The organism is Oleiharenicola lentus (genome assembly GCF_004118375.1).
Taxonomy (GTDB): domain Bacteria; phylum Verrucomicrobiota; class Verrucomicrobiia; order Opitutales; family Opitutaceae; genus Lacunisphaera; species Lacunisphaera lenta.
The window spans coordinates 3,089,565-3,204,907 of record NZ_SDHX01000001.1 but is presented as its reverse complement, the minus strand read 5'-3'; the positions used below and the strand labels follow the sequence as shown (position 1 = coordinate 3,204,907).

The window sequence follows — 115,343 nt, the reverse complement described above, 5'->3', positions numbered from 1 at the left end:
GGTTTCACGAGGGCGACGAGCGTCCCGCCGGCGCGCAGGAAAGGCCACACGGCGGGCAGCACGCTCTTCAGGGAGATAAACGAGAGATCCATCACGACCAAATCGTAGTCGGCGCGCGGCAGGTCGCCGGCGGCGAGATGGCGGGCGTTGACCTTTTCAAGGTTGGTTACGCGCGGATCGCGGCGCAGTCTTTCGTGCAACTGGCCGTGACCAACGTCCACGCAGGTGGCGCTGACCGCGCCGGCCTGGAGCGCGCAGTCGGTGAAGCCGCCGGTCGAGGCGCCGACGTCGAGCACATGCGCACCGGTGAGATCGAGCGGGAACTGTTCGAGGTAGGCCGTGAGCTTGTCGCCGCCGCGGCTCACGAAGCGCGGCGGCTGGTCGATGGTCAGCTCGATCTCCGGCGGATATTCCTTGCCGGGCTTGTCGAGCCGATCAGTGCCGTGGCGCACGCGGCCCGACATGATGAGCGCCTTGGCCTGCGCCCGCGTAGGCGAGAGGCCGCGCGCCACCAGGAGTTCATCGAGACGTTGCTTGGCCGGCATGGGATCAGCGTAGCCTTTGCCGGGCCGGTGACCAGCACGTCGTGCGGCCGCCGACTTCCTCGCGGACCAGGAGTTGGTTGGTGCGAGGGCAGCGCCCGCCGTCCTCCCAGCGATGATTGAACAGCCAGGAGGCAGGCATGAGTTCGTTCAGCCTGGCCGGCAACGGGCCGCCGACACCGGCGTTGTATTTCAGCGCACCCCGGCAGACGAAGCGGCATTCGCGATGGAGCGTGCGCACCTCGGCGGTTGTCAGCGAGCCGGCGAGGCGCTTGGGGTGGAGCGCGGCGCGCCAGAGAATCTCGTCGGCCATCCAGTTGCCGATGCCGGGAAACCGCTCCTGCATCAGCAGCACCGCCTTGATCGGCGCGCGGGCGCGGCGCCGCAGGAAATCCGCCACGGCCTCCATGGTGAACGCGGGCGACAGGATGGCCGGGGCAATCTTCGTCCACCACGCGGGCGCCGCTTTGCCGTGATGGAACCGCACGCCGCCGAACATGCGTGGGTCGTTGAACACCAGCTGCCGTTCCTTCTGCACGAGGATGAAGTGATCGTGTTTCGTGGCCACGTAGTCGGGCGGCTCCACGCGCGTCTCACCGCTCATGCCGAGATGGATGCCCAGCCAGTTTTCGCCCGAGAAGCGGAAGAGCATCTGCTTGGCTGCGGACGCGGAACCGAGCAGCTTGGCCCCGGCCAAACGCCGCCTCAGTTCGCCCGTGTCGCAGTCGCGGAAGACTTTCTTGCCCTCGTGCAGACGCACGGCGAGCACCTTGGCGCCGTGGCCGGCGCTCCAGCGTTTGCGGAAAAACTCAACCTCGGCGAGTTCGGGCATGGGTGGGTGGGGATCAATTAACGCCTACTTGTCATTCTGAGCGAAGCGAAGAATCCAGGGTGATGACCGCAGTGATCATGCTGCTGGATCCTTCACGGCGTTCAGGATGACCGGTGGCGTCGGTTTTACCGGATCTCCCACTGATACGGATGACGCGAAAGCATCGTCGAACCCGTGGCGGTGACCTGCACGACGTCTTCCCAGCGGCATCCGCCGAGGCCGGGGTAGTAGAGGCCGGGTTCGACCGTCAGCACGGAGCCCTTCTTCAGCGGCGTGGCGATCAAGGGCGAGATGCGGCCGGGGTCGTGCACTTCCAGGCCGAGCCCGTGGCCGGTGCCGTGGAAGAAACCCACCGAGCCGCCCTTGCCGTGGCGGGTCTCATAACCGGCTTCCTCGAAACAAGCGGTGACTGCGCGGTGGACCTCGCGTCCGTCCACGCCGGCGCGGATCGCGTTGAGCGCGCGTTTCTGGGCGTCGCGCACGGTGGCGACCAGGCGGCGCTGCACTTCCCGCGGACGACCCTTGAGATAGGTGCGGGTCATGTCGCCGTAGTAGCCGGTTTTCAGCACGCGAGGGAACACGTCGATGATGATGAGTTCGTGCGGACGCAGCGGGCCCGAGCCGCGCTCGTGCGGGTCGCAGGCCTGGTCGCCGCCGGCGACGATGGTGTCGCGCGGGTCGCCGCCCTGCTCGCGGATGGCGGTCTCGAGGGCGAAGCGCAGGTTTTCCGAGGTCAGCACCGAGCCGCGATGGACCAGGGTGCGGCCCTTGATCCGGGCGGCACGCAGGATTTTTTCCGCGGCGGTGAAACCGACGGAGCACAACCGGTTGCCCTCGCGCACGGCGGCGGCTTCGGCGGCCGTCTTGATTTCGCGTTCCGGGAAAAGCATGCCGCCCGCCAGATCAAGCTTCAGGCCGAGCTTCGTGAGCTTCAAATAGAGGTGGCTCGGGAAGTCATCCGCCACGCGGAAGCGGCGCAGGCCATGCGCGCGCGTGACGGTGGCGATCATCTCCGCGAGGCCGGCTTTGGGGCCGAATTTCTCGCGGGCCTTGGTGCGCCAGTCGTCCAGCGGGAGCACCCGCCCGAAGACGCTCGTTTTCTTGACACGGCCGAATTCCAACGGGCTTTGCACCGTGACCTTGGTGCCGTCGGGCAGGCCGAAGGCGAGGAACGGATCGTGGACCTCGACGCGGCCAAAGTAGAGCTGGTCGGCGCTGTGATGGGTGCTGGCGTAGATGAGGGGGGGAGGGAGTTTCACGGGGAGTGATATTTTTTGCCGACATTGACCCTGAAGCTGTGCAAAAACGCAAAAATGTTTTCCCGCCGCCGTTTCCTGCCCTTGCTGATTGTTGCAGCCCTCGCGTTGCTTACCGCTTGCGGGAAGGACGCCGCGGCCCGCGCCGCGCCGAAGTCCATCGAGGACCGTTTCGCCATCAAGGTCGGCGCCCGCACCGTGCAGGTGCAGGTCGCGCTTCTCCCGGCGGAGACCCAGAAGGGCCTGATGTTCCGCGAACAGATGGGCGTGGACGAGGGCATGGTCTTCGTCTTCGACCGGCCGCAGCAGATGAGTTTCTGGATGCGCAACACGCCCCTTCCCCTCGATATCGGCTACTTCGACACCGAGGGCGTGCTGAAGGAAATCTACCCGCTCTATCCGCGGGATGAACGTTCCGTGGTCTCGCGTGGGCGCAACCTGCAGTTCGCCCTCGAGATGAACCAGGGCTGGTTTAGCACCGCCGGCGTGAAGCCCGGCGACAGAATCGACCTCAAGGCCCTGGCCGAGGCCGTCCGCGCCCGCGGGCTAAAGCCCGAGTTGTTCGGTCTCCGCTGAGATCGCCCGGTCAGCCAACGGGACGACCTTGGGCGTCGGTCGTGTATGCGGGGGTGGCGCCGTCATGGGAGGCGACGAATTCGCCCAGACGGCAGGCGCGGGCGAGGGCGGCGGCGGGCGATTCGCGGTGCAACAGCAGGCCCGCGAGCAATCCGGCGGTGAAGGCGTCGCCGGCGCCGACGGTGTCGCGCACGGTGACGGGTTGCGCGTTGGCCCAGTGCCAGGTGCCTTCGGCGAGCAGGCCGGCGCCGTGCTCGCCGGACGTCACACAGACGAGGGCGCAGCCGTATTTTTCGGCGAGGGTGCGGGCGTGGCCTTCTTCGCGGCCGAAACCAGGCTGGTCCTCGGCGAGGCGGGCGGCCTCGCCGGCGTTGACCTTGAGCAGGGTGGCCTTGCGGGCGAGGTCGGTGATCAGCGCGGGCGCGTCGTGGGGGGCGCGGAGATTCACGTCGAGCACCCGCAGCGCGCCGGCCGGTAATATGGCGAGCAGCCGGTCGAGGCTGGCCCGGTTGACGGGCGAGCGCTGGGCGAGCGAGCCGAAGACCAACGCCTGCGCTCCAAAAACGGCCCGCATAGTGTCTTCGCCCGGGATGATCTGGTCCCACGCGACTTCGGGCGCGATCTCGTAGTTGGCGCTACCGGTGGCGTCGAGCACGGCGCGCACATGGCCGGTGGGCAGGCCGCGGTGGCGCGTGACGCCTTCGGTTTCGAGACCCCAGCCTTTCAGCCGGTGCAACAGGTCGTCACCGAGAAGATCCTGCCCGACACCGCTCACGAGGTGGGCGCGCAGGCCGAGGCGGTGGAGATGGTAACAGACGTTGAACGGGGCCCCACCGGGAAACGCGCCGCGCGGCAGGAAATCCCAGAGGATTTCCCCGAAGCAAACGACGGTGGGACGCGGGTCACTCATGATCGGTGCGGCCGGGCTCGAGGCCGACCTCCTGGCAGGCGCGGATGAACGACGCGGCGCTCCACGCCTGGAAGGCCTTGCCCATGGGGCGTCCGGTCTGGCCGTGGGCCCACTCGTTGAACTCCCACTCGTGGTCGGCGCCGAGGCGGTTCAGCTCGGCGAGGCGCACGAGCTCGCGGCAGGCGACCTCGTGGAAGCCGAGGCGGTGGATGAAGCGCACCCACATGCCGCCGATGAAGGGCCAGATGCCGCCGTTGTGGTAATGGTGCGGCAGGTTGAGCAGGTTCACCGTGTAGTAGGCCTTCCAGTCGGGATCGCCGGCCTGCACGACGGGGTAAAGGTTGGCCACGGGCCAGGGCTGGTTTACGCCCACGCCCCACATGAAGCGGAAGGCGGTGCGCGCGCGGTCCACATCGAGGAGATTCATGAGGAACGCGAGGATGTTGGCGTAGGTGTCACAACGCCAGCTATAGGAAAACGGCGTGATCTCGGCCAACAGATACTGCGAATCGCCGAGGCCGGCCTGCCGCTGGGCGAAACGGTTCTGCGCTACGGACTGTGCCGGGTCGGCGGGCTGGGTGCTCGGCCAGAAGAGGTCGAGGATGCGGCCGCGGATGCGTTGGGAGGCGCGCAGGTAGTCGGCGGCGCGGTCGAACTGGCCCATCAGCTCGAGAATGCGGCCGTAGCAGACGTTGGCGCGGAACCAGAGCACCTCGTCGTAGAGCACGTTGTAGCTGCGGCCGAAGAGGTCGGTCCAGTCGCCGGCCTCGGGGATCTCGAGCAGGCCGTCGTTGTTGGAATCCTGCGCGCCGAGCCAGTTCATGATCGTCTGCAGGCGCGGGGCGTGGCGGTAGAGCAGCGAGAGGTTGCCGGTGCGATAGGCGTAGTTGTAGATCGCAATCATCAGCCACAGGCCGCTGTCGATCGAGGCGATGTTGCCCACGCCGGAATAGTCGGGCTCGCCCGTGTCGATGCGGACGTTGGCCGGGACCTGGCCGTTGGGCGTGGTGGCATTGAGGAGGGTCTCGAGCGTGGCGAGGGAACAGGCGCGGATGTCCTCGTCGTCGAGATGCAGGCTGTTCCAGACGGTGATCGAGCCGTCGCGGGCCCAGACGCTGCGGTAGTTCACGTCGGTGCCGGTGACCTTGTTGTGCTCAAGGGAGCAGGCGGAAAAGCCGAGGGGCGTGATGTTGCGCCGTAGGGCCGCGACGGCCTGCTCGTAGGCGGTGGCGAGGAAGGTTCGCTCCTTCTCGGTGAGCGAGCCGAGCTTGGTGTCGGAGAAGAGCATCCGGAAACCGGGCTCCATCTGTTCGCGCTTCACGCGGGATTTTTCCTTCGTCGGGATCATGCAGACCACGCCGAAGTGGCACAGACCGTCGAGCACGCCGTCGGCGATGATGTGCCGCGAGCTGTAGGTGGGCACGTCCACCGTGGCCTCGTAGAGCTCGGGCAGGGTGTTCTCGAGCACGATGCCGCGCACGCCGGGCAGGCGGAACATGGAGGCGTCGTTGCCGCTGTCGCCGGCCACGAGCACAGTGTCGAGCGGCACGCCGAGGCGCTCGCAGAGCCAGCGGAGCGCGCCGCCCTTGGTGGCGTTGCGCGGCAGGATGTCGAGGTCGCGCGAGCTGGAATAGACGACCTTCACCTTGAGGCCCGCGTCGGCGAGGCGCTGCTTGAGGTCGCGGAGCGTGCCTGGCGTGGCGTGGTCGAGGAACCAGCTCGACTTGAACTCGTGCTGGTAGCCGGGCGGCTGCGGACGGGTGCCGGGGAAGTGTTCGGCCACGCGACGCACCGCCTCCAGGTCCCAGCCCTCCGTGAGGTGGTGGCGAAACTCGTCGAGGCGGCGCGCCGCCTTAACGTCGTGGATCTCGGCGCCGACGCCGCCGATGTAGTAGTCGGCCGCGGGCAGGATGCCGTCGTCCACGAACCGCTTCAGGTCGTCCACCAGCCGGCCGCTGTTATAGACCAGCAGCGGGCGCGCCTCCGGCGACAGCGACTCCCACGCGGTCTTGAAGCGGGCGGTGGACTCGGGGTTGCCGAGCAGCGTGCCGTCGAGATCGGAGGAGAAGAGGCGGACCGGCGGGGGCGGGGCGGAGTCGGACATGGCGATGAACTATTGGCGGCGCACGGACATGACGGGGCAGGGGGCGTGGCGCATGATTTCCTCGGCAGTGCTGCCGACGAGGACGCGCTTCAGGCCGCTGCGGCCCTTGGTCGTGAGCACGATGAGGTCAATGGTCTGCTGGCCCGCGAGGGCGAGGATTTGCTCGGCGGGCTTGCCGGTGAGCACGGCGTTTTCGGCGCGCACGCGCGGCGGGAGCAGCGAGAGGCTCATCTCGCCGAGGCGCTTCAGGGCCACCGTCCGCTGCCGCGTGACCTCGTCCTTCGGCGTCTTGCCCGGGTCGGGCAGGACATGGACGAGGTGGATGCGCGCGGAGAACTTCTGGGCGAGGGGCACGGCGTAGCGGAGCGCCTGGCGCGACTTGCCGGAGAAGTCGAGCGGCACGAGGATGCGGAGCAGGCGCGGGTAGGAGGCGCGCACCCCGCCGAGGACGGAAGTGGTTTTCGCGGCACTCATGCGGCGGTCCCTCCGGCGTTGTGCCGCAGCTGATCACCCAGGCCCGTGGTGCAGGTGCCGAGGCGGCGTTTGAAGACCTTTTGGAAGAAGGTGTTGTTGGGAATCATGACTGATTCGGTATCCGACACCTGGAGGGTGGTAAAGACGAGGCTGAGGTCCTTCACGCGGCCCTTCACGTTGTCGGTGGGCAGCTCGAGTTCGTCGCCCACGGAGAAGGGCTTGAAAATCACGAGCACGAAGATGCAGAGGAAGTTGCTCAGCACGCTCCACACGGCGACGAAGCCGATGGCGACGAGACCGAGCACCGAGCCGATCAGGGCCAGGATCGTTCCGATCTGGAAGCCCCAGAGGCTGAGGATCAGCGCGAGCGCAACGACCAGGATGGCGTAGCGCAACATCAGCCGCACGGGCGCGTAGGCGAGGCGCGGCAGTCCGGCCCAGTGGGCGAACTGCAGGATCCGCCCGCGCAGGCCGAAGAAGAGCGCTAAGGCGACGACGAGGATGACACCTGTCTCGATGAGGCGGATGAGGGTGGCTTGGTCGAGGGAGAATTCGAGCATGTCGATGAATGAAGAGGGTTGAATGAAGCAGGAAGGGAGGAGCCAGCTGGGCAGCTGTTCAGTCGCCGTCGTTCCAGGGTTCGTCCCATTCGTTGTCAGTGAAGGCGAGGGCGGTGGCCCGTTCCTCGATGAGGCTGGTGAGCTGCTGGGCGATGCCGGTCCAGGTGAAGAGGCTGCGGGCCTTGTGGGCGCCCATGCGGGACAGCCGGTTGGACAGACGCGGGTGGCGCAGGACCTTCACGATCGAGATGCCGAGGTCCTCCTTGTCGAAGGTGTCGGCGTAGAGCGCGTGGCGCCCGAAGGTCACGGCGCGGAACAGGCCGCCGTGGATGGTGACGACCGTCGGCGTGCCGCAGGCCATGGCCTCGATGGCGGTCATGCCGAAGGGCTCGTAGCGGCTGCTCAGCACAAAGACATCGGCGGCGCGGTAGTGGTCGGCCATCTCGGCCTCGGCGACGAAGCCGGAGAACTTCACCCGCGCCTCCAGGCCCAGCCGGACGGTCTGCTCCTTGAGTTCGCGCAGGATGGTCTGCTCGTTGGGATTCATTTCATTGCCGCCGACCGCCAGGTGGAGGACCGCGTCGGGAATGCGCGTTGCGACCACGGAGAAGGCGTCGATCAGGAGGTCGTAGCCCTTGTTGCGCGCGAGCCGGCCGATCGCGAGCACCACCTTGCCCTCGAAGCCGAGGCGCGAGCGGATGGCGTTCCGCGTGGCGGCGCTGACCGGGTAGAAGCGGTTGTCGTCGTAGCCCGGCGGGATCATGTTCACCTGCTCGGCGGGCGCGCCGTAGTCCTTCACGATCATGTCGAGTTGGTCGGGCGTGGTGGCGATGACCTCGTCGCAGCTCCGGTAGAGAAGGGTCTCCTCGTTGATGCGTTGCGTGAAGTTGTATTTCTTCTCCAGCGAGGCGGCGTCGCCTGGCGCATCACGCTCCATGAGCTGCTTTTTCCACAGGCCGAGCGAGTGCGGCGTGTGGACGTGCGGCACGTCGAGCGCCTCGGCGAGGCGCTGGGTGGCGTAGCCGGCGTCCCAGTAGTGGCTGTTGAAGAACTGGTATTTCAGGCCGTGCTTCTTGATGAAGCGCAGGGCGTTTTCCGCCCACTCGGGCAGGTGCGACACGAGGTACTCCTTGCCGAGGAAGTTGCGTCCGCCGCAGGGCACGCGGAGCACCCGGACGCGGTCGTTGACCATGTCCATCTCGGGCTGGTCCTCGAAGCGGCGGGTCCAGATGTCCACCTCGAAGCCGAGCTGGGCGAGTTTCTTAGCGAGTTCGAGGACATAGACGACCTGGCCGCCGGTGTCGGCCGCCCCCAGCGGGGGTTCGGCGGCGACGTAACCGTGGGTGGAAACCATGCCGATGCGCGGGAGCGCAGACTCAGGAATAACAACTGACATAGACTGTATGGGTTTTGCCCCCGCAGGCTGTGAGTCGCAGGCGAAGGCAGGTGAGCGTTGACGCGGCCGTGACCGCGGGCCCGGAGTGTCCGGGCGATGACGCCGCTCACGAATCCGATCTCGAGTGCAACGAGAAGTGACGAAACACGGGCTTCGAAATGTGAGCGACCCCAAGGCAATTACAGGCACGCGCGCGGAAAGTGCCAGAAAAAGTTTCGGGTATTCGGAAAAACTTTTTCATGCGCCGCGGCCGCAGCATCAGCGCACGCGGCCGTCCGGCGATTGTCTGCGTGTGACGACAGTCCATCGTTCGCCCAAGCTTTCCCTTGTTAAAGCGAGGCGTGGGGTTTCAGTGGCTCCACGATGAAACCCCGCATCCTCGCCCTGCTCGCCGGTCTCTGTCTCGTCGGTGCGCTGCGCGCCGAGCGCGTGTATATCCTCCACGATGCGGATGTGCCGCAGGCGGCCTACGCGGCGCGCAAACTCGGCGAGGCGCTCGTCGGACAGCGGCACGAATTGCTCCGCGAGCGCGCCGGTTACGACCGGCTCGTCAGCCTAGCCGTTCATCGTGAGCGCCTCGCGCCCGAGGCCTACCAGATCATTCCCGAGGGGAAAGTGATCACGGTTTATGGCGGCGACGGGCGCGGGCTCATCTATGGCACGCTCGCGTTGGCGGAGGCGCTGCGCCACGGCACGCCGCTCGCGGAGGTGAAGCCCGCGGCGGAGCGGCCGCATCTGGCGTTCCGCGGCATCAAATACAACCTTCCTTGGGAAACCTACCGCGCGAGCACCGCGCTCGACCAGCACATCCCCGTCGCGAAGGACCTGAAGTATTGGGAGGCGTTCCTGGACATGATGGTGGCGAACCGGTTCAACGTGGTGAGCCTTTGGAATATGCACCCGTTCACCTTCATGGTGCGGCCTAAGAATTTTCCCGAGGCGAGCCCGTGGACGGAGGCGGAGCAGGAGGAATGGCGGCAACTTTACCGCGGCATCTTCCGTCTCGCGAAGGAGCGCGGCCTCGACACCTATATCGTTCACTGGAGCATTTTCGTGAGCAAGGAGTTCTCCGAGGCGCATGGTGTGGCGAAAAAGAATTTCTACCCGCACTACTACGTGGACGGCGACTCCTCCGAGATCGTGCGCCGCTACATCCGCGAGAGCGTCACGCAGGTGCTCAATGAATATCCCGACCTCGACGGCATCGGCCTCTCGCACGGCGAGGGCATGGCCGGCATGACTCCGCTCGAGCGCCAGCAGTGGATGGACGACGTGATCGTGGCCGGCATGCTCGACGCCCACCGCAAGGTGAAGCTCATCCACCGCGTGCCGTTCTCGTCCGGGCTGTCCTCGGCCGGCGGCACCAGCGCCCACGTCGAGGCGGTGACGCGCGCCGCGATGGAGAAGCTGGAGAACCGCTTCGACGGCCCGATCTGGGCGGAGATGAAGTTCAACTGGTCGCACGCGCACTCGACCCCGAAGCTCGTGAAGGTCCACGGCGGCAAGCTCGGCGACACCTACTTCAAGCCCACGCCGTCGAACTACAAGGTCGTGTGGATGGCGCGCAACGAGGACTTCTTCGCCCTGCGCTGGGGCGTGCCGGATTTCATCCGCTCGCACATCGCGCGCAATGGCACCCAGGATTACGTCGGCGGCTATTTCGTCGGCTCCGAGTGCTACATCCCCGCGCTCGACTACTTCACCGCGCTGAAGGAGCCGGTGGACTGGAAGTGGGCCTTTGAGCGGCAGTGGCTGTTCTACCAGCTTTGGGGCCGGCTGCTCTACAACCCGGAGACGCCCGACGCCGTGTTCCAGGCGGAGTTCAACCGGCGCTACGGTGCGAAGGGCGATAACCTGCTGCGCGCCTACGCACTCGCCTCGACCACGCAGCTGCGGCTCAACTCGCTGTTCGACACGCGCTGGGACTTCACGCTCTACGGCGAGGGTTTCTTGGCGTTGCAGGGCGACTACACGAAATACATCGGCATCGACCGGCTGATTGCATCCCCCGTGCTCGATCCCGATTACGTCTCCATCAAGGACTACGTCGAGACCACAGCCGCGGGCGGGAGCTTCGGTCCGGAGCGCATGACTCCGCCGGAGCTGGCCGACCTGCTCGAACGCGACTGCCGCGAGGCGCTCGGGCTCGTGGCGGGCATCGACCCAGCCGGCAATGCCACGCTGTGCTACGAGGTCGCCGACGTGCAGGCGTGGGCCCGATTGGGCCTGCATCTCGCGGAGAAGCTGCGCGGCGGCCAGGCCCTTCATCGTTTCCGTCTCAAGGGCGCCGCCGCCGACCAGCAGGCTGCGATCACGCACCTGGAGAAGGCCGTCGCCCAATGGGACGAACTCGTGAAGCTGACGCGTCCGCTCTACCGCGACATGCCGCTCGTGCACTACAACCACAACTTCTTCCACGCGAACCCCGACAATCTCTTTCACTGGGCGCTCATTCGCGACGAGGTGGCCAAGGATGTCGAGGTTGCGCGCGGCGCAGAGCGCGCGAAGTGAATGAAGCGGGGAGACCGCGCTCGCGCCGGCTTACGAGGAATGTGATTTTGCCCAGATCGGTTTGCCGGACTCGGACGGTTTACCCTTCGGTCCGGTGTGCCGGGGGACCAGCGGGGCGCGGGCGTCCTCCTTCTGCTGGTCCGCTTGGTTGGCTTCGCGCTCCGTGGCTGCGGCCGGAACCTGGTAACTGATCGGATTTTCGGGACGGTTGAAGCCCCGGGCGTAGGTGACGAAAGCGTCGGCCCGGACTTCGGAATCCGGGGTGCGGCTTTCGCTCAGTTGCTGCTCGGCCTCGAGCCAGAGGGCGGTGTCGCAGTTGGCCGGGCAACCGCGGTCCTGCCAGAGATGGTGGGCTTGCTGGGCGATCTCGTCGTGAGTGGGTATTTTCATGGGATGGTTTGTCGATCTACGTGAACCGCCGCGCCGGGAGTGGTTCCGGATATTTTCACCGACCCCGATGTTTCTCCGGCCGGTTGCTTTTCCGTGCTGGCGGAGGCACCCTGGTTCGTGCGCGACGCCCTTTCCATTGAATGCCCGCATTGCGGGGAGACCTTTTCCCTGGCCTTTGATGTCTCCGAGGGCGGCGCAGAGTTTGTCACCGATTGCGAGGTCTGCTGCCGGCCGATGGTGGTGACCGTGCGGGTGACGGACGGCGCGGTGGATGGGGTCGAGATCGCGGAGTGCTGACTTCGTCATGGGTGAAGGCCCCATAGGCCTGCGGCGCTTCCGCTGCTACCGTGAGGCCATGAATCCCTTGCTCCTCATTCTCGTTCTGCTGCTCCTTTTCGGCGGTGGCGGCTTTTACTTCGGCGGACCTGTCTTCGGTGGCAGCGGCATCGGCCTGATTCTGCTGGTCGCGCTGATCATCTATCTGATGGGCGGTTTGCGGAGTCCAAAGAGCTGACTTCACCATCGCGGCCGGTTTTACCCGTGGATCACCCGGACCGGATGAACCCCTGCATCCGCATCATCCGGGTGATCCGCGGAGTCGTCCGGAATCCCGCCAACAGCCTCATTGCTTTCTCTCGTCCATGAAAAACCACACCGACTACGAAGCCCATCATTCCTCCTCCATCATCGCGAGGCACGAGGCCATCGCCACGCTGGCCCATGATCTGTGGCTGCGCGCGGGTCGCCCGGAGAACCAGGCGCAGGCTCACTGGCTGGAAGCCGAACAGGCCTTGGTGGATGCTCCTCCCGAGGACGGCCTGACCCAACCGCTCCTGCCGGTGGACTTTTAAGCCGAAACTACAGCAGTTTCACCCAAGGTGTAGCCGCGATTGAGCGACTGGCGAAAGCGTGGTCGCCAAGATACCACGTTGTCGCTGCGTTCCACCGCGGCTACAGTTCAATTCAGCCCATCCCCAGTGCTCACCGCCTTCCCCTGGCAAGGTTCAGGATCAAACGCGGATTGCGCCGAGCGTGGATGACGGCAACGACGACGGAACGCGTTTTCTCCTGAAAGTAATAGATCGCAAAATCGCTCCGGGGGATGAGCGCCCGGTGGTAGTCGTCGAACTTCACCGGATAGCTCCACGGGTTGATGGCAATGCGGTCGGTGGTCTCGAAGTATCGATCCAAGAACCTGTCTCCACCCTCGGGGAGGCGGGCGGAAAAGTAGTCGTAAGCGTTCTGCACATCTTCGCTTACGATGGCCAGGGCGACAACGGGTTTGCCGGTCACTTGGGGCGCTTGATCGACTTTTTCAGCTCATCCATCGTGAGCGTGGCGATCTGGCCCTGTTGGTAAGCTTTGCGGCGTGATTGGATCAGGCGTTTGTGACCGGCTGGCACCGCCATTGATTCGGTTGCCGCAGAATCCCAAAGCTGCTCGGCCAGCTTCAGCCGCTGGCGTGAAGGCAGGCGCTTGAGTTGCGGGAAATCGGCGAGCGTCACGACCCGAACCTGCGATAAGTTTGCGTGGCCGTCAAACCGTCTGTTGCCACCCGCTCACTCCAGTTTTCTCCGCCGGTCCACCTTCTCGGTCTTGAACTCGTCCTTGGGCAGCACGTTGTCGGTCACGACGACGCCGACGGGGAGCTTGGTCTTCACCCAGAGCTCGGACTCCTTGAAATACTTTGCGCTGGCGCTCTCGAGGGCTTCGCCCACGGACTTCACGGGGAGCATGCGGCCTTTCTTGGAGGCATTGAAGTCGTAGGCTGCTTTGAAGATGCGATCGGTGGTGGAGTAGGGGCTCGCGTTTTCCGGAATCTGCACGACCCAGCCGGTGAGTTCCTTCTGCGGCAGCTTGCCCTCCATGTCGGACAACACGATGACGAACTGCTTCTTCGGCGCCGGCGGCTTGATGTCCTCGTCGGCCGCAGGGGCGGTGATCTCGTTCATCTCCTCGACGATCTCGCGCAGGATGGACGGGTCCAGCTTGTGCTTCTTGAGGATCTCGGCGACCTGGTTGACTTCGATTTTGGCCATGGTGGGAAAGGGAAGGAGAGGAGAACCACGAAAAGCCCGAAAGCACACGAAAAAATTGTTCACGGGCCGGGCCAGACTAACGCTTCGCTCCCGCGCGTCGTCTTTCCCCTTGCCGATTTCGCCGCCGTGGCCTCCCTTGGGCGCACCCCCTTCACGGCCCGCGCCATGCCGAACATCACCCCTGCCCAGGTTAAATCTGATTACGATGTCATTGTCGTCGGTTCCGGCGCCGCCGGCGGCCAGACGGCCTACACGCTGACGATGGAGGGCGCCAAGGTTCTCATGCTGGAGGCCGGCCGCGACTATGATCCGGTGCAGGAGACGCCGATGTTCCAGACCAACGGCCAGGCCCCGCTGCGTGCGGCGGGCACGCCGGACAAGCCCTTCGGCTTTCACGACTCGACGGTGGACGGCGGCTGGCAGGTGCCGGGCGAACCCTACACCAGCGCCTCCGACGACCCGAAGCGCCAGTTCTGGTGGTGGCGCGCGCGCATGCTCGGCGGCCGCACCAACCACTGGGGCCGCATCTCCCTCCGCAACGGTCCCTACGATTTCAAGCCCCGCAGCCGCGACGGCCTCGGCTTCGACTGGCCGATTAATTACGAGGATGTCGCGCCCTACTACGACAAGGTCGAGATGCTCATCGGCGTCTATGGCGACAACAATGGCCTGGAAAACACGCCCGACTCGCCGGCGGGTGTGCTCCAGCCTCCGCCGGCCCTCCGCGCGGGCGAACGCTACACCAAGCACCACGCGCGCAAGCTCGGCATCCCGGTCATCCCGATTCACCGCGCCGTGCTCACGCAGCGCCTCGATCCGAACGTGCTCCCCGCGAAGCTCCATCCGGGCAACGCCAAGGCCCAGCGTGTCCTCGCCCAGGCCATGAGCGAACGCGCCGCCTGCTTCTGGGCCACCAACTGCGGCCGCGGTTGCGCCATCCGCGCGACCTACCAGTCCACCACCGTCCACCTCCCGCCCGCGCTCGGCACGGGCAACCTCGACATCCTCAGCGACGCGATGGGTTACCGCGTGCTGATGAACGACGCGGGCAAGGCCACCGGCGTCAGCTACATTGACCGTCGCGACGGCCGGGAGAAGGAGGTGCGCGCGCGCGTCGTCGTCCTCGCGGCCAGCTCGGCCGAGTCGGTGCGCATGCTGCTCAATTCCAAGTCCGCGCGCTTCCCCAACGGCGTGGCGAACTCAAGCGGCCTCGTCGGCAAATACATCATGGACACCGTGGGCGCCTCGCTGGGCGGACAGATCCCGGCGCTGGAAAATCTTCCGCTGCACAACGAGGACGGCGCCGGCGGCGGCCACGCCTACGTGCCGTGGTGGCTCTATCAGGAACAACTCGCCGGCAAACTCGGCTTCGCGCGCGGCTACCACCTCGAGTTCATGTCCGGCCGGCAGATGCCCGGCGCCGGCACCTTCTCCGGCCTCGAATGGCTCGGCCGCGGCTCCTACGGCAAAAAGTTCAAGGAGGACGCCCGCCGCTATTATGGCTCCTTCCTCGGCTTCGCCGGTCGCGGCGAGATGATCCCCAACGAGGATTCTTTCTGCGACCTTGATCCTGTCGTGAAGGACAAGTGGGGCATCCCCGTCCTGCGTTTCCATTGGAAATGGTCCGAGCACGAGACCCGGCAGGCCCGCCACATGCAGGAAACGGCCAAGGCCCTGATCGAGGCCATGGGCGGACGCGTCCGCCAACAGCCGGATGCCGACGGGGCCGATGCCATTCGGCCCGGCGGATTTATCATCCACGAGGTCGGCGGCACCATCATGGGCGCCGACGCGAAAAAATCCGTCACCAACCAGTGGTGCCAGACCTGGGACGTGCCCAACCTGTTCGTCACCGACGGCGGCCCGTTCGTCAGCAACGCCGACAAGAACCCCACGCTCACGATCATGGCCCTCGCCTGGCGCGCGGGCGACTACATCGTTGACCAGCTGAAGAAAGGAAACCTGTAGAATTCGAAACCTGAAAGCTGAAACCTGAGACCTGAGGATGGGCACCGTCCCGACCCTTTGGCATCAGAACACTACCAACAAATCGCTCTTCATTTCGCCCCATGTCTTCGCCCCTTTCAGGTATCAGGTTTCAAGTTTCAGGTTTCTCCCCATGAGCTTCAGCGAATCCCGTCTCGACCGTCGTGCCGCGCTCAAGTGGATGATCGCCGCCGGCGCCACGCTGGCTGCGGCCGGCGGCCCTATGCGCGCTTCCGGTCAGGCCGCACCGCCCGCCACGAAGGGCTACGGCACCGACCCGCTCCTCAACAAGGAATACGCCCCCGGCGACGTCTGGCCGCTGACGATGACCGACGCCCAGCGCCGCACCGCCGCTGCGCTCTGCGCGCTGATCATTCCGGCTGAGGGTGGGGTGCCCAGCGCGGCTGATCTGAAGGTGCACGACTTCATTGATGAGTGGATCAGCGCACCGTATCCCGACCAGCTCCGTGACCGGGAAACCGTGCTCGAGGGCTTGGTCTGGCTCAACCGCGAATCCCGCGCCCGCTTCGGCGAGGATTTCGCTGCGCTGACCGAAGTGCAGCAGAGCGCGATCGCCGACGATATCTGCGACGCCGTCACGGCTAAGCCAGATCACCGGGAGGGCGCCCGCTTCTTCGCCAAGTTCCGCGACCTCACCGCCGCCGGTTTCTTTACCACGCCCGAGGGCATGAAGGACGTCGGTTACGTCGGCAACACGCCCCTGATCGAGTTCAAGGGCCCGCCGCCCGAGGTGCTGGCGAAGCTGGGTCTGGCCTGAGGTGGAGCCCGAGCTCCGCGCGGGCTGGTTTGCGTCTTCTTTTAGGGTCGGACCTTGGTCCGACCTCACGCGCGAGGTCGCCGCAAGCGGCGACCCTACACCAACTGCCGATCTGATCGGCGCGCCTCGGGGTGCGCCCCGGCGCTGCCAAGCCACGTCTCCACGCTAGCGGACGACCCAAACTGCGCGGAGCGCCGGTTGCACCCATGACCGGGGCGAGGGCGCCCCGGCTCCATCCCCCTCATCCCGTGTAGCGCAAATGTGTGACAACCCTTCTCAAAAAAGGAGTGTTCAAACGCGTGCATAACTGTTTTCACTGGCCGCGGTCATTTGTCAGTCACTCAACCCCACTCACACCCCATCCATGAATCCCTCCCGTTTGTTCACGGCCAGTTGCGCCGCCCTGATAGTCACTGCGATGAGTTTCGCCCTTCGCGGCGGAGCCACCGGTGACTGGATCAAAGAATTCAATCTGACCAACGAGCAAGCCGGCTGGGTCAACGGCACCGCGTTCTGGGGCTTCACGCTTGCGATGGTATTCGGCGGTCCGCTGGTGGACGCCCTCGGTTTCAAGCGCATTCTGAGCATCGCCTTCATCGGCCACCTCGGCGGCATCCTGCTGACGATCTTCGCCTGGGATTTCTGGAGCCTCTTCGGCGGCACGCTCCTTTTCGGCATCGCCAACGGCTCGGTCGAGGCGGCCTGCAATCCCCTCGTCGCGACGCTCTACCCGAAGGACCAGACCACCAAGCTCAACCATTTCCACGTGTGGTTCCCGGGCGGCATCGTGATCGGTGGCCTTCTCGCCTACCTCTTCGGCAACATGGGACTCGGCTGGAAGGCCCAGTTTGCCACCATGCTGCTCCCGCTCGCGGCCTACGCCTTCATGTTCCTCGGCCAGGAGATGCCCAAGACCGAGCGCGTGCAGCGCGGCGAGTCAACCGGCTCGATGTTCGCGGCCTGTCTCGCTCCCGGCTTCATCCTCATGGTCGGCTGCATGCTCCTCACCGCCTCCACCGAGCTCGGTTCCGGCCAATGGATTCCGAACATTCTCTCGCATGCCGGCGTCTCGGGCATCCTCGTGCTGGTGTGGATCAACGGCCTGATGGCCGTCGGCCGCATGTTTGCCGGTCCCTTCGTCCACAAGCTCTCGCCCATCGGCATGCTGGTGATGAGCGCCATCCTCTCGACTCTTGGTCTCTACGCGATGAGCCACTCGACCGGCAATATGCTCTTCGTGGCCGCCACGGTCTTCGCCTTCGGCGTGTGCTTCTTCTGGCCCACCATGGTCGGTTACGTCGCCGAAAACTACCCGAAGACCGGCGCTCTCGGCATGGCCATCATCGGCGGCGCGGGCATGTTTTCTGTGAGCTTCGTGCTCCCGATCATCGGCAAGTGGTATGACGCCGGCATCGCCGAGCGCACCCCGGCTGGTGCGGCCCCCACGGGTGACGCGCTCGCTGCGATCCAGGCCGCCGCCGGCCTCGACGCCCTCGGCAAGGTCGCCATCCTGCCCGTCGCGCTGACCGTGATCTTCGTGCTCATCGCCGTGCTGAAGAAGAAGCCGGCTGCCAACGCGGCCCATTGAGCCGCGTTGGCAGTGCCAAGTGCCAGGTAACAAGTAACAAGAAATGAGCCGCACCTCATCTTGATACTTGTTACTTGATCCTTGTTACTTTCGTTGACCATTCGTTCTGCCCCGACCGGGGCGTTGTCCGATTTCTGATATCGTCAATCGTAACTCTTAAATCGTAATCCCATGCCTCGCTCTGTCACCCTGTTCACCGGCCAATGGGCCGACCTGCCCCTCGTCAAGCTGGCCCCGTTGGCCAAGCGCCTCGGCTACGACGGCCTCGAACTCGCCTGCTGGGGCGATCACTTCGACGTGGATGCCGCCGCCACGTCCGACAAATACCTGAAGGAGAAGTGGGAGGTCCTGCTCGACAACAACCTTACCTGCTTTGCCATCTCGAGCCACCTCGTCGGCCAGGCCATTTGCGACCTGATTGACGAGCGGCACAAGGCCATCCTCCCGCCCGATGTGTGGGGCGATGGCGAGCCCGAGGGCGTGCGCAAGCGCGCCGCCAAGAAGATGGCGCTGACCGCCAAGGCCGCGCGCCGCTTCTTCGACGCCAAGCCCGGCGCCAAAAAGGGCGCCCCGGTCGTCGTCAACGGCTTCACCGGCTCCTCCATCTGGCACTCGATCTACGCCTTCCCGCCGACTTCGCAGGCCTACTGGGACGCCGGCTTCGCCGACTTCGGCAAGCGCTTCGGCCCGATCCTCGCCGAATTCGACAAGCAGAACGCCAACTTCGCCCTCGAGGTGCACCCGACCGAAATCGCCTTCGACATCGCCAGCGCCCAGCGCGCGATCGAGGCCGTGAAGGGCCACAAGCGTTTCGGCTTCAACTACGACCCCTCGCACCTCGGCTACCAGGGCGTGGACTACGTGAAGTTCATCCGCACTTTCGGCTCCCGCATCTTCCACGCCCACATGAAGGACGTGTGGTGGGGCCACGGCGACGGCACCGTCGGCGTCTTCGGCGGGCACACGACCTTCGGCAATCCCGGTCGCTTCTGGGATTTCCGCTCGGTCGGTCGCGGCGACATCAATTTCGAGGAGATCATCGTCGCCCTCAACGACATCAACTACGCGGGCCCGCTCTCCGTGGAGTGGGAGGACATCCGCATGGACCGCGAGCACGGCGCCGCCGAGTCCTGCGCCTTCCTCCGCAAGCTCGACTTCGCCCGCAGCCAGATCGCCTTCGACGCGGCCTTCGACAAAGAAAATCAGTGAGGCTTTTGGCCCACGGAATACACGGAACACACCGAAATTTCTGAAAACATGTTCTGTGTATTCTGTGTGTTCCGTGGGCAACACTCTGATTCTGTCCGTTTTTCCCTTGTTTAAACAATTTCTCCCATGAGCTCTCACCGCAAACTTCGTTACGGCATGATCGGCGGCGGGCGCGGCGCCTTTATTGGCGGCGTGCACCGTATTGCCGCCATCATGGACGGCCAGGCTGTCCTCACCGCGGGCGCGTTCTCCAGCGACGCCGCCCGCTCCAAGGCCTCGGGCGAGGACCTCTTCCTCGACCCCAGCCGCGTCTATGGCAGCTACCAGGAAATGGCCGCGGCCGAGGCGAAGATGCCCGCGGACCAACGCCTCGACTTCATCGTCATCGTCACGCCCAACCACCAGCACTTCCCGCCCGCGAAGCTCTTCCTCGAAGCCGGCTTCAACGTCGTGTGCGACAAGCCCGTGACCTTCAACCTCGCCGAGGCCAAGAAGCTCGCGGCCGTGGTGAAGAAGTCGAAGAAGGTCTTCGTCCTCACCCACAACTACACCGGCAATGCCATGGTGAAGCAGGCCCGCGAGCTCGTGCAGGCCGGCGCCCTCGGCGAGATCCGCAAGGTCGTGGCCGAGTATCCGCAGGGCTGGCTCAGCACGCTCCTCGAGAAGACCGGTCAGAAACAGGCCGGCTGGCGCACCGACCCGAAGCGCTCCGGCGCCGCCGGTTGCATCGGCGACATCGGCACGCACGCCGAGAATCTCGCGCGCTACATCACCGGCCTTCACATCGACACGCTCTGCGCCGACCTCACGACCTTCGTCAAGGGCCGCGCCCTCGACGACGACGGCAACATCCTCGTCCGCTTCAAGGGCGGCGCCAAGGGCATCATCCACGCCTCGCAGATCAGCGTCGGCGAGGAGAACGCGCTCAACATCCGCGTCTATGGCACCAAGGCCGGCCTCGAGTGGCACCAGGAGCACCCGAACCAGCTGCTCGTGAAATATCCCGACAAGCCCACGGAGATCTGGGGCCGCGGCAACGGCTATGTTGGCAAGGCCGCCGGCGCTGTCACGCGCACGCCCTCCGGCCACCCCGAGGGTTACCTCGAGGCCTTCGGCAACATCTACAAGGAAGCCTTCCGCGCCATCCGTGCCGAGGTCTCCGGCGAGCCTATCCCAGCCGACGTGGATTTCCCCACGATCACCGACGGCGTCGAAGGCATGGCCTTCATCGAGACGGTGGTGAAGAGCTCGAAGGCCGGCGCGAAGTGGGTGAAGTTCCCGAAGGTCTGAGGGCCCACGGAATACACGGAACACACAGAATTGAACCAAGGGCGCCTATGGGCGCCCTTTTTCTTTGATGTAAGCGGGACTCTCAGTCCGCGTTTCCGGAGGGCCCGCGTCCCTGCGGGCCGTGTCTTGAACTGAAGGGCCGGTCTCCAGCCGTCGCCGAGCCTATAGCTGGCAGGCCGCACCGGCCGCGACCGATGTGGCGCGCGTTGCCCTCAACGCGCGAGAGTTGTTCACATCGCTGCAATCGCCCTGACGAGCAGGGCGCTACCGCCAACCCGGTTAATCAAGTCCCTTGTCCTTGGTCCCTTGTCCATTCGTCCTGCTAGCGCCGTCCATCTGCAACAACTTGAGGCTTAGTAGTAAAGCTACTCGCTATGGACGTTTACTAGTGGGGTGCGCCGCGCAAAATGCGCGATGCTGATTCCACGCATCAGCTTCACGCACCCCGGCAAAGCAGCGATGCCTCAACCCGTCAGGTCGTTTCCCCATGAAAAAGCTAGCCTGTCTCGTCGTCTTAGTGACCGCGTTCCTGTCGCTTCCCGCGCAGGACGCCAAGCCGGCCGAAACCAAGAAGCCCAAGGAAAACGTGATCTCGTCCTACCGTGTCTTTGCCAAGACCGGGCAGGATGAAGCCCTCAAGGCCGCCCTCAGCGCGCACGCCAAAAAATACCACAGCGGCGCCCACCGCTGGCGCGTTTACAGCGTGCTCTCCGGCCCGGATGCCGGCGCTTACCACATCGTCGAGGGCCCGTTCTCCTGGACGGCGCTCGATGATCGCGGCGACCTCTCGGCCGACCACAACAAACACTACGAGACGACCATCGCGCCCCTCGTGGAGAAAACCACGTCGGATGTTTATCTCCAATATGAGGAGGAGCTCAGCACTGTGCAGCTCACGGCCTTCTCCACCAAGGCCTCGGTCACCGCCGTCTTCCCCAAGCCCGGCCGCGGCCCCGCGACGCGTGAGGTACTCAAGACCCTGAAAAAGGTCTGGGAGAAGCGTGGCTTCAACTACGCCGTCTATTCATCGCAGATGTCGGGCGAGCCGAGCTACCGGCTCGTCCGCCGCTTCAAGGCCGGTTGGAAGGATCTCGACGCCGAGGGCGTGACCCAGGCGCAGGCGATGGCTGAACTCGGCCTCTCCAACACGGAAGTGCAGGAGGACATCGCGAAGGTCACCGAGCGGACCTACTCCGAGATGATCGAGCTGAAGCCCGAGCTCGGCTCGAACTGAGGCGCGTTACTGCAAAAACTGATTCCAGATCCGGGGCGCCTGCGGGCGCCCCTTTTTGATTGGTGGAGGGCCGGGCTCCGCACCGGCCGCGTTCCGGAAGGTGGCGGGCGGTATTGTCCCAACGCGTAGAGGATGTCCGCATCGCTGTAAGCGTCCTGGGGAGCAGGTCGCTCCACCGCCAACCCGGTTGATCAGGGCCCTGGTCCCTCGTCCTTGGGCTTTTGTCCTTCGTCTCCCTTTTCTCCGAAACCTTTGAATAAATTCCCGGTCGAACCCGTCAGACCGTCATCTCCACCATGAAAAAGCTCCTGATCGCCTCCCTTCTGTTCACCGGCGCCCTGGCCGCCCAAGCGGCCGACACCGCTGCGGCTCCCGCGACCCTCCCCGAGGTTGATCACTGGGTTTACCTCAGCGAACTGCCCGATCCGGCCGAGCTCACCCAGAATGCCGCGGCCAACGGCCTGTCGGTCCAGCGCCTCGACCAAACCGCCGATGCGGTGGTGATAACCTACAAATACCCCGACGGCGTCGTCGGCACCATGGGTTACAAGCTGCTGTCCTCCGTCCGCACCAGCGAACGCGTGGTCGCTCGCGTCCAACCGCCCTCACGCGCGGTTTACACCTCCGGCGACACCACCACGGTCGTGGTGAAGGACGACCCCGAGATCATCTACGTCGAGCGTGAGCCCCGCACCCGCGTGGTCTATCGCGAACGCGACGACTTCTGGCTCCCGCTGACCCTCGGTCTGGGCATCGGCTACGTGACGGGCCACCACAGCCACCATCACTACTCCTATCCTCGCTACCACTACAGCGGCCACTACCGCAGCTACCGGGGCGGACACCGCGGGCGGCACTGAGGCCGGAGAAGTAACAAGGATCAAGTTTCCAAGTATCAAGAGGGCGCCTCCGGGCGCCCTTTTTCTTTGTTGGAGGCGGGACCTTCAGTCCTACGTTCCGGTTGTAAGGCGTGCGGGGTCTCAGTCACCTCGCCGCCAAGTCGAAGAAGAAAGACACGGATGGCTTGCTCCGCGGGCGTGGGGATTGTTTGGTGAATCCGGGCCACGTTTCCGGCGTTTTCCGGCGATAGAGTCATTCCATACCCATGCGTAACCCTTATCAACGCCCCTGGCCGGCCACGTTTTTCTACGTTTTGGCCGGCCTCACCTTACTTATCTATCTGTTACTCGGAGGAATTGTCATTTGGGGCGGCGGGACCTCGCCGGAAAACCTGCCCATCAAGGAAGCCGAGGGGATATTCAAGGCGCTGGGTGTCTGGTTCGTTATCGTGGGGGTGCTGATTTCCTCCGTCATCGCCGCCATCGGTTACGTCATTGAGTTGATCGCGAAGATCGAGTGGAACACGCGGCCGCCCTCGTGGGCGACTGGCGACGGGCATGTCCCGACGGCCGCCCCGCCGGGCGTGAAACTCTACTACTACATCGACAAAGGCCCGCTGGTCGGCCCCATGACCGCGCCCGACATCCTGAACCTCGTCCGCGACGGCAAGCTCTCAATCGCCACCCGCTACTTTGTCGAGGAAAACGGCCAGCGTCGCCCCCTCGCCAATCTCTCCGACATCAATTTTTAGTTCCGCTCGCTGCCCTGAACCGAAAGCACATCGTGCAAGGACCATGGGCCTGACCCTCCACTACAAGCTGCGGGCCCCGTCCGTGACCGGGGAGGAACCGGCGCGGGTGCTGGTGACGCAGATGCGCGAGGCGGCGCTCGCTTTGAAACAGGCCGGGCGGATCGAGAGGGTCGGCGCGATCAGTTCGTCGCCCGCGCAACTCGCTTGGCTGAGCGAGTGGATCATGGTGCCCGTGCCGGACGAGCCGAACACGACGCGCGGCGTCGAGGTCCCAGCGCAGGCGGGTTATGTGTTCAACGTCACGCTCGGGGAAGGCTGCGAGCCGCTGCGACTCGGCCTGTGCGACTACACGGTGGAGTGGCGCGACCACGACACTCACCGGCTGGAGCGGGTTGGGACCGCCGGCTGGCGGCTCAGCGGTTTTTGCAAGACACAGTATGCGAGCTTGGGCGGGTGGGAGCCCTTACGCCGCGCGCACACCGCCGCCGTGGATCTGCTGGCCGGACTGGCCAAGCTCGGTGTCGGGGTGGAGATCACCGACGAAGGCGGTTACTGGCCCGGCCGCGACGAAGCGGAGCTGCGCCGCACCGTGGAGCGGATGAACGGCATCGTCGCCGCCTTCGCAGGCGCGATGAAGGACGCGACCGAAGAGGTGCCCGGCGGCGCGCCCGTGCAGTCCCCGATCTTCGCGCACCCGCAGTTCGAGCACCTCGAAGCCGAAGGCATGGCGCGGGAAGGGAAATTTGTGGAGCAGGCGGTGAAGCTGGCGCGCAAAGCCAAGAAGTAGTCCGGGTCCTCAATCCCTGACTTGCTTCGCTGCGTGACTCCTTAGTGTTCAAACCCATGGAACCGGGCCGTGAAGAACACCTGATGTTCGCCAAGCATTTCGAGCGGGCGCAGGGCTGGCTGCTGCTGGAAAACCATGCGGCGGCGGAACGGGCGCTGCGGCTCATCCCGTCGGCGTTCCGGGGGCGGTCGGAGGTCCAGCAGTTCCGGGCTCAGTTGTATTTGGCGGCGGGGCGCTGGGCGCGGGCGGTGCCGCTGCTGCGGAAGCTCGTGAAGGCGGATCCATCGGAGGCGCAATATTGGGTGAGTCTCGCCTTTGCCGTGCGGCGGGCGGACTCCATCGCCGCGGCCGAAAAGATTCTCCGTGAGGCCCGTGAGCGCTTCCCGCAGGAGGCCGTCATCTGGTTCAACCTCGCTTGTTACGCCGCCCAGCAGGACCGCCTGCCCGAGGCGCACAATTGGCTCCGCGAAGCCGTCCGGCGCGAGGCGGCCTACCGCGAGCTGGCGAAGACGGACACGGATCTGGCGCCGTTCTGGAAGGCGGTCGCAGACGGTGTGATCGCGGCGCCGTGGGGGGATTGAGCGGGGGATGGGATCAAGGGAGAAAGGAGAATGGAGCAAGGAGAAGGAATAGGACGGGGAGGCACCTTTTATTTGCCGCGGCAAATCCAGGGCCGGTCGCCCGGCCTACGCCATGGCTGGGTTGTTGCGGGCGTGCCAACCGGCACCGGTCCACTGTTTCTGTGCGTCAAAAACTGATGTCGGGTAGTCCGTGGTCTTTAGTCCCTCGTCCCTTGTCCTTCATCTCCCATGCACTTCGGCCTTGGCGTCGGTCGGACGCTCCCCAAACCTCTACGCGTCCCCGGGGCCACGGGTGATGAGCAAGCACCGCTTCAAGTATTTCTTCTATGACCACCCCGCCGCCCCTTCAGCCGTTGTTGCGTGATCAGCGCAAGGTTGATGCCGACCATCTGAAACTGCTCGCCGTGTTCCACTATGTGCTCGGGGGACTGGCCGTCTTGGGGCTCGGGTTCCTGCTGCTGCACTGGTTCATGATGAACGCGTTCGTCGGCAATCCGGAGATGTGGAAGGACCCCTCGGGCAAAGGAGCGCCACCGCCGCCCCAGGCGTTCTTCGCGATCTTCAAATGGTTCTATCTCTTCATGGGCACGATGATCGTGGTCGCCGGCGTGAGCAACGTCGTCTCCGGCCTCTGCATCCAGGCGCGGCGCGGGCGGGTGTTCAGCCTGATCGTCGCCGGCATCAACTGTCTATGTTTCCCGTTCGGCACCGTGCTGGGCGTGTTCACTTTCGTGGTGCTCCTCCGCGAGTCGGTGGCGGAAGTCTATGAGGCGGCCGGCCGGCCGGCGGCCTGAGGATACCGGCCATGACCATGTCACCGTTTACACACTTGGTATTAGTCGATTTCGAAAATGTGCCAAAGGTTAACTTGGGTGCATTGGCGGGGAAGCCCGTTCACGTCACCCTGCTGATCGGCAACAAGCAGACGAAGCTGGAAACATCATTCTCTCTGCAACTGCACCATTTCGCGGCGCAAGTGACCCCGGTCGAAGTTGGAGCTTCCGGTCGCAATGCGTTGGATATCACGTTGGCCTGCTATCTCGGGCAGGCGGTCCAGCGCACGCCTGACGCCGAATTCTTTATCGTGTCCAGTGACAAGGATTACGACCCGATGATCGCCCATCTGCGGGCGACCACCGGGGTGAAGGTTTCACGACACGCTTCCTTTGACGCGCTGCCATTCTTGAAGCCGGCGAAGAAAAGCGGCTCCACGAAGCCTCCTTTCCCTATTAAAAAGGAAGTCGAGGCGGAGGAGACCGTGCTGACCAAGATGACCGTGCCGCCTGCAATGAAAAAATCGGCCGATGGCTATGCCAAGCTGCTTCAGCAGATTCGAAGCGGTAAGAACCGTCCGAGCACACGGGCGAAGCTGATGCATCACATCCACACGGTTTACGGACAAAAATCCACAATTGAGCAACAAGCCTCCGTGGTGTGTAGGTTAGAAAACGACAGTGTCATCACCATCGACGACAAAGATAGAGTGACTTACTTGGAACAAGCGTAGTGCTAGTGGGTGAGGCTTGAAACATTAGCGCGCATAAGTGTGGATTAGTGGTTAACCCAGTTCGAATCCGTGCCCATCCGTGGTTAAAAGTTATTGAGGTTTGGTGAAATGCTTAGCACATGGAAATCGGCCCGCAGGGACGCGGTTCCTCCCGGGCAAACCGGCCGGTGCGGAGACCGGCCCTCCACGGGAACCGAGCTCTTGCGCGATCCAGCTTGATGGATTGCTTCGTCGATCCGGATGCCGGACCTTCTCGCAATGTCAGAGCAGCCCATTCCCAACTATCCCCGCATCCGCTGCGTGCAGAGCTTCGCGGAGCTGGCGGCGGGGCGGTTCAGCGATGGCGTCAACGCCCTGTGTTGGCCGCGGGTGCTGGCGGGGGATTTCGCGGAGATCGTGGCTGCTTTGGGCTCCGGCGAGGGTGTCGTTGTGATCGACGAGGCACGGCTGAGCGGCTTGGCGCTCAGCGCACAGGGCCGGTCGGCCAGGGCTGCGATCCTCGAGGACCTGCGCCTGCTCCGCGAGCAGGCGCGCGATCCGGTGCTCAACTGCATCCACGGCTACCCGCGCGACGAGGACGCCGGGCCGGTGGCGACGGACGTGTTTTCTTGGCACGCGGACAGCGCGCCGGTCGAGGCCGACACCTGGCTGTGCACCTACCACGGCTCGCCGAGCGAGGGCCTGCGCAACGAGGACGCTTTGCGCCGCGTGGACGTGCCGGCCACGCGGGCGGAGCTGCTCAAGCTCTACGGCGGCGCGGACGACGCGGGGTTTCGTGACTTCCTGCACGAGCATTGCTACGACCTGCATTATGCGGCGCTGCCCGGGGCGGTGCCTTATGGCTTCGGACATTTCAACCTTTGGCGCATCACGGTGGACTGGCCCGGCAGCCCGGTCCCGCCCTGCGTGCACCGCGCGCCCGCGACGATCCCGGGCGAACCGCGGTTGATGGTGATCTGCTGACAGCGCGGCGGCGGTGTCGGATGCCGTGTCTCGGGCAGGCAAGGAGCAGGGAACGCGGATTGTGCCTGACCGCCACGCTTTCGGCCGGGGCTCAAGCGCAGCTACGGCTTGGCTGAACGGTCCAGAGGAAGCATTGACCGTGGATTAGCGTGGATCAGCCGAGAAGAGCGGTTAACCCTTCCTTCATTCGCATGCAAAAACTCGTGTTCATCATGGCGGTGCTGACGGTGCTGTTCATCCTCGCGGCGGCTTTTTTAGGGCCGAAGGGTGGGAAACGCTGAGCGGAGTGGCCGATGCGCGATAACAGCCGATCGTCGAAGCAAGGCGGAAGCCTCAGCGGCGGGTCCTTGATGGTGCTGGCCGGCTTGCTGGTTTTGCCCGGGTGGGCGATGGCGCGGGTGCTGGAGCCGCAGCACGGGCTGTGGGGTGGCGTTTGGGGCGCGACGGCTTCGTTGATCACCTTCGTGGCCTATTGGCACGACAAGCGGTCGGCGCAGGCGCAGGGCTGGCGGACGCCCGAGGGTATTTTGCACTTGTTGGAGTTGCTGGGCGGTTGGCCGGGGGCGCTAATCGCGCAGCGCTGGTTCCGGCACAAGACCGTCAAGGTGTCGTATCAGGTCGTCTTTTGGCTGATCGTGGCGTTGCACCAGCTCGTGGCGATCGATGCGCTGCGCGGCTGGGTGGGGCTGAAGGGGCTGTTGCGCTAGAGCGCGTTGAAATTGAACTGTAGCTGCGTTGAAGCGCAGCGGCAGCGCGGTCGTCTCTTGGCCACGCTTTCGCCTCCGGCTCAAGCGCAGCTACAACTCTGTTGGATCTGCGACAGAGCCGACTCACCGTAGCTGCGGCCGCACTTGGGGCGGGGGCGAAAGGAACCGGCGCTCCGCGCGGAAATTCGGCCAGGCTCCTAAACGGAGCGGCCGCCGGAGCCCTTGGTCTTTTCGACGAAGCGGTTCAGGTTGGCGGCCAATTCCTGAAAGAAGTCGCCCTGGCGTAGGTGCACCGGGCTCAGGTCACCCTGCAGCAGTTTTTCCCGGAGGTGGCGATTGAGCGCAAATTCGGCGCCGATGATGCGCGAGAGCTGGTAATGGAGGATCACCGCAACCAACACGGAGAGAATCACGACGATGGCGGTCAGGATGATGAAGAGGTTTTTATACATCCCGGCGAGGGTGGCGTTCAGATCCGCGCCTAGGGCCGGGGCCGCGGCCACCACGTCCTGCACTTGCGAGAGGAATTGCAGGCAGAAGAAAGCGGACAAGGCCGAGGAAAGGATCACCACGCCCACAATGCTCGCGGCGGCGGCGAGGTAGGCCTTGGGCCGGACTTTGACGGAGGCGACGGCGGAACGGGTCGTGTTGCTCATGAGGGAGATAAAGGAGGCGGCGATACGGTTGGAGACGGATGCAATCTTGCAGATACCTTTCGGACACAAAAGACGGAAGTGGAGGGAGAAAGAGAAAAGGAGCGGACATCGGGGCACCGTGGGGCGCCGATTCATGGCTAACGGGGGAGAGAATCTTGCTGATTGCCCGTCACAGGACCCTCTACGCTGGGACCATGGGACAGAATCTGGACGAACTTTTCGATGTGGTGGACGAGCAAGATCGCGTGGTCGGGCAGATGCCACGGCGCGAGGTACACCGGCTCAAGTTGCGTCACCGGGCCGTGCACCTGCTGGTGGTGAACCGGGCCGGGCAGGTCTTTCTGCACCAGCGTTCGCAGTTGAAGGACCAATTCCCGGGTTACTGGAACACCTCCGCCGCCGGCCACGTGGGCGCGGGTGAAGACTATGACAGCACGGCGGCGCGGGAGCTGGAGGAGGAGCTGGGCTGCCGCCCCGTGAGGTCGCCGCAACCGCTGTTCAAGGTCGAGGCGCGCGAGGAGACGGGTCAGGAATTCGTGTGGGTCTATCGAGTGGAGGCCGAGGGGCCCTTCACCTTGCATCCCACCGAGATCGAGCGCGGGGGCTGGTTCACTCCAACTGAGATTGACCAGTGGCTGGCGGAACGGCCTTCGGAGATCGCGCCGGCGCTGATGTATCTCTGGCCCCGGGTGAAGGACCGCTTGCGCGGATAGGACCCCGGTCCGCCGGGCCTGCACGCTCGGTGGCAGGGGATTCCGTCGGTTAGGAAAAAGCCCTTGCACTCGACCGGGCGGCGGGTTTCCTTCCCAGCTCACCTCCGGAGAGATGGCCGAGTGGCTGAAGGCACAGCTTTGCTAAAGCTGCATAGGGGAAACTCTATCGAGGGTTCGAATCCCTCTCTCTCCGCCATTTTGACGAAGTCCAAATGGCGTCACCGTGCAACGGTGGGCAGCGAGGAGCGATGCAAGAGAGGGATATGGGGCGCGAGAAGCGCGAGTGCTTTGCACCTGCCAAAGGCAGCCAATCCCTCTCTCTCCGCCATTTTGGCCAACGCCGGGCTTATTTCCCGCCGTAGAACTTGGGCTTCAGGACGCCGATGCAGGGGAGGTTGCGGTAGCGCTCGTTGAAATCGAGGCCGTAGCCCACGACGAACTCGTTGGGGATCTCGAAGCCCACGTAATCGGCCTCAAAGGGCACGGCGCGGCGGGCCTTCTTGTCGAGCAGCACGCAGGTCTTCACGGTGGTGGCGCCCTTGTCCTTGATCATGCCGGCGACGGCGGCGAGGGTCTTGCCGGTGTCGAGGATGTCGTCCACGAGCAGCACGTTGTGGCCGCGGACGTCGAGTTTCATGGAGTCCACGATACGCGGTTCGCCGACGGCCTTGGTGCCGTCGTGATAGCTGGAGGCGCGCAGGCAGTCGAGGCGCAGGGAGCTGCGCAGCTGGCGCAGGAGGTCGGCGGTGAAAATCAGGGCGCCGTTGACGATGGCGACGACCATCAGGTCCTTGCCGGCGTAGTCGCTGTTGATCTGTTCGCCCAGGCCCGCGATGCGGCGCTTGATGGCGGGGGCGCTGACGAGGATGTGATCGAGATGCTTGAGCTCCGGCGGTCCTTTGGGCGAGGGCATGGAGGTAGATCAAAGCACCAAGTAACAAGTGCCAAGTGCCAAGTGCCAGGGGGCGGATGCCAAATCCAAGCGCCAGCGGGATGGTTCCTTTGCCGCTGGAGGGATGATTTCTTGATGCTTCCCGCTTGCCACTTGTTCCTTCCCGCCGGGCTCGGGGCTTAATCGCTTTGACTTGGCCGGGGGCGGCGGGTTGCCTCGCCGGGCGCGCCTCACCCATGATTTCGATCCAGGTCAAGCAACTCACCAAGCAGTTCGGCAACGTGGTGGCCCTGCACGGCCTCGACCTGACCATCAATCCCGGCGAACTCTTTTTCCTGCTCGGGCCCAGCGGCTGCGGCAAGACCACGCTCCTGCGCAGCCTGGCCGGCTTCTACATCCCGGAGAAAGGGCAGATTCTCTTCGGCAACGAGGACGTCACCCGCCTTGAACCGCACAAGCGGAACACGGGCATGATGTTTCAGAGCTACGCGCTCTGGCCGCACATGACCGTGGCCGAGAACGTCGCGTTTGGTCTCCACGAGCGCAAGGTGCCGGCCGAGGAAATCAAGACCCGCGTGGCCGAGGCGCTGGCGTCGGTGAAGATGGAAAAATACGCGGAGCGTAAACCCAACCAGCTCTCCGGCGGCCAGCAGCAGCGCATCGCGCTCGCCCGCGCGCTCGTCATCCGGCCGCGCTGCCTGCTGCTCGACGAACCGCTCTCCAACCTCGACGCCAAGCTCCGGCTCGAAATGCGCACGGAGATCCGCCGCGTGTGCAAGGAGTTCCAGCTCACGACGGTCTATGTGACCCATGACCAGAAGGAGGCCCTGTCCATCGCCGATCGCATGGCGATCCTCGAGAGCGGCCACATCCTGCAGGTCGGCACACCGCGCGAGGTTTACAAGCGTCCGACGCGGAAAGTGGTGGCAAACTTCATCGGCGAAACAGATTTTCTCACCGGCAAGGTTCTTTCGGTGGACGGCGACCATGTGTTTGTCGAGACCACGGTCGGGCGCTTCCAGGGTGTGTTCGGCGATCCCACCCGCCCGGCGGCCGCGGGCGCCGAGGTCACGGTCTCGATCCGCCCGGAGTGCTGGGAACTCCACCGCGATGCCGAGCGGAAGAACGTCGTGACCGGCCGCATCGGCGACTCCATCTACCTCGGCGAGGTGGCGCAGTATGATTTTGTGACCGCCAACGGCACCAAGCTGAAGATCTTCGAGCGCAACCCGCGCTTCGTGGACGGCAGCGCGCGGGGCGAACTCTACGCCACGGTTGAGCCCGAGGACGTGGTGGTGCTGACGGACTGAGGGATCCCTTTGTTTGCATTCTGAGCACAGCGAATAATCCAGCCGCATGACCGTCGTCGCACATCGTTCTGGATCCTTCACTTCGTTCAGGATGACAGGAGGCGTGGGATGAACCGCGCCCTCATCATCCTCGCCCTGCTGACCGTCGTGGCGCTCCCGTTCGCGCTGCGTCCGGCCAAGAAGACCATCGGGCGCGCCGACGGCACGGTGGTCATCATCACGCCCCACAACGAGGCCATCCGGCAGGAATATGCGCAGGGATTCCAGGAATGGTATCGGGCGAAGACCGGCAAAACCGTGACGATTGACTGGCGGGTGATCGGTGGCACGAGCGAGATCGCGCGCTTCCTTGAGTCGGAATATATCGCGTCGTTTCAAAACCACTGGACCCGCAAGCTCGGCAAGTCGTGGAGCATGGAGGTGCAGGCCTCATTCGCAAACGCGCGGTTGGCGAAGGACGCCAACCCGGAGGCGCAGGAGGCCCGGCGCGAGTTCCTTGCGTCGGAGGTCGGCTGCGGCATCGACGTGTTCTTCGGCGGCGGCACCTTTGACTTTATCCGGCAGGCCGATGCCGGCCGCATCGTGGATTCCGGCCTGTTGCAGCGCCGCCCCGAGTGGTTCACCGACGACGTGATCCCGGCCAGCTACACCGGCGAGCCGTTCCGCGACAGGCAGGGCCGCTGGCTCGGCCCCGTGCTCAGCGGCCACGGCATGCTCTACAACCACGACGCCCTCGCGCGGCTCGGCATCACCGCGCCGCCGCGCGAGTGGGCCGACCTGACCGACCCGAAATACCTCGGTGAAGTCGCCGTGTGCGACCCGACCAAGAGCGGTTCCATCGCGAAGTCCTTTGAAAGCATCATTCAGGAGCAGATCTATCTGGAATGGACGAAGCTCGTCGCCGACACCGGCCGGCCGAGGGCCGAGCTCGAGAAACAGGCCGTGGCGCAAGGCTGGGAGCGTGGCCTGCGGCTGCTCCTGCTCGTGAGTGCCAACGCCCGCTATTTCACCGATTCGTCGCAGAAACCGCCGATCGACGTGGCGGCGGGCAACTGTGCGGTCGGCATGTGCATCGATTTCTACGGCCGTTACCAGGAGCAGAGTTCGGCGGAGCGCAGCGGACGCCAGCGCCTGGGCTTCCACATGCCCGAGGGCGGCACCACGCTCTCGCCCGATCCGATCGCCCTGATGCGCGGTGCGCCCAACCGGCAGATCGCCGAGGCCTTCATCGAATACGTGATGTCCATGGAGGGCCAGAAGCTCTGGAACTTCAAACCCGGCACCCCCGGCGGGCCGCAGCACTTCGCCCTGCGCCGGCTCCCGATCCGCAAGGACTTTTACCGCACACCAGAATTCGCGGCGCACCGTTCCGATCCCGAGGTGAATCCCTACGCCGGCGAGGCCCCGCTGGTCTATAACTCGGCGTGGACCGGCAACCTGTTCCGCGAGATGTCCTTTGTGATCCGCATCATGGGCATCGACACCCACAACGAGCTGGCCGCGGCCTGGCGGGCGATCAACGCCCCCGGGGTTCCCGCCGCGCGCCGCGCCGAGGCGCTGGCCGTGCTGACCGACCTCTCGGCCGTCGGCTACGAGCAGATGTTCGCCAGGGTGAAGCCGGCACTGACGTCCAAGAACAAGGTGGACGAGGTGCGCTTCGCCAGCGAGCTGGCCGGGCATTTCCGCGCCCAATACCAGCGCGCGGAACGCACAGCCCGGGGCACATACTGAGTTTGTTGCATAACTCCGACTGGATTGCGGCGGCGGAGGGACTAGGTTTCCCGCATGATTGTATTTCTCCGTCTGCTTTCCGTTGCGGGTGTGGTCCTGGGTGGCACGGTGCTCTCCGCCCGGGCGGATAATCCGACCGACGGCGCTCAGCCGGTGATGGTGAGAACCTCGCTCGAGGTGCGCCTGCCGGAAAAACTCCGCGCCTTGCTGCTCGAAAAACCGATGGTGCGATGCCTGGTCACCGTGGATGAGGAGAGCCGGCTGGTCGAATTTGTGGCGGTCGAGGCCACGCACCACGAGCTGCTGGAACGGGCGGCGCAGGCGATCCGCGAGACGATTTTCGAGGCGGCGACGCTCAACGGTCGCACCGTTCAATCCACGGCCGAGGTCCGCGTGACTTTCTTCGATCCCGAACAGCGGGCGTTGCAGGACGGACTCGTTGCGCGGCCGTTCGGATCCTCGTCGGCCGATGCGGTTTCCCGGCGAATTTATGCGAATGCGAAAGAGCACCACGGTTTCCGGCATTCCGACCAGGCCGAGCTCGACGCGCCGCTGGCGATGACGGCCGGCAAGCTGGTGGTGCTCGCCGACGACGAGGGACGCACGGCCAGCGGACGTTGCGTGGTGGACTACTACGTGGATCATCTGGGTCAGCCCCGCATTCCCCGGATCGTTTCCTCCGACAACGACACCGTGGCGCGCAGCGCGCTGCTTACGCTGCAACAGCTCCGATTTGCCCCGCCAACCCGCGCCGGTCAGCCCACCTGCGTGAAAGTGCGCCAGCCGTTCATTTACGAGGGCGGCCCCGCACCGGCCGGTTCCTGAGCGTTACAACGCGGCCATCGCGGCGGCGAAGGCCGCCTGGTCGGATGCCTTGAAGAACGAGGTGCCGGCGACAAAGGTGTCGGTGCCGGCGGCACGGCACTGCGCCGCGGTGCCGAGGTCGATGCCGCCGTCCACCTCGAGACGGAAATTCAGGCCGCGGCTCCGGCGCCAGCCATCGATCTCGCGCAACTTCGGCAGCATGTCGGCACGGAAGGGTTGTCCGCCAAAACCGGGCTGGACGGTCATCACGAGCACGAGATCCACGGCATCGAGCAAGGGTTCGATGGCCGAGGCGGGCGTGCCGGGATTCAGCACGATGCCGCACTGGCAACCGAGCGCGCGGATGCGGGCCAGGGTGGCGCGGTGGTCGTAGGCAGGTTCGATGTGGATGCTGATGAGGTTGGCCCCGGCCTTGGCAAAGGCGTCCGCGTAGCGGTGGGGCTCGGACAACATCAGGTGCGTGTCGAAGAAGGTCTTGAGTCCCGCCCGGCGCAGGGCGGCGAGGGTCTCGGGTCCGAAGGACAGGTTCGGCACGAAATGCCCGTCCATGATGTCGAGGTGCAGCCAAGGGGCACCCGCCTCGGCCGCAACCTGGGCGCTGGCGGCGAGGGCACCGTGATCACCGGCGAGCAGGGAGGGAGCGAGGAGGGGGGCGTTGGGCATGGACCGGATGACAGGAGTCAGAGGACAGATGACAGAGCGAGGAAGAGGCTCAATCCCGGAATCCTCTGGCGACGGTCTATGACCATCGTGGCGCGTGATCCGGAGACTATGGGCCGCCGCTCCAGCCTCACCAGGTGTCGAGCACGGCACTGACGGCTTCCGTCGCGAGCGATTCGCCGAGGACCGGCAGAAGCTGGCTTTCGGCGGGGACGAGACCGTCATCGGTCATGGCGCCGCGTTTGGACTCGATCACGCGGTCGGTAAAGAAATGGCTCCGGTCGCGGTTGTTGAGCAGCGTGGCGCGGGCCTGAAGCGTCACGTCGAAGCGCCGGGCGAGGCCGGTGTCGTCGGCCCGCGTGACCGCCACGTCGCGTTTGTAGCCGGCCACGGTGATCTCCAGCACGGCGTCGGCGGCTTCGGCCGAGTTCACGAGGCGCACGCGTCCGTCGCGGATGAAGGCCTCGCGCACGCGCGTGGTGAGCTCAGCGCGGGCTTGCGGGATGAGGGCCTCGGTTTTGACCGGAGCCACGAAAAGGGTGGCAAACTTGGGCGCGCTGCCGGTGCCGAGCTGGTAGCCCGTGCAGCCGGCGAGGCCGAGGGCGGAGGCCAGAAGGCAGAGAACAGAGAGGAGATTTACCAAGCGTGTCATTCTGAGCGCAGCGAAGAATCCAGAGGAAGCCAACATGCCGTCCGGTGTCACTGGATTCTTCACTTCGTTCACAATGATCGGGAGGCGAGCCCTCCCGGTCTTAGAAAATCCAGAACCGCTTCGTCTTCTTGGCCGGGGCGGGCTTGGGCGGGCCGGAGCCATCCGGCGGGGTGACCTTGGCCTGTTCCTCCAGCTTGGCGTCAACGACGGTCAGCTTTTCGCGGGCCTCGGTGGCGACGGCGGAATCGGGATAGGCGGTGATCGCCTCGTTGTAGAAGACCTTGGCCGCCTTGTAATTTTTGCGGTGCTTGTAGTAGTAGTCGCCGATGACCATCTTGCTGCGGGCGAGCACGGACTTCATGTCGGCGAGACCGGATTCGGCGGCGACCATGCCGTTGTGACCGGGGAAGAGAATCATGTAATCCTCGTAGTAGGTGATGGCGTCCTGGGTGGAGGCCTGGTCGTAGGCGGGGCCGTCCACGAGCGAGGCATGGGTCTCGGCGATGCGCAGGTAGGCATCGGGGGTGAGGACGTTGCGCGGGTAGGTGCTGATCATCCGGTCCAGGGCGTCGATGGCGGCCGGAGTCTCGTTCATCTTCTTGTAACCGCGGGCGGCGTTCATGAGCGCGAGGGGCGCATAATCGCTGAAGGGCGCGGTCATCACGATGGTCTCGAAATAGGCGATGGCGCGCTCCCGGCTGCGGAAACCGGGGAGCCACCAGACGGTCTTGGCGCGCTTGCCCTCGGCGAGGTCGGAGGCGATGCGGTATTGCTCGCCGATGACCTGGTTGAACTTTTCGGAATTCGGGTAGCCGGCCACCAGCACCTGGTAGGTCTGGAAAGCCTTGTGGTATTTGCGCTGCTTTTGCTGGATGAGGCCGGTGCGGAAGAGGGCTTCGGCGGCGTAAACGGAATTGGGATACTTCTTGGTGACCTGGGTGTAGGCCTTGAGCGCGCGACCGTCTTCGCCGGCTTCCTCGGCGGCGCGGGCCTTGTTCATGAGCTCGAGGGCGTTGCGGCCTTCCTCGCCCTGCAGGCTGGCGAGCACGCCGCCCTGGACTTTCCAGCCGCTCTCCGGGGTCCACACGAGGTCGGCGGACAGGCGGAGCGGGGCGAGCATCACCGCCACAAGGACGGCCAGGAGGGGAAGAGAAGTGGGGCGACGCATGAAAATAAGTTTTACCATCGAACCAGCGCGGCTCCGTAGGTCAAGCCAGCGCCGAAGGCGACGAGCAGCGTGGTGTCACCGGGCTTGATGCGACCGGCCTTCCGGGCTTCGTCGAGGGCGAGGGGAATGGTGGCCGACGAGGTGTTGCCGTAGCGGTCGAGGTTTACGAAGAACTTGTCGAGCGGCATCTTCAGGTTGCCGGCGAGCGCCTCGATGATGCGGATGTTGGCCTGATGGGGAACCACGAGGCTGATTTGGTCAGGAGTCAGCTGGTGTTGTTCCATCATTTCCCGGGCCACGGTCTCCATGACGCGGACGGCGCTCTTGAACACCTCGCGGCCGTTCATGCGGATGCAGTGGTCGCGTTTGGCCACGGACTCGGCCGAGGCCGGGGTGCGGCTGCCGCCGGCGGGAATGTAAAGGTTGTCCACAAATTCGCCGTCAGCGCCGAGGTCGGTGCCGAGGATGCCTTTGCCGGGCTCGGGCGACTTCATGAGCACGGCCGCGCCGGCGCCGTCGCCGAAGAGCACGCAGGTGGTGCGGTCGGTCCAGTCGGTGATCGTGGAAAGTTTTTCGGCGCCGATGATCAGGGCGCGCTTGTAGCGGTTGGTCTGCAGCTGGCCGTAGGCGATCTCGAGGGCGTAGAGGAAGCCCGAGCAGGCGGCGGCAATGTCAAAGCAGGTCGCGTGGGCCGGGACACCGAGCTTGTGCTGCACCAGGCACGCGGTGGAGGGCAGGGGCAGGTCGGGCGTGCAGGTGGCCACGATCAGCAGGTCGATGTCGGCGGCGCTGATCTTGGCGTCAGCGAGGGCATTGGCGGCAGCCTTGAGGGCAAGGTCGGAGCAGGCCTCGTCGGGCGCGGCAATGCGCCGTTCGCGGATGCCCGAGCGGGTGCGGATCCACTCGTCGGAGGTATCGACCCGTTTGGAAAGTTCTTCGTTGGTGAGCACCTGGGCGGGGGCGTAGGAGCCGACGCCGGCGATGATGACGGAAGCCATGGGAGAAATCAGGAAGCGGGGGCGGCCGGAGCCGCCGGGGGATCGAGGAGGGCGTTGGCGCGGGCGACGTCCTGTTCGGAGTGCTGGTAAAGGTCCTGGTGGATGATCTTGGCGGCGGCGCGGATGGCATTGGCCATGGCGTGGCGGCTGCTCGAGCCGTGGGCCTTGAGGATGTTGCCGCGCACGCCGAGGAGCGGGGCGCCGCCGTAACGGTCGGGGTTCATCCGCGATTTCAGGGCGTCGAAGGCACCTTTGGCGAGCAGCGCGCCGCCGATGCGGAGCGGGTTGGCCTGCAGCTCCTGCTTGAGCATGCCCGTGATGAATTTGGCCAGCGATTCCCAGGTCTTGAGCAGCGTGTTGCCGACAAAGCCGTCGCAGACGACGACGTCCACGGTGTCGCGGAAAACTTGGAAGCCCTCGATGGGGCCGGCGTAGTTCACCACGCCGTCGAGCCGCTTCAGGAGATCATGCGTCTCGGTGATGAGGGAGTTGCCCTTGCCTTCCTCGGTGCCGATGGTGAGCAAGCCGACGCGGGGGGCCGCGACGCCCAGGATCACCTTGGCGTAATTGGCGCCGAGGATGGCGTTGTGCACGAGGTGTTCGGGCTTGGCCTCGGGATTGGCGCCGGCGTCGATCAAAATGAAATGGCCGCCTTCACGCGGGATGACGGCGGCCAGGGCGGGGCGATCCACGCCATCCATCATGCGGAGGCGCAGGGTGCTGCCGGCCATGAGGGCCCCGGTGTTGCCGCAGCTGATGGTGACGCGGGCCTCGCCGGTTTTGACCAGATCGATGGCCTTCACCATCGAAGAGTCTTTCTTCCGCTTGAGGGCCTGCAGCGGTTTGTCCTCCATGGTGATCACCTCGGAGGCGTGCAGGATCGAAACCCGCGGGTTACCGGCGAGCCCGGCGGTGCTCAGCAAGGGCGACAGCACCGCTTGGTCGCCCACGAGCGTGATGGGATCCATCGTCTCATCGGCCAGCACGAGCTGAACCGCCGCGACGACCTCGGACGGACCCAAGTCTCCGCCCATCGCGTCCACCGCAATGCGGGCGTTACCGGGCGCGGGACTGGCGGTATCGGGGTGGATGGCGAAAAACCCAGCCGCTAACCCGATCAGACCTCGACGTTGAGAACCTGCCGGCCGCGATACATGCCGGTCTTCGGGTTCACACGATGCGGGCGGAAAGCGCCGCCGTCGGTGTCCTTGGAGAACTGGGGGGCCTTGAAGGCGTTGGCGGCACGGCGGTTGGCGCTGCGGCGCTTGGACTGTTTGCGTTTCGGATTGGCCATAAATCAGGTTTGGTAGTGCGCCGGGGGTGTAAAAACCGACGCTGTTTTCTGTATAAAGGTAAGGGTGGTAAGGTTGGCGGTGGGAGCCGTCAAGTAGTTACTCGTCAGCCGAGTCGCTGTCGCTCAGAGCAGATAGACAATCGTCAGGATCAGCGCCAAGGCCAGCCGGTAGTAGGCGAAGAAAGCCAGGCCGTAGCGGGAGATGATGTGAACCAGAAACTTGACCGCAATCAGGGCTGAAATGGACGCCACGCCTGCTCCCAACAGCACGTTGCTCCAGCCAAATACCTCGATCATGGCGGGGCCGGACTTCACGCCCTTGTAAAGGGCGGCGCCTCCCAGAGTGGGCAACCCCACCAGAAAGCTGAATTCCGCGGCCTTCGCCGGGCTCAGGCCGGCCAGATAACCGCCCACGATGGTCACCATCGAGCGGCTCGTGCCGGGCCAGAGCGCCAGGCACTGGCCGAGGCCGATCAGGAGCGCGTTGCGCGGGGGAAGGTCGGCGGCATCGCCCTTGGCGCGGCCGACCCCGATGCGGGCTTCGCGCCAGCGCTCGGCCCAGAGCATGAGGATGGCGCCCGCCACTAGGGCCACGATCACGGCCCAGACCGAGAACAGGTATTGGTCGATCAGGTCGTGCAGCAGCAGGCCGAAGACGACGACCGGCAGGAAGGCCAGAGCGACGTTGCGCAGCAGACGCAGGCCGGCGCTGCTGCGGCCGAAGAGGCCGCCGACCATGAGGAACAGTTGCTGGGCGTAAAGAAACAACACGGCGGCAATCGCGCCGACCTGAATGACGACCGCGTAGGTGTCGGCGGCGAGCTTGAGCGTGAGGGGCTCGCCGTCGGGGTTCGCTTCCGTGGGGCGTTTATGCCAGAGCGGCTGGCCGTCCTTGTCCTTGAGCTGGGCCTCGGACTCCAGTCCGAGCACGCGGTTGGCAATGATGAGGTGCCCGGTGCTCGAAATGGGGAGAAACTCCGTCACACCCTCGACCACGCCAAGCACGATGGCATCGCCCACGCTCAGCTCGGCGGCCGGAGCGGGAGCAGCCTGCGGCCCGGCTGGTTCAGCGGCGCCTAGGGTGGCGGTCAGCAGGAGGGTGGCGCAGAGGGTGCGGAGCGCGGAAATCACGCGTCCATGTCCGCGCAAAGCCCGGGTGCTGTCGAGTTTTATGCTTTGCGGGGGTCCGGGGTTTTGCATGTTGTCGCGCACCATGGCCGCTCTCCCTGCGCTCACCTTATCCCTGCAAGCTCGTCAGGATTTGGATCCCGAACAAGTGCGGGCCGCCGCGGCCGCGCTGGCCTCGCCCGAGGTGTCCGACGAACCGAAGGCCGCCTTTCTGCTCGCCCTGGCCGACAAAGGCGAGACGCCCGCGGAGATCGCCGGCTTTGCCTCGGCGTTTCGAGCCATGGCCATTAATCCGGGGGTCGAAGCCATCGCGCCGCGGGCGATCGACATCGTCGGCACCGGCGGGGACCACGCGGGCGGGTTCAATATTTCCAGCCTCGTTGTGCTGGTGCTGGCCAGTGCCGGCGTGCCTGTGATGAAGCATGGGAACCGCGGCATCACCTCCAAGTGCGGCAGCGCCGATCTGCTGGCGGGCCTCGGCGTGGAAATCACCGCGACTCCGGAAAAGTCGCGCCGCGCGCTCGAGCAATTGGGTTACGCCTTCTTCTTCGCGCCGAACTACCACCCGGCGTTCAAGCACATCGGCCCGGTGCGCAAGCAGCTGGCCGCGCAGGGACGGCGCACGGTCTTCAACATCCTCGGGCCGCTCATCAACCCCGGCCGTCCCGCGCACATCCTGCTCGGCGTGTATGCGGCGCCGCTGGTGGATAAACTGGCCGCCACCCTGGAGGAGCTTGGCCAGCCCGCGGGGCTCGTCGGACACGGCGTCATCGGGGAAGGGCAGGGCATCGACGAACTCACCACGGCCACACCCAACCGCGTGCGCGGCGTCGGCCGCCTGCGCGGGGTGCAGGGCATCTGGGGCGCGGAGACCTTCGGCCTGCCGACCTCGTCCTTCGACGACCTGCGCGGCGGCGATGTCACCGCCAATCTGGCCACGGTTGATGCCATTCTTGCCGGTCGCGGCCCGGCGGGTCTTGTGGACACGATCGTTTTCAATGGTGCGGTCGCGCTGCATGTGGCCGGACGGACGCCGGCGATCGCTGCCGGCATCCCGCAGGCGCGGGAGCTCCTGCTCGGCGGCGCCGTGCGCGCCAAGATCGCCTCCACCCGCGAATTTTACCTGAAATGAAAAGACAGTATTTCGGCACCGATGGCATTCGCGCGCCTTACGGCAGCGACATCATGAATGAAGACTTTGCCTGGCGCCTCGGCGTGGCCGTGGCGGGCTGGCTGAGGGAAAACGGCGCGGCGCAAGGGGCCGTGGCGTTGATCGGGCGGGATACGCGCGCTTCGGGTGAATCACTGACCCGCGCGTTGGCCGATGGCTTGGCTCATGGCGGATGCCGGCCGTTCACGTTGGGCGTTCTGCCGACGCCGGCCGTGGCGTGCGCGGTGTCCGCCCGCAAGGCGGCGCTCGGTGTGGTGGTTACCGCTTCGCACAATCCCGCCTCCGACAATGGCATCAAGTTTTTCGGGGCCGCCGGCATCAAGCTCACCGATGAACAGGAGGCGCGCATCGAGGCGCTCCTGCCCGCCCGACGGGGCGAAATGCGGTCCAGCCCGCTGGAGACGGTGGATGGGATCACGGACTACCTGGCCGCCTCAGCCAAGCTTCTGCCCGCCCGGCTGACTGGTTGGCGGATCGCCCTCGACACGGCCAACGGTGCCACGGTCCATACCAGCGGTCGGGTGCTGCGCGAATTGGGCGCGGAAGTCATTCCGCTCGGTGCAGAGCCTGACGGTCGGAACATCAACAACGGGGTCGGCAGCGAGCATCCCGAAAAGCTGGCCGAGCTGGTCCGGCGTCAGGGAGCACGGCTTGGCATCGCGCACGACGGCGACGGTGACCGTTGCATCCTCTGCGACGAGCAAGGCGAGGTGTTGGATGGGGACGAGATTCTCACGCTGTTGGCGCTGCATGCGCTGAAACAAGGCCGCCTGGCGCAAAAACTTCTCGTCGTGACCCAGCAGAGCAATCTCGGGGTCGAGGCCGCGGTCGAGGCGGCCGGCGGCCGCGTGGCCCGCACGCCGATCGGGGATCGCTACGTGATTGAGCGCATGCGCGCCGAGGGTGCGATCCTGGGTGGTGAATCCTCCGGCCACATCATCTGCTCGGAAGTTTCGCCGACCGGTGACGGCTTGGTGGCTGCGCTCAAGGTCATCGAGGTGATGCTCGCGACCGGCCACCCGCTCTCCGTGTTGCGCCGGGTGCTCGTCAAGTTCCCGCAACTCACACTGGCTTTGAAAGTCCGGGAGAAGAAGCCGCTGGATACTTTGCCGGGTTTGACCGGCACCATCCGCCAGGTTGAGTCGGAGTTGGGCGCACGCGGACGGGTCTTGGTGAGGTATTCGGGGACGGAGCCCAAGCTGCGGCTGCTGGTGGAAGGACCCACGCGGGAAACCGTGCAGGCTGTGATGGATCGTCTGCGATCGGCGGCACGCAGTGAGCTGGAAGTTTTGGACTAGGGCCGGATTGTCCGGTTGGCGGCAGAGGTTTGCGTTGCCGGCCAATATCGGCTTTCGCTCCGTCGGTTTGTTCCGATATAGGTCTATCCAGTCAGTTTGGTCCACCCCACCTCTCATGTTCCGGCTTAATCATCTCGCCGGCGTCCTTCTGCTTCACTTTCTACGGCTGTTGCCAGCCGTGGCGGGAATCAGCGCGGGCGCACTTTGGGCCGCGCCGACCGGCGAAAAGCCGGAGGTGACCAGCATCCGGCAGTATTGGTTGCTCCCGGTTGAACGAAAGGCGCAGCCAGTCGACTTCGAGCTGGCCTGCACGGTCACTTATATCGATGCCGACCCCAGCTGGCGGATGCTTTTTGTGCAGGACGACGAGGGCGAGGCGGCCTATGTTCCTTATGGCAATAATGCCTATCCCTTCCGGGCGGGCGAAGCGATCCTGGTCCGCGGACAGTTTCTGCCGCCCAGCCTGGATGTCTCATTCGAGCATGCTGAGGTGACGCGCCGGGACGCGCCGCCCCTGCAGCCGCTGGACTGCACCAAGGAGATTCGCAATCACGCGAAATTCATCCGCAAATACGTCGCGCTTGAGGGCTACGTGGACTGGGTCCGGCGGGTGGATGAAACCCACATGCAAATGTCGCTCTCGGTGGATGGCTTGAGCGTCGGCTGTTGGGTGCAGATGTCGCCCACGACTTCCACACCCGACCTGATCGACCGGCGCATCCGGGTGGTGGGGGTGTATAATGCCAAGATTGGCACCGATGGTCATCTGGACGGACTGGAGATCATGGTCGCTGACTTCTCCCGGATTGAGACCGTGGGTCATCTCGACGAGAACCCCGCCTTCCAGCTGCCGGCGGTCCCGATCGGCAGTTTACGCGGCCGACCGACGGACCAGCTGATGCGGGTGACGGGTTCGGTCATTGCCCGTGAGGTTGGCCGCTACGTGCGGATCCGCGACGGCAGTGGCCAGGTGGACATCATGACCGGTCAGATACGGCCGCTCGCGGTCGGCGATGTCATTGAAGCCGTGGGTTACCCCAGTACCGACGGTCCGAACTGGCGCTTGGAAGCAGGCTTTTTCCGGCTGTCCGCCCGCTCACCAAATGTGACGGCCCCGGCCAGTGATCGTCCGCTCGGGCTTGCTGCCGAAGTGCATGGTCTTCCGGCCGAAGAGGCGGCCGCGGGTCGCCCGGTCAGGTTGACCGGGGTCGTGACCTGGTCGCATCCCAATTCGCCGTTCTTCTTCATCGCCGATTCCAGCGGAGGCATCCAGATCATGCGCGGCGCCTCCGACTCCATGGTCCGTTCTCCCGGGCGCAACGTGGAGATCGAGGGCGTGACCGCCATGGGTGAATTCGCGCCGGTGGTGGTGGCGAGCCGCTTCCAGCGGGTCAGCGACGCCGTGCTCCCCTTGGCGCGCTCGGTCTCGGTGGAACACGCACTGAGCGGGGTCGAGGAAGCCCAATGGGTGGAGATGCGCGGCTATCTGCGCCGCGTGCACCAGACCGAAGGGTGGAAGCGGCTCGAACTCGCGACAGCGACCAGTGATTTCATCGCGGTGTTGCCCGCCACCGAGGATGTTTCTTCCATGATCGGCTCCGTGATCCGCGTGCATGGCGTGTGCACGGCGAAGGCCGATGAACGGCGGCGTCTCACCGGCATCTCGCTGTGGGTGCCCGGCATCGCCTACGTGCATGTGGAGGAGCCGGCCCCGGCGGATCCCTTCACGGTGCCGCAGCGTCCGCTGGCCAGTTTGGGCCAGTTCGAGACCGTGCAAAGTTTCAACCGCCGGGTGCGCGTGGGCGGGGTGGTGCTGCATCACGATGCGGGGAAATCCGTCTGGCTGGAGGACGCAGGCCAGAGCCTGTTGGTGTGGTCGGGGACGGGGGACACCCTGCGGGCGGGCGATCGTGCGGAGGCCGTCGGATTTTTAGGCAGGCAATCCGGTCGGATTGTGCTGCGCGATGCGGTGATCCGGAGAACCGGGGAGTCGGGGGCGCCCGTGCCGGCCAAGGTCGCCCATGACGCCACCGGCATGCAGGCGCGCGACGGGCAACTGGTGGTCATCGAGGGGCAGTTGCTCGACGATGTGCGCATTGCCGGCACTACGCGCCTCGTGATGCAAGCGGGGGAGCTGATCTTTGTGGCGGTGCTGGAGGAGCACGACGCGGCCGGCGCCCCCCTGGAGATTTTGTCCGTTGGCTCCCGGCTCCGTCTGACCGGAGTGCACGAGCGGGAATTCGACCAGGCCGGCCGGCCGACGGGCTTCCGGCTGCACCTGAGGCAGACGGCGGATGTGCAATTGCTGGCGGCGCCCTCGTGGTGGACCCGCGGGCGGATCCTGACTTTCACGGGCTTGATCGCCCTCGGCGCCGTGCTGTTCCTCGGTTGGAACACCGTGCTTCGCCGCCAGGTGCGCGATCAGACCGGGCAGATCCGCGCCCAGCTGGAGCGCGAGGCGCGGCTCCAGGGTGAGCTGGCGCGGGCGGGCAAACTGGAGGCGCTCGGGCTGCTCGCCGGCGGCATCGCCCATGATTTCAACAACCTGCTCACCGTGCTGATGGGCAACATCTCCCTTGTGCGCATGGAAGCGGGCCTGACCGGTGAGCCGGCCCAGTCGATGGAGCAGGCGGCCAAAGCCGCCGCCCGCGCCCGCGACCTTACGCAGCAGCTGCTGACCTTTGCCAAGGGCGGCGCGCCGCTGCGCAGCGCGGTTTCCCTGCCCGAGGTCGTGCGCGAGGTCACCGAGTTCGCCCTGCGCGGCTCCAAGGTCAGTCCGCGCTTCGACCTGCCGGCCGACCTCTGGGCCGCCGACGCGGACAAGGGGCAGATCGGACAAGTGGTGCAGAACATCGTGATCAACGCCATGCAGGCGATGCCCGGGGGCGGCACGGTGGAGATAAGCCTCTCCAACCGCGAGGTGAGCACGGAGTTCGCCGGGGTGCTGGCTCCGGGTCGCTATGTGCGGCTCGACATCGCGGACCACGGGCCGGGCATCCCCACGGGTGACCTCGCCCGCATCTTCGATCCCTATTTCACGACCAAGAAACAAGGCAGCGGTCTGGGCCTGGCGACCGTGCATTCGATCGTGAAAAAGCATGCCGGTCATGTGACCGCGGAATCCACCCTTGGACGCGGCACCACTTTCCATATCTGGCTGCCCGCTGCTGCCGCCGGCGCCGTGGTCCCCTCCGTGCCGGTGCTGTCGGCCGAAGCGGGCAAAGCCAACGGCCGCGTGCGGGTGTTGGTCATGGACGACGAAGCCTTTATCCGGGATCTCGCCGTCTCGGTTCTCCGGCGCCATGGTTGCCAGGTGACGGCGGTCGCCGACGGGGCCGCGGCCCTGCGCGACTACACGGCCGCCCGCGAGGCCGGCCAGCCCTTCGATCTCGTGATCCTCGACCTCACGATCCCGGGCGGAATGGGCGGCCGGGAAACGATGGAGCAGTTGCTCCGCCTCGATCCAAACGTGAAGGCCATCGTCTCCAGCGGCTACTCCAACGACCTCGTGCTCGCCAACTACCAGGCCCACGGATTCCGCGGAATGATTTCCAAGCCCTACGACGTTTCCGACTTTACCGACACCGTGGACCGCGTGCTGCGCGGCGAACGGGCGTGAGCGCAATCGGGCGTTTTTCCAGCAAAGCGGTTGGCCGCGCTCAGCTCCTGCCCAAGCCCAGGAAAAGCGAGGCGAAGAATTCGCCAAATATCAGGCACAGGACGATCACCGAGAGAGGAACATACTCCCACTTGAAATTCGATTTCCTGAGCCCGCCATACTTGGGGTAGGGATCCTCCGAAAGTTCCTTTCGATCCAGCTGCGCGAGCAGGAAGACCAACGCGGCGGCCAGGCCCCCAAACAGTCCGAAGGCGACAGCCGCGAGAAGCAGGCTTTGGCTGGCCAGAAAATAGAGCCCTCCTTTGACGGCTCCGAGAGTGGCGGCTGCGGCGTAAGGATTGAATTTTTTCTTCGTGGCCCCGAAGACGAGAAACAACAGGACGATATTGATAAGCATGACAGTTCAGTGTGGCGGCCCGTGAATTAAAGTGGCCGGTTTGCGGCCCGAAATTCAATCCCTGATTCATCAGCCGCCGGTTTTTGGCAGGTCGGCGAACGGATCAGGCGACTCAGGGGCGACTGCTGCCGGATCGAATTGAACGGCGGGCGTAAACCATCAGCGCCACGCCGGCGGCGGCCAGGAAGAGGGAATAGAAGGTGCCGCGGCTCAGGCCGAGGATGAGGGAGACGCCTGCGTCGGGTTCGCGGAAGAGTTCGCACACGACGCGGGCGAGGGCGTAGCCAAACAGGAATTCACCGGCGAGGCGGCCGGGTTGCTGCCGCACGACGTCGGATTTCCACAAGCGGGTCTGCACGTAGGCGAGCAGCAGGAAGCCCTCGAGCGCGGCTTCGTAGAGCTGGGAGGGGTGGCGCGGGACATTGCCGCCGCCGGTGGCGGAGAAAACCACGGCCCACGACGCGTCGGTCGCCTTGCCCCAGAGTTCGCCGTTGAGGAAGTTGGCCAGGCGGCCGAGCCCGAGGCCAAGCGGCACGGTGCTGACGATCAGGTCGCCGAGGTGGAGGAACCCCACGCGGTGCCGGCGGGCGAAGATCACCAGAGCGAGGGTCACGCCGAGAAAGCCGCCGTGGCTGGCCATGCCGCCTTCCCACACGCGGAAGAGCGCGAGCGGTTCGCGCAGCAGTGAGCCGGGCTGGTAGAACAGGAAGTAGCCGAGGCGTCCGCCGACAAGCACGCCCGCGATCAGGTAGGTCATCAGGTCCCAGATGGCGTCCGGCCCGACCGAGGAGCGCCCCGTGCGGTGGTAGCGGTGCAACAACCAGGCGGCGCCCGCGAAACCGAGCAGGTAGGCGAGGCCGTAGTAGCGGAGGCCGAAATTCTCGCCGAACTGGATCAGGAACGGATGCGGCGTGTGCACCCACTGGGCGAGCGGGAGGGCGGGGGACGGAAGACCGAGGACGGAGGACAGAGGGCTGAACACGGAGGTCGGAGGACGAAGATCGCAGAGTAGGCGGGAATCGGGTGGGTGAAACAATCTCTTTCCCGTCCACAATGCGGCTTAATGACCCGAGGCGGCGGCCAATGTTGCCTTGCGACGGGCGGGCGGCGCTGGCTTCGTCACTCCATGAGCGCTCCGCAGATCACCCCCCTTAACGCGTTTCACCGTCGTCACGGCGGTCGCATGGTGGACTTCGCCGGCTGGGACATGCCGGTCCAATACCGGAGCATCCTCGAGGAGCACAAGGCCGTGCGCCAGCGCGCGGGCCTGTTCGACGTGAGTCACATGGGCGAGGCCGACGTGAAGGGTCCCGAGGCGCTCAAGTTCCTGCAACGCCTCGTGTCCAACGACTGTAGCAAGCTTTTCCCGGGTCGCGTGCTCTACACGGTCATGTGCTACCCGAACGGCGGCGTGGTGGACGACCTGCTCGTCTATATGCGCGGGCCCGACGACTACTTTCTCTGCATCAACGCCGGCAACATCACCAAGGACATTGCGTGGATGCAGGAGCAGGCGAAGGCTTTCAACTGCACCGTGACCGACCGCTCGGCGGATTACGGCCAGCTGGCGGTCCAAGGACCGCTGGCTGTCGGCATCGTGCAGATACTTACGAACAGCGATCTCGCGGGCATCAAATATTACCACTTCGCCGACGGCGAGGTGGCCGGTGTGAAATGCATCATCTCGCGCACCGGCTACACCGGCGAGGACGGCGTGGAGCTCTATTGCGCTGCGGGCGACGTGGAGAAGCTCGCCGAGGCCGTCCTTGCCGCGGGTGTGCCGCTCGGGCTCGAACTGGCCGGGCTGGGCGCGCGCGACTCGTTGCGGCTCGAAGCCGGGTTTCCGCTCTACGGCCACGAAATCACCCAGGACATCAGCCCGCTCACGGCGGGGTTGGGTTGGGTGGTCAAATTCGACAAGGGGCCATTCGTGGGCTCCGACGTGCTGGCGGCCGAGAAAGCCAAAGGGCCGGCCAAGAAGATCGTGTTTTTCAAGACCGGCGACCGCCGCATCATTCGCGCCGAATCATCCGTGCTCGATGCCTCCGGGGCGACGGTCGGTCGCGTGGTCTCGGGCACGCTGTCGCCCATTCTTAACGAAGCCATCGGCTCGGCCCTTGTCGAGGCGGCCGCCGCCACGCAGCCGCTGGCCGTGGACGTGCGCGGGACAAAACTGAATTTGCAACTGGTCAAGCCGCCGTTCGTGCCGCTAAAGAAAAGCTAACACACCGATGAGCAACATTCCCGCCGATCTCCGTTACGCCAAGTCCCACGAATGGGTTAAACTCGCCGCCGACGGCACCGCGCTGGTCGGTATCACCGACTACGCCCAGAACAGTCTCGGTGACATCACTTTTGTTCAGCTGCCCAAGGTCGGCGCCGCGCTCAAGGCCGGTGAAACCTTCGGCGTCGTCGAGTCGGTCAAGGCCGCCTCCGACGTCTATGCGCCGGTTGCCGGCACGGTGCTCGAGGTCAACCAAGCCCTCGATGCGAATCCCGAGAAGGTCAATGCCTCGCCCTACGCCGACGGCTGGATGCTGAAGCTCCAGGTCGCCGATGCGGCCGCCGTGGCCGCCCTGCTCGACGCCGCCGGCTATGCCGCGGTGATCGGTTGAGGACGCCTTGAAAAAGGGGCCGGGGCGCCCTCGCCCCGGATTGCTTCACGCTGGGTTCTTGCCGGCCTCCGTCGCCGAACTTAAGGTGACGCTGCGCGCTGGTCACAGGTTTCCGGGATAAGTTTGGTTCTGTGACTGATTGTCACTTGCGCCAGCTGGCTTTGTGGAAAGAGTGGGTCCCGCATGAGGTTAGCCCTGCTCACCCCCCTCTTGTCCGTCGCCGCGCTCGTCTTGAGCGGTTGCGGAAAGAAAGCCGCCAGTCCCGCCGCCGCTTCCGCCGCGGCCCAAATCCAGCCCGTCGAGGTTGCTCCGGTGGTCCGCCGTGACTTGGTCGAGACGCTCTCGCTGGTCGGGTCCCTGGCACCCAACGAGACAGCCCAGATCCGCGCCGAGATCGCGGGGCAGGTCCGCGCCGTGCTCTTCGAGGAGGGCCACCCGGTTGTGAAGGACCAGGTGCTCCTTCGCATCGACGACTCGGAACTGCGGGCGCAACTCGCGCAGGCCGAGGCCCGTTTCAAGCTGACTGAGCTCAACCTCAAGCGCAGCGAGGACCTCACGCAGGCCCGCTCGATGTCGCAGGCCGAGGCGGATCGCACGCGCTCGGAGTTCGCCTCCGCCCAAGCGGAGTTGCAGCTGCTGCAGGTGCGGCTCGCCAAGATGGAGATCAAGGCGCCCTTTGCCGGCATCGCGGGCGCGCGCACGGTCTCGCCGGGCGACTACGTCACGGCCAGCACCAGCATCACGACCATCGACGACCTGAGCCGCCTGAAGGTGGAGTTCCAAGTACCGGAGCGCTTCGTTGAGCGCGTGAAGCCCGGCTCGAAGTTCACGCTCCGCGCCCAGACGCCCTCCGGTGATGTGCGGACCGAGGGCGAGGTTTATTTCAGCTCCTCGATCATTGAGCGAGCTTCTCGGTCCAGCCAGGTCAAGGGCTGGTTGGGTGCCGAGGTGCCGGGGCTGAAACCCGGCATGTTCGCCAACATCGACATCGTGTTGCAGGTGCGGCGCGGCGCCCTGACCGTGCCCGAGGGTGCGATCCTCGTGAAGCCGGGCGGCACCTTCGTGGTCGCCGTCCGCTCACGGGATGGTGCCAACGTGGCTGAGGAGGTGCCGGTTCAACTCGGCTTGCGCGAGCGCGGGCTGGTGGAAATCCAATCGCTCAAGGAAGGCAGCTTGGCCGACCAGCAGAGCGTGGTGGCCTCCGGTGTGGGCGCACTGATCCTTTACCCGGGCATGAAGCTGGAGCCGCGGCCGTTGCGGGAGGAATTTCGCGTGGGAGGCGGTTCATGATCCTGTCCGACGTTTCCATCCGCCGACCGGTGGTCGCTCTGGTTGCCTCGATATTGGTGGTCCTGATCGGCCTGCTGAGTTTCGAGCGGCTGCCCGTGCGCGAATACCCGCTGATCGATTCGCCCATCGTCACGGTGGACACGAGCTATCGCGGCGCCTCGGCCGAGGTGGTCGAGAGCAAGATCACCGAGCCGCTGGAGCGAGAGGTGGCCTCCATCGACGGCATCCGGGTCATCCGCTCGGAGTCCCAGGAGGAATATTCGCGCATCACGGTCGAGTTCAACGTCGGCCGCGACGTGGACGAGGCGGCCAACGACGTGCGCGACCGCGTGAGCCGCGCACGCAGCCGGCTGCCCGACGAGATCGAGGAACCGCAGGTGACGAAGGCCGACGCCGATTCGTCGCCGGTCATCACCCTGGTTTTCAATTCCGAGCGCTACAGCCGCCTCGAGCTGCGCGAGATGGTCGAGCGCGTGGCGATCCAGCGCCTGCAGACGATTCCCGGCGTGGGCTCCGTCAATATCCGCGGCCCGCGTTACGCCATGCGCCTGTGGGTGGACAGCGACCGCCTCGCGGCGCACCAGCTCACGGTGGGTGACGTCGAATCCGCCCTGCGCCAGCAGAACGTGGAGATTCCCGGTGGCCGCATCGAGTCGAGCGCCCGCGAGTTCCCGGTGCGCATCGAGGGCCGCATGACGATGGTGTCCGAGTTCGAGAACCTTGTGCTCGCCACCCGCGGCGGCCACCAGGTGAAGTTCGCCGACGTCGGCCGGGTGGAGCTGGGCTCCGAGGAATACCGCTCCGAGACTTATTTCAAGGGCAAGCCGTCGGTCGGCGTGCAGGTGCTGCGGCAGTCGCAGGCCAACCTGCTCGACGTGGCCAACGGCGCCAAGGCCATGATCCCGCTCATCCAGTCCGACCTGCCCGAGGGCGTCGGCGTGAACGTGGGCTTCGACAGCTCCGTGTTCGTGGACCGCTCGGTGCGCGAGGTTTACAAGACGCTCTGGGAGGCCGCGGTGCTGGTGGTGCTGATGATCTTCCTCTTCCTGCGCGACTGGCGCGCCACGATGGTGCCGCTCGTGGCCATCCCGGTTTCCATCATCGGCTCCTTCGCCGTGATGCAGGCGCTCGGGTTCACGATCAACACGCTGACCCTGCTCGCGCTGGTGCTGGCGGTCGGCCTCGTGGTGGACGACGCCATCGTGATGCTGGAAAACATCTACCGTCGCATCGAGGAGGGCGAGGGCCCCATCCATGCGGCGATCTTCGGCGCGCGGCAGGTGGCCTTCGCGGTCATCGCCACCACGCTCACACTCGCGGCCGTGTTCCTGCCGGTGGCGTTCCAGAGCGGCCAGACGGGGCGCCTGTTCTTCGAGTTCGGCATCACGCTCGCGGTCTCGGTGCTGGTGTCGGCCTTCGTGGCGCTCACGCTCACGCCGATGCTCTGCTCGCGGGTGCTCAAGGCCAAGGTCGTGGACGGCAAGGCCCAGCACGGCTGGTTCTACAACAAGACGGAGCCGTTCTTCGTGTGGCTCAACGGCCTCTTCGAACGCTCCTTGCGCGGCTCGCTGCGCTTCAAGCCCCTGGTGCTGCTGGCGGCGCTGCTGTTCACCGCCGCCGGCCTCTGGCTCTATACCCAGCTCCAGCGCGAACTGACACCGATCGAGGACCGCGGCATCTTCACCGCCAACCTCACGGCGCCCATCGGCGCCACGCCCGACTACCTGCGCACCTACTCCTACGATATGGAGCAGATGATCCTGCAGATCCCGGAGATCGACCGCACCTTCCACCGCACGGGCGACGGCGGGCGGGCCTTCGTGTTCGCCACGCTCAAGCCGTGGGAGGAGCGCGAGCGCAAGACGCAGCAGATCGTGGCCGACCTGCGCCGCAAGTTCCAGAAGGAGATCACCGGCGGGCAGGCCATCGCCAGCCCGGTGCGGCCCTTCGGCCGCGGCCCGCGCGGCGGCAGCAGCGGCGTGGCCCTCGTGCTGCTGGGCAGCGATTTCGCCGAGTTGCAACGCCTCGGCGCCGCGATGCTCGTCTCCATGCGCGAGAGCGGCCAATTCATCCAGCCGCGCGTCGATCCCTCGCCCAGCAAGCCGCAGCTCGACGTGAACATCGACCGCGCCAAGGCCGCCGATCTCAAGGTCCCGGTCAGCGCCATCGCCTCCACGCTCGAGTCGCTGCTCGGCGGCCGCCGCGTGACCGAGTTCCAGCGCGGCAACCAGCAGTATTACGTCATGGTGCAGGTGACCGACGAGAACCGCGCCACGCCCAGCGACCTCGCGCGCCTCTACGTGCGCTCGACCGACGGCGTGCTGGTGCAGCTCAGCAACGTCGTGAGCTGGTCCGAGAACACCGTCCCCGAGAGCTACCCGCATTTCAACCGCCTGCGTGCGGTCACCGTCACGGCCCAGATGGCCGAGGGCAAGACGATCGGCGACGGCGTGGTTTTTATGGAGGAGCTCGCGCGGCAGAAACTGCCCTCCGGCTACACCTTTGCGTGGGATGGCGAGACGCGCGAGTTTGTCGAAAGTGGCAACGACACGATCATCCTCTTCGCGCTGGCGCTGCTCTTCACCTTCCTGATCCTCGCGGCGCAGTTTGAGTCGTGGATCCATCCGGCCACGATTTTCACCGGCGTGTTCATCGCCATCGCCGGCGGCCTGCTGGTGCTCTACTGCACCCGCTTCTGGGGCGTGCCGATGACGGACAACCTCTTCTCGCGCTTCGGTCTCATCATGCTGATCGGCCTCGTGGCCAAGAACGGCATCCTGATCGTGGAGTTCGCGAACCAGCTCCAGGTGGAGAAGGGTGTCGCGGCCGCGGAGGCGGCCTTCGAGGCGGCGACGATCCGTTTCCGGCCGATCCTGATGACGTCCATCTCCACCGTGCTCGGCGCGGTGCCGATCGCCTTCGCGCAAGGCGCCGGCGCCGAGACCCGCAATCCGATGGGCATCGTCGTGGTCGGTGGACTCACGCTGGCCACCGGCATCACGCTCTACGTCATTCCGATTGTTTACATCCTGATGGACAAGCTGTGTGTGAAGCTCACCGGCAAATCCAGCGCTCACGGCCTGAAGAAAGCCGCGGAGATTGAGCGCGAGACCGAAGCCATTGGCACCGGAGCGGCGGCGCACTGAGGCGTACATTGCGGAGGAGTTGAAACTGGAACCGGGGCACCCTCGCCCCGGTTGAAAGTGGATGTGGCACTATCAACCCTGCAGAGTGGGAACGTGGCGCGCATGCCGGCGGGACTGACCGTCCCGCCAGCCGCTTTCATGTCAGTGCACAAAAAAGCCCGCGTCGGAAAGACGCGGGCTCGGAAGTGACGGGGGCGGCTTACTCGTCGCCCTGCTTCGACTGCTTTACCGCCTTCTGGCGGGCGGCGTTGTTGAGGATGCGTTTGCGGAGGCGCAGGTTCTTCGGCGTGACCTCCAAGAGCTCGTCGGCGGCGATGTATTCGATCGAGCGCTCGAGCGAGAGCTTGGTCGCGGGCGTGAGGCCGGCGGCGACGCCTTCGCCCTGGGAACGGAAGTTGGTGAGCTTCTTCTCGCGGACGGCGTTGATGGCGATGTCCTCGTTGCGGGGATTCTCGCCGACGATCATGCCCTCATAGACGAGCTCGCCGGGGTTGACGAAGAGCTTGCCGCGCTCCTGGCACATGACGAGGGCGTAAGAGGTGGTCTCGCCGGCTTCGGTCGCGATGAGCGTGCCGGTGATGCGGGTGAGCACCTCGCCGGCGTAGGGGCCGTACTCCTTGAAGAGATGGCTGGTGACGCCTCGGCCGCTGGTGGCGTTGACGACGTCGATCTCCATGCCGATGAGGCCACGGGTGGTGATGACGGCCTCGATCATCGTGGAGTGCGCCAGCTTCTCCATGTTGGTCAGGCGGCCCTTGCGGTTGGCCAGGTTTTGCATGACGACGCCGACGCACTCGTCGGGCACCTCGACCCACACGGTCTCGTAGGGCTCGAGGCGCTCGCCGTTCGGACCCTTGCGTTCGATGACGGTCGGGCGGGACACGAGGAGCTCGAAGCCCTCGCGGCGCATCGTCTCGACCAGCACGGCCACCTGCATGGCGCCGCGGGCCTTGACGTTGAACACGCCGGCCTTGTCGGAGTCCTCGATCTGGATGGAAACGTTGACCTTGAGCTCGCGCATCAGGCGCTCGCGCAGCTGGCGCGAGGTGACGAGCTTGCCTTCCTGGCCGACGAGCGGGCCGTCGTTGACGGAGAACTGCATCTCGAGGGTCGGCGGATCGATCTGCTGGAAGGGCAGGGGATGGGCGTCCTCGCGGATATCGAGGGTGTCGCCGATGTCCACGTCCTCGAAGCCGGAGAGGCCGATGATGTTGCCGGCATGGGCGACATCCACCTCGCGCTGGCCGAGGCCGGTGAATTCGAAAATCTTGGTGATCTTGGCGCGGATCTTTTTGCCGTTCTCGGCGTGGCGCAGGACGAAGACCGGGTCGCCGACCTTGATGGTGCCGCCGAGGATCTTGCCGACAGCAATACGGCCCACGTAGTCGCTCCAATCGATGTTGGAGACGAGCATGTGGAAAGGATTGTCGGGCTTGGCGAACGGCGGCGGGACGTGGTCGATGATCGTCTGGAAGAGAGGCGTCATGTTCTCCTTCCGGTCGCCGAGCTTATACATCATGTAGCCGTCGCGTCCGGAGCCGTAAACCACGGGGGCGTCGAACTGCTCCTCGGTGGCGTTGAGCTCCATGAGGAGCTCCAGAACCTTGTCATACATCTTCACCGGGTCGGCGTTGTCGCGGTCGATCTTGTTGATCACGATCACGACCTTGAGGCCGTGGGCGAGGGCCTTGCGGAGCACGAAGCGGGTCTGGGCCTGGGGGCCGTCATAGGCGTCGATCACGAGGAGCACGCCGTCCACCATGCGGAGGGCGCGCTCGACCTCGCCGCCGAAGTCGGCGTGGCCGGGGGTGTCGAGGATGTTGATGATCTTGTCGCCCCAGTGGACCGAGGTGTTCTTGGCCTTGATCGTGATGCCCTTCTCCTTTTCGAGGTCCATGGAGTCCATGGCGCGCTCCTGGACCTGCTGGTTGGCGCGGTAGACACCGCCCTCCTGGAGGAGCTTGTCCACGAGCGTGGTCTTGCCGTGGTCAACGTGGGCGATGATCGCGATATTGCGGATGTTCTGGTTCATTTCGGGCGGACGCGTTTGCAGTGAGAAAAGGGTCACGGTGCAAATCGGCGCGTGCCTTGGCAAGGACTAACCTTGGGCTACAGACCCATGCGCCAGAAATAGACCGCGTAGAAGGCGCACCAGCCGGCGGCATGGACACGTAACAGGGCGGCGGGGGCCAGTTTGTGCAGCCAAAGGCGGCCGATTCCCCAGGCCAAGGTGGTGCTCAGCAGGAACCGGCTCAGCCGGGCTGCCGCCGAGGCCGCCAGGAACATCGGCAGGCCCATCCCTGTGCCCGCCGCTTGGACGGCGTAGAGTTTGTAGGGAATGCCGCCGATAAAGCCGGCGAACAGGGCGGAGGCGCCGGATTGCTCCAGACCGCTGCGGGCCTCGGCCATCAGGGCCGGTTGTATGCCCGGAATCAGGTCGAAGGCGCGCAGCAGCACGTCGGCAGTTGCCGGATTCCGGCCGAGAATGAACAGCCCGCCTCCGCCCAGCAGTGCCCCCGCCAGGCTCCAGAGGCAGGCGGCGAACCCGGCCTTTGGGTCCCGCAGGACCAGCCGGCTGCTCAAAACGTCCGGTACGACAAAAAAGAACGTCGCTTCGGCCAGCCCCCAGCCGAAAGCGAGCCAGCGTGCGCCGCATCCGGGAGCCGCGCTCATCCGGCCTCCGCCAGCGCCCGGCGGGCGCGGCGCATGATCGTGACCACCAGGAGCGCCCCGACCAGCACCTGCGCCCAGAGCAGCCAGTCACCCGGGGGCACGCCGAGGCCGAGCAGCAGGGTCAGCAGGCCGAACACGAAAGCCCGGTCGCTCTTGCCCATCGGGCCGTCGTAGCGACGCGAGGCGCCGATCTGCACGGCGACGACGCCGGTCATTTCGCTGACGATGGCGAGGATGGTGATGACGACCACCAGCCACGGAGAGAAACCAGCCACGCCGGCCAGCGGCAGGTAGAGCGCGGTGTCGGCCAGCACGTCGCCGATCTCGTTCAGCACGGCGCCGAGGCGGGACTTCATGTTGTGCTCGCGCGCCAGCATACCGTCGATGGCGTTGAGGGCCATGCGCACAAACAGGAATCCCGGGAGCAGCAGCAACGGCCAGCGGGCCGCTGGCCAAAGCCAGATGCAGGCGCCGACAGCGGCGGAAAGCGCCGCCGCCGCGACGGTGACCTGATTGGCGGTGACGCCGGCGCCGGCCAGCGCGCGGGTCAGCGGGCGCAACAGGTTTTGGAACGCGGGCTTGATGTCGTAGATCGAGGCCATGGCTCAGGTGAAAATGTAGCGGACGAGGTGGAAGAACACCGGCGCGGCGAAGCAGAGCGAGTCGATGCGGTCCATCACGCCGCCGTGGCCCTCGATCATCGTGCCGTAGTCCTTCACGCCGCGGTCCCGTTTGATGGCGGACATCACGAGACCGCCGAAGAAGCCCATGAGCGTGAGCAGAAACGCGAACAGCGCCGCCTGCCACCAGGTGAACGGCGTGGCCCACCACAACCCTGCGCCGACCGCCGTGGCGGACAGGATGCCGCCCCAGAAGCCTTCCACGGTCTTGTTGGGGCTGATGGTCGGCACGATGGCGCGTTTTCCCAGCAGTTTTCCCCAGACGTATTGCAGGACGTCGCTGATCTGCACGACGATCACGAAGAAGAGCAGCAGCTTGGCGTTCTGGCCCTCGTAGCCCTTGATCTTAAGCGTCAGGAGCGCGGGCACATGGCTGACACAATAGACGCAGACCATGAGCGCCCACTGGATCTTGGCCGTGCGTTCGAGGAAGTGTTCGCTGTCGCCCGCCAGCGCGCTCCGCGTGGGCACGAAGATGAAAGCGTAAACGGGAATCAAGATCGAGAAGAGCCCATACCACTCCATCGCCACGAGGTAGTATTGGAGCGGCGTGATGATGAAGAACGCCCAGAATAGGGTGCGGTGGTCGCCCGCCCGGGTCGGGGTAAGCGTGATGAATTCGCGCAGGGCAAAGAACGATAACAGGCCGAACAGGATCACGGAGCCCAGTCCGCCCGTGGCCAGGGCCACGCCGAACACGGCGACCATGGCCCACCACGCCTTCACCCGGGCGTCGAGGTTGGCGACCACCTTGTTGGGCCCGCCCGGCCGGCGTTTCAGGAAAAAGGTGATGGTGGACGACAGGGCCAGCAGACCGATGATGCCGCCCAGAATCCAGATGAGCTGTTGGTCGAGTTGCATGAAAGTCAGGCGGCGAGCTGCTGCACCGCGGCCCGGGCGCGGGCCAGAAAGGCGGCCTTGTCCTCACCCTCGGCGAGCGCCAGGGCCGGACCGACGGACAGGCTCCCGAGCAGCGGCACGGGCAGGCTTTCGCCTTTCGGCAGGATGCGGCTCAGGTTTTGCAGATAGACCGGGATGAGCGCGATGCCCGGCTGGGCCCGGGCGAGGTGATGCAGGCCGGATTTGAATTCCTGGATCGCCCCGTCGGGGCTGCGCGTGCCCTCGGGAAACACGATCAGCGAATCGCCGGCCGCGAGCGCGGCGGTCATCGCCGCCAGCGGATTGTTGGCGACGGTCACGCGCTGGCGCTCGATGAGCACGGCGTTGAAGAAACCCTCGGCGATGCGCCGGCGCAGTTTTGTCTTCTCCCAATAGTCGCGTCCGGCCACCGGACGGGTGCGGGCCCTCACGGTCGCGGGCAGCGCCGCCCAGATGGCCACAAAATCCAGATGGCTGGAATGGTTGGCGAAGAAGATGGCCGGTCCGGCGGGCAGGGCTTCTGCCGGCAACAGGCGGACGCCGCAGACGACACGAACCAACCAGGCGACGAAATCCTTCATGGGCGCGCCATTGCTGACCGGGCGGGGCAGGGGAGTCAACGGTCTGCCTGCCTGGCGGCGATCCGAGCTCGCGGGAGAGACAGTCAGCGCGCCGGGCAGGGGTAAAGCCGCAGGTTCCGGGTATCACACGCCGGCCCGGCGCGCTGAAAAGGGGTCTCTATAAAAGCAAAGAGGCCCGGCCACCTTGCGGTGACCGGGCCAGATTTTGGGGGTGGGCGCTCGCCACGCGCTCTTTCCCAGTCGCACAACGTTGGGCGCCTCGCTTTCGCGGGCCGTGTGCTCCCCGACGCTACTCTACGCGGCAGGCGCAGGTTTCGGTCTCATAGCGGGACCGTTCCGGCCATTTCTGCTCCGGAATTTGTCGAGTGAGGCCTCTACGCCCGGTTCGGCGTCATCTGCCGATGACTCGCTCGCCGGACGGGTGTTGGCACGCCTGCAACAGTGCATTTCGCGCCAGCACCTTGCCACGGGGACGGCCCCGGCTTTTGGCCGGGCGTTGGCCCCGTGTAACGGGTCTGACCTCTTACCTCTCAGGTTGCTTTCGATTTGCAGTTGGGTGACGCGGTTTTCGCGCCGCCCCAAGGAGGAGGTTTTGCGAGCTTTGCCAGACTCGCCCGCTCCCCGTCGTGCCGCGCCCGTTTCGCGCCCAGCCTTGCGGGCCGGGCCTTTTGGTGGGGTGGACCCACCGGAGCACTGCACAACGTCCTGGTGATACAGTAGCAACCACAACCCTCTGGGTAACTGCATGGACGCGGGGCCTGAAACTGACCCCGGATCTGACCCGGCTCGGACGCGGTTTCTAAGTTCGCGCCTCGCCGCACAGTTCCATGTTCGCATTGCTGGACCGGGTGCGACCCCGGCCAGAGGAACTGGTGACATATGCCTGCATGCGGCTCGCGCCGCAGAGGGGAGCCCGGCACCAGTTGCCGTGCTCCTTTCCCCGGTTGCCCGGGATTATCCCAGTCGCGCTCCCGTCGGTTTTTTCATGCCGCCGTGCTGCGACTGTTCTATCAAGGAACGGTGAAAAGATGCATCCGCCCCGGGCGAAAGTCACGGGGTTCTTCCTCCCATCTTATTCACGCCGGCTGGGTGGATTTTGCTCCGCGGATACGGTGAATAACTTGTGCCCGCGCGTTTGCTCGCGGGTTATTCACATGTTCGACGAACGGCCGCCCTTTGCGCACTTGCGGTCCGGGGCGTAGGGGAGACAGATGAGGATGTTTTCCGCTGCATGAAACTCCCCGATTGGCACCGGCACAACTGGTCCGGCCACCTTGACTACCGCGCCGCGCGTTTTCACCAGCCCACCTCCGTGCCCCAAGTGCAGGCTCTCGTGCGCGACGCCGCGCAGGTGCGCGTCATCGGCTCGCGGCACTGTTTCAACGACATCGCCGACACGACCGGTGATATGCTCTGGCTCGGTCACCTGGATGTCCCGGTTACGATCGATGCAGTCCGCCGCCGGGCGGTCATCCACGCGGGGATGACCTACGAGGCGCTCTGCCCGCAGTTGCAGGCGGCCGGTTTTGCCCTGCCGAACCTGGCTTCGCTGAAACACATCACCGTCATCGGTGCGGTGACCACGGCCACGCACGGATCCGGTAACGCATTCGGCAATCTTGCGACGGCGGTGGTCGGCATGGAGTTCGTGAATGCTGCGGGCGAACTTGTCGAACTGACCCGCGAGCGCGACGGCGACACGTTCCGCGGCGCGGTCGTCAACCTCGGCGCGCTCGGCGTGGTCACGCGCCTGACGCTCGACTTGGAACCGGCCTATCTGGTGCAGCAGGACAACTATGAGCGGCTGCCCTTCGCCGACGTATTCGCGCATTTCGACGAGATCACCGCCGCGGGCGACAGCGTGAGCCTGTTTCCGACCTGGCAGCACGACTGGGTGGACACGATGTGGGTGAAGCGGCGCGTGCCGAACCTGACTCCCGAGCGCGTGCCCGACCGGATCTTTGGGGCGGCTCTGGCATCCGCCCAACCCTCCGGTGCGCCGCCCACGGACCGCACGCTCACGCCGTTTGCCAAGCCGGGCATCTGGCACGAGCGCCTGCCGCACTACGAACTCCACGATCCCACCGGACTGGGCAACGAGTTGCAGAGCGAGTATTTCATCCCGCGCCGCCATGCCGTTTCCGCCATCCGGGCGGTGTTGGCGCTACGGCAGGAACTGGCACCAATTTTGGGGCTGTCGGAAATCCGCACCATCCGCGCCGACGATCTCTGGCTGAGCTCCGCCTACGGGGAGGATGCGGTCGGCATACATTTCAACTGGCAGAAGAAGTGGGTCGGGATCGAGCCGTTCCTGCCCGTGCTGGAAAATGCGCTGGCACCCTTCGGCGCCCGCCCGCATCTCGGCAAGCTGTTCGCCATGTCCGCCGAGCGACTCGCCGAGGTTTACCCGCGCTGGCGTGATTTTAGCGACCTCGTTCGTCGCTTCGATCCCACCGGCAAGTTCCGCAATCGTTTCGTGGAACGCTGCGTTCTCGGGGCCTGAACAGATTGGCGAGGCTTGGCCTTGCGCAAGGCGACGGGTTGGTCTTATCAGTCGCCTCTTATGCCTGAGCCGCGCGACCTGCCCATCTATGAACTCGAGGACCGCATCGTCGCGGCGGTGCGGGCGCAGGGTCGGCTCATCGTGCAGGCGCCGACCGGATCGGGCAAATCCACGCAGGTGCCGCAGATGCTGCTCCATCACGGGCTGCTGGGCCAGGGCGAGGTCGTGGTGCTCCAGCCGCGCCGGCTCGCCGCCCGGATGCTGGCGAAGCGCGTGGCCGAGGAGGTGGGCACGCGGCTGGGCGACGTGGTCGGCTACCAGATCCGGCTGGATTCGCGGGTGTCGGAGCAGACGCGCATCCGCTTCGTGACCGAAGGCATTTTGCTCCGGCAGATGTCGTTTGATCCGACGCTGCGCGGCATCAGCGCCATCGTGTTCGACGAGTTTCACGAGCGGCATCTCTATGGCGACATTTCGTTGGCACGAGCCCTGCAGATCCAGCAGGCGCAGCGACCGGACCTGAAGATCGTGGTGATGTCGGCCACGCTTGATACGGTGCAGCTCAAGGGTTACCTCGCGCCGTGTGAGGTGCTGACCTCGCAGGGCCGGACGTTTCCGGTGCAGGTGGAATACCTGTCCAAGTCGGTGGATTTCGAGCACGACCCTGTGTGGGCGGTCGCCACGCGCGAATGCGAACGCGTTGCCGCGCGCACCACGGGCGACCTCCTTGTCTTCATGCCCGGGGCCTACGAAATCAGCCGCACGGTGCAGGATGTGCAGGGTTCGCATGCGCTGCGCGGGTTCGTGTGCTTTCCGCTGCATGGCGAGCTGCCGCCGGACCAGCAGGACCGCGCCGTGGCGCGCTACGACACCCGGAAGATCATCGTCTCGACCAATGTGGCCGAGACCTCGCTCACGATTGATGGCGTGACCGCGGTCGTGGACTGCGGCCTCGCGCGGGTCGCCCGCTACGATCCGCACCGGGGCATCAACACGCTGCTCATTGAGAAAATTTCCGTGGCGTCATCCGACCAGCGGGCCGGCCGCGCGGGGCGCACGGCGCCGGGCGTGTGCGTGCGGTTGTGGACGGAGAACGAGCATGCGCGGCGTCCGTTGCAGGAGCTGCCCGAGGTGAAGCGACTCGATCTCGCCGAGGTGGTGCTGACGCTGAAGGCCGCGGGCATCGACGACATTGCCAACTTTCCCTGGCTGGAGAAACCCGAGCCGAAGTCGTTGGAGCGCGCCGAAACTTTGCTCGAAGACTTGGGCGCGCTGCACCTAGCCGGGTTGGAGCGCAGCGACAACGTGGACCACGCTTTCGCCGGGACGGCTCAAACGCGGCTACTGAAGATTACTCCCGTCGGCCGGAAGATGCTGCGTTTCCCGATGCATCCGCGTTACGCCCGCATGTTCCTCGCGGCGCAGGACTACGGCTGCGTGCGCTCGGTGGCGCTGATGGCGGCGTTGACGCAGGGGCGGAATTTTCTCCTGCGCAACGTGGACAAGCGCACGCAGGAGGCGCGCGACGACCTCTTTGGCGAGGAACATGAGTCCGACTTCTTCCTGCTGATGCGGGCGTGGCGCTACGCGGACAAGGCGAACTACAATGCCGACGCCTGCCGCCGGCTGGGCATCCACATCCAGGGCGTGCGGCAGGTCGGACCGCTCTACGAACAGTTCCTGGAGATTGCGCAGGCGGAGAAACTGGACGTCGCCGAGAAGCGCATCGACGGCGTGGCGGTGCGGAAGTGCGTGCTGCTCGGCTTCAGCGACCACCTGGCACGCCGCCTCGACCAGGGCACCCTGCGCTGCGAACTCGTCCACAAGCGGAAGGGCGTGCTCGCCCGCGAGAGCTGCATCCAGGAGGCCCCGCTCCTCGTGGCGGCCGAAATCACTGAGATCGAGAGCCGCGGCGAGGTGAACACCCTGCTCAATCTTTGCACCGCGGTGGAGGAGGCGTGGCTCAAGGAGCTTTTCCCCGAGGATTTCAGCGATGCCGGCGGCGTGACCTACGACCCGACGATGCGCCGCGTGCTGGCGCGCAAGGAGCGGAAGTTCCGCGACCTCGTGCTCGAATCCAAACAGACGGCCGAGGAGCCGCCGGACGGCGAGGCCGCGGCGATTCTGGCCCGCGAGGTCATGGCCGGAAACATCGTGCTCACCGAATGGAACGAAGCCGTCGAGCAGTGGATCGTGCGGGTGAACTGCCTGGCCAAGTGGTGGCCGGAGCTGGAGGTCAACCCGATCACCGACGCCGACCGCGCCACGCTGATCGAGCAAATTTGCTACGGCAGCCACGGAGCCCGTGAGCTGAAGGACAAACCCGTGATGCCGGTCCTGCGCGACTGGCTGCTGGCCGAACAACTGGCCGTGCTCGACGATTACCTGCCCGAGCGGCTGGTGATGGCGAACGGCCGCAAGGCGCGCCTCACCTACCACAAGGAAGGGCCGCCAGTGTTGAGCGCGCGGATTCAGGAGCTTTACGGCGTCAGCTCGAAGTTCACCCTTGGCCATGGGCGGGTGACGGTGAAGATCGAGGTCCTCGCGCCCAACCAACGCCCGATCCAGGTAACCGACGACCTGAGCAATTTTTGGAAGGAACAGTATCCCAAGATCAAGCCCGAGCTCAGCCGCCGTTACCCCCGTCACGAGTGGCGGTGAACGGCGGAGGGTTATGACATCGCGGGGGTGAAAATTTCGCTTCCGCCCCGGCACAGGAACTGCGTATTTCACCCTTCCGATGGCGGTCACCACGCACCACGCCCTGGATCAGCACGCCAAGCTTCGGGCCGAGATTCGCAGTCTCGGCGCGACGCTGGGCCAAACCATTGCCATGCTGGAGGGGCCGAGGACCCTCGAGCTGGTTGAATCGCTCCGCACGCTTGCCAAGAGCAGCCGGGCCGGGGATGCGGCCGCCGCGCGCGAGCTGGCGCAGGCCGTGGGCCGGCTGACACCGGCAGAGGCCTTCAACCAGGCCATGGCCTTCACCCTCTACTTCGAGCTGGTGAACCTGGCGGAGGAAAATTTCCGCATCCGCCTGTTGCGGGAGCGCAACCAGCGGCATCGCAGCGCGCTGGCGGCCGGGCATGCGAGCGACCCGATGCGCGAATCCATCGAGTCCGCCATCATCGAACTCAAGCAGGCAGGCGTTTCCGGCCAAAAGATGCAGAAGCTCGTGCGTCAGCTGGGAATCGAGCTGGTGTTCACCGCGCATCCGACCGAATCCAAGCGGCGGACGATGCTCGAAAAACTTTCCACCCTCGCCGGGATCCTGCGGGCGCACACGTTGGAGGAGATCCAGCATGCGCCCGATGATGTGCGCCGCGAGATCGTGTCGCTTTGGCTGACCGACCGCAGCCGCACCGAACGGCCCGAGGTGGCCGACGAGGCCCGGACCGGCTTGTGGTATTTCGACCGCACGCTCTACCAGCTGCTGCCCCGTTTGCAGGCCGACCTCCAGGAAGCGCTGAACCGGCACTACCCGGGAGTGCGTGCGCCCAACCGGTGGCTTTCGTTCGGCTCATGGATCGGCGGTGACCGCGACGGCAATCCCGGGGTGACGGCCGAGGTCACGGCGCAGGTGCTCCGGATGAACCGGCGCATGGCGGTGAAGAAGCTGGCCGACCTGCTGTACCGGCTGGCGGGTTCGCTGACCGTTTCCGACCGGCGCGCCCGATTTTCGCCGGCCATCCGGCGGCTGGCCGAGCAATGCCGGGCCTCCTCCAGCCTCATGGCCACGGTGGGTCAGCGGTATCCACGCGAGCCCTATCGCATCATCCTGAGCAGCCTGCGCGAACGCCTGTTGGCCCAGGCCGACGCCGACCTGCTGGAGCTTTCCGAAGGCGACCCGTTGCGCGAGACCACCGCGACCGTGCGGGCGGTGCTGGCGCAGATCGAGGCCGACCTTCTGCACGACCGGGGCGCGCCGCTGGCCAACGGCGAGTTGCGCGATGCGATTGCGTGCGTGGATGTGTTTGGCCTCAGCACTGCGCGGCTCGACTTGCGCCAGCACTCCGGACCGCATGCCCGCGCGGTGGCGGAACTGCTGGAGCGCCCCGACTACGAGCAGCTGTCTGAGGAGGAGAAACAGGGTTTGCTGGCCGTCGCGCTTCGCACGGCCGAGATTTTGCCCGCGGGCCGGGTGGCCGCCCTGTCGCCGGCGACCCGCACCGTGATCGAACCGCTGCGGCTCGCGCTCCGCGCCCAGCAACAATACGGGGTGGATGCCCTGGGCATCTACATCATCAGCATGACCAACGGGGTCTCGGACCTGATGGAGGTGATGCTGCTGCAAAAGCTGGCGGGGGTGCACCTGCCCATCGCGCCGCTCTTTGAGACCCTCGACGACCTGACCAACGCGCCGTCGATCCTGAGCGCGCTGTTTTCCCACCCGGCCTACGCCGGGGAGCTGGCCCGGAACCGACGGCACCAGCATGTCATGCTGGGCTATTCCGACAGCAACAAGGACTGCGGCTACCTCACGGCCAACTGGGCGTTGTTCCAGGCCCAGGATGCGATCATGCGGGTATGCCGGCAGCACAAGATGCGGGTCACGCTGTTTCACGGCCGCGGCGGCAGCATCGCGCGGGGTGGCGGTCCCGCGGCGAAGGCCATCCTCGCCCAACCCGTCGGGCTCAAGGATGGTGGCATCCGCGTGACCGAACAGGGCGAGGTGCTTTCCACCCGTTATCACGATCCCGACCTCGCCCACCGCGTGCTGGAGCAGATGGCCTATGGCGTTCTGCTCGGCTCCAACGAGGCGCAGCGCGGCTCCCAGCGCGTGCCCATGCGCTGGCTGAAGGCGATGGAGCAGATGAGTGCCGCCGCGCTCGCGGCCTACAAGGCCTGCGTGCACGAGGACCCGGAGTTCCTCACGTTCTGGCGGCAGGCCTCCCCCATTGACGAAATTAGCGAGCTCAACTTCGGCTCCCGCCCGACCTACCGCCGCACCGGCAGCGTGAGCGTGGCCGACCTGCGCGCCATTCCGTGGGTCTTCTCCTGGATGCAGAGCCGCTTCAATTTTCCGGGCTGGTATGGCCTGGGCAGCGGCCTGCACGCGGTGCTGGCCCGCAAGGGCGGCGCGAAGCTCCTGCATGAAATGTATCAGCGCTGGCCGTTTTTCCAGACGATGATCGACAACGCCCAGCTCACGCTGTGCAAGGCCGACATGTCGATCGCGCGCGTTTATGCGGGGCTGGTGGAGGACGAAGCGCTGCGCGAGCGCGTCTGGAGCCGGTTGTCGCACGAATTCCATCTCACGGAAAAGACGATGCTCGCGGTGACGGGCCAGGCGCAGCTGCTGGAGAACGAGCCGGTGCTCGCGAAGTCCATCAAGCTGCGCAACCCCTACGTGGACCCGTTGAACTACCTGCAGGTGGAGATGATCAAGCGTCGCCGCGTGCGGCGGGTGAGCAAGCCCGACCGCGAGGGTATCCGTGCGGTGCTGGAGCTGACGGTCAACGGCATCGCCGGTGGCCTCAAGAACACCGGTTAAGCGCCCGTCGGTATAACACTTCGCTCCAGCGGCGGTCGGTGGGTTTCTGCCGCTGCAATTTTGGCGCTTGCGCGGGGCGAGATGCGGAGAACTTCGGGGCCGCGCCGCCGCTCACCCGATTTTGCGCACCAACAGGTAGGTGGGCATCGGCTGCGAGTTCTTGATCGGAATCACGCCGACCGGTTCGAAAACGTATTTGCCCTCCAGCAGGTGCTTGGTCGCCTCGGATACCTGGATGTGGCCGGGTTGGCCGTGGGATTCCATGCGGCTGGCGATGTTCACGGTGTCGCCCCAAAGGTCGTAGGCAAACTTGCGCGTGCCGATGATGCCGGCCACCACGGGACCGCTGTTCATGCCGATGCGGATGCTCCAGTCCACCTGATGGCGGCGGTTGAACTGACGCACCGCCTCGAGCATTTCCATCGCGGCGGCCGCGCAGGCCTCGGCGTGATCCGGACGGATGATCGGGACGCCGCTGACGAGCATGTAGGCGTCGCCGATGGTCTTGATCTTCTCCAGATCCATCTGCTCCGCGATGCGGTCAAAGCTGGAGAAAAATTCGTTGAGCAGCTGCACGGTGCGCTGCGGCGACTGCTTGGAGGAAATGCGGGTGAAGCCGACGATGTCGGCAAAAAGCACCGTGGACTCGATGAAGCTGTCCACAATGGTGCGCTGACCGGCCTTGAGGCGCTCGGCAATGGCCTTGGGCAGGACGTTGAGCAGCAGGCGCTCGGACTTCGCACGCTCAACCTGCAGCTGGGTAAGGAAGGCCTGTTCCTGGTCGCGCAGGCGCTTTTTTTCCAGCGAGGCGGTGATACGGGCCCGGAGGATGACGGGGTTGAAGGGCTTCGGGACGTAGTCCTCGGCTCCGGCCTCGATGCAGCGCACGGTGCTGTCCACATCGTCAAGGGCGGTGAGCATGATCACCGGCAGGTGTTTGAGCCGGGGATCTGCCTTCATGAACTCGAGCGTCTGGAAGCCGTCCAGATCGGGCATGAGGATGTCGAGGAGGATGAGGTCGAAGCTGCTTTCCTTGAGCCGGCTGAGGGCTTCGCGGCCGGTCGCGGCTTCGGTCACGTCGTAGCCCAGCTTTTTGAGCCGGCGCACCAGCATGTCACGATTGAGGTCGTCGTCATCCACCGCCAGCAGGCGGGCGCTGGGCATCGGCTGGTTGGAGATGCCGAAGTCCTGTTGGGTGGCCGGCTGCAGGAGCGTGGGGCTGAGGGCGGTGGCGGGCTCCTGCGTTTCGTCGACGGGTGAGTTGCTCTGCCCGTAGCCGGCAAGGGCCGACGGGTCGGTGTTGTTGGCCAGGGTGAGGAGATTTTCCGCGGCGCGCAGAATTTTCTCCAGATCGCGGATGGCGTCGGTCTGGCCGAGGGTCCGGGCCTGCTCGATGCACTGGCCGGTCACCGTGATGACGCCGCTGAGCGGCGCCTGGAGATTATCCTGAAGGGCGGTGAAGTTTACCTTGCCGGCCTCGATTTTCCAGGCGGCCAGGGCGTCGTTGATCAGCGCGAGCAGCTCACCGCCACCGGTGTGGATGCGCTGCAGGCTGGGCAGGATTTCCCCGCGGCCGGTTTCCTCGATGGATTCCATCAGGAGCTCGCTGTAGCCGATGATCTGGTTCAACGGCGTGCGCAGGGCATGGCGCAGCTTGGAAAGACCCTCGTGGTCGCGGGTCTTCAACGCCTTCAGCAGCGGCGTAAGGGTGAACGGATGGCCGGAGCCTTCCGCCGGACTGGGCCCGGAACCACTCATGCCTTGGGCGGGAACTTCTTCAGGAGTTCCTCGATCTTGAGCAGGAGGCGGTTGAGCTCCACGGGCTTGGTGTCGAAGTCGTCGCAGCCGGCCTCAAGCGCCTTTTGCCGGTCGCTTTCCATGGCATGGGCGGTGAGAGCGATGATGGGTATGCCCTTGGTGGCAGGGTCGGCCTTCACCTGGCGGGTCGCATCCCAGCCGTCGAGCACGGGGAGGGACATGTCCATGAGGATGAGGTCGGGCGACTCGCTTTTGGCCATGGCCACGCCAGCGCCGCCATCGACCGCGATCGCGAGGGTGTAGCCGCGTTTCTCCAGGCGGCGGGAAAGCATGTCGCGGTTCATTTCGTTGTCTTCAACCAGAAGAATCTTGGGCATGGGAGGAGCGGGTTAATAGGTGGACGTTGGGGATCAGGAGGCGATGACCGGGGTCGCCTTTTTCAAGGCGGGTCTGACGTGAGCCAGCAGGTCCTCGCGGCTGAACTTGCCCTTGGCGAGGATCGCCACGGTGCGGGGAGTGAGATAATTGCGCATGTCGGCGGTGAGGTCCATGGACGTGATGATCACGACGGGGATCTTGCTCCACACCGGATTCTTGCCGAGTACTTCCAGCAGCTCAAAGCCATTCATGCCGGCCATCTGGAGGTCGAGGATGATGACCGCCGGGGCGCCGAGCTTGAGAATGCGCAGGGCCGCGTTGCCGTTGATGGCGGCGCGGGAACTGCAACCCTCGGCGTCGAGGATGCGGGTGATGAGCGTCCGCGAGTCGGCGTCGTCCTCGACCAGCAGCACAAAGTTCGGCGGCAGCGGGGCGAGTTGGGCGGCAATCTCGGCGGTGAGCTGGCGGGCGTCCACCGGCTTGAACAGCACGGCGGCGGCACCGAGCGACATCGCCATTTCGAGTCCGCTGGCGGCGCTGAGAATGATGACCGGGGTGTCGGCCAGCGCGGGCTTGTGCTGGAGCTTGGTGAGCACGGTCCAGCCGTCCATGCCTGGCATCATCAGGTCCAGGATGATCAGGTTGGGCAGCATCTGTCCGGCAAGATCCAAGCCCTGCTGGCCGGAGGCGGCGGTGAACACCTCGTAACCGCTTTGGTCGAGAATGTCGGTGATGACGGAGCGGATGTCCTTGTCGTCATCGACGACGAGGATCTTGGGGCGCTTCTCATTGGGGAACGGCGAACGGGTGAGGCGCGGGCTGCTCTGGTTGACGACCTTGGGCTTTTTCGCCGCGACGGTGGCCGGCAGCCGGATGGTGAAGGTCGAGCCGACACCGGCGGTGCTGGTGACGGTGATGTCGCCGTTCATCATCTGCGCGAACTGCTTCGAGATCGCCAGGCCGAGACCGGTGCCGCCATACTTGCTGGCGGTGGATGCGTCAGCCTGGCTGAAGGCTTGGAAGAGGCGCGAGAGCTGTTCGGGCGTCATGCCGATGCCGGTGTCTTTGACCGCATACTCGATGCTCTCGTCGTCATCCACGCGGCGGACCTGGAGGGTGATGGTTCCCTTCTCGGTGAACTTGCTGGCGTTGCTCATCAGGTTGAGGAGCATCTGGCGCAGCTTCGTGGCGTCGGCGTGCATCGTCCCGATGTCGGGCGGGCAGTCGAGGGCGAGCGTGTTGCCCTTCTTGGCGATGAGCGGCTGGGCGGTGGCGATGACCTCGTTGACGATTTTGCTGATCTCGAAGTTCTCGAGGAACAGCTCCATCTTGCCGGCCTCGATCTTGGAGATGTCGAGCACGTCGTTGATGAGGCCGAGAAGGTGGCGGGCGGCGTTGAGGACCTTGTCGAGATCCTCGGCAGTGCGGGTGTTGCCCTCGTCCACGGCGTCCTCGCGCAGCATTTCGCTGTAGCCGATGATGGCGTTGAGCGGGGTGCGGAGCTCGTGGCTCATCTTCGCGAGGAAGCTGCTCTTGGCCTTGCTGGCCTCCTCGGCGTCCTTGACGGCCTTGGCGAGGAGCTTGGTGCGGTCCTCGACGCGGGCCTCGAGAGTGCGGTTGGCTTCCTCGAGCTGGTCCTTGGCGCCCTCGGCGAGGGCGCGCGCATGCACGATCTCATCCGTCTTGGACTGGATGGTCCCGAGCATCGAGTTGAAGGACTCGATGAGTTCGCCGATCTCGCCGCTCGCCGTGCTTTCCACGCGCTGGCTGTAATCGTGGGTGCGCTCGACGGAGGTGGAGACCTGCGCGAGTTCGGTGATCGGCTGGGTGAAGCGGCCGCCGAGGCGAAAGGCGACCGTAATGGCGAGAAAGGCGGCGGCACCGAAGATGATAACGGCCACGCGCAGCAAGTTGCCAAAGCGCGCCTGCTCGGCCTCGCTCAACTCGGCCTTGAGGTAGAGGAGGCCAAGGGAGCGGTTGCCGGAGGTGATGGTGGTCCAGGCGACCGAGCGGTGGCTGTCAAAGAGCCGGGTCACACCCTTGGGCGGGGGCGGGATAACTTCGTGCGCGCCGAAGCGGACGTAACGGGCGAGAAGTTTGCCATCGGGGGAGAACACCGCGGCGGCGGCAATCTGGGAATCCACACTCAGCACGCCAAGGGGCAGGTCGGTGGCCTCGGGATTTTGTTCAAGCAGGGGCACCAAGTTGCCCGTCAGCAGAAACTGGGTTTTCTCCAGCCGGGTTTGGATTTCGTCGTTAAACTGCCGTGCGTCGTAGAGATACAACCCCACCAGTGCGAGCGACAGCGTCACACCGCAGATCATCAAAATGAAAAGAGTCAGCTGCCAGCGGAACGAGAGGCTTTTCACGTGAGGGAGAGGCAACGTTGCTAAGGCTGTGCATTATCCCGTAAAGTCAACGAGATAGCTCAGTCGGCGGCGTGTGCTCACGGTAAGTCAGCTCGAGTTCCTCCCCGGTGGGGATGAAAAAAATCCGGCCGGTGAACCGTGAGCTGAGTCCGGTCAATAGACTGGGACGGCCGGTTGCCGGGGGCGAAAAGCGGGCTTCGACGCGGAGCTCGGTCATTTTGACGCCAAGGACCGGGGAATACGGCTCCTTGAGTTCAAGCACGTAGGCGCTGACGTGGGGGATGGTCTTGTCCACCTTGAGCACCAGTTTCAGGTGGCCGAGCATCTTGTCGGGACCGACCGAAGTCTCCCGGAACGCGCTGGAATATTCGGCGTAAGTGGCATCCTCACGCACCAAGGTGAGGCTGCCGGGCTCGATGTCGGCCCGCTCGAAATTCGCCTGCATGCCACCGGGGGCGGCGGCCCGGGCGCGGCGGTATTTTTCCAATTCGTCAGGGGTGGGCGGGCGGCCCTCGGTTTCGAGCAAGGTCCATTGCGCTGCCGGCGGAAGCGCGGGGTCGAAGCGCTCGGTGAGAGCGCGGCCGTGGCGGACGGTGGTCAGGGTGTAGGCCCAGCCGGCGGGCACGCCGGTGTTAAAGCCCTCGAGCGCGGTCCGCAGGTAGGCGGGTTGTTGCCCCGGCAGAGCGACGAAACCAAGCAGCATCGCCAACCCCGCCATCAACCGGCGCAACGGGTCAAAGCAGGGGTGGGGGCACCCGGGAAATAAACCACTCGAACTTGCCATGAAAGGTCAGCGTGCCGGTGCGATCCTTGAGATCAATCAGGATCACGGCATTCGTGCGGCCTCGGTCGGCGAGTTCGGTCAACAGGTGGGCGGCGGTGGCTTCATCGGGCCGGCCGAAGGCCAGCAGGTCGCCGGTGGCGGGCTTGCGGTATTTGACCTCGACGCCCCGCACCACGGCAAAAACCTCGCCGACGGACGCGCCGTAGCGCCGTTGCAGGCACTCGGCGCTGGCGGCCTCAGCCAGCGAGAACTGGGCGGCGGCATGCATCGTGCCCAGGTGGTTATGGAGCAGGTCGGTGAAGGGCAGTTCAAGCAGGTGCTCCGCATCCGGCGGGGCGTCGCGCAGTCCGAGGGCGCGGCTGAAGGCAAGGTCGGTGGCTTTCACCGGAGCGAGCCTTCCTCCGGGAATTTCATGAGGCAACGCCGGAATGGTCTAAGAAAATTCGCGCCGGCCCGTGGTTAGGCAAGGAGGCACACCCCTATGAACACCCAAAGCTTCGGACTGCCAGTCATCATCGCAGCGGCCTTGCACGGCGCGCTTTTTCTCATCTCGGCCGAACCGGAAGTCGTCGTTATCACGCCGCCGACCAAACTCGTGCCCATCACCTTTACTCCCATTCAGGAGGAGCCGGTCGCCACGCCGCCGGATGACACCGACGGAAAGAGTCCCGTCTCGAGCGCATCCGCCAGCTCCCTGCCCAGCCTGCCTGACGTCCCAGCGCCCCTCATCAATCCCGGCGAAGTTTTCACGGTCCCCGTCACTCCTTACAACCAGAGCATCGATCCGGTGAAGGATCTTCGCGGTGTGACCGGGTTGCCGGACGGAAACCGGATTGGCGATGGCCCCGTTGGGTTCCCCTCGATCCCCGGGGTGGACAAGCTCGACCGCATGCCGCGGGCCGTGGCGCAACCTTCGCCCAATTACCCCGAGATGTTGCGCCGCGAAGGTGTGAACGGTTCAGTGACGGTGGAGTTTGTGGTCGGCACCGACGGGCGAGTTGTCCAGGCAGAGGCCGTGAAGTGGAGTCGCCGGGAGTTCGTGGAACCGGCGGTTCGCGCGGTTTGGCGCTGGCGCTTCGAGCCCGGCACCCAGCACGGTCGCAAGGTGAGTTTCCGGATGGCCGTGCCGATGGAGTTCACCGCCGCCGAGTGAACCCGGCGACGGGGGGGGAAATCAGCCTGCGCGGGCGTGGACGAGGCGGTTGACGCGCTCGACCAGTTCGTGCGGGCTGAACGGCTTCGTGAGATAATCCAGCGCGCCCAGCTCGAGACCGAGGTTGCGCGAGTCGGGCGAAGACCAGGCGGACACGATCACAATCGGTATGGTGGCGGTCTGCGGATCGCGGCGGAGGATCTCGCACACCCCGAAGCCGTCGAGATCGGGGAGCATCAGGTCGAGCAGGATGATATCCGGCCGGTTCGCGCGCACGGCATGGATCGCTTCCCAACCGTTCGCGGCGGTGGTAACTTCATGGCCCGCCCGAACCAGATGATATTGCATCAGGTCGGTGAGCTCGGGTTCGTCATCCACGGCGAGGATTCTGGCACGATTGGGCATCGTGCTGACAGTGACTGGTCCAGGTTACGGAAACGTACGGGCCGCGTGACGATCAGGTAACGAAACACCACCCCTCACCATTGATGGTAGGCGGGGTGGCCTGGCTTGACCGCGACAAACACTCCCCGGCAGTTCGCGCGGATTTTCCCATCGCTGGATAGTTCGGCTTCTATGATGGTTCGATCCGTGAGGACTTCCTTGGCGCTGGCGCGCAGAGTGACCGGCAGATGCAGAGGAGTGGGTCGGAAGAGCTTGATCGCGTATTCTGCGGTCACGGTGCAGGGCGGGCTGGCAAAGCCACTTTTTTGCATCAGTTCCCATGCCGCAGTCCAATTGCTGTGACAATCCAGCAAGGCTCCGATGATGCCTCCGTTGAGCATACCTGGGAAGGCTTGATGGCCTTCGTTGGGCTGCCATTCGGCCACGACGCATTTATCCACGACGAAACTACGAAGGCGCAGTCCCGTGGGATTGGCCGGACCGCACCCGAAGCATTGGCTGTAGGGGGCGAATTGTTCTTGGAGGCAAGGTTTCAACATCAGCGGAGCAGGGCCATTCGAGGGTAGGATTCAAAACCCCAACTTAGTAAGATTTTTAACTGGCACAGCTTGCATCCTTTGCCACATTGTGCCCACATATAACCCACCAATGGCACGCAAGATAGCCTTCCTCAATTACAAAGGCGGTGTCGGCAAGACCTCCTTGATCGTCAACACGGCGGCCAGCCTCGCCCGACGCGGAATGCGGGTGTTGCTGATGGATTTCGATACGCAGTCGAACGCGAGTATCTGGCTGCTCAAGCTGGAGCGCTGGAACAAAATCAACGCCACCGGCACAGGTTCGGTGTATTCAATCTTCGACCCGGGCACCGCCCGCCTGAAGGACATCGTCATCAAGGATGTGGTCGAGGGCAAGGACGGGGAAAAGCTCCTTCCCGGGCTGGATCTGATTCCCACGACCTTCAACCTCGTCGATCTCGAGGGCGAGTATAAGCCCGATCCCAAGCGCCCCTCCTACGTGATCTTCCAGGAGCAGCTCGCCGAGATCGAAAACAACTACGACTTCATTCTCTTTGATTGTCCGCCGAACGTCCTGCGCGCCTCGCAGAACGGCGTGTATTGCGCGGGTGAGATCTATGTGCCTTCCAACCCCGATGCACTCAGCCTGATCGGTTTCACGCTCCTGGTTGAAAAGTTGCTCCGCTTCCAGCAGTCGTCCGCCAGTTTCCGCACCACGGCGATGGGCCCGGCCTCGCAGGTCTATGGCATCGTGTTCAACTCGATCAAGGCCAACACCGACATCGAGGTGCCGAAGATGCGCATGCAGCTTCGTCTGAACCAATTCAAGACGCAGAAGCGCGGTTGCGCGCCCGCGGCCAAGATCTGCACCACGCAGATCCGTGACGCCATGATCGTGCGCCGCGCGGTCACCCTGGGTCTGCCGGTCTTCCTCGTGGGCACCGAAGGCAACGACGAGGACAGTGTCGCCAACGATTATCTGAAGCTCGCGAACGAGATCATCGAGAACGCCCCGCCTGCCTCCTAAACCATTCCGACTCCTCCGCACCATGGCCAAGTTCAATTCCACCGAATGGGAAGAAATCCGGAAGAAATTCCGCAATTCCATCATGGCTGACACCTCGCTGGTCAGTCTGGCTCAAAATCTCGACACCAAGGAGTGGCCGCACAAGGGCGAGGACGAGAAGCCCTCTAAATACATCGATTTCTCCTACGACGAGCTGCTCATGCTGCCGGAAATCGCCGGCAGCTCCGACCGGGCCGATCACCTGATCGGCATTCTCAAGGAGACGCTCGCTTTCGACGATCCTTTTGGCGACATGGTTGCCCAGGTCGAAGTGACCTCCGCCAAGGAGAACCCCATTCTCAAGACACTTGGCCGCCTCGGCATTCCCGAAAACTTCCCGCTGGCGCTGGCCAATTTCAGCGAAGGCACGCGAGTCGTGTGCGCATCCGAGGGCATCAAGACGATCGGCGAGTTTGCCAATCTCGGACAACAGATGTCCACGAAGGTCGTGCTCGGTGGCGATTTCCGCAATGCGCTGAACGCGCTCACCCATGGTGACGAGGAAGGTATCGGCAAATTTCTCCCGTATCGCAAGGGTTCCACCGGTCTCCACCTGCCCGAGGCGGTTGGACTCATTGCGGGCAGCATTCCGCGGATCGACCAAGTTGCGCTGGCCAAGTCCTTCGGGGCTCGTCTCTCCAACAGCGACGCCGCCATCAGCAAAACTCTCTCCAAGGAAGAGCTGGCCAAGATGGAGGCCATGATGCGCCTGACGCTCAACATCGCTTTGGAGTGGTTCAAGGACGGCAAGGCGGCTTTGATCAAGCACCTCAAAGATGGTGGCACTTACGAGCGATACTTCATCGTGCTGAATGATCCGGTCCGCGAAGCGATCGCGGTGCGGCTCGTCAGTGTTGCGCTGAAGGATGTCGCACCCGCCGGGGTTGCGGCCAGTGCTCCCGTCGAGGACAAGAAGGGCGGCTTCTTCTCGAAGCTCTTCGGCAAGCGCTAGTCTGCCCGTCCCATCCACCTTTGGATAACAACACGCCAACCCCGCCCGGAGGACCGCCTCCCGGGCCGATGTTTCCGCCGCCGCTGAAATCCGCGGCGCCCGGTCCGGCTGCGCCCTCTTTTCCCCCTCCTGGCAGCATCAAGTTTCCGGCCCGTCCGAGCAGTGGATTGAAACCCTTGGTGTTGCCCCGAAGGGCCACGCCTTTGCAGCGGGCCCAGGAGGCGTCACAGGCCACCGCGGCGGCCCGCAAGTCGATCGACGCGATCATGTCGAGCTCACGCGCCCCTTGGGGCGGTAAAGGTGCCGGCCTCAGCGGCGCCCAGGTGGAGGAGCTGGAGAAAGCCCTGCGCGGCCTCGAGGCCAAGGTGGGCGAGCGCGAGATGGCGCTGGCCGAGGCCGAGAACAAACTGGCCGAGAAAGACCGGGCCCTGGCCGAGACCGAAGCACTTTTGCAGGCACGCGAGAAAGTGATCGATGCCCTCCGCAAGGAACAGGCTTCCGCCCCTTCACCCGGTGGCGTCAATCCCGCTGAAATGGAAGCCCTCGCCAAGCTCAAGGAGACGCTCGACCAGCAGGAGGCCTCCATCAAGGAGCAGCGCGTGGCGCTGCAGGAGCGCGAGGAGTTCCTCAACCAGAGCGAAGCTTCCCTTTTCGAAAAAATGCAGGCTCAGCAGGAGAAGGAGACAGAGCTCGAGCAGAAGGAAGAGGACCTCAAGCGCCTGGCCCGCCAGGTCGGCGTGCTGAAGGAAGAGCCCAAAGAGCCGATGGAAAAGGCCTGACACGGAACCCGCGTCAGTTTCCCCTTTCCAAGGCTGTCTCCCGCCCCTATGTCCACTTTTCCAATGATGCCACGCTTCCGTCCTGTTGCCCTCGTCCTCCTCGCCGCCCTGCCGGCCTTTCTGTCCGCCCAGGAGACGAGTGCCAAGGAGGAGGAGCGTATGAGCCAGCTGGCCCGCAACGATGGCATGTGGTATACCCCCAAGACCCGGGTTTCGGTCGGCCTCCGCATCCTGGATTCTGGTGGCAAGGTCAGTTTCGGCAATCTCGGCACCGTGCCTTTCCTGAATGAAATCATCCCCGCCTCGGAAGGGGCGGTGGTGCGCTCTTACAACGATGGGCAGATTGGTTTGGACGGGCTCCGCACCGATGAGGTGGATGGCAACGGCAACCAAACCTCCACGCCCGGCGGTCGCTATCAGGTTTATTCCACGGTCACGGTCAATGTCACCGACTCCAACGGCAACGTGATCGGCACGCAGGACGTTCAGCGCCTGGTCGGCGATTATCTTTCCTACACCCCGGGCATGACCCGTGAGTGGGATGTGATGGGGCAAAGCCAGTTTCTGACCAAGCCGGGCTATGTTGCCTTCAACAACTACGCGGCGGTTTCCGACGGTGGCAGCCTGGCCAAGGAACAGGGCATGAGCGGCGGCCTGGAATTGCAGATGAACCGGGAGCTCGGCTCCAGCGGGCGGTATTTCAAGTGGGGGGTGCTGGCGGGAATCTCGCTGAACGACATCAACAGCAAGACCGCCGGCTCGGTGGCTTCCACGCTGCGGACTTACACCGATTACTACACCACCAACGGGTCGGTCCTGCCCCTTAGCCAGCTGAGCAACCCGAGCAACGACACCACGCTTGATTCCGACGGCGACGGGGTGGCCAATACTTTCGAGAACACCGTGGCCCTGCCCATTGCTCCCGATCCCAGTCTCACCACCGATGTGCTGACCCCCGGCGGGGCGAATGTGACCGGGCGCTGGCAGGTCAAGGGCGCCTACTTCATGTTTAAATTCGGGCCGACCCTGCGCACCCAGATCACCGACACCATCGGTATCAGCGCCAGTGTGGGTCTGGCCGGCGCTTATGCCGGCACCCGCTACACGGCCTACGAGTCATTCCAGGTGGCGGCCATGCCTAACACCGACATCGAGACGGTTGATTCGGAAACTGGCGATTCCACGCTCAGCAGCACGGCCACCAAGTTCCTCACGGGCTATTACGCCGACCTGAACCTCGATTGGGATGTGAACGACCGTTTTGGACTCTTCGGTGGCGTGACGGCCCAGCAGCTTGATTCCTACGAACAGAAGCTGGGCGATCGCACCGCCGACATTGATCTGGGCAGCGCCGTCGGTATCCGCGGCGGCGTCACGGTTCGTTTCTGAGTCCCGCCAGCACGTCCTCGATCTTCCGCAGGCGCTCGGCAGGGAAAAGCGCGTTGATGCGCGAAACCACCTGCTGGACCAATCCATCGGGGCAGGAAGCGCCGCCGGTGATCAAGACGGTCTTGGGCGCAGAGCAGTCCGGCCAGAGGGGCAGCATCTCGGTGTGTCCGGCGGAACCGCGGCCCGCCGAAGGGAAAACGTAGTGCATGATCCGGTCCGCACCGAGGATGCTCTTCTCCGACTGGATGAAGAAGGCCCGTTTGCCGAGCGTCTGCTCGCAGAGCCTATAGAGCTGGTAGGTGTTTGAGCTGTTCTTGCCGCCGATGATGAACGCCGCGTCGAGCGGCAATCCCAGGGCGCGTTGCAGCGCGTCCTGGTTCACCTGCGTGGCGTAGCAAAGCGTGTCCTTGCGGCCGGCGCCGCCGACCCGTTCCTCGGCCACTTCCGCGCCGTAGCGGGCGGTGTAGATCTCCTTGAAATAGTCGATGATGGCGGCCGTTTCGTTCATCAGGAGCGTGGTTTGGTTCACCACGGCGATGCGCTCCAGGTGGTGTGCCGGATCGAAGCCCGGGGTGCAGAGGCCGGCAAAGTGTTCGAGGATGGCGGCGCGCTTGGCCTCGTCGGGCGCACTGATGTAGTCACCGAGCAGGCGGGCCTCGTCGAGATGGCGGATGATGAGCGACGGGGCGTGACGGCGGGAGTTGGAGAAAGTCGCCTTGGTCTCCTCGTGCTCGCTTTTGCCGTGAATGATCACGGTGTAGCCGGCGCGACCGTAGCTGCGGGCGGCCTTCCAAACCTTTTCCACGAGCATGCAGGTGGCGTCGTATTGCGCGACTTTCAGGCCTTTGCGCACGAGCCGCTTTTTGTCCTCGTCGGTGGCGCCGAAGGCCGGGATGATCACCACGTCCTCGCCGGTCAGCGTGTCCCAGAGCAGGCGCGGGGTGGCCCCCGGGGCGGCGACCAGGCCTTCGTCAGTGAAGCCCACACCCTTGTCGCTCTGCAGGTAGCGCAGGCCGCGCTGGAGCAGATCCTCGTTCACAAACGGATTGTGGATCAGCTCGCTCAGCATGAACACGCGGCGGCCGGGGTTCTCCGCCAGCGTCTCGTAAGCGCGCTCGATCGCGTTTTTCACACCGAGACAGAACCCAAAATGGCTGGGGATGACGTAGCGCACCGCACCGAAGTCGAGCATCGCGGGCTTGCCGGCGGTGCGTTCATGCGTGCGCGAGAGGCGTTTGATGGCCTCGCAGAGCTGGCTCTGGTAGAGTGCCCGCGCGGCGTCGTCCTGCTGGTAGATGCCGCGGTTGCGGTCGCGCTCGACGCGGAACTTGTAGATGTAGTCGTTCTCGCCGAGGTGCAGGTAGGGAATCTCGATCAGGTGCGGTTCGAGCCCGGCCAACACCGCCGCGAGTGAGCCGGCTTGGGCGGCCTTTTGGCGATCCAACTGTTCCAGGCAGTGAAACCTCACCTCGTTGTCGGACGGCTCCCCGGCGACCTGGGTGAAAAACACCCGGTAGGAGAGGGCTCCGGCGGTGCAGGTGAAATACTCCGCAGCCGGAGTGTGCTCCTTGAAGCAGCTCTCCAGCCGCGCTGTGGCCATCGCCTCGTCGGCTCCGACAAAGGCCAGACCCAGGCGGGTGCCGGCGGCGCGCACGGCCAGCTGGTTGCTGGCGTTGAAGGCGAGGATGACGACTTGGGCGGGCACGGACATTCCCTTCCACGGAACCACAACCCCGCCGGGGGTCAACCGCCGGGACGCCCTCACGCCCGCTTGTCCAGATTGGGCGTGGCTTCGGCGGCGCTTAAAGTGTAACTTCCCGCACGTTCCCCGGGTTCTCTTTTACCATGTCCCTCCCCCCTGATTCCGTGCCGACCTCCACCGGCATGCTGACCGGCGTTGCCGGCGACCTCCGCCACGCCACCCGCCTCCTCTGGAAGGCCAAGGGCCTCACGGCCACCACGCTGCTCACGCTCGCCCTCTGCATCGGCGCCACCACGGCGATCTTCTCGACGGTCTATTCGCTGATGCTGAAGCCGCTGCCGTTTTCCGAGCCGGAGGGCATCGTCGAGCTCTACACCTCGGCCAAGAAGGCCGGCCTCGACAAGATGCCGGCCAACGTCCCGTTCTACCTCGATTACGGCAAAAATGCTTCCTCTTACGAGATGATCGCGCTCTGGACATTCCAGCAGCAGATGGTCGGCGAGGAGCAGAACCCCGTCCGCCTCGACATGGCGCGGGCGACGGCCGAGATTTTCCCGATTCTGCGCGTGCAGCCGCTGCTCGGAGAGTTCTTCACCAAGGAGCAGAACAAGCCCGGTGCCGACAAGGTCGTGGTGCTCACGCAGACCTTCTGGCGGACCCAATACGCCGAGGACCCGGAAATCGTCGGCAAGGAGATGCGGATCGGCAACGAGACCTTCAAGATCATCGGCGTGGCGCCCCGCGTGTTCGAGGCCTGGGACGCCCGGATCAAATACGTGACCCCACTGTCGTGGCAGCCCCAGCAGGAAAATCCACAGGGCCGCTACGGCGTGGGCATTCAGCTTTTCGGCCGCCTTAAGCCGGGCGTCACGGCCGGGCAGGCCGATGCCGAGGCCAAGACGCTGGAACAGCGCTACGTCGAGGCCTCGCCCCCCGGCGTGAAGCAGTTCTCCGAGCGTTCGGGCATGACGATGAACGTGGGCGGTGTGCAGGAGCAACGCGTGCAGCCGGTGCGCACGACCCTCCTCATCCTGCAGGGCGTCGTCGCTTTCGTGCTCCTGATCGGCTGCGTTAACGTGGCCAACCTGCAGCTCGTGCGGGCCAACTCCCGTCAGTCCGAGCTGGCCATCCGTTCGGCGCTGGGCGCCGGTCGCGGTCTTATCGCGCGCCAGCTCATGCTGGAGAGCGTGCTGCTCACCGCGATGGGTGCCGTGCTCGGCATCGCTCTGGCGTGGGCGGCCCTGCGCGGCAGCAATTTCTACCTGGCCAAGATGCTGCCCCTGTCCCTGCCGGCGACGCTCGATTACCGGGTGCTCGGCTTCGCCATCGCACTCACCGTGGCCATCGGGCTGCTGATCGGTTTGATCCCGGTTTTCCACATCCTGCGCACCAATCTCGCGGAAATCATCCAGAGCAGCTCACGCAGCGCCTCCTCCGGCCGCGGGGTCCGCGCGCTGAGCAGCGTGCTCGTCGTCGTGCAGGTGGCCGTGGCCCTCATGCTGCTGACGGGCGCGGGTCTGCTCATCCACAGTTTCTCCAAGGCCCTTGCCGTAAGCCCCGGGTTCGATCCCAAGGGCGTGGTTACGGCCCGCATCATCATCCCGCAGGCCCACCGGGCCACGGCGGAATCGGCAGACAAGTTTCAGGAACGCCTTCGGCAATCCTTGCAGGAGCTGCCCGGGGTGACGTCGGTGGCGCTTTCGGGCTCCACGCCGTTCCAAGGCGGCCTGCCGATCAACGCCTTCACGCTCGAACAGGACACGCTGCCGCCCGGTTCACCGCAGCCCGGCGCGTTTCGCGTGCAGGTCACGCCCGGCTATGCCGAAACGCTCGGGCTGAAGGTGCTCGAGGGGCGCTTCTACACCGAGGCGGACCGCGATCCCAAGCAGCGCGTGTTCGTGGTGGACGAAAGTTTCGCCCGGAAGTTCTTCGCCGGCAAATCGGCCATCGGCGGACGGTTCGCCTTCGGGCCGCGCCCGGAGAAACCCGAAGACTGGCCGACCATTATTGGCGTCGTGCGCGACATTCCGCACAACGGTGTCGAGGAGAAGAGCGGCAATCCCTTCATTTACCAGGTCGTGCCGCAGGGCGCTCGCCCGGGCGGGGCGACGATGTTCGTGCGGACGAGCCGGCCGCCGGAGGAACTGATCCCGGTCCTGCGCGCCAAGATGAAGGAGCTCGATCCCACGATTTTCCTCTACGATGTCGGCTCCATGGAGAAGGTGGTCGGGGCGTCGTTCGACAACCGGCGCGCGGTCATGCTCCTGCTCGCGGCCTTCGCCGGTCTGGCGCTTTTCCTCTCAGCCCTCGGCATCTACGGTGTGCTGGCCTACGATGTGTCGCAGCGCACCCGCGAGATCGGTGTGCGCGGTGCGATCGGCGCCTCGCAAAGCCAGATCGTCGGCCTGATCCTGACCCAGGGCCTGTGGAAGGCGGGCCTCGGCGTGGTGATCGGCCTAGTCGGCTCGTTCCTGCTGAGCCGCTACATGACCAGCATGCTCTTCGGCGTGCAACCGACCGATCCGATGGTTTACGGGGTCGTCGCGCTGGTGTTGATCCTCGTGGCGTTGCTCGCGAGCTATCTGCCCGCGCGTCGTGCCGCGAAGATTGATCCGCTTGTCGCACTGCGCGACGAGTGATTGTTTTGGGTCGGTCTCCGCACCGACCGCGGCTGGCACGGAGGTCAGCCCTCCACATGTAGGGGCGTGGCTTGTCCACGCCCGAGGGCGCGCACAAGGCACGCTCATACTCGTAAGCCTTACAGCTTCAGCGCGTCGGCCAGCTTGCTGGCGTCGCCGCCCCCGCCTTGGGCGTAGTCGGGTTTGCCGCCGCCCTTGCCGCCGAGCTTGCCGGCGAGGGCGCCGATGAGCTTGCCGGCCGCCTGGCCGGACTTGATGGCTTCGGGTGAACAGTAGGCGACGAGCGCGACCTTGCCGTCAAAGAGGGCGCCGAGTTGCACGACCGCGCCGGCGCCGACCTTGTGCAGCACCTGGCTGCCGAGCGAGCGCAGGGCGTCTTGGTTTTCGGCGGTGACGACGGCAGAAATCCATTTGAGGCCGTCCTTCTCGACGGGCTTGGCGGCGAGTTCCTCGGCGAGGCCGGCGGATTCCTTAGCCTGATAGGCTTTGAGCTTCTGCTCGAGCTCCTTCTGGTGGACGAGGAGCGAGTCGAGCTTGGTGGTGACGTCCTGCACGCCGGCGTTGAGGCGGGCGCTGACGGCCTTGAGGGCGGCCTCCTCGCCGGCGACGAACTCGTAGGCAGGCTGGCCGGCGACGGCCTCGATGCGGCGGGTGCCGGCGGCGACGGCCATTTCGGCGACGACCTTGATCAGGCCGATCTCGCCGGTGGTGGCGACGTGCGTGCCGCCGCAGAGCTCGCGGCTGTAGCCGCCGATGTCTACGACGCGGACAAACTTGCCGTATTTGTCGCCAAAGAAAGCGAGGGTGCCCTCGGGCTTCTTGTCGAATTCGGTCTCGTAGGATTCGACCCTGGCGTTGTCGATGACCTTCTCGTTTACGAGGCGCTCGACCTCCTTCATCTGTTCGGCAGTCATCGCCTCAAAGTGCGAGAAGTCGAAGCGCATGCGGTCGGCAGTCTTGGACGTGCCGGCCTGGCGGACGTGGGTGCCAAGGACCTTGCGCAGGGCCCAGTGGATCAAGTGCGCGGCGCTGTGATGGCGGTTGATGGCGCGGCGGCGGGCGACGTCAACCTGAAGGGTTGCAGTGGAGGCCGGAGCCGGGAGGCTGGAGGCCGGAGCCAACTTGTGCAGGTGGCGGCCGTATTTGTCCTTCACGGTGTCCACAATGGAGAACGTCTCACCGTTGATGACCGCGGTCCCGGTGTCGCCGGTCTGGCCGCCCATTTCGCCGTAGAAAGGGGTTTGGTCGACGATGAGGAAGGTGTCCTTCTCGGTCTTCACCACCTCAAGGAGTTTGCCGGTGGCGGTCGTCTCGGTGTAGCCGAGGAACTTGGTCGGTTCGACGTTGGTGTTCTCGCCCTCGGTGGCGGCGACGACGATCTCCTTCTTCTGCGCGGCGCGGGCGCGCTCGCGCTGCTGCTCCATCAGCTCCTCGAACTTCGCCGTGTCTACCGTGAGACCGCGCTCGGTGGCGAGCAGCTGGGTCATGTCGAGCGGGAAGCCGTAGGTGTCGTAGAGTTCGAAGGCGGCAGAGCTATCAATTTTTCCAGAGGCCGCGGCTTTGTTGAAGATCTGGAGGCCGCGTTCGAGCGTGCGGCCGAAAGACTCTTCCTCGCTCGCGATCACGCGCCGCACGATGTCCTGCTGCTGTTTCAGCTCGGGGAAGACGTGGCCGAGGGATTCGACGACGGGGGCGACGAGTTGGGAGAAGTCGCCGACCTTGAAGCCGAGCTTCTTGCCGTAGAGGATACCGCGGCGGAGGATGCGGCGGATGACGTAGTTGCGGCCCTCGTTGGCGGGGAGGATGCCGTCGGCGATGGCGCAGCTGACGCAGCGCGCGTGGTCGGCGAGGACGCGGAAGGCGATGTCGATGTTCTCCTGCTCGGTGAGGCCCTCGCGCTTGGTCGGCACGGTGCCGGTGTAGGTCTTGCCGGAGAGGGCGGCGACCTTGGCGAAGAGCGGGGCGAAGACGTCGGCGTTGTAGTTGGAGGGCTCGGCGGAGAAATCCTTGAAGCCCTTCGTCGTGGCCATGATGCCGGCGACGCGTTCGAAGCCCATGCCGGTGTCCACGTGCTTGGCGGCGAGCGGGGCGAAGGTGCCGTCGGCGTTCGCGTTGAACTGGATGAAGACGTGGTTCCAGATCTCGATGCAGCGCGGGCTGGAGCTGTTCACTCCCTTGCGGCCTTCGACCTCGTCGTCGGAGGGGAGGAGGTTGAAGTGGATCTCGGAGCACGGGCCGCAAGGGCCGGTGTCGCCCATCATCCAGAAATTGTCCTTCTTGTTGCCGTGGACGATGTGGATGGCGGGGTCGAGGCCTTCCTTTTTGAAGATGCCGGCCCAGATGTCGTAGGCCTCCTGGTCGAAGTCGGCGGGGTCGCCCTTGGCCTTGTTGGGTGCATAGACGGTGGCGAAGAGGCGCTTCGGCGGGATGCCCCAGACCTTGGTGAGCAGTTCCCAGCCCCACTGCAGCGACTCCTTCTTGAAGTAGTCGCCGAAGGACCAGTTGCCCAGCATCTCGAACATTGTGTGGTGGTAGGTATCGAAACCGACGTCCTCGAGGTCGTTGTGTTTGCCGCCGGCGCGGATGCACTTCTGGGTGTCGGCGGCGCGGGTGTCCTTGGCCGGGCGGACGCCGGCCCACTTCGAGACGTCGGGCGCGCGGTCGCCGAGGAAGATGGGCACGAACTGGTTCATGCCGGCGTTGGTGAAGAGCAGCCCGGGGGAGTCCGGCAGCAAGGACGACGACGGCGTAATCGTGTGGCCCTGTTGGGCGAAGAAATCGAGGAACGACTGGCGGATTTGGGCGGAGGTCATGGCGGGAGACAGAGGGCAGAGGACAGAGGATGGCGGGAAGGGGGGCAAGGCGGGATTTGGCGGACACAGGTTCGGAGATTGCCACGATCTGCTTTACAAAGTTGATTACGACGTCGTGAAGGATGCTAACCCCAACGGTAAGGTTTGCCGATGGTTTGGGCGCTGGGTGCGGTGCCAGAGCAGCTGGCCTGCTAGATGGGCGCTGAGGTTGCAGATCCTCGTGGGGTTCAGCTTGGTCGGGTCGGTCGGGGCCGCCGCCGCCGATCCCTTCGTCCCTCGGTATGCCGACCCGATGCACGAATCTTGGCGGTGGCGCTCTTATCCGGAACTGAGCGGGTTGGCGGCCAATTGCATGGTGCAGGCGCCCGACGGAGTGGTGTGGTTCGGCACCAACGAAACGATCTGGAGCTATGACGGCCTTGATTGGAAAAACCACAACGCCTTGGTGTTTCACGGCGGCCCGGTGAACGCCATGGCCGTTGAGCCCGCGGGCTCGGTGTTGGCGGTGGGGTATTGGGGCATGCAGCGATATCAGGCGGGCCAGTGGAACTGGGCCTGGCAGCGCACAGGGCGGATGTTCGGTGATTTCCGCAAAGTGATTGTTGATGCCCAGGGAACCGTTTGGGTTGCGAGCCTGTGGGGCTTGCTGGAAATCCGTGATGGTCGGGCGCGGCTTCACACCTCTTCGGCCCAGGCTGCCCGGGTGCCGGTGGATCGAACAGTGTCGGACGTGGAGAAAGTGACCATTCCCGAAAAGGTGACGGCCCACATTTCGGCCAGCCGGCGCGCCGGTGAACTTGCGTTGTCTGATTTGACCTCCGACGGCCAGGGCGGGTTATGGATGGTGGCGGATGAGGGGGAAGTGCTGCATTACTCACCGGCTGCCGGCGACGAAGCCTGGCGGGTTTACACCGCTAAGGACGGTCTCAAGCCCGGGCGCCGTCCGTCGGTGCTTCGGCTGCGCGATGGTGCAATCTGGGTCGTGTATGGGCTGGATTCGGGGCATTTGAATGTTTTCGACGGATCGCGCTGGACCGCGCGGCCGCTCTCGGCCGAGGGGGCGCCGGGAGATTGCAACAATCTCCTGCAGACCAGGGACGGGACTGTGTGGGTGTCCGCTCGCTACCAAGTCGCGGCCTGGCGGGACGGCCGCTGGCACAGTTACGAGAAACCCGCCGTCCCGATCCCGACGGCGTGGAGTTTCCTCTGCGAGGGAATCGACGGGGCGCTGTGGATCGGCGGACCCAGCACCGAGATCCAGCGGGTGGATTACGACACGGGTCGCTGGGTCACGCTGCTGGACCTGATGTTCCAGTGGCAGGGCCCGGATGGCGCCGAATGGTTTCTGCACCGTGACGGGCGGGTGGTGCGACATCTAGCCGGCCGTTGGGAATGTTACGATGCGGGTGACGGACTGCCGGATGCGCCGGTGGCACTGCTTGGCACCCGGCAGGACGAAGTTTGGGTTGCGGGCAGTCACGGCGGCGAGGCGGCGATGGCGCGCTACCGCGGGGACGGCCGCTGGGAACGCATGGTGCAGACCGAGTTCGCCTGGGGCGTCGATTGGCGCGGCGTCCTGGAAGCCTCCGACGGCTCACTGTGGTTCGCGGCCACCGTGGATTCGCGGGCGCCGGAGCGGCACAAGGCCGGTTTGCTGCAATACCGCGGGGGACGGTGGATCCACCATCATCAGCCCGGCCGCGCCCCCACCGGGGCCAACGACGACGATCCCGCCACCCTGCTGCCTGCAACGCAACGGCCCGAACCGGTTGGCAAGTTTTCCTCGTTGGCTGAGTCGGCCGACGGCCGGATTTGGACCGGACGCAATTTGCTGGCGGTCTACGACGGACGTCGCTGGGAGCGAACTCACGCGCCGAAGGGAATGAATTTCGGGCAGGTGGACGCAATGTTCACCACTCGCGACCGCGAATTCTGGGTGGGCTCGCGCCAGTTCGGGGCGTTCCGCTACGACGGTCGCGAATGGCGCAGTTATCTGCAAAAGGGCGGCCTGGTTGCCAATGGCATCCGCGGGTTCACCCAAACCGAGGACCGAACCGTCTGGGCGGCGACCGATCACGATATCAGCCGGTTTGACGGTCATGCCTGGACGCCGGGCGGCTTTCCCGCCGAATTTGTATTGCCGCACGATGGCGGCAGTCTCCGGGCCGGGCGGAATGGAAGGATTTGGATCAACCACTTTCCGGCGGAGTGGATGTGGCGGGCGTGGTCGAGGGCGCCTGCTCCCGGGCGAAAACCGGCCGGCGAGGATTTTCGCACCATCGCTCACAAATTCACCGGACCGCCGCCCGAAACGACATTCACCCTCGCTCCGGAGCGGGTGCCACCGCCGGGAAATCTCTCGGTCGCGTGGGCGGGGCGTTCACCCTGGCGCAGTCCGGAAGAGGCGCGTTTGCAGTTTTCGCACCGGCTGGATGGCGGGGCTTGGTCTGTTTTCAGCACCGAGACGGGGCGCGCGCTTTTTGCGCTGACTCCCGGTCAGCACCGCTTGGAGGTCAGGGCCCGCGACCGTGATTTCAATGTCGATCCGACCCCGGCGGTGCTGGAGTTCACCGTGCTCCCGCCGGTTTGGCGGCAGCCGTGGTTTCTGGCAATGATCGCGCTGGCGGGAGGGCTCGTGGCCGTGCTCACGGGGCGGTTGATCGGGCAACAGCTCAGACTGCGCCGGGTGAATCGCGAACTGGCGAAAGAAATCGCCGAACACCGGCAGGCCGAGGAAACGTTGCGCACGAAGGAGGAGTATTTCCAGAACCTCATTGAGCACAGCTCGGATCTGATCTCCGTGCTGACCGTTGACGGACAGATTCGATACCAAAGCCCGGCGGCCAGTCGCGTGTTGCTTCGCCCCGCCGGCACGCCGGTGTCGGCTGACATCTACGAGCTGATTCACCCCGAGGACCAGGCGGCGGTGCGTGCGACGATTGCCCGGGCCGCGGCCACCGACGAACCCACTGCGGTCGAGTTCCGGGTTCGGACCTTCGACGACCAGTGGCGCGTGCTGCAGTCGTTGGGCCGCCGGCTTCCCGCGGCCGAAGGTGAGCCGCTGGTGGTAGTGAATTCACGTGATATCACCGAGGTGCAGCAGCTGGAGGCCCAGTTCCGCCAGTCTCAGAAAATGGAGGCTCTCGGGCAACTGGCCGGCGGGGTCGCGCATGATTTCAACAACTTGCTGACCGTCATCACCGGCAATGCCGGACTGTTGCAGTCGGGCTTGGCCGGGCACGGTGAGAATGCACCGCTGTTGCGCGACATTCGGGCGGCCGCCGAACGCGCGGCAGCGCTGACGCGCCAGCTGTTGGTTTTCAGCCGGCAGGAAAAGGCACAGAAGCGGGACGTTGAGCTTGGTCCGCTCGTGGCCAATCTGGGGAAGCTCCTGCGGCGACTCATCACTGAGGAAGTTTCCATCGAGATCACCGCTTCGGCGGAACCAGTATGGCTGCGGGCCGACCCGGGCATGATCGAGCAGGTCGTGCTCAATCTGGCCATCAATGCGCGGGACGCGATGAGCCGGGGGGGCCGCCTGCAGATCCACAGCCGCCCGGCCAGGGACGCCGAATTGCCGGCCGGGGTATGCCCTCCTGGCGCGGTGTTGGAGGTCACGGACACCGGTACGGGCATTGCCCCGGAAGTATTGCCGAAGATTTTCGAGCCTTTCTTCACGACGAAGGAGGTGGGCAAGGGCACCGGGCTCGGCCTGGCCACGGTGTTCGGCATCGTGCAACAACATCAGGGACGCATCGAGGTCAGCAGTCAGCTTGGGCAAGGCACGACGTTCAGGGTTTATTTGCCCCGGGTGGCGGCGGCCGTGACCCGGCAAGCGGCCAAGACCGAGACTGTGGGGCGAGGACGTGGTGAAACGATCCTGCTGGTGGAGGACGAACCAGCGGTGCGTGACGTTGTTTTCCGGGCGCTGAGCGGCCAGGGTTACCGTGTGCTCGTGGCCCCGGATGGCCTGTCCGCGATGGAGTTGTGGGCCGCACGCCGTAACGAAATACACCTGCTGCTGACGGACCTGGTCATGCCGGGCGGAGTATCCGGTCTACAGATTGCCCGGCGCATGGTGGCGGAGAATCCTGCCTTGAAGGTGATCTGCTCCAGCGGCTACGGCCTTGAAAAAACCGAGACCGATCATCTGGACCAAGGTTTCGTCTTTCTGCCCAAGCCATACGAAATGGATGAGCTGCACCGCGCGGTACGGGTCGCCTTGGACAAGCGAGTTCCTTCCTGAGTCGAACCAGACCGATTTGACGATTGCCCCGGTCGGGCCGGCGGGTAGGGTGACGGCGCCGAACCCCAGCGCCCACCCCGGCGAGCCACGTCCACCGATAGCGTTTGCTGACCTATGCAGGCAGTCATCGTGCAGGTGATCATCATGCTCCATGCCGCCTTTGGCTGCATGTTCCTGCTGATGAATTGGCAGCATCCGGCCAAGTTCTCGCGGCTGATCGCACAGAGCTGGCTGCTGGAGGCATTTCGGGCGGGGATTGTTTATGCCGAGCTGGACCGCACCGGCGGGTTTAGTCACTGGCACAGTCTGTCGGACTGCCTGAATCTCGTGGCCACCTGGTGGCTGCTGGCGGGCTGTGCCGACCTGGTGGGGGCGCGCCTGCCGGCGAAACTGGGCAAGTTCTACATCGGCATCGGCAGCGGGGTGATCCTGGCTCTGCGGTATCTCGCGCCCCCCGCCCTGGAGTCGGCCGGTGTGGCCGCGGACCAAGCAATACGCTGGAGCCTTTTGGTCGAATTGGTGCTGATTTTCACGACGGTGACCATCGCCCGGGTCACCATCCTGGTGTGGTTCATCGGCCTGTGGCGCCGGACGCGACGGCCGGGCACGCTGCCGGCCATCGTTTTCGGGGTGCCTTACATTGCCTTCGGCCTGGCCGTGCCGTGGCAGTTTTATTTCGGCTATTACCCCGAGTGGATCTACCTGGGCTGGACGCTGCGCGTGCTGGGGTTCTCCCTTGGCCTCGTGTTGCTGCTGTCGGACCGCCAGCTGGTGGCGTTGCGCGCGAGCGAGGCGCGGGTCAGGCGGTTCATTGAGTCGAACATCCAGGGCGTGTTGATCTGCAATTTTCGCGGCCAGATCTCCGACGCCAATGACGCGTTCCTCCGCATCATTGGTTACACGCGGGCCGATCTGCTAGCCGGGCGGATCAACTGGCAGAACCTGACGCCGCCCGAGTGGGCCGAACTGGACCGTCGCGTCATCGACGAATTGCGCACTCGCGGGCTCTGCATGCCGTGGGAAAAGGAGTATTTTCACAAGGATGGCACCCGCGTGCCGGTCCTGGTGGGTGTGGCGATGCTCGATGACCAGCGCAGTGAGGAGAGCGAAGCGCTGGCGTTCGTGCTCGATCTCTCGGACCGGAAAAAGGCCGAGAACCGGATCAGGCATCTGGCCAATTTCCCCGAACTCAACCCCAACCCTGTGCTGGAGTTCGCCGCGGATGGCAGCCTGCTTTACCAAAATCCGGCCGCCGAGGAGATGTTGCGCCGGCTGGGCCAGGACCGGATCGAGAAAATGTTGCCGGCCGAGGCCGGGCAGGTGGTGACCCAATGCCTCTCAACCGGGCAGCCTCGCCTCCGCCTGGTGACCAAGCACGGGAAGCACACGCTCTCCTGGTCTTTCTACCCCATCCGGCAGCAGCAGACCGTGCATTGCTACATCGGTGACGTCACCGAGCGAACGCTCCTCGAAGCCCAGTTGCGGCAATCCCAGAAGATGGAGGCGGTCGGGCAGCTGGCCGGCGGCGTGGCCCACGACTTCAACAATCTGCTCACGGCGATCATCGGACATCTCGGCCTCCTGCAGAACGGCCCGGCGCTGCCGCCGGAGGCGCAGGATTCCTTGGCGGAGATCGCCAAGGCCGCGGGTCGCGCCACGAATCTCACGAACCAGCTGCTCGCCTTCAGCCGGCTGCAGGTCAGCAGCATCCAGCCGCTGGATCTCAACGAGGTTGTGACCAACCTGGGAAAGATGCTGCGGCGCCTCCTCGGCGAGGACATCGCGATGCACCTCGATCTCGCGCCGGGCCAGCTCGTTTTCAACGGCGACGCCGGCATGATGGAGCAGGTGGTGCTCAACCTGGTGGTCAATGCCCGCGACGCGATGCCCGCCGGCGGCTCCCTGCGCATCGCCACCAACAGCGAGAGACGCCCCGGCCGCGAGGCAAACGTATCCGCCGAGGTTGCCTCCTGGCTCTGCCTGAGCGTGAGCGATACCGGGACGGGCATCCCGCCGGAGATTTTGCCCAAGATTTTCGAGCCGTTCTTCACGACCAAGGAGGTGGGCAAGGGCACCGGACTGGGCCTGGCCACGGTTTTTGGCATCGTGCAACAGCATCACGGCTGGATCGACGTGGAGAGCGAGCCGGGGTTGGGCACGACCTTCCGCATCTTCCTGCCGCAGCAGCATGTGACCCTCAACGAACCTTCCGGGCAAGTGCGTCTGCCGGCTGCCTCAGGCCGTGGTGAGGTGATCCTGCTGGTGGAAGATGAACCGGCGGTTCGCGAAGTCGGGGTGAAGGTGCTCGGGCGGCAAGGTTACAAGGTGCTGGCCGCCGACAACGGCCGGACGGCCCTGGACCTCTGGTCGGTCCATCGCGATGAGATTGCGCTCCTGCTCACCGACGTGGTCATGCCCGGCGGAGTCAGCGGTCTCGAATTGGCGCGGCGCCTTCAAGCCGAGAAGCCTGCGCTCCGCGTGATCTACACCAGCGGTTACAACCGGGAGGTGGCGGGCGATGAGGAGGCGATGCGTCAAGGCATGAACTACCTGGCAAAGCCCTACGAGATTGAGCGTCTGTTTCTGCTGGTGCGCGAGGTGCTCGACGGCCCGGTGACTCCCGCGACAATCCGGCCGGCCGGGAGCTGACGGACCGCTTTGGCGTTGCGCGGACTGAGTCGACTGCACGAATCTACGCGCGTGAAGATCCATGTGCTGCCCTCCGGGCCGATCGAGACCAACGGTTATCTCCTCCTGGAACCCAAGCGGGGCGAAGCCGTGCTCGTGGATGCGCCCGGCCAAATCATGGCGAAGGTGACTCCACTCCTGCAGCAGGCCGGCTGCCGGCTGACCGAACTCTGGCTCACGCACGGGCACTGGGACCACATGCAGGCGGCGGCCGAAGTGAAGCGCAGCACCGGCGCGATCGTGCGCGCGCACCGGGCCGACCAGGCGCTGATCGAGACGCCCGAGATCATGGAAGGATTCATGGGGCAACGCCTCGGCCTGGAAGGCGTCAAGGTGGATGCCTGGCTTGAACCGGGTGAAATGCTCAAGGCGTTCGGCCGGGAGTTTGAGGTGCGTCACGTGCCGGGACATTGTCCGGGCAACGTGCTGTTTTATCAGGCCGCGGCCAAGATTGCACTGGTGGGCGATGCTCTCTTCAGCAGTGGCGTGGGGCGCTGGGACTTGCCGGGCGGCAGTTTTGAGGAGCTGGAGCGCTCCATCCGCGCGCAAATCTACACGCTGCCCGACGACACGGTCGTGCTTCCCGGTCACGGTGAGCGCACCACCGTGGGGGTGGAGAAGGAAACCAACCCTTACGTGGCGGCCGTTGTTTCATGAGCGAACCCCGGCACGAGGCATTCATGCGTCAGGCACTGGCGGCGGCCCGCCGGGGCTGGGGCGATACGCACCCGAATCCGCTGGTGGGCGCCGTAATCGTAGAAGAAGGCGCGGTGGTGGCCGAGGGTTTTCACGCCAAGGCCGGCGAGCCCCACGCGGAGATCAAGGCGTTGCGCGCGCTGGGACGCAAACCCCGGGCCGGGGCCACGCTCTACGTGACCTTGGAGCCCTGTTGCACGCACGGGCGCACCCCGCCTTGCACCGATGCCATTGTGGACGCCGGCATCAGCCGGGTGGTGGTGGGCGCGACCGATCCGAATCCTGCCCACGCGGGCAAGGGCTTTGAATTGCTGCGTGCCGGCGGGGTGGAGGTGGTCGAGGGCGTGCTCGCGGCCGACTGCACCGACCTGAACCTCATTTTCAATCACTGGATCACGACCGGACGGTCACTGCTGGCGGCCAAGTCGGGAGTGACGCTCGATGGCAAAGTGGCCACCCGGACCGGGGACTCGAAATGGATCACCGGCGAGGCGGCCAGGGCCAACGGCCACCTGTGGCGCCGTTATTTTCCTGCCATCGCGGTCGGCGCCGGCACGGTGCGGGCCGACAACCCTCGGCTCACGGCGCGGGTGGACGGAGTCGAGTGGTGTCCGTGGCGCTTTGTGTTCGACGGCCTGCTGCGCACGGTCACGGACAAGTCGATGCCCGGGGTCTATACCGATGAGTTCCGCGACCGCACCATCGTGGTGACGACCCCGCACGGCGGCCTCGGCTATGTGCGGAAACTCAATGCCATGGGCGTGAAGGCCTGGGTGCTCAACTCCACGACACCCAAGGTGAACTTCGAGGATTTTCGCGCCCGTTGTGCCCAGGAGGGCATCACCGGGGTGTTCTTCGAGGGCGGAGCCCAGCTGTTGAGCGAGCTGCTGCAATCGCGCGAACTCGACTACCTTTTCACCTACCATGCGCCGGTGTTGTTCGCCGACGACAAGGGCAAGGCGATCCTGCGCGGCCTGCGTACCGAGACGCTGGCGCAGGCCATCCGCCTGCAGCAGGTGCGGCACGAGGTGCACGGGGATGACACGCTGATGCGCGGCTTTGTGAAGTATCCCGACCGGATGTTCGTGGATGAGGCGACCTTCAATCGGAAGGACTATGGCGCCTGAGCCTGAAAAGACCCGCGCGGAGCCACCCCGGCTCCAGGTCATTCACCTGGCCTCGGGCAATCGGCACAAGGCGGAGGAATTTCAGAGGCTTGCAGACGAATCCCGCCTCCCGCTGCGGATCGTGCCGGCCAACCCGATGCCCGAAGTGGTCGAGGATGCGGGGACTTTCGTCGGCAACGCCCGGAAGAAGGCGCAGGCCCTGCTTGCGCAGTTGCCGGCCGGGAGTTGGGTGCTGGCCGACGACAGCGGCGTATGCGTGGACGCGCTCGACGGCGCGCCCGGCGTGGAGTCGGCGTATTTCGCCGGCCCGCAGCACGACGCGGCCGCCAATCTGCGCAAGCTCACCGAGGTGATGCGCGATGTGCCGGAGAGTCGCCGCGCGGCACGGTTCGTGTGTGTGCTCGTGCTTCTCGGGGGGGGCGCGGAGGAGGTGTTTGAGGGCCGGTGCGAAGGCGTGCTCGCGCGCGAGCCACAGGGGGGGCGCGGCTTCGGGTATGATCCGCTGTTCATCCCGGCGGGCCATGCTTGCACTTATGCGCAGTTGTCCGATGCCGAAAAAAACAAAATCAGCCACCGCGGACGCGCATGGCTGATTCTGGTGGAGTGGTGGAGGAGCCGGATTAGTGGGGCAGCGCCTCGATCGCGGCCTTGAGGGTGGCATACTCCGCGGCGGTGATTTCCTTGAAGCCCAGGCGGCGGGCTCCGAGCAGCACCGGCTCGAGCGGGAGATCGTGCGCCGCACTGGCGAGATTGTGGTGCAAACCCCAGGTGCGCGCAGGCGCGGAGTAAACGCGTTGGCTCCATGGTTCCATGGCCACGCGGCTTTCGAACATCGCCACCATTGAACCGCGGATGTAGAGGCCGGACGAGCCCCAGACTTCAAGCAGGCGGGGGAAGTTGTGCAGTCCGCCGCTGACCTGGCCATTTTGACCGGAGGAGGCCGGCCCATCGGTGAGTCCGCTGGGGTTATGCTTGGTTGGCACTATGCCGACCAATAGGGCGGAAGAAATTTCGGTCGTCGTGGCATCAAACTTGGTGGTGCGGGCGGAGCCGCTGGTGCCCGCGGTCCGGCCCGACCAGGGGAGAGCTGCTGGCACGAAGGAAGTGTTTGAGCCGTCAGAGCCGTTTGAGCTGCTGGGCTGGGTGGTGGCCCAGGCGGCGGCGGTCGAGCCCGTGGCGTGGGCGCTCAGCGAGTCGGACCAGCCGCCGCTCTGGGAGTAGGGGGTGGTGCCACTCGAGTAAACCGGTTGGGACAGTAGGGTGATTGCATCGGCCATCACGGCGCAGAGCTTCTCATTGGCGGAATCGGGGTAGCGGGCACTGTAGCCACCGTTGCCTGTGGCAGTCGTGGTCGAGTTGATCGTTCCGTCCGCATTGAAATGTCCGATGATATACGCGGCATCGTTGGTGCAGAAGGTGAAGCCGGTTTTGTTGGGGTAGGTGGTGCCATCGAGGGAGATGATGGGTCCGCGGCCGTTCCAAAGTCTCACACCGGAGTCAATGCGGTCCGGAACCCCGGAAGTTTTGGCGCGTTTCTCGGCATCCACCGAGTGGATGTAAACGGTGACGCCGTCATACCAGGGCTTTTTCGAGGAATTGCTGACCAAGTCCGCTCCGCCGACGGCGTAGACAGACGGATCGGTGGCAATCTGGGTGATGACCGCCGCGCTCGTGGGGGCGGAGGGCGCGAGATACATCCGGTAGGGATCCTGGGCGGTCAGGGTCGTGCTCGTGGGAAAGGTCGTGAATGAGCCGCCCAGCCCCAGGCTTTTCGCGGCGGCGGTGCCGGAGGGGTTGAAGATGGAATTGGTCCAATTGCCCGAGTTGGGAGCGGACACAACGTAGATGGTGGACGCCGTGTCGCTGGCGGCATAATTTCCCGACGTGCCCGAGAGGGTGCGTTCAACGCACATACGGAACCGGGTCAGGTCGAAGTCGATCTTGGCGATAGGGCGCGGCGTGTAGGCGTTGCTGGAACGGAATGAGCCTGAGGCGCCAAGTGCCGCCAGGCCCGAGTTGTTGGTGGCGCGCCGCATGTCAAAAAAGTAGCCGTCCGTGAACGACGACATGGTGGGAGAACCGGTCGTGTATCCGGCGCCATCGGGCAGGGTGGTGGCATCCGTGGCCACCCAGGCTGAACCGTTATAGCGGCGCACGTGAGTGTAGGAAGGTTGCAGCATCCGCAGGAACTGATTGTGGCCGATGACCGTGGAAGTGGTGTAGCGGTTGGGGAGATTGTTTACATACATCCAGTCGTCGGTATCGTCAGTGGGGGTGCCGTTGTTATTGTAACCGTAGCAAGGCTGGCCGGGCAGGATGACTTCCTGGATGGTGTGGCTCAGGTCGGAACCCACGGTGTTGAGGAAGGCGCGATAGGTCCGCGGCAGCATGGTGATGTTGCTGCCATCGGGCAGCTTGCCGGTGCGCGTTGTGTCGTCCGGGTTTGCCACGATATAGAGACCGGCCTGACGGGAGATCTTGATCTCCTTGATGGCCCCGCTGTCGGTGGTGTCCACCCAGCTGGTGCCGTTCCAATCCTGGTGATTGGGCGGGGATATGATCTGGCGGCCGTTGTCCCGCTCATCCTCTGTCGCGGTTGCGGGATTGTCGGTCTTCGAATAACCGGTGACCGCGGGGAGGACAAGTTCAGTCACCCCATGCACGCTGGTGCGGAGATTGATGGCATAGGTATTGGTCGCGAATACCTTGAAATTGTTCTGGGTGGTCGTGGTCTCGCTGGAATTGCCATATTTGTGATCCCGCCAGACGTTCGAACTCGACTTGATGGCAGTCGCCGTGCCGGTGGTGGTATGTTTGAAGGTCACCGGGGCATCGCCGCCGGCGCCGCTCATGATCGCGCCGTTGGACTGGATGGAGTCACCCTGCTTGTTGGCATCGGCATAAAAGCCCTTCGAGGTGGATACGCGGTCAAGAAACGCAATGGTGGCGGTGAATCCCGGGGCCGAACGGGCATTGATCTCGCCGTTGCTGTGCACCGGGCCAGCCAGGGTCATGTTGGCACCGGGCCAGATCTCCAAATCCATGTTGTAGAAAACGCCGAACTGGAAAAGGGGCACAAAGTCCACGGCCAGGTCCTGGCGGGCATAGGATGTGATGTTACCCAGGGCGGAATGCCAGCCGGTGGCCTTGGAGATAATCGGGACGGTCGCGGTGTTGACCTGCAGGCCGGCGTTCGGGTCGTTGGGGGAGACCGCCGGATCAATGAACTGGAGGCCGGTCGCACTGGTCAGGCCGGCAAAAATCTCCATCGTGCTGTCTCCGGCAGAATATTTTTTGCTCGCGGCCTGCAGGACAGATTCCGGAGGCAGTGTCACCTGGTTGCTGCCGCCGATGAATGCCATGGTCGTGGCACTGCGCAGGCGATAGAGTTTCGTCGTGATCTGCTCGGCACCATAGAGACAAATGTTTTCGGCCGCGTTTTTGGTGCGCAGGATGAGGCGGTTTCGTTCGTTGCCGCGCCGCTCACTGACGGTGTAATTCAGCATGCTGGCGGTCAGAATGGCCATTACCGCCGTGAAAATGACTACGGTCAGCAACGCGGAACCGCGTTCACGAGAGAAGGAGGAGATACGGTGGTTGTTCATGGCTTAGCGTCGGGGCGAGACGGTGTAGTTGAAACTGGAGCTGGAGAGCATGTTGTTCCGGGTGGTGCCGTTCACGACTTCCATGTTGATCGCGATGAAGCCGTTTGTGGCGGTGGAATCGGGCGATTCAGACGAGAATGACGGGTAGCGGTCGCCCACGACAAAGGGTGAAGAGGCCACCGTTACCGCCCGTCCGATGGTTTGATCGGCGAGCACCTTGTAACCCGTCGGGCTGGCGTTTCCGGCCAGGTTTATGGCATTAAGTTCCGCGGCGAGGCCGGTGAGCGGGTGGCCGTTCGAGGTGGAGGAGGAACCCTCACCCCAATCCTTGGTTTCATAGTAGCGCATTTCCTGCGGGACGTTTCGCTTCTCCTGGCTGCCCGTCATCCGGTAATAGATTCGGATCTGCCGGATATCACTGGTCCGGTATTGGGACGTCGCGGTCACCAGCACCAAACAGTCGCCATGGGCGATCCACTTGTCGTAGTCGTTGTCAGCCGCATCCTCGAGTTGCATGGATGAAGGGCCGCCCGCTTCGCCGGCCACCAGACTGACATTGGTGTCGATATCGGTGTAATACGGGAAGAGGTAGAAGAACGAGGCGTCCAGCGTCTCCTTGGAAATCTGGGCCATGAGGGACCGCAGCGTGGCGTTGGTTTCCAGGCGCTGGCTGTCCTTATACATCGTGCGCAGGCCGAAGAGGAACGTGCTCAGGCACATTGTCATGACGATGGAGATCACGGTCATGCTGATCAGAACCTCCACCAAGGTGAAACCGCGCTGGTGGAGACGTCGGGAATTGGTCGGGGATGTTTTCATTGATCGAAGCGGGTGCGAATGATGACCTCACGGTCGCGAATGACGCGTTCGACGCGGCCATCGAGGTAGCTGTAAGTGTAGACCAGAGTGATTTTCTTCACCTCGCTGGCGTCGCCGTCGGGAATCTCGTCGATCCACACCCAGATGTTCATGTTGATTTGCTGCGAGGCCGTGCCGGTGACGGTCGAGAGGGGAATGCTGCCGGTGTAGTTGTCGATGGCGCCGATGTCGGCTGCCTTGACCGAGGCATCGGGCGTGGTCGTGGGTCCCTTCGGGGTGTTGCCCGCCGTGGTGTGGACCACCTTCAACCAGACTACCTTTGATTGGTTAAGCCGGACCCGGAAGTAGGGCGGGGTTGTCGCCGACGGCGCAAAAGGATCCGTCTCGTAGCTCGGCAAGAGCGTCGTGTAGTCGAGCTGCTTGATTTGCTCGATGATCCCATAGGTCATCGAAGTTGCGGCGGCATGCAGCACGCTCGACTCGGTCACCCGGCGGCTTTGGATAAAGGTGCCGATAAAGCCCAACATCACGCCCGCCATCAGGGTCAGTGCGACCATGACTTCGACGAGGGTGACGCCGCTGGATTTTTTACGCGGCTGGATTGGAGCTACCACGGTGGTGCCCTCAACGCATGCAGAAGGAATCGTTGTTCCTCTCCGCGCGTGAATATTGCTGGACGGGTGGGGATGCATCGGCGGCCATAGTAGCCTAAGCCGGTGAAACCCGATATGGCCCTATGGCCGCAGAAAAAGACTCTGTTATGGCCAGAGGCTTAAGCCTCTATTGGTCATTAATGCTGCCCCGCTTTCCCCGCTTCAACATAGAGTGCGGCTGCCTGGGTGCGGCGGGTGATGTTTAGCTTGGTGAAGATGGTCGCGAGGTAGTTCTTCACCGTTTTCTCGGTCAGCCCCAGCTGTTCGCCGATTTCCTTGTTGGTCATACCACCGGCCAATAAGGCGACCACCCGACGCTCTTGCGGTGAAAGCGCATCCAGCTTGTCGTTAGCGCTTTGCGTGCCGCCGTGGCGGACCAAGTTGACCACTTGACTGGCCATGGAGGGATCCAGCACGGAATCGCCCCGCGCCACTGCTCTCAAGGCGGAGGCCAGGGTCGGGCCATCGTTCTCCTTCAGAAGGTAGCCTTTGGCCCCGGCGGCTATGGCTTCATGCACATTCCGTTCGCTGTTGCTGGAAGTCAGGATGAGCACGGGAGTGCCCGGGCGCGATTTGAGGTAGTCGCGACACGCCAGCAGTCCGGATTTGTCCGGCAAGTGCAGGTCCAGCATCACGACATCCGGTTTCAAGCGGTTCAGCAGTTCCAACCCTGCCGCCGCGGTGCCGGCCTCGCCGACGATCTGGATGTCGGCGTAGTCCTCCAGGGCGCTGCGCAGGCCGAGTCGGACGATGGGGCTGTCGTCAACCAGGATGATACGGATGATGCTGGCCGAGGAAGCGCTCATGAGTGGGCGGGCAGCGGCAAGGTGAGGATGATGCGGGTGCCCTGACCGGGCGTGGACTCGACTTGCAAGCCGCCGCCGAGGCCGAGGGCCCGGGCTTGCATGTTGTCCAGACCGTGGCCCCGGCTGGCCTCGGGGCTGAAGCCCCGGCCGTCATCCTGCACGGATAGCGCGATCGATTCGTCGTTGCGGCCAGCGCGGAGGATGATCCGGCGGGCGCCGCCATGCCGCAGGCTGTTGCTCACGGCTTCTCGCAGGATGTTCATGATTTCGGCCACTTGCGGCGAAGGTATCAGCTCCAGGGTCTCGGCGTCGAGCCGGCGCTCGATGCGAACCTCGTCTCCGGTGGGCAGTGATCCCAGCATGCCGGCGAGCGCCGCGTTGAAGGACTGGCCGTTGACGCTGCCCGGCTCGAGATCTTGCAGGTAGGAGCGCACCTCCTGGTTGACGCGCCGCAACTCGGCCAGGCATTGCTGCATGCGCTCCTGCATTTCCGGGGCGAGGTCGGATTTCTTCTGCACGCTCTCCAGGGTGAGGCACACGGCGTAGAGGGTCTGGCAGATGTTGTCGTGCAACTCGCGGCCCAGGCGCACGCGTTCGGCGACGGAGCGGTCGAGCAGGCTGCGGTTGACCTGCAGATCCTCCTCGGCGCGGGCGCGCGCGGCGTGCTCCACCGCGAGGGCGGTGCCTCGCTCGTGGGTCAGCCGGGCCAGCTCCTGCAAGCTCGTCGCCTCGGCCCGTGCCTGTCCCCAGGGAGCGCGGGTGGTGGACTCCATGGACGATCGGCGGCTTTCAATCAGGATGGCCAGCAACGGCACCAGACCGAGCAAGAGAGCCAGCAGAACCACGGTGGCCATGATACGCTGATGCAGCACCTGGGTGCGGGTCAGTGCAGGTGTCGCGAAACTCACCCGCGCCTCCCAGCCCGGCATGTTTCCGACCGGCATGGTGAAGCTCAGTCCGCCTGCCGGTCCAGGGGTGGCGGGAGCTTGCCCGGTTTGGTAGAGTTCGACCGTGCCGCCGACCATGGCACCGAGTTCCTTCTGAAAATAGGCATCCCAGCGCTCCGGCGGCAAACCGCTCAGCGCGATAATCCGCCCCAAGCGCGCGCGTTGCTCGTCCACGGCCAGGCGTTGCAGATGGCGGGTCTCTTTGGTCAGCCACCACTGGAGGCTCAGGGCCGCGGCCAGGAAAAGCAGCAACAGCAGCAGGGCCAGGCCGATGGAGCGGGTGAGGGGATGCATGCGGGACTGGCCGAAGGTTAGGCCGGGGATGAGGGGTTCGTCAAAACCTTCGACAAACGCCCCGGCCCGGCTACATCTTTTGACCCTTTTATGCCGCGTTTCTACATCACGACCGCCATCGACTATGTGAACGGTTCGCCGCACCTCGGCCATGCCTACGAGAAGGTGCTGACGGACGTCATTGCCCGGTTCCGGCGGATGATGGGCGATGAGGTGCACTTCCTGACCGGCGTGGACGAGCACGGCCAGAAGGTCCAGGCCAGCGCCCGCAAACGCGGCATCCCGCCCCAGCAGTTCTGCGACGAGGTCAGCCAGGAGTTCCGCGGGCTGCTGCCGCGCCTGACGATCACCAACGACGACTTCATCCGCACCACCGAGGAGCGGCACAAGAAGGTCGTGCGCGACATCCTCCAGCAGCTCTTTCAGAAGGGAGAGATCTACAAGTCCGAATACAAGGGCTTCTACTCGACGCGCCAGGAACAGTTCCTCCAGGACAAGGACCGCAACCCCGACGGCTCGTGGCCCGAGATCTTCGGCGAGGTCACCGAGATCGTGGAGTCCAACTACTTCTTCAAACTGAAGCAGTATCAGGATTGGCTCGTCCAGTTCCTGACCGACAATCCCGATTTCATCTTCCCGGCCTACCGGCAAAAGCAGGTGCTTGAATTCCTGAAGGAGCCGCTCAACGACCTCTGCATCTCGCGCCCGAAGGAGCGCCTCGAATGGGGCATCCCGATGCCGTTCGACGATGGTTACGTCACCTACGTGTGGTTCGACGCGCTGCTCAACTATTACTCCGCCGTCGTGGACCGCCCCGAGGTCTGGCGCGAGGCGCACCACGTCATCGGCAAGGACATCCTCGTGCCGCCGCACGCCGTTTACTGGCCGATCATGCTGAAGGCCGCGGGCATCCCGTTGCCGAAGGGCATCATCGCTCACGGGTGGTGGCTGCAGCGAGGCGCCAAGATGTCCAAGAGCACGGGCAACGCGCTCAACCCGCTCGATCTCGTCAGTGAGTTTGGTGCCGACGCCTTCCGTTACTTCCTCATTCGCGAGATGAACGTCGGCCAGGACAGCGACTTTACGCGCGAGCAGTTCCTCGTGCGTTACAACAGCGAACTGGCCAACAACCTCGGCAATCTCGTCAACCGCACGCTCAACATGACGACCCGCTTCGCCGGTGGTGTCATTCCCGCGGCCGAGGCCGGCGACGAACTCGATGCGAACCTGCGCGCCCTTTGGGACAAGACCCGCGATGAGTTCATCCCGCTCTGCGAAGGCCATCAGTTCCACACTGCGCTGGAGCGCGCGATGGTCTTCCTAACCGAGACCAACGCTTACATCGAGAAACGCGCCCCCTGGAAGCTCGGCAAGTCCGCCGAGGCGAGGGACCAGGCGTTGCTCCGCACCTCGCTCGCCACGATGGCCGAGGCGCTGCGGCTGGCGGTGGCACTCATCCAGCACGTGATTCCGACCTCCACCCAGAAGATTAACGCCGTGCTCGGTTACGAGCCCGGCGCGGTCTGGCGCGACGAACTCGTCTGGGGCGGCAAACTCGCCGGCCGCAAGGTCGCCGAGTCGCTGGTGCTCTTCCCGCGGCCCACACCGCCGGCCGCCCCGGCCCCCGTGCCGAAGAAATGATGGATCCATCACTGCTTTCAGGATGACGCGTCTGACGGATCAGTGCCGAACCTGTCATTCTGAGCGGAGCGAGAAATCCAGAGCCATCAGCCGCATGAAAACCCCACCCGTCAACCCGACCGGGAGCGCGACCCCGGAGGCATTGGGAGCCTTCTTCGCGCAGTGTGCCGCCGAGGCGCGCACGGCGGGGCGTCCGCAGTTGGTGAGCATCAGCGTAGTGGTGGACAACCTCGATCCGCTGGCGGTGCTGGAGTCCATCTTCGAACCGGGCGAACCCCACTTCTACGCCGAACGTCCTGCGCAGGGCTTTGGCGTGGCGGGCGCCGAAGTGGCGGTGGAGTTTACTGCGCAGGGTGCCCGGCGCTTTGCCGACGCGAAGGCTTTCATCGCCGCCACGCTGGCCAACACGATCGCCGTTGGTCCGCTGGCCGAGCCGTTTGCCGGGCCGCATTTCTTCTTTGCCGCCGGCTTCGCCGATGAGGCGGCACCCGGGGCGGCCTTTCCCTCGCTTCGGCTTTTCGTGCCGCGCTGGCAGGTGGCCCGCATGGGCGACAGCACCGTGGCCGTGGCGAACGTGCTGGTGGCGGCGGATGCTCCGCTGGAAATGCTCACGGCCCGCATCTGGCGCGCGCATGCGAAATTCGGCGCCTTCGACTACAGCCGGGCGAAGCAGAAGGACCGTCCGTCCGCCCCGCGCATGGCGGAGGAAATCGGCGGAAGCGGCTCGTATCAACGGGCCGTGGCGCAGGCGCTCACGGAGATCGCCCGCGGCGATTACCAGAAGGTCGTGCTTGCCCGCGCCCTTCGCTACACGACCACCGAGGAGTTTCATCCCATGGGCGTGCTGAACCACCTGCGGCAGCGTTATCCCGACTGCTATTCGTTCTCCATCGCCAATGGCAAAGGACAGAGCTTCATCGGCGCGTCGCCCGAGCGCCTGGTGCGCGTGGCCGGCGGGCGCATGCACACGGCCGCGCTGGCCGGTTCGGCTCCACGCGGCCAGTCGGCCAGCGAAGACGCGGCCTTTGCCCAGGGACTCCTGCACAGCGAGAAGGACCTGCGCGAACACCGGCTGGTGCTCGACTCGATTGCCGGACGTCTGGCGGACCTGGGTCTGCAACTCGAACACGCGACACAACCGCGGCTGCTCGGACTGGCCAACGTGCATCACCTGCACACGCCCGTCAGCGCCAGCCTGCCGGCGGAAGCGCATATTCTCGACCTCGTGGCCCGACTGCATCCGACACCGGCGGTGGGCGGTGCGCCGCAGGAGCCCGCGCTCGCGGCCATGCGGCGCCTCGAAACTTTCCCGCGCGGGCTTTACGCCGGCCCGCAGGGGTGGGTTGATCACCGGGGCGGAGGCGAGTTCTTTGTCGGCTTGCGTAGCGCCCTGATCGATGGCCGCACCGCCACGGCCTACGCGGGCGCCGGCATCGTGGCCGGTTCGGAACCGGAGAAGGAATTTGCCGAGACCGAGCTGAAGTTCAAAGCTCTGCTCGAAGCCCTCACCCAGTCATGAAGCCGGCTCCCGCAAGCACGCTCGATTTCCGCAACACCAACACCCTCTGGTGCAGTGTGCTCGTGGAGACGCTCGTGCGCTGCGGTTTGCGCCAGGCGGTAATCTCGCCCGGCTCTCGCTCGGCGCCGCTCACCTTCGCGCTGGCCCGGCATGCCGGTATCGAGACCATCCCGGTGCTGGACGAACGGTCCGCCTCGTTTTTTGCGCTGGGTCTGGCCAAGCAGCACCGGCGCCCGGTTGCGCTGGTCTGCACGAGCGGCACTGCGGCGGCAAATTTCCTGCCCGCGGTGGTCGAGGCCCACGAGAGTGGCGTGCCGCTGCTGGTGCTCACGGCGGACCGGCCGCCGGAGCTTCGCGACTGCCACTCGGGACAGACCATCGACCAGGTGAAAATTTACGGCGGCTACGTGAACTTCCAGCATGAGCTGGCCGTGCCGCAGGCAACGTTACAGATGCTGCGCTACCTGCGTCAGACCGTGGCGTATGCGTTCGCGCGCACGTCGCTTCCGGCCGCCGGAGCGGTCCATCTGAATTGTCCGTTTCGCGACCCGCTGGTGCCCTTGCCTGACCAGGCGGCTCTCCCGACGGCATCTGAGATGAGAGGATTCTTCGACGGGCTTCGTCCGCCGGCCGGACCCGTTGCGACTGGCTTGGCGGGCGGGCTGCGTTTCAAGCAGCGGGGCATAATCGTGGTCGGACCGATTGAGTCGGCCGCGGGGGGGCGGTGCGCTGAAAACGTCGGACGCATTTCGCGTGCCCTGGGCTGGCCAGTTCTGGCCGACGCGCTTTCGCCGGTGCGCATGCAGGCTCGCAGCGCCGGAGCGGTGGTTGCGCACTACGACACCATGCTCCGCAACGACAAGGTCGCGACCATGCTGCGTCCGGAACAGGTCATCTGCCTCGGTGGCTGGCCGACCAGCAAGGTGCTGCGAATGTGGCTGCAGCAGGCTGATCCGGAGGTGGTGCTGGTCACGGACCGTGCGACCAACGAGGACGCCTTGCACTTGCGCACTCGGGTGGAGTCGGCGAATCCGGCGGTGTGGGGTGGGCATTTCCGCGGCCGGCGTGCGCTGTCTGGCTATGCCAAGGAATGGCTCCGGACCGATGCCCGAGTGGGTCGTGCGCTCAATGCGGCCTTGAAGTCGGTGAAGAATCTTGTCGAGCCGGTCTGGCCGGCGCTGCTGGCGGCCAGTCTTCCAGCCGGCACGCCCTGCTTCTTCGCCAGCTCCATGCCGGTGCGCGACGCCGAGTATCTCTGGCCGTTGGGCAACCGCGGCCAGCGGATTTTTTTCAACCGCGGGGCCAACGGCATCGATGGCACGCTTTCGACGGCGCTGGGTGTGGCGCACGGCGGCGCGCCTGCGACCCTTGTGACCGGCGATCTCTCGCTGCTGCATGACACGAACGGGTTTCTCACGGTGCCCAAGCTCAGGGGCAGCCTGACCATCTTGCTGATCAACAACAACGGCGGCGGCATCTTCGGGCACCTGCCCGTCGCGCAGTTCGAGCCGCCCTTCGAAGAGTTTTTCGCCACGCCCCAGAACGTGGATTTTGCCAGGCTCTGCGCCACTTACGGCGTGGCACACCGCGTGGTGAAGTCCGCCGCGCACCTGGCGCAGGCGTTGGCGAAGTTGCCGCAGCGCGGTGTGCGGGTGCTGGAACTGCGCACCGACCGCCGGCGAGACGCGGCGTGGCGGAAGGAGACTTTCGCCGCCGTGGCGGCCAAGCTGGCTTAGGATCAGGCCAGCGGGACGCGCACGAGGAAGGTCGTGCCCTGGCGCGAAGTCTTGAACTCGATGCTGCCGCCATGGGCGTCGATGACGGAGCGCGCGATGGCCAGGCCGAGGCCGGTGCCGTTGGGTTTGCCCCGGCTGACGAAAGGCTCGAACAAGGTCTCGCGGATTTCGCGCGGGATGCCGGGACCGTTGTCGGCCACGCTGACCGTGGCGAAGCGGCCTTCGCGTTTGGCGGAGACGGCCACCTTGGCCCCCGGACGGCCGGTCAGGGCTTCGCGGGCATTGGTCACGAGGTTTTGCATGACGCGCTGAAAACGGTCGGAGTCGAGCGACACGACGAGCGGCGTGGGCTTGAAGGTCAGGCGGATGCCGGCGCGGGCGAGCGCCTCGAGGTTGTTCTCGTGCAGCTGGTGCAGGGATTCCTGCAAGGGCACGGCCCTTTGTTTGAGGCGGGTTTCGCCGCGCGCGAAATCCAGCACCTCCTCGACCATGCCCCCAAGGCGGTCCACCTGCCGCAGGATCATGCGGCAGAGTTCCTGGTTCTGCGGCGTCTGGTTGCGTTTGGCGATGAGCTCGGTCGCCAGTTTGATCGTGGAAAACGGGGCGCGGAAGTCGTGGATCATCGAGTTGGCCATCTCGCCGATCAGGGTGATCTTTTCCTTGCGCATGACCTCGCTGACGTACCGCTCGTTGGTGGCGCGCAGATTCTCGCTCACGTGGCTGAAGAGCCGCAGCACCGTGTGCCAGGAGGATTCGGACAGCAGCTGGATAAACTGCCTTTGTGCCAGGCGCCCGAGCTGAACCGGCCCGTCGGCAATCGCGGCCGTGCTGCGGGGCGAGCCGTCGAGGACACCGAGTTCGCCGAAGTAGTCATCGGGTCCCTTGTGGGCGATGAGCTGCGCCGTGCCGACGGCGGATTTTTTCATGAGCGCCACGCGGCCGGTCAGCACCAGATAGACGCAGTCCGAGACGCTGCCTTCCTCGAAGATCACCGCGCGGTGGGGAAAGCGCACCAGGCGCACCAGCTTTTCCAGCTTGGCACCCTGGGCGGCCGGAAAGTGGCTGAGAAACCGGTGGGAGCGGATCAGAGAGCGCATCACGGACACTCTTGCGCAGGAGCCGCACCCCGCGCAAGCCGCCTCGACGCGAAGTATTATCAAGGAAACGTGAAGAGCGATTTCCTGCCGGGGCCGGTTCAGCCGCTAGAGCTGGATCGGCAAGCCCACCTCGATGATCTGCATCGGTGGCAGGCGGTAGTAGTCGCGCACCGGACGGGCGTTGCGGCTGAGGAGCGAGTAAAGCCGCTTTTGCCAATGCCACAGGCGGGTGTCGCCGCCGGTGATGATCATTTCGCGGTTAAAGTAGTAGGTGGTCTCGGTGAGTTTCACCGGCACCCCGGTGTCGCGCACGCGCTCCATGAGGGCGGTGACGTCGGGTGACTCCATGTAGCCGTAGCGGGCCACCACGCGCCACACCCCCAGGCCCTGGCCAATCTCGCGCACTTCCACCCGCTCGGCATCGGGCACGGCCGGCACCTCCTCGGTGACGACGCTCAGCAAGACGACGGTCTCATGCAGGACCTTGTTGGCCTTCACATGATGCAGCAGCACGAGCGGAGTGCCGCGCGCCAGTCCGGCCATGAACACCGCGGTGCCGCGCACCCGCACGATGCGGTCGGAGGCGGCGACATTGCACAGTTCGTCCTCGGTGATCTCGTTGGCGTAGATGCGGCGGAAGATCTCCTCCTTGCCCTTTTTCCAGGTGTGCATGATCGCCAGCATCCCGAGGGCGACCAGCACGGGGAACCAGCCACCGTGGACCAGTTTGTGGAGGTTTGAGTAGAACAGGGCACCGTCGAAGAGCAGGAAGACGGCCGCCAATGCCGCGGCACCGAGCAGCGGCCACCGCCAGCGCCGGCGCATCACGCTGTAGAAGGCGATGGTGGTTACGACCATGGTGCCGGTGACGGCGATGCCGTAGGCGGCGGCGAGGTTGTTCGACGACTTGAAGGTGATCACGGTCCAGATGGAACCGAGCGCAAGGGCGCCGTTGACCAAGGGCAGGTAGATTTGCCCGGACTGGTCGGGATTGGTGTAGTTGACCTGCAGGCGCGGGAAATAGCCGAGCTGGATGGCCTGGCGGGTGAGCGAAAACGTGCCGGAAATCATGGCCTGGCTGGCGATGATGGCGGCTACGATGGACAAGCCCGTGAGCACGAGGCGCGCCGGGCCCTCGGGCACGAGGGCGAAAAAGGGGCTGGTCGGATCACCGGGGTGGGAGAGGGCCCACGCGCCTTGACCGAAGTAGTTCAAGACCAGTCCAGGAAAAGCCCCAAAATACCAGGCGCGGGCGATGTATTTGCGTCCGAAGTGGCCCATGTCCGCGTAAAGCGCCTCGGCGCCGGTGATCACCAGCACCACCGCGCCGAGGATGGCCGCGGCGTTGGTGGGGTGCTCGGCCAGCAGGCGAAAGCCGTGCACGGGATTGACGGCCGCCAGCACCGCGGGGGTCTCCACGATGTGCCAGAGACCAAGGCTGCCGAGCACCAGGAACCACACCACCATGGCCGGTCCGAAAATACGGCCGATGGCCTTGGTGCCCTTGTATTGGACGAGGAACAGACCGCCGAGAATCACGCAGGCAATGAGCGGCACATACTGCGCCAAGTTGGGGTTGAAGCTCTCCAAGCCTTCCGCCGCACCCAACACCGAGATGGCCGGGGTGATCACGCCATCACCATAGAGCAGCGCCGCGCCAAACAGGATGAGGATGATGAGCCAGCTGCCGCCCTTGCGGGGACGCTGGTGCTCCCCATGACTCAGGGCCAGCAGGGCGAAGATGCCGCCTTCGCCGCGGTTGTCCGCACGCATCACGAATCCGAGATACTTGAAAGTGACCTCGAAGAGCAGCGCCCAGAACACCAGCGACAACGCGCCGAGGATGCTCGCACTGCGTTCATCGGCCGGCAGGGCCTGCAAACACTCGCGCAACGCGTAGAGCGGACTGGTGCCGATGTCGCCGAAAACCACGCCCAGCGCTCCCATGGTGAGTCCCGCTTTGGCGGCTGTGCCGGTGGCTGAAGCTGGGTTGCTCATGTGAAGGGGCGATTGTCGGGCCAGCGTCCGCAACTCCAAGCAGTTTTACGGGCAGACCCAAATGTTGCTTGACGCTGCTTGGTAAAATCAGGCCGTGCCGGTGAAAACGGTTGCCGCTCAAGGCTTTTCGGGCAACCCTGTGCACATGGCCATTGCTTGGAAATCCGTCAAAACCTACACCGACATCCTTTATCACAAAGCCGGCGGCATCGCCCGCATCACGATAAATCGGCCGGAGAAGCGCAACGCGTTCCGCCCGCTGACCGTCGTGGAAATGCATGAGGCCCTGCTGGACGCCCGCGAGGACCCCAAGATCGGCGTGGTGCTTCTGACTGGCGCGGGTCCGGCCAAGGATGGCAAATATGCCTTCTGCGCGGGCGGGGACCAGTCGGTGCGGGGCCATGGCGGCTACATCGACGACGCTGGCGTGCCGCGGCTCAACATCCTCGATGTCCAGAAGCTCATCCGCTCGATGCCCAAGGTCGTCATTGCGCTCGTGGCCGGCTATTCGATCGGTGGCGGCCATGTGCTGCACGTGATCTGCGACCTCACGATCGCCGCGGACAACGCGATCTTCGGCCAGGTCGGGCCCAAGATGGGCAGCTTTGACGGCGGATACGGCTCCAGCTACCTCGCCCGGCTCGTCGGCCAGAAAAAGGCCCGCGAGATCTGGTTCCTCTGCCGCCAATACAACGCCGCCGAGGCAATGGCGATGGGCCTCGTGAACAAGGTTGTGCCGGTGGCCGAACTCGAAAACGAGGGCGTCACCTGGGCGAAGGAAATTCTAGAGCGCAGCCCGCTCGCCATCCGTTGCCTGAAGTCGGCCTTCAACGCGGAACTCGACGGCTTGACCGGCGTGCAGGAACTTTCCGGCAACGCCACCATGCTCTACTACATGACCGAGGAAGCGAAGGAGTTCAGCACCGCGCAGCGCGAGAAGCGCAAACCCAAGGCCGAGCAGTTCCCCTGGTTGCCGTGAGTCGCGCGCGGTGATTTGGGTTTGTGCCCGCCCCGTTCCCGGTTTCCTTCGGCGCATGGCGAAATGGCTGCTGGTTGACGGATACAACATGGCGTTCCGGGCGTTCTACGGGATGCCCGAACTGACTCGCGCGGATGGGTTCCCGACCGGTGCCCTGCATGGCTGGGTTAAGACCATGTGGAAGCTGCAGGACCAGGAAAAGCCCGACGCCATGCTGGTCTTTTTCGACCTCGGCGGCTCACAGGACCGGCTGGCCCTGCATCCGGAATACAAGGCCCAGCGCAAGGAAACGCCCGAGCCGCTGGAGAAGCAGATTCCCGTCATCAAGGAACTGACGCGGGCGATGGGACTGGTGGGCGTGGAGTTGGACGGCGTGGAGTCGGATGATCTGCTGGCCGCCCAGGCGCGCGTACTCGCCGCCGCCGGGCATGACGTGCTGATCGTGAGCGCCGACAAGGATTTCGCCCAGTGCGTGAACGACCGCATCAAAATCCTGTCTCCGCCACCGACGGCCAACCCGAAGCTCGGCTGGCGCCTGATGGACGCGGCTGCCGTGGTCGAGAAGTTTGGCGTGCCCCCCGCGCAGATCGCCGAATACCTCGCGCTCATCGGGGACACTTCCGACAATATTCCCGGCATCGACGGGGTGGGGCCGAAGACGGCGGCGAAGTGGTTCGCCGAGTTCAAGACCCTCGAGGGCATCATCGCCGCGGCCGGCTCACTTAAGCCTGAGCGTTTCCGCGAAGTTGTGATCCGGGACGCGGAGCGGCTCCGCGTGAACCTCAAGCTGACCACGCTGAGCGATAAGCCGGTGCTGCCGCAGGTGAACCAGGGAGAGCCGCAGGTGGCGAAGCTGCTTCAGTTGCTCGAAGCGATGGAAATGAAATCCACGCTCACCGAGGCGCAAAAGCGCTACTCCGGGCAGGCGGAGCTGTTCTGAGCCGGGACGGCTTCCCGCTCAGGAGGCGGAAGCCGGTGGCTCGAAGATGTAGCCGATGCCGTGGACGGTCTTGAAGCAGTCGAGGGAGACGCCGTTCTTGTCGAAGGCGGCGCGCACCTTGACGATGTATTGGTCGAGCGAGCGGCTGCGGATGTCGGCGTGGATACCCCAGACGGAGTGGATCAGCTCCTTGCGCGTGATCACGATGTTCCGGTGCAAGTGAAGATAGGCGATGATGCCCAGTTCCTTGCGGCCGGTCTTGAAGGTGGTGCCGTTGGGAAACTCAATTTCCAGCCGCTCGGGATGGACCTTGGCGCCAAGAAATTCGAAGGGACCGTCAATGGTGCGGAGATTCTTGGTGACGTTGAAATCCGTGTGGCCCTCGGTGCGGCGCAGCACGGCGCGGATGCGCGCGACCAGTTCCGTGTAGCTGAACGGTTTCGTGATGTAGTCGTCGCCGCCGAGGTTCAGGCCCTGGATCTTGGCTTCGTCGTGCGTGTTCGCGGTGACGAAAATAACCGGCGTGTTGATGTCCTGCGCCTTGAGTTCCTTGATGAGTTCGAAGCCGTTGCCGTCGGGCAGATTGACGTCGAGTAGAATGAGGTTCGCGAAATTGTTCTGCAGAAAACGCAGGGCCGGCGCGACGCGCTGGTAGGTCTGCACGTTCATGCCCGCCTCCTCCAAGTGTTGCGCGATCAGTTGGGCGAGTTCCAGTTCATCTTCGACCACGACGATCAGGGGGCGGGGTTCAGCGCACATAGGTGTGGGGGGCTAAGGGGAGGGACTAAGCTGTTTTTACAATTCACAGGCCCCTTGTCAAAGCCAACTTACACCCTGCCTTAACCTGAGAAATCTTGTCTTCCCCGGCTGGCGGACCTTCGCTCCGCGCATGAAGACGACCATCGGACTGCTCCAGCACGCCTGCACGCGTGATCCGGCGCAAAATTTGAAGAAAACCCTGGCCCTGGCTGAACAGGCGGCGAAGCGAGGCGCCAAGATCATCTGCACGCAGGAGTTGTTCCGCTCCCAATACTTCTGTCAGAGCGAGGACCACGCGAACTTCCTGCTGGCCGAGGCGATTCCCGGGCCCAGCACGGCGGCTTTCCAGAAGCTCGCGAAGAAGCACAAGGTGGTGATCGTGGCCTCGTTGTTCGAGAAACGCGCCGGTGGGCTCTACCACAACACCGCCGTGATCATCGATGCGGACGGCAAGTTGCTCGGCATCTACCGGAAGATGCACATCCCCGACGACCCGCTCTACTACGAGAAGTTCTACTTCACGCCCGGCGACACGGGCTTCCGCGCGTGGCAGACGAAATACGGCAAGATCGGCGTGCTCATCTGCTGGGACCAGTGGTATCCCGAGGGCGCGCGTCTCACGGCGCTGCAGGGCGCCGAGATCCTTTTTTACCCAACCGCGATCGGCTGGCACCCGAAAGAAAAAGCCAAATACGGCGCCAACCAGCACGGCGCGTGGGAAACCATCCAACGCGCGCACGGCGTGGCCAACGGCTGTTTCGTCGCGGTGACCAACCGCATTGGCACGGAGACGCCGGTCGGCGGCGACGGCATCCAGTTCTGGGGACAGAGTTTCGTGGCCGGCACCAGCGGGGAGATCCTCGCCAAGGCATCCACGGACAAAGAGGAAATCCTGCTTGTGCCCGTGGACCTCGGCAGTGTGGACACCACGCGCACGCACTGGCCGTTCCTGCGCGACCGGCGCATCGACGCCTACGGCGACATCACGAAACGCTACATTGACTGAAGCTGGAGCCCGCGCACCGCGCGGGCTTTTGCACTAGCCAGCGTGTCCTGAGGCCGCACCCCACCGATGATCCAATCGAAAATCGAGAATCAAAAATCGAAAGTCAAAACCCCGGCGCAGCTGGGGTTTCAGATGCCCGCCGAGTGGGAGCCGCAGGCGGCCGTCTGGCTTTCGTGGCCGCACAACCGCGCGACCTGGCCAAGTCAGTTTCGCCCGATTCCCTACGTGTTTGCGGAGATCGTGAAACAGATCAGCCGTTTCCAGCCGGTGCGCATCAACTGCGCCGCCAAGCTGCAGCCGCGCGCGAAACGTCTCTGCGCGAAGGCCGGGGCGGACATGTCACGCGTGAAATTCCACAACCACCCGACCAACGACACTTGGTGTCGCGACCACGGACCGATCTTCGTGAAGCACCGGCGCACGGGCGAGGTGGCGGTGACCGATTGGGTGCACAATGCCTGGGGCGGCAAATATCCGCCCTACGACCTCGACAACAAGATCCCTCCGAGCATCGCACTCGCCCTCAAGCTGCGCCGCTTCGAGAACGACATGGTGCTCGAGGGCGGTTCGATTGATGTGAATGGCGCGGGCCTTTTGCTCACCAGTGAACAGTGTCTTTTGAACAAGAACCGCAATCCGCGGCTTTTCCGCAGCGACATCGAGCAGAACCTGCGCGACTACCTTGGCGTCGAACAGATTCTGTGGGTGGGCGAGGGGATCGTGGGTGACGACACCGACGGCCACATCGACGACATCACACGTTTCTACAAGGCCGACGGATTTATTACGTGCGTGGAGCCGAACCGGCGCGATCCCAACCACCGGCTGCTCGCGGAAAATCTCGAGCGCCTGCGCGGTTTCCGCACGCCGGTCGGAAAGAAATTCGACATCGTGGAGCTGCCGATGCCAAAGCCGTTTGGCTTCCACGGCCAGCAGGTGCCCGCGAGCTACGCGAATTTTCTCATCATCAACGGCGCGGTGCTCGTGCCGCAGTTTCGCCAGCCGAAGCGCGATGCCGCCGCCTGCGAAATCATCGGGAACTGTTTCCCCGGCCGCGAGGTCGTGCCCATTGACTGCTATCACCTGATCTGGGGTCTCGGCACCCTGCACTGCATTTCCCAACAGCAACCCGCCTGAACCGGCGAACCGAACCATTTCAAATTCACACCACCGGCCATTCTGAGCGCAGCGAAGAATCCAGAAGCACGATCGAACTGGATCCTTCGCTGCGATCAGGATGACGCTTCAAAAAATGAATCTGCCTCTTCGCTTCTTTCTTGTTCTTGCTGCCTTTATGTTCGCCGGCTGCGAGTCCACTTCGTTTTCCGATCGGCTCACCGCGGTGCCGCCGCAGACCCAAGTGGTGGACGGCGATGTCGAGGGGGTCTATTTTGCCGCGCAAAAAGCCTTCAAGCGCCTCGATTTCGTGCTGGTTCGCTCGACCATGGGCCGGATCGAGGCGGCCAGCTCGATCAAGACCAGCGAGACCTTCGGTGACTCGCGGCAGACTGTCGCTCGGGTGAGGATCATCCAGCTCGAACCTGGCAAATCTGAAGTGGAGTTGAGCCTGACTCAGGAGGTCGGGAGTGCCTCCTTAGGCGGAACCCGGCAGGAGGCTTTGCGGGAGCACAGCTTCTTCCAGACCTATTTCGCTACCCTCCAGCAGGTTTGGGCAGAACTGGCCGCCGAGAAGGCCGTGGAGAAAAAGTAAGTTTGCTCTTGCCGGACGGAAGGCGTTCAGGGAATTTTTGACCCCTTTCGCGGCGTTCTTAGGTCAGGCCGGTTACTGCCGCGGTGCTCCGACCGGCCTGTCAGTCAGTCCAACCCTCAACCCACGGGCTCGCAAGAGCCCACCCGGAAACGACGGATGTGCCGGAGCCACGGCCGAAATTTCCGAAACAGTCCAACATGAGTTCGCTAATGCAGGAACTGCTCGCGCAGAGCACGTTCGACAAACTGAAGACCGGCACGATTGTCCCCGGTGTCATCACTGAAATCCGCGCCAACGAAGTCGTCGTCGATATTGGCGGCAAAGCGGAAGGCGTCATCCCCGCCAACGAGTTTTCCGATCTCGGTGAACTCCAGATCGGTTCCACCATCGAGGTCATCCTCGAGAAGCTCGAGGACAAGGAGGGCAACCCCGTCCTCTCCTACGAGCAGGCCCAGCAGAAGAAGAACTGGGAGAACATCCTCTCGAAGTGCCAGGAGGGCGCCATCGTCCCCGGCCGCGTGAAGACCAAGGTCAAGGGCGGCCTGATCGTCTCGATCGGTGTCGATTCCTTCCTCCCGGCCTCGCACATCGACATCCAGCCTCCGAAGAACCTGGATCAATACGTCGGCCAGACCTACGACTTCAAGGTTCTCAAGATCAACCACGAGCGGAAGAACATCGTGCTCTCCCGCCGCGAGCTCATCGAGGAGCAACGCGTCACGAAGCGCCGCGACCTGCTCGAGAAGCTCCAGCCCGGCCAGGTCCGCAAGGGCGTGGTCAAGAACATCACCGACTTCGGCGCGTTCATCGACCTCGACGGCATGGACGGCCTGCTGCACATCACCGACATGAGCTGGGGCCGCATCGGCCACCCGTCCGAGCTGCTGAAGCAGGGCGAGGAGATCGAGGTGATGATCATCGACATCAACCGCGAGAAGGAGCGTGTCTCCCTTGGCCTCAAGCAGACCAAGAACAATCCCTGGGACAACATCGACCACAAGTTCCCGGTTGGTTCCAAGATCCACGGCAAGGTGGTCAACCTCGTGCCCTACGGCGCCTTCATCGAGCTCGAGCCCGGCGTCGAGGGCCTCGTGCACATCACCGAGATGTCCTGGACCAAGCGCATCACCAAGCCCTCCGAGCTGCTCAAGGTCGGTCAGGAGCTCGATGCGGTCGTCCTTGGCATC

The 115,343-nt window shown here is 64.8% G+C and carries 98 protein-coding genes and 1 tRNA gene (2 of these 99 cut by a window edge); 54 read left to right on the top strand and 45 right to left on the bottom strand.

The features are described from left to right. The 3 genes from ESB00_RS13280 to ESB00_RS13270 all read right to left on the bottom strand — a co-directional run. Positions 1–545, bottom strand: partial view of a TlyA family RNA methyltransferase gene (locus ESB00_RS13280; RefSeq protein WP_129048164.1) — the 5' portion only. The gene continues 202 nt to the left of window position 1, outside the view; only the first 545 of its 747 coding nucleotides appear in the window; it begins with the start codon at positions 543–545; its stop codon lies beyond the left edge, outside the window. A 4-nt stretch (positions 546–549) separates the two neighbouring features. Next, a complete protein-coding gene (locus ESB00_RS13275; RefSeq protein WP_129048163.1) occupies positions 550–1,374 on the bottom strand; it encodes an Fpg/Nei family DNA glycosylase in 825 nt (274 codons plus the stop codon). 125 nt (positions 1,375–1,499) lie between these two features. Then, on the bottom strand, positions 1,500–2,633 hold the full coding sequence (locus ESB00_RS13270) for a M24 family metallopeptidase (RefSeq protein ID WP_129048162.1): 1,134 nt from the start codon (positions 2,631–2,633) through the stop codon (positions 1,500–1,502). A 54-nt stretch (positions 2,634–2,687) separates the two neighbouring features. Between ESB00_RS13270 and ESB00_RS13265 the strand changes: the two genes are divergently transcribed. Continuing rightward, positions 2,688–3,206 carry a DUF192 domain-containing protein gene (locus ESB00_RS13265; RefSeq protein ID WP_129048161.1) on the top strand — a complete coding sequence of 173 codons (519 nt, stop codon included), beginning with the start codon at positions 2,688–2,690 and terminating at the stop codon, positions 3,204–3,206. Positions 3,207–3,216: 10 nt separating this feature from the next. On the opposite strand, the gene ESB00_RS13260 is transcribed toward ESB00_RS13265, so the two are convergent. From ESB00_RS13260 to ESB00_RS13240, 5 genes are read right to left on the bottom strand one after another with little or no spacing between them, the layout of a single operon-like run. Continuing rightward, on the bottom strand, positions 3,217–4,116 hold the full coding sequence (locus ESB00_RS13260) for a PfkB family carbohydrate kinase (protein WP_129048160.1): 900 nt from the start codon (positions 4,114–4,116) through the stop codon (positions 3,217–3,219). Continuing rightward, on the bottom strand, positions 4,109–6,220 hold the full coding sequence (locus ESB00_RS13255; protein ID WP_129048159.1) for an HAD-IIB family hydrolase: 2,112 nt from the start codon (positions 6,218–6,220) through the stop codon (positions 4,109–4,111). The genes ESB00_RS13260 and ESB00_RS13255 overlap by 8 nt, the downstream gene beginning before the upstream one ends. 9 nt (positions 6,221–6,229) lie before the next feature. Beyond that, positions 6,230–6,694: a universal stress protein gene (locus tag ESB00_RS13250; RefSeq protein ID WP_129048158.1), complete on the bottom strand. Its 465-nt coding sequence runs from the start codon at positions 6,692–6,694 to the stop codon at positions 6,230–6,232. Further along, positions 6,691–7,254 carry a mechanosensitive ion channel family protein gene (locus ESB00_RS13245; RefSeq protein WP_129048157.1) on the bottom strand — a complete coding sequence of 188 codons (564 nt, stop codon included), beginning with the start codon at positions 7,252–7,254 and terminating at the stop codon, positions 6,691–6,693. Before ESB00_RS13245 ends, ESB00_RS13250 begins: the two co-directional genes overlap by 4 nt. A gap of 58 nt (positions 7,255–7,312) precedes the next feature. After that, a complete protein-coding gene (locus tag ESB00_RS13240) occupies positions 7,313–8,650 on the bottom strand; it encodes a glycosyltransferase (protein ID WP_129048156.1) in 1,338 nt (445 codons plus the stop codon). A 363-nt stretch (positions 8,651–9,013) separates the two neighbouring features. Between ESB00_RS13240 and ESB00_RS13235 the strand changes: the two genes are divergently transcribed. Continuing rightward, a complete protein-coding gene (locus ESB00_RS13235) occupies positions 9,014–11,161 on the top strand; it encodes a beta-N-acetylhexosaminidase family protein (RefSeq protein WP_129048155.1) in 2,148 nt (715 codons plus the stop codon). A 30-nt stretch (positions 11,162–11,191) separates the two neighbouring features. Here ESB00_RS13235 and ESB00_RS13230 read toward each other — a convergent pair whose 3' ends face one another. Beyond that, positions 11,192–11,551: a DUF2934 domain-containing protein gene (locus ESB00_RS13230; protein ID WP_164976197.1), complete on the bottom strand. Its 360-nt coding sequence runs from the start codon at positions 11,549–11,551 to the stop codon at positions 11,192–11,194. Between the two features lie 117 nt (positions 11,552–11,668). On the opposite strand from ESB00_RS13230, the gene ESB00_RS13225 reads away from it, so the two are divergent. The 3 genes from ESB00_RS13225 (at position 11,669) to ESB00_RS13215 (ending at position 12,402) form a co-directional block, all read left to right on the top strand. Beyond that, complete coding sequence (locus tag ESB00_RS13225; RefSeq protein ID WP_129048153.1) at positions 11,669–11,848, top strand: CPXCG motif-containing cysteine-rich protein; 180 nt, start codon at positions 11,669–11,671, stop codon at positions 11,846–11,848. Between the two features lie 58 nt (positions 11,849–11,906). Continuing rightward, a complete protein-coding gene (locus ESB00_RS13220) occupies positions 11,907–12,065 on the top strand; it encodes a DUF3309 domain-containing protein (RefSeq protein WP_129048152.1) in 159 nt (52 codons plus the stop codon). A 127-nt stretch (positions 12,066–12,192) separates the two neighbouring features. Next, positions 12,193–12,402, top strand: a complete 210-nt coding sequence (locus ESB00_RS13215; RefSeq protein ID WP_129048151.1) for a DUF2934 domain-containing protein — start codon at positions 12,193–12,195, stop codon at positions 12,400–12,402. Positions 12,403–12,532: 130 nt separating this feature from the next. Here ESB00_RS13215 and ESB00_RS13210 read toward each other — a convergent pair whose 3' ends face one another. The 3 genes from ESB00_RS13210 to ESB00_RS13200 are packed head-to-tail and all read right to left on the bottom strand — an operon-like array spanning position 12,533 to position 13,590. Then, a complete protein-coding gene (locus ESB00_RS13210; protein WP_129048150.1) occupies positions 12,533–12,844 on the bottom strand; it encodes a type II toxin-antitoxin system RelE/ParE family toxin in 312 nt (103 codons plus the stop codon). Next, positions 12,841–13,056 carry an addiction module protein gene (locus tag ESB00_RS13205; protein ID WP_129048149.1) on the bottom strand — a complete coding sequence of 72 codons (216 nt, stop codon included), beginning with the start codon at positions 13,054–13,056 and terminating at the stop codon, positions 12,841–12,843. Before ESB00_RS13205 ends, ESB00_RS13210 begins: the two co-directional genes overlap by 4 nt. A gap of 54 nt (positions 13,057–13,110) precedes the next feature. Then, the gene (locus ESB00_RS13200; protein ID WP_129048148.1) at positions 13,111–13,590 is read right to left on the bottom strand and encodes a hypothetical protein; all 480 of its coding nucleotides are present in this window, start codon (positions 13,588–13,590) and stop codon (positions 13,111–13,113) included. A 165-nt stretch (positions 13,591–13,755) separates the two neighbouring features. Here ESB00_RS13200 and ESB00_RS13195 point away from each other — a divergent pair, with 165 nt between their 5' ends. From ESB00_RS13195 to ESB00_RS13130, 14 genes are all read left to right on the top strand, one after another. Then, positions 13,756–15,558, top strand: coding sequence for a GMC family oxidoreductase (locus ESB00_RS13195; RefSeq protein ID WP_129048356.1), 1,803 nt, complete (start codon positions 13,756–13,758; stop codon positions 15,556–15,558). Positions 15,559–15,709: 151 nt separating this feature from the next. After that, positions 15,710–16,354, top strand: coding sequence for a gluconate 2-dehydrogenase subunit 3 family protein (locus tag ESB00_RS13190; RefSeq protein WP_129048147.1), 645 nt, complete (start codon positions 15,710–15,712; stop codon positions 16,352–16,354). A 364-nt stretch (positions 16,355–16,718) separates the two neighbouring features. Then, a complete protein-coding gene (locus ESB00_RS13185) occupies positions 16,719–17,942 on the top strand; it encodes an MFS transporter (RefSeq protein ID WP_129048146.1) in 1,224 nt (407 codons plus the stop codon). A 171-nt stretch (positions 17,943–18,113) separates the two neighbouring features. Continuing rightward, complete coding sequence (locus ESB00_RS13180; RefSeq protein WP_129048145.1) at positions 18,114–19,151, top strand: sugar phosphate isomerase/epimerase family protein; 1,038 nt, start codon at positions 18,114–18,116, stop codon at positions 19,149–19,151. A 126-nt stretch (positions 19,152–19,277) separates the two neighbouring features. Next, the gene (locus ESB00_RS13175; protein WP_129048144.1) at positions 19,278–20,441 is read left to right on the top strand and encodes a Gfo/Idh/MocA family protein; all 1,164 of its coding nucleotides are present in this window, start codon (positions 19,278–19,280) and stop codon (positions 20,439–20,441) included. A 487-nt stretch (positions 20,442–20,928) separates the two neighbouring features. Then, the gene (locus ESB00_RS13170; protein WP_129048143.1) at positions 20,929–21,675 is read left to right on the top strand and encodes a hypothetical protein; all 747 of its coding nucleotides are present in this window, start codon (positions 20,929–20,931) and stop codon (positions 21,673–21,675) included. Positions 21,676–21,971: 296 nt separating this feature from the next. After that, complete coding sequence (locus tag ESB00_RS13165) at positions 21,972–22,535, top strand: hypothetical protein (RefSeq protein ID WP_129048142.1); 564 nt, start codon at positions 21,972–21,974, stop codon at positions 22,533–22,535. A 245-nt stretch (positions 22,536–22,780) separates the two neighbouring features. After that, complete coding sequence (locus tag ESB00_RS13160; RefSeq protein WP_129048141.1) at positions 22,781–23,266, top strand: hypothetical protein; 486 nt, start codon at positions 22,781–22,783, stop codon at positions 23,264–23,266. Between the two features lie 43 nt (positions 23,267–23,309). After that, complete coding sequence (locus tag ESB00_RS13155) at positions 23,310–24,053, top strand: hypothetical protein (protein ID WP_129048140.1); 744 nt, start codon at positions 23,310–23,312, stop codon at positions 24,051–24,053. Positions 24,054–24,109: 56 nt separating this feature from the next. Beyond that, positions 24,110–24,634 (top strand): tetratricopeptide repeat protein, encoded by a 525-nt coding sequence (locus ESB00_RS13150; RefSeq protein ID WP_129048139.1) that lies wholly within the window; start codon positions 24,110–24,112, stop codon positions 24,632–24,634. Positions 24,635–24,960: 326 nt separating this feature from the next. Continuing rightward, positions 24,961–25,428: a hypothetical protein gene (locus tag ESB00_RS13145; protein WP_129048138.1), complete on the top strand. Its 468-nt coding sequence runs from the start codon at positions 24,961–24,963 to the stop codon at positions 25,426–25,428. Between the two features lie 11 nt (positions 25,429–25,439). Continuing rightward, the gene (locus ESB00_RS13140) at positions 25,440–26,141 is read left to right on the top strand and encodes a PIN domain-containing protein (RefSeq protein WP_129048137.1); all 702 of its coding nucleotides are present in this window, start codon (positions 25,440–25,442) and stop codon (positions 26,139–26,141) included. A 258-nt stretch (positions 26,142–26,399) separates the two neighbouring features. Continuing rightward, a complete protein-coding gene (locus ESB00_RS13135; RefSeq protein WP_129048136.1) occupies positions 26,400–27,104 on the top strand; it encodes a hypothetical protein in 705 nt (234 codons plus the stop codon). 293 nt (positions 27,105–27,397) lie between these two features. Continuing rightward, on the top strand, positions 27,398–27,811 hold the full coding sequence (locus ESB00_RS13130; RefSeq protein WP_129048135.1) for a DUF1294 domain-containing protein: 414 nt from the start codon (positions 27,398–27,400) through the stop codon (positions 27,809–27,811). Positions 27,812–28,008: 197 nt separating this feature from the next. Here ESB00_RS13130 and ESB00_RS13125 read toward each other — a convergent pair whose 3' ends face one another. Next, positions 28,009–28,467, bottom strand: a complete 459-nt coding sequence (locus tag ESB00_RS13125; protein WP_129048134.1) for a hypothetical protein — start codon at positions 28,465–28,467, stop codon at positions 28,009–28,011. A 194-nt stretch (positions 28,468–28,661) separates the two neighbouring features. On the opposite strand from ESB00_RS13125, the gene ESB00_RS13120 reads away from it, so the two are divergent. Together ESB00_RS13120 and ESB00_RS13115 are read left to right on the top strand one after the other, a co-directional pair. Then, on the top strand, positions 28,662–29,180 hold the full coding sequence (locus tag ESB00_RS13120) for an NUDIX hydrolase (protein WP_129048133.1): 519 nt from the start codon (positions 28,662–28,664) through the stop codon (positions 29,178–29,180). A gap of 106 nt (positions 29,181–29,286) precedes the next feature. After that, positions 29,287–29,376: transfer RNA gene (locus ESB00_RS13115), tRNA-Ser, on the top strand. Positions 29,377–29,526: 150 nt separating this feature from the next. Here the strand turns inward: ESB00_RS13115 and hpt are convergent. Further along, positions 29,527–30,093, bottom strand: coding sequence for a hypoxanthine phosphoribosyltransferase (gene hpt, locus ESB00_RS13110; protein ID WP_129048132.1), 567 nt, complete (start codon positions 30,091–30,093; stop codon positions 29,527–29,529). A 215-nt stretch (positions 30,094–30,308) separates the two neighbouring features. Between hpt and ESB00_RS13105 the strand changes: the two genes are divergently transcribed. The 3 genes from ESB00_RS13105 to ESB00_RS13095 all read left to right on the top strand — a co-directional run bounded on the left by ESB00_RS13105 (position 30,309) and on the right by ESB00_RS13095 (position 33,938). Next, on the top strand, positions 30,309–31,382 hold the full coding sequence (locus ESB00_RS13105; protein ID WP_129048131.1) for an ABC transporter ATP-binding protein: 1,074 nt from the start codon (positions 30,309–30,311) through the stop codon (positions 31,380–31,382). Between the two features lie 108 nt (positions 31,383–31,490). Further along, positions 31,491–33,113, top strand: a complete 1,623-nt coding sequence (locus ESB00_RS13100) for an ABC transporter substrate-binding protein (protein ID WP_129048130.1) — start codon at positions 31,491–31,493, stop codon at positions 33,111–33,113. Between the two features lie 54 nt (positions 33,114–33,167). Further along, positions 33,168–33,938, top strand: coding sequence for an energy transducer TonB (locus ESB00_RS13095; protein ID WP_129048129.1), 771 nt, complete (start codon positions 33,168–33,170; stop codon positions 33,936–33,938). 3 nt (positions 33,939–33,941) lie between these two features. Here ESB00_RS13095 and rpe read toward each other — a convergent pair whose 3' ends face one another. The 7 genes from rpe to ESB00_RS13060 form a co-directional block, all read right to left on the bottom strand. Further along, the gene (rpe, locus tag ESB00_RS13090) at positions 33,942–34,601 is read right to left on the bottom strand and encodes a ribulose-phosphate 3-epimerase (RefSeq protein WP_129048128.1); all 660 of its coding nucleotides are present in this window, start codon (positions 34,599–34,601) and stop codon (positions 33,942–33,944) included. Positions 34,602–34,728: 127 nt separating this feature from the next. After that, on the bottom strand, positions 34,729–35,250 hold the full coding sequence (gene lptE / locus ESB00_RS13085) for an LPS assembly lipoprotein LptE (protein ID WP_164976195.1): 522 nt from the start codon (positions 35,248–35,250) through the stop codon (positions 34,729–34,731). Positions 35,251–35,350: 100 nt separating this feature from the next. Beyond that, positions 35,351–36,418: an outer membrane protein assembly factor BamD gene (bamD, locus tag ESB00_RS13080; RefSeq protein ID WP_246026481.1), complete on the bottom strand. Its 1,068-nt coding sequence runs from the start codon at positions 36,416–36,418 to the stop codon at positions 35,351–35,353. 11 nt (positions 36,419–36,429) lie between these two features. Beyond that, a complete protein-coding gene (locus ESB00_RS13075) occupies positions 36,430–37,416 on the bottom strand; it encodes a beta-ketoacyl-ACP synthase III (RefSeq protein WP_129048125.1) in 987 nt (328 codons plus the stop codon). Positions 37,417–37,424: 8 nt separating this feature from the next. Next, complete coding sequence (gene plsX, locus ESB00_RS13070; protein WP_281278164.1) at positions 37,425–38,459, bottom strand: phosphate acyltransferase PlsX; 1,035 nt, start codon at positions 38,457–38,459, stop codon at positions 37,425–37,427. 74 nt (positions 38,460–38,533) lie between these two features. After that, a complete protein-coding gene (rpmF, locus tag ESB00_RS13065) occupies positions 38,534–38,710 on the bottom strand; it encodes a 50S ribosomal protein L32 (RefSeq protein WP_129048123.1) in 177 nt (58 codons plus the stop codon). 123 nt (positions 38,711–38,833) lie between these two features. Then, the gene (locus ESB00_RS13060; protein WP_246026480.1) at positions 38,834–39,841 is read right to left on the bottom strand and encodes an undecaprenyl-diphosphate phosphatase; all 1,008 of its coding nucleotides are present in this window, start codon (positions 39,839–39,841) and stop codon (positions 38,834–38,836) included. An 82-nt stretch (positions 39,842–39,923) separates the two neighbouring features. Between ESB00_RS13060 and trpD the strand changes: the two genes are divergently transcribed. From trpD to ESB00_RS13045, 3 genes are all read left to right on the top strand, one after another. Continuing rightward, complete coding sequence (gene trpD, locus ESB00_RS13055; RefSeq protein ID WP_129048121.1) at positions 39,924–40,970, top strand: anthranilate phosphoribosyltransferase; 1,047 nt, start codon at positions 39,924–39,926, stop codon at positions 40,968–40,970. After that, on the top strand, positions 40,967–42,307 hold the full coding sequence (glmM, locus tag ESB00_RS13050; RefSeq protein WP_129048120.1) for a phosphoglucosamine mutase: 1,341 nt from the start codon (positions 40,967–40,969) through the stop codon (positions 42,305–42,307). The genes trpD and glmM overlap by 4 nt, the downstream gene beginning before the upstream one ends. Positions 42,308–42,422: 115 nt before the next feature. After that, on the top strand, positions 42,423–45,926 hold the full coding sequence (locus ESB00_RS13045; RefSeq protein WP_129048119.1) for a hybrid sensor histidine kinase/response regulator: 3,504 nt from the start codon (positions 42,423–42,425) through the stop codon (positions 45,924–45,926). 40 nt (positions 45,927–45,966) lie between these two features. On the opposite strand, the gene ESB00_RS13040 is transcribed toward ESB00_RS13045, so the two are convergent. Both ESB00_RS13040 and lgt read right to left on the bottom strand, forming a co-directional pair. Continuing rightward, complete coding sequence (locus tag ESB00_RS13040) at positions 45,967–46,302, bottom strand: hypothetical protein (protein WP_129048118.1); 336 nt, start codon at positions 46,300–46,302, stop codon at positions 45,967–45,969. Positions 46,303–46,435: 133 nt separating this feature from the next. Beyond that, a complete protein-coding gene (gene lgt, locus ESB00_RS13035; protein WP_246026479.1) occupies positions 46,436–47,305 on the bottom strand; it encodes a prolipoprotein diacylglyceryl transferase in 870 nt (289 codons plus the stop codon). 144 nt (positions 47,306–47,449) lie between these two features. Here lgt and gcvT point away from each other — a divergent pair, with 144 nt between their 5' ends. From gcvT to ESB00_RS13015, 4 genes are all read left to right on the top strand, one after another. Continuing rightward, a complete protein-coding gene (gcvT, locus tag ESB00_RS13030; RefSeq protein WP_129048117.1) occupies positions 47,450–48,547 on the top strand; it encodes a glycine cleavage system aminomethyltransferase GcvT in 1,098 nt (365 codons plus the stop codon). Positions 48,548–48,554: 7 nt separating this feature from the next. Continuing rightward, positions 48,555–48,938 (top strand): glycine cleavage system protein GcvH, encoded by a 384-nt coding sequence (gene gcvH, locus ESB00_RS13025; RefSeq protein ID WP_129048116.1) that lies wholly within the window; start codon positions 48,555–48,557, stop codon positions 48,936–48,938. A gap of 183 nt (positions 48,939–49,121) precedes the next feature. Further along, a complete protein-coding gene (locus tag ESB00_RS13020) occupies positions 49,122–50,228 on the top strand; it encodes an efflux RND transporter periplasmic adaptor subunit (RefSeq protein ID WP_129048115.1) in 1,107 nt (368 codons plus the stop codon). Beyond that, the gene (locus ESB00_RS13015) at positions 50,225–53,374 is read left to right on the top strand and encodes an efflux RND transporter permease subunit (RefSeq protein WP_129048114.1); all 3,150 of its coding nucleotides are present in this window, start codon (positions 50,225–50,227) and stop codon (positions 53,372–53,374) included. Before ESB00_RS13020 ends, ESB00_RS13015 begins: the two co-directional genes overlap by 4 nt. Before the next feature lie 199 nt (positions 53,375–53,573). Here ESB00_RS13015 and typA read toward each other — a convergent pair whose 3' ends face one another. The 5 genes from typA to ESB00_RS12990 all read right to left on the bottom strand — a co-directional run bounded on the left by typA (position 53,574) and on the right by ESB00_RS12990 (position 58,187). Beyond that, entirely contained in the window at positions 53,574–55,406 is a 1,833-nt protein-coding gene (gene typA, locus ESB00_RS13010; protein WP_129048113.1) for a translational GTPase TypA, read from the bottom strand. Between the two features lie 77 nt (positions 55,407–55,483). Beyond that, complete coding sequence (locus ESB00_RS13005) at positions 55,484–56,047, bottom strand: hypothetical protein (RefSeq protein ID WP_129048112.1); 564 nt, start codon at positions 56,045–56,047, stop codon at positions 55,484–55,486. Further along, positions 56,044–56,649 carry a CDP-alcohol phosphatidyltransferase family protein gene (locus tag ESB00_RS13000; RefSeq protein ID WP_129048111.1) on the bottom strand — a complete coding sequence of 202 codons (606 nt, stop codon included), beginning with the start codon at positions 56,647–56,649 and terminating at the stop codon, positions 56,044–56,046. Before ESB00_RS13000 ends, ESB00_RS13005 begins: the two co-directional genes overlap by 4 nt. Positions 56,650–56,652: 3 nt before the next feature. Next, positions 56,653–57,588, bottom strand: a complete 936-nt coding sequence (locus tag ESB00_RS12995) for a phosphatidate cytidylyltransferase (RefSeq protein ID WP_129048110.1) — start codon at positions 57,586–57,588, stop codon at positions 56,653–56,655. 5 nt (positions 57,589–57,593) lie between these two features. Continuing rightward, complete coding sequence (locus tag ESB00_RS12990; RefSeq protein WP_129048109.1) at positions 57,594–58,187, bottom strand: lysophospholipid acyltransferase family protein; 594 nt, start codon at positions 58,185–58,187, stop codon at positions 57,594–57,596. Between the two features lie 1,231 nt (positions 58,188–59,418). On the opposite strand from ESB00_RS12990, the gene ESB00_RS12985 reads away from it, so the two are divergent. The 3 genes from ESB00_RS12985 (at position 59,419) to ppc (ending at position 66,184) form a co-directional block, all read left to right on the top strand. Next, positions 59,419–60,690 (top strand): D-arabinono-1,4-lactone oxidase, encoded by a 1,272-nt coding sequence (locus ESB00_RS12985; protein ID WP_129048108.1) that lies wholly within the window; start codon positions 59,419–59,421, stop codon positions 60,688–60,690. 60 nt (positions 60,691–60,750) lie between these two features. Then, positions 60,751–63,351: an ATP-dependent helicase HrpB gene (hrpB, locus tag ESB00_RS12980; protein ID WP_129048107.1), complete on the top strand. Its 2,601-nt coding sequence runs from the start codon at positions 60,751–60,753 to the stop codon at positions 63,349–63,351. Positions 63,352–63,430: 79 nt separating this feature from the next. Then, complete coding sequence (gene ppc / locus ESB00_RS12975) at positions 63,431–66,184, top strand: phosphoenolpyruvate carboxylase (protein ID WP_129048106.1); 2,754 nt, start codon at positions 63,431–63,433, stop codon at positions 66,182–66,184. 111 nt (positions 66,185–66,295) lie between these two features. Here the strand turns inward: ppc and ESB00_RS12970 are convergent, their stop codons facing one another. From ESB00_RS12970 to ESB00_RS12950, 5 genes are read right to left on the bottom strand one after another with little or no spacing between them, the layout of a single operon-like run. Further along, positions 66,296–67,942, bottom strand: a complete 1,647-nt coding sequence (locus ESB00_RS12970; protein ID WP_129048105.1) for an adenylate/guanylate cyclase domain-containing protein — start codon at positions 67,940–67,942, stop codon at positions 66,296–66,298. After that, positions 67,939–68,319: a response regulator gene (locus ESB00_RS12965; protein WP_129048104.1), complete on the bottom strand. Its 381-nt coding sequence runs from the start codon at positions 68,317–68,319 to the stop codon at positions 67,939–67,941. Before ESB00_RS12965 ends, ESB00_RS12970 begins: the two co-directional genes overlap by 4 nt. 33 nt (positions 68,320–68,352) lie before the next feature. Beyond that, positions 68,353–70,689, bottom strand: coding sequence for a response regulator (locus tag ESB00_RS12960; RefSeq protein ID WP_129048103.1), 2,337 nt, complete (start codon positions 70,687–70,689; stop codon positions 68,353–68,355). A gap of 46 nt (positions 70,690–70,735) precedes the next feature. Beyond that, the gene (locus ESB00_RS12955) at positions 70,736–71,392 is read right to left on the bottom strand and encodes a hypothetical protein (protein WP_129048102.1); all 657 of its coding nucleotides are present in this window, start codon (positions 71,390–71,392) and stop codon (positions 70,736–70,738) included. Positions 71,393–71,423: 31 nt separating this feature from the next. Next, positions 71,424–71,858, bottom strand: coding sequence for a DUF4442 domain-containing protein (locus ESB00_RS12950; RefSeq protein ID WP_129048101.1), 435 nt, complete (start codon positions 71,856–71,858; stop codon positions 71,424–71,426). Between the two features lie 96 nt (positions 71,859–71,954). Between ESB00_RS12950 and ESB00_RS12945 the strand changes: the two genes are divergently transcribed. Further along, on the top strand, positions 71,955–72,626 hold the full coding sequence (locus ESB00_RS12945; RefSeq protein ID WP_129048100.1) for an energy transducer TonB: 672 nt from the start codon (positions 71,955–71,957) through the stop codon (positions 72,624–72,626). A 21-nt stretch (positions 72,627–72,647) separates the two neighbouring features. Here the strand turns inward: ESB00_RS12945 and ESB00_RS12940 are convergent, their stop codons facing one another. Further along, positions 72,648–73,031, bottom strand: a complete 384-nt coding sequence (locus ESB00_RS12940; RefSeq protein WP_129048099.1) for a response regulator — start codon at positions 73,029–73,031, stop codon at positions 72,648–72,650. A 74-nt stretch (positions 73,032–73,105) separates the two neighbouring features. Further along, positions 73,106–73,471, bottom strand: a complete 366-nt coding sequence (locus ESB00_RS12935; RefSeq protein WP_218938744.1) for a PaaI family thioesterase — start codon at positions 73,469–73,471, stop codon at positions 73,106–73,108. A 208-nt stretch (positions 73,472–73,679) separates the two neighbouring features. On the opposite strand from ESB00_RS12935, the gene ESB00_RS12930 reads away from it, so the two are divergent. The 4 genes from ESB00_RS12930 (at position 73,680) to ESB00_RS12915 (ending at position 77,735) form a co-directional block, all read left to right on the top strand. Then, entirely contained in the window at positions 73,680–74,576 is an 897-nt protein-coding gene (locus ESB00_RS12930) for a ParA family protein (protein ID WP_129048097.1), read from the top strand. A 22-nt stretch (positions 74,577–74,598) separates the two neighbouring features. Further along, positions 74,599–75,567: a hypothetical protein gene (locus ESB00_RS12925; RefSeq protein WP_129048096.1), complete on the top strand. Its 969-nt coding sequence runs from the start codon at positions 74,599–74,601 to the stop codon at positions 75,565–75,567. A gap of 266 nt (positions 75,568–75,833) precedes the next feature. Next, positions 75,834–76,346: a coiled-coil domain-containing protein gene (locus tag ESB00_RS12920; protein WP_129048095.1), complete on the top strand. Its 513-nt coding sequence runs from the start codon at positions 75,834–75,836 to the stop codon at positions 76,344–76,346. Between the two features lie 66 nt (positions 76,347–76,412). Beyond that, complete coding sequence (locus ESB00_RS12915; protein ID WP_129048094.1) at positions 76,413–77,735, top strand: hypothetical protein; 1,323 nt, start codon at positions 76,413–76,415, stop codon at positions 77,733–77,735. Here the strand turns inward: ESB00_RS12915 and ispH are convergent. Further along, positions 77,719–79,446: a 4-hydroxy-3-methylbut-2-enyl diphosphate reductase gene (ispH, locus tag ESB00_RS12910; protein ID WP_129048093.1), complete on the bottom strand. Its 1,728-nt coding sequence runs from the start codon at positions 79,444–79,446 to the stop codon at positions 77,719–77,721. The genes ESB00_RS12915 and ispH overlap by 17 nt on opposite strands. Before the next feature lie 134 nt (positions 79,447–79,580). Here ispH and ESB00_RS12905 point away from each other — a divergent pair, with 134 nt between their 5' ends. Next, positions 79,581–82,076, top strand: coding sequence for an ABC transporter permease (locus tag ESB00_RS12905; protein ID WP_129048092.1), 2,496 nt, complete (start codon positions 79,581–79,583; stop codon positions 82,074–82,076). Between the two features lie 119 nt (positions 82,077–82,195). On the opposite strand, the gene alaS is transcribed toward ESB00_RS12905, so the two are convergent. After that, positions 82,196–84,889, bottom strand: coding sequence for an alanine--tRNA ligase (gene alaS, locus ESB00_RS12900; RefSeq protein WP_129048091.1), 2,694 nt, complete (start codon positions 84,887–84,889; stop codon positions 82,196–82,198). 208 nt (positions 84,890–85,097) lie between these two features. Here alaS and ESB00_RS12895 point away from each other — a divergent pair, with 208 nt between their 5' ends. The 5 genes from ESB00_RS12895 (at position 85,098) to rdgB (ending at position 94,298) form a co-directional block, all read left to right on the top strand. Continuing rightward, positions 85,098–89,135: an ATP-binding protein gene (locus ESB00_RS12895; protein WP_218938743.1), complete on the top strand. Its 4,038-nt coding sequence runs from the start codon at positions 85,098–85,100 to the stop codon at positions 89,133–89,135. Positions 89,136–89,249: 114 nt separating this feature from the next. Further along, positions 89,250–91,784, top strand: a complete 2,535-nt coding sequence (locus tag ESB00_RS12890) for a hybrid sensor histidine kinase/response regulator (protein WP_129048089.1) — start codon at positions 89,250–89,252, stop codon at positions 91,782–91,784. Between the two features lie 51 nt (positions 91,785–91,835). Continuing rightward, a complete protein-coding gene (locus ESB00_RS12885; protein ID WP_129048088.1) occupies positions 91,836–92,480 on the top strand; it encodes an MBL fold metallo-hydrolase in 645 nt (214 codons plus the stop codon). Beyond that, positions 92,477–93,646 (top strand): bifunctional diaminohydroxyphosphoribosylaminopyrimidine deaminase/5-amino-6-(5-phosphoribosylamino)uracil reductase RibD, encoded by a 1,170-nt coding sequence (gene ribD / locus ESB00_RS12880; RefSeq protein ID WP_218938742.1) that lies wholly within the window; start codon positions 92,477–92,479, stop codon positions 93,644–93,646. Before ESB00_RS12885 ends, ribD begins: the two co-directional genes overlap by 4 nt. Next, positions 93,636–94,298, top strand: coding sequence for an RdgB/HAM1 family non-canonical purine NTP pyrophosphatase (gene rdgB, locus ESB00_RS12875; RefSeq protein ID WP_129048087.1), 663 nt, complete (start codon positions 93,636–93,638; stop codon positions 94,296–94,298). Before ribD ends, rdgB begins: the two co-directional genes overlap by 11 nt. Here the strand turns inward: rdgB and ESB00_RS12870 are convergent. The 5 genes from ESB00_RS12870 to ESB00_RS12850 all read right to left on the bottom strand — a co-directional run bounded on the left by ESB00_RS12870 (position 94,267) and on the right by ESB00_RS12850 (position 100,770). Continuing rightward, complete coding sequence (locus tag ESB00_RS12870) at positions 94,267–97,173, bottom strand: hypothetical protein (RefSeq protein ID WP_129048086.1); 2,907 nt, start codon at positions 97,171–97,173, stop codon at positions 94,267–94,269. The two genes, rdgB and ESB00_RS12870, sit on opposite strands and share 32 nt — an antisense overlap. Positions 97,174–97,254: 81 nt before the next feature. Then, complete coding sequence (locus ESB00_RS12865; RefSeq protein ID WP_129048085.1) at positions 97,255–98,070, bottom strand: PulJ/GspJ family protein; 816 nt, start codon at positions 98,068–98,070, stop codon at positions 97,255–97,257. Next, the gene (locus ESB00_RS12860) at positions 98,067–98,762 is read right to left on the bottom strand and encodes a type IV pilus modification PilV family protein (RefSeq protein WP_129048084.1); all 696 of its coding nucleotides are present in this window, start codon (positions 98,760–98,762) and stop codon (positions 98,067–98,069) included. Before ESB00_RS12860 ends, ESB00_RS12865 begins: the two co-directional genes overlap by 4 nt. A gap of 98 nt (positions 98,763–98,860) precedes the next feature. Then, positions 98,861–99,529, bottom strand: a complete 669-nt coding sequence (locus tag ESB00_RS12855) for a response regulator (RefSeq protein WP_129048083.1) — start codon at positions 99,527–99,529, stop codon at positions 98,861–98,863. Then, complete coding sequence (locus tag ESB00_RS12850; protein ID WP_164976190.1) at positions 99,526–100,770, bottom strand: sensor histidine kinase; 1,245 nt, start codon at positions 100,768–100,770, stop codon at positions 99,526–99,528. Before ESB00_RS12850 ends, ESB00_RS12855 begins: the two co-directional genes overlap by 4 nt. A gap of 90 nt (positions 100,771–100,860) precedes the next feature. On the opposite strand from ESB00_RS12850, the gene metG reads away from it, so the two are divergent. The 3 genes from metG (at position 100,861) to menD (ending at position 105,666) form a co-directional block, all read left to right on the top strand. Beyond that, positions 100,861–102,411, top strand: coding sequence for a methionine--tRNA ligase (metG, locus tag ESB00_RS12845; RefSeq protein ID WP_129048081.1), 1,551 nt, complete (start codon positions 100,861–100,863; stop codon positions 102,409–102,411). Between the two features lie 94 nt (positions 102,412–102,505). Continuing rightward, positions 102,506–103,930, top strand: a complete 1,425-nt coding sequence (locus ESB00_RS12840) for an isochorismate synthase (RefSeq protein WP_164976189.1) — start codon at positions 102,506–102,508, stop codon at positions 103,928–103,930. Continuing rightward, positions 103,927–105,666 (top strand): 2-succinyl-5-enolpyruvyl-6-hydroxy-3-cyclohexene-1-carboxylic-acid synthase, encoded by a 1,740-nt coding sequence (gene menD, locus ESB00_RS12835; RefSeq protein WP_129048079.1) that lies wholly within the window; start codon positions 103,927–103,929, stop codon positions 105,664–105,666. The genes ESB00_RS12840 and menD overlap by 4 nt, the downstream gene beginning before the upstream one ends. Positions 105,667–105,668: 2 nt before the next feature. Here menD and ESB00_RS12830 read toward each other — a convergent pair whose 3' ends face one another. Both ESB00_RS12830 and ESB00_RS12825 read right to left on the bottom strand, forming a co-directional pair. Beyond that, positions 105,669–106,763, bottom strand: coding sequence for an ATP-binding protein (locus ESB00_RS12830; RefSeq protein WP_129048078.1), 1,095 nt, complete (start codon positions 106,761–106,763; stop codon positions 105,669–105,671). A gap of 105 nt (positions 106,764–106,868) precedes the next feature. Next, a complete protein-coding gene (locus tag ESB00_RS12825; RefSeq protein WP_129048077.1) occupies positions 106,869–108,761 on the bottom strand; it encodes a potassium transporter Kup in 1,893 nt (630 codons plus the stop codon). Between the two features lie 145 nt (positions 108,762–108,906). Between ESB00_RS12825 and menB the strand changes: the two genes are divergently transcribed. Together menB and ESB00_RS12815 are read left to right on the top strand one after the other, a co-directional pair. Then, a complete protein-coding gene (menB, locus tag ESB00_RS12820) occupies positions 108,907–109,740 on the top strand; it encodes a 1,4-dihydroxy-2-naphthoyl-CoA synthase (RefSeq protein ID WP_129048076.1) in 834 nt (277 codons plus the stop codon). Between the two features lie 55 nt (positions 109,741–109,795). Continuing rightward, on the top strand, positions 109,796–110,680 hold the full coding sequence (locus ESB00_RS12815) for a 5'-3' exonuclease (protein WP_129048075.1): 885 nt from the start codon (positions 109,796–109,798) through the stop codon (positions 110,678–110,680). 18 nt (positions 110,681–110,698) lie between these two features. Here ESB00_RS12815 and ESB00_RS12810 read toward each other — a convergent pair whose 3' ends face one another. Further along, positions 110,699–111,439, bottom strand: coding sequence for a response regulator transcription factor (locus ESB00_RS12810; RefSeq protein ID WP_129048074.1), 741 nt, complete (start codon positions 111,437–111,439; stop codon positions 110,699–110,701). Positions 111,440–111,569: 130 nt separating this feature from the next. Here ESB00_RS12810 and ESB00_RS12805 point away from each other — a divergent pair, with 130 nt between their 5' ends. The 4 genes from ESB00_RS12805 to rpsA form a co-directional block, all read left to right on the top strand. Beyond that, positions 111,570–112,445 carry a carbon-nitrogen hydrolase gene (locus ESB00_RS12805; RefSeq protein WP_129048073.1) on the top strand — a complete coding sequence of 292 codons (876 nt, stop codon included), beginning with the start codon at positions 111,570–111,572 and terminating at the stop codon, positions 112,443–112,445. 66 nt (positions 112,446–112,511) lie between these two features. Then, a complete protein-coding gene (locus ESB00_RS12800) occupies positions 112,512–113,582 on the top strand; it encodes an agmatine deiminase family protein (RefSeq protein WP_246026478.1) in 1,071 nt (356 codons plus the stop codon). Between the two features lie 115 nt (positions 113,583–113,697). After that, entirely contained in the window at positions 113,698–114,156 is a 459-nt protein-coding gene (locus ESB00_RS12795; protein ID WP_129048072.1) for a hypothetical protein, read from the top strand. Between the two features lie 197 nt (positions 114,157–114,353). Next, a protein-coding gene (gene rpsA / locus ESB00_RS12790) for a 30S ribosomal protein S1 (RefSeq protein ID WP_179954383.1) crosses the window boundary here: on the top strand, positions 114,354–115,343 show its 5' portion. 684 nt of this gene lie beyond the right edge of the window; only the first 990 of its 1,674 coding nucleotides appear in the window; its start codon is at positions 114,354–114,356; the stop codon falls past the right edge of the window.

Bases quoted from the DNA above. Each gene is read 5' to 3' on its own strand.
- ESB00_RS13075 (WP_129048125.1), bottom strand. From the start codon at position 37,416: ATGGCTTCCGTCATCATCGCCGGCGTCGGCTCCTACGCCCCCGCCCAG.
- ESB00_RS13220 (WP_129048152.1), top strand. From the start codon at position 11,907: ATGAATCCCTTGCTCCTCATTCTCGTTCTGCTGCTCCTTTTCGGCGGT.
- ESB00_RS13000 (WP_129048111.1), bottom strand. From the start codon at position 56,649: ATGGCCTCGATCTACGACATCAAGCCCGCGTTCCAAAACCTGTTGCGC.
- ESB00_RS12795 (WP_129048072.1), top strand. From the start codon at position 113,698: ATGAATCTGCCTCTTCGCTTCTTTCTTGTTCTTGCTGCCTTTATGTTC.
- ESB00_RS13180 (WP_129048145.1), top strand. From the start codon at position 18,114: ATGCCTCGCTCTGTCACCCTGTTCACCGGCCAATGGGCCGACCTGCCC.
- ESB00_RS13145 (WP_129048138.1), top strand. From the start codon at position 24,961: ATGACCACCCCGCCGCCCCTTCAGCCGTTGTTGCGTGATCAGCGCAAG.
- ESB00_RS12805 (WP_129048073.1), top strand. From the start codon at position 111,570: ATGAAGACGACCATCGGACTGCTCCAGCACGCCTGCACGCGTGATCCG.
- ESB00_RS13185 (WP_129048146.1), top strand. From the start codon at position 16,719: ATGAATCCCTCCCGTTTGTTCACGGCCAGTTGCGCCGCCCTGATAGTC.
- ispH (WP_129048093.1), bottom strand. From the start codon at position 79,446: ATGTCCGTGCCCGCCCAAGTCGTCATCCTCGCCTTCAACGCCAGCAAC.
- ESB00_RS12930 (WP_129048097.1), top strand. From the start codon at position 73,680: ATGGCACGCAAGATAGCCTTCCTCAATTACAAAGGCGGTGTCGGCAAG.
- gcvH (WP_129048116.1), top strand. From the start codon at position 48,555: ATGAGCAACATTCCCGCCGATCTCCGTTACGCCAAGTCCCACGAATGG.
- ESB00_RS13165 (WP_129048142.1), top strand. From the start codon at position 21,972: ATGAAAAAGCTCCTGATCGCCTCCCTTCTGTTCACCGGCGCCCTGGCC.
- ESB00_RS12855 (WP_129048083.1), bottom strand. From the start codon at position 99,529: ATGAGCGCTTCCTCGGCCAGCATCATCCGTATCATCCTGGTTGACGAC.
- ESB00_RS12840 (WP_164976189.1), top strand. From the start codon at position 102,506: ATGAAAACCCCACCCGTCAACCCGACCGGGAGCGCGACCCCGGAGGCA.
- ESB00_RS12850 (WP_164976190.1), bottom strand. From the start codon at position 100,770: ATGCATCCCCTCACCCGCTCCATCGGCCTGGCCCTGCTGCTGTTGCTG.
- ESB00_RS12985 (WP_129048108.1), top strand. From the start codon at position 59,419: ATGAAACTCCCCGATTGGCACCGGCACAACTGGTCCGGCCACCTTGAC.
- ribD (WP_218938742.1), top strand. From the start codon at position 92,477: ATGAGCGAACCCCGGCACGAGGCATTCATGCGTCAGGCACTGGCGGCG.
- ESB00_RS12830 (WP_129048078.1), bottom strand. From the start codon at position 106,763: ATGCGCTCTCTGATCCGCTCCCACCGGTTTCTCAGCCACTTTCCGGCC.
- ESB00_RS13015 (WP_129048114.1), top strand. From the start codon at position 50,225: ATGATCCTGTCCGACGTTTCCATCCGCCGACCGGTGGTCGCTCTGGTT.
- ESB00_RS13190 (WP_129048147.1), top strand. From the start codon at position 15,710: ATGAGCTTCAGCGAATCCCGTCTCGACCGTCGTGCCGCGCTCAAGTGG.
- menD (WP_129048079.1), top strand. From the start codon at position 103,927: ATGAAGCCGGCTCCCGCAAGCACGCTCGATTTCCGCAACACCAACACC.
- typA (WP_129048113.1), bottom strand. From the start codon at position 55,406: ATGAACCAGAACATCCGCAATATCGCGATCATCGCCCACGTTGACCAC.
- ESB00_RS13250 (WP_129048158.1), bottom strand. From the start codon at position 6,694: ATGAGTGCCGCGAAAACCACTTCCGTCCTCGGCGGGGTGCGCGCCTCC.
- ESB00_RS12905 (WP_129048092.1), top strand. From the start codon at position 79,581: ATGTCCCTCCCCCCTGATTCCGTGCCGACCTCCACCGGCATGCTGACC.
- ESB00_RS13045 (WP_129048119.1), top strand. From the start codon at position 42,423: ATGTTCCGGCTTAATCATCTCGCCGGCGTCCTTCTGCTTCACTTTCTA.
- ESB00_RS13195 (WP_129048356.1), top strand. From the start codon at position 13,756: ATGCCGAACATCACCCCTGCCCAGGTTAAATCTGATTACGATGTCATT.
- ESB00_RS13265 (WP_129048161.1), top strand. From the start codon at position 2,688: ATGTTTTCCCGCCGCCGTTTCCTGCCCTTGCTGATTGTTGCAGCCCTC.
- ESB00_RS12825 (WP_129048077.1), bottom strand. From the start codon at position 108,761: ATGAGCAACCCAGCTTCAGCCACCGGCACAGCCGCCAAAGCGGGACTC.
- ESB00_RS13135 (WP_129048136.1), top strand. From the start codon at position 26,400: ATGTCAGAGCAGCCCATTCCCAACTATCCCCGCATCCGCTGCGTGCAG.
- ESB00_RS13260 (WP_129048160.1), bottom strand. From the start codon at position 4,116: ATGAGTGACCCGCGTCCCACCGTCGTTTGCTTCGGGGAAATCCTCTGG.
- ESB00_RS12945 (WP_129048100.1), top strand. From the start codon at position 71,955: ATGAACACCCAAAGCTTCGGACTGCCAGTCATCATCGCAGCGGCCTTG.
- gcvT (WP_129048117.1), top strand. From the start codon at position 47,450: ATGAGCGCTCCGCAGATCACCCCCCTTAACGCGTTTCACCGTCGTCAC.
- ESB00_RS13150 (WP_129048139.1), top strand. From the start codon at position 24,110: ATGGAACCGGGCCGTGAAGAACACCTGATGTTCGCCAAGCATTTCGAG.
- ESB00_RS13095 (WP_129048129.1), top strand. From the start codon at position 33,168: ATGATTGTATTTCTCCGTCTGCTTTCCGTTGCGGGTGTGGTCCTGGGT.
- ESB00_RS12915 (WP_129048094.1), top strand. From the start codon at position 76,413: ATGCCACGCTTCCGTCCTGTTGCCCTCGTCCTCCTCGCCGCCCTGCCG.
- ESB00_RS13155 (WP_129048140.1), top strand. From the start codon at position 23,310: ATGGGCCTGACCCTCCACTACAAGCTGCGGGCCCCGTCCGTGACCGGG.
- ESB00_RS13140 (WP_129048137.1), top strand. From the start codon at position 25,440: ATGACCATGTCACCGTTTACACACTTGGTATTAGTCGATTTCGAAAAT.
- rpmF (WP_129048123.1), bottom strand. From the start codon at position 38,710: ATGGCCAATCCGAAACGCAAACAGTCCAAGCGCCGCAGCGCCAACCGC.
- alaS (WP_129048091.1), bottom strand. From the start codon at position 84,889: ATGACCTCCGCCCAAATCCGCCAGTCGTTCCTCGATTTCTTCGCCCAA.
- lptE (WP_164976195.1), bottom strand. From the start codon at position 35,250: ATGACACGCTTGGTAAATCTCCTCTCTGTTCTCTGCCTTCTGGCCTCC.
- hrpB (WP_129048107.1), top strand. From the start codon at position 60,751: ATGCCTGAGCCGCGCGACCTGCCCATCTATGAACTCGAGGACCGCATC.
- ESB00_RS12920 (WP_129048095.1), top strand. From the start codon at position 75,834: ATGTCGAGCTCACGCGCCCCTTGGGGCGGTAAAGGTGCCGGCCTCAGC.
- ESB00_RS12990 (WP_129048109.1), bottom strand. From the start codon at position 58,187: ATGAAGGATTTCGTCGCCTGGTTGGTTCGTGTCGTCTGCGGCGTCCGC.
- ESB00_RS12890 (WP_129048089.1), top strand. From the start codon at position 89,250: ATGCAGGCAGTCATCGTGCAGGTGATCATCATGCTCCATGCCGCCTTT.
- ESB00_RS13275 (WP_129048163.1), bottom strand. From the start codon at position 1,374: ATGCCCGAACTCGCCGAGGTTGAGTTTTTCCGCAAACGCTGGAGCGCC.
- ESB00_RS12940 (WP_129048099.1), bottom strand. From the start codon at position 73,031: ATGCCCAATCGTGCCAGAATCCTCGCCGTGGATGACGAACCCGAGCTC.
- ESB00_RS13245 (WP_129048157.1), bottom strand. From the start codon at position 7,254: ATGCTCGAATTCTCCCTCGACCAAGCCACCCTCATCCGCCTCATCGAG.
- bamD (WP_246026481.1), bottom strand. From the start codon at position 36,418: ATGCGTCGCCCCACTTCTCTTCCCCTCCTGGCCGTCCTTGTGGCGGTG.
- metG (WP_129048081.1), top strand. From the start codon at position 100,861: ATGCCGCGTTTCTACATCACGACCGCCATCGACTATGTGAACGGTTCG.
- ESB00_RS12965 (WP_129048104.1), bottom strand. From the start codon at position 68,319: ATGCCCAAGATTCTTCTGGTTGAAGACAACGAAATGAACCGCGACATG.
- ppc (WP_129048106.1), top strand. From the start codon at position 63,431: ATGGCGGTCACCACGCACCACGCCCTGGATCAGCACGCCAAGCTTCGG.
- ESB00_RS13005 (WP_129048112.1), bottom strand. From the start codon at position 56,047: ATGAGCGCGGCTCCCGGATGCGGCGCACGCTGGCTCGCTTTCGGCTGG.
- ESB00_RS13125 (WP_129048134.1), bottom strand. From the start codon at position 28,467: ATGAGCAACACGACCCGTTCCGCCGTCGCCTCCGTCAAAGTCCGGCCC.
- ESB00_RS13215 (WP_129048151.1), top strand. From the start codon at position 12,193: ATGAAAAACCACACCGACTACGAAGCCCATCATTCCTCCTCCATCATC.
- ESB00_RS13175 (WP_129048144.1), top strand. From the start codon at position 19,278: ATGAGCTCTCACCGCAAACTTCGTTACGGCATGATCGGCGGCGGGCGC.
- ESB00_RS12955 (WP_129048102.1), bottom strand. From the start codon at position 71,392: ATGCTGCTTGGTTTCGTCGCTCTGCCGGGGCAACAACCCGCCTACCTG.
- ESB00_RS12860 (WP_129048084.1), bottom strand. From the start codon at position 98,762: ATGCATCCCCACCCGTCCAGCAATATTCACGCGCGGAGAGGAACAACG.
- ESB00_RS13170 (WP_129048143.1), top strand. From the start codon at position 20,929: ATGAAAAAGCTAGCCTGTCTCGTCGTCTTAGTGACCGCGTTCCTGTCG.
- menB (WP_129048076.1), top strand. From the start codon at position 108,907: ATGGCCATTGCTTGGAAATCCGTCAAAACCTACACCGACATCCTTTAT.
- ESB00_RS13240 (WP_129048156.1), bottom strand. From the start codon at position 8,650: ATGTCAGTTGTTATTCCTGAGTCTGCGCTCCCGCGCATCGGCATGGTT.
- rpe (WP_129048128.1), bottom strand. From the start codon at position 34,601: ATGCCCAACGCCCCCCTCCTCGCTCCCTCCCTGCTCGCCGGTGATCAC.
- ESB00_RS13130 (WP_129048135.1), top strand. From the start codon at position 27,398: ATGCGCGATAACAGCCGATCGTCGAAGCAAGGCGGAAGCCTCAGCGGC.
- ESB00_RS12810 (WP_129048074.1), bottom strand. From the start codon at position 111,439: ATGTGCGCTGAACCCCGCCCCCTGATCGTCGTGGTCGAAGATGAACTG.
- ESB00_RS13020 (WP_129048115.1), top strand. From the start codon at position 49,122: ATGAGGTTAGCCCTGCTCACCCCCCTCTTGTCCGTCGCCGCGCTCGTC.
- ESB00_RS12970 (WP_129048105.1), bottom strand. From the start codon at position 67,942: ATGAGTGGTTCCGGGCCCAGTCCGGCGGAAGGCTCCGGCCATCCGTTC.
- ESB00_RS12815 (WP_129048075.1), top strand. From the start codon at position 109,796: ATGGCGAAATGGCTGCTGGTTGACGGATACAACATGGCGTTCCGGGCG.
- ESB00_RS13160 (WP_129048141.1), top strand. From the start codon at position 22,781: ATGCGTAACCCTTATCAACGCCCCTGGCCGGCCACGTTTTTCTACGTT.
- ESB00_RS12865 (WP_129048085.1), bottom strand. From the start codon at position 98,070: ATGAAAACATCCCCGACCAATTCCCGACGTCTCCACCAGCGCGGTTTC.
- hpt (WP_129048132.1), bottom strand. From the start codon at position 30,093: ATGCCCTCGCCCAAAGGACCGCCGGAGCTCAAGCATCTCGATCACATC.
- ESB00_RS12870 (WP_129048086.1), bottom strand. From the start codon at position 97,173: ATGGCCATTCTGACCGCCAGCATGCTGAATTACACCGTCAGTGAGCGG.
- ESB00_RS13200 (WP_129048148.1), bottom strand. From the start codon at position 13,590: ATGGCCAAAATCGAAGTCAACCAGGTCGCCGAGATCCTCAAGAAGCAC.
- ESB00_RS13230 (WP_164976197.1), bottom strand. From the start codon at position 11,551: ATGAAAATACCCACTCACGACGAGATCGCCCAGCAAGCCCACCATCTC.
- ESB00_RS13120 (WP_129048133.1), top strand. From the start codon at position 28,662: ATGGGACAGAATCTGGACGAACTTTTCGATGTGGTGGACGAGCAAGAT.
- ESB00_RS13235 (WP_129048155.1), top strand. From the start codon at position 9,014: ATGAAACCCCGCATCCTCGCCCTGCTCGCCGGTCTCTGTCTCGTCGGT.
- rdgB (WP_129048087.1), top strand. From the start codon at position 93,636: ATGGCGCCTGAGCCTGAAAAGACCCGCGCGGAGCCACCCCGGCTCCAG.
- glmM (WP_129048120.1), top strand. From the start codon at position 40,967: ATGAAAAGACAGTATTTCGGCACCGATGGCATTCGCGCGCCTTACGGC.
- ESB00_RS13100 (WP_129048130.1), top strand. From the start codon at position 31,491: ATGAACCGCGCCCTCATCATCCTCGCCCTGCTGACCGTCGTGGCGCTC.
- trpD (WP_129048121.1), top strand. From the start codon at position 39,924: ATGGCCGCTCTCCCTGCGCTCACCTTATCCCTGCAAGCTCGTCAGGAT.
- ESB00_RS12800 (WP_246026478.1), top strand. From the start codon at position 112,512: ATGATCCAATCGAAAATCGAGAATCAAAAATCGAAAGTCAAAACCCCG.
- ESB00_RS13105 (WP_129048131.1), top strand. From the start codon at position 30,309: ATGATTTCGATCCAGGTCAAGCAACTCACCAAGCAGTTCGGCAACGTG.
- ESB00_RS13255 (WP_129048159.1), bottom strand. From the start codon at position 6,220: ATGTCCGACTCCGCCCCGCCCCCGCCGGTCCGCCTCTTCTCCTCCGAT.
- ESB00_RS12925 (WP_129048096.1), top strand. From the start codon at position 74,599: ATGGCCAAGTTCAATTCCACCGAATGGGAAGAAATCCGGAAGAAATTC.
- ESB00_RS12995 (WP_129048110.1), bottom strand. From the start codon at position 57,588: ATGCAACTCGACCAACAGCTCATCTGGATTCTGGGCGGCATCATCGGT.